Source organism: Aquincola tertiaricarbonis (assembly GCF_000969605.1).
Taxonomy (GTDB): domain Bacteria; phylum Pseudomonadota; class Gammaproteobacteria; order Burkholderiales; family Burkholderiaceae_C; genus Aquincola; species Aquincola tertiaricarbonis.
Map to the genome: position 1 here is coordinate 173015 of NZ_JZUE01000002.1, position 111757 is coordinate 284771.

At 70.9% G+C, this 111757-nt stretch carries 106 protein-coding genes, 1 tRNA gene and 1 pseudogene (2 of these 108 cut by a window edge); 54 read left to right on the plus strand and 54 right to left on the minus strand.

Annotation, left to right across the window (positions count from 1 at the left end):
* Both VO99_RS03050 and iaaH read left to right on the plus strand, forming a co-directional pair.
* Positions 1–507 carry the 3' portion of a helix-turn-helix transcriptional regulator gene (locus tag VO99_RS03050; RefSeq protein WP_046111336.1) on the plus strand. The gene continues 255 nt to the left of window position 1, outside the view, so only the last 507 of its 762 coding nucleotides appear in the window; its start codon lies off the left edge, out of view; the stop codon is at positions 505–507.
* A 100-nt stretch (positions 508–607) separates the two neighbouring features.
* Positions 608–2170: an indoleacetamide hydrolase gene (gene iaaH, locus VO99_RS03055; protein ID WP_083440322.1), complete on the plus strand. Its 1563-nt coding sequence runs from the start codon at positions 608–610 to the stop codon at positions 2168–2170.
* Between the two features lie 21 nt (positions 2171–2191).
* Here the strand turns inward: iaaH and VO99_RS03060 are convergent, their stop codons facing one another.
* Positions 2192–2977, minus strand: coding sequence for an SDR family oxidoreductase (locus VO99_RS03060; protein ID WP_046111337.1), 786 nt, complete (start codon positions 2975–2977; stop codon positions 2192–2194).
* 99 nt (positions 2978–3076) lie between these two features.
* Here VO99_RS03060 and VO99_RS03065 point away from each other — a divergent pair, with 99 nt between their 5' ends.
* A complete protein-coding gene (locus VO99_RS03065; RefSeq protein ID WP_046111338.1) occupies positions 3077–4012 on the plus strand; it encodes a LysR family transcriptional regulator in 936 nt (311 codons plus the stop codon).
* A 3-nt stretch (positions 4013–4015) separates the two neighbouring features.
* Here the strand turns inward: VO99_RS03065 and VO99_RS03070 are convergent, their stop codons facing one another.
* The 4 genes from VO99_RS03070 to VO99_RS03085 all read right to left on the minus strand — a co-directional run bounded on the left by VO99_RS03070 (position 4016) and on the right by VO99_RS03085 (position 8903).
* Positions 4016–4348, minus strand: a complete 333-nt coding sequence (locus tag VO99_RS03070) for a nuclear transport factor 2 family protein (RefSeq protein WP_046111339.1) — start codon at positions 4346–4348, stop codon at positions 4016–4018.
* Positions 4349–4496: 148 nt separating this feature from the next.
* A complete protein-coding gene (locus VO99_RS03075) occupies positions 4497–5258 on the minus strand; it encodes a substrate binding domain-containing protein (RefSeq protein ID WP_052736055.1) in 762 nt (253 codons plus the stop codon).
* Between the two features lie 19 nt (positions 5259–5277).
* Entirely contained in the window at positions 5278–5877 is a 600-nt protein-coding gene (locus VO99_RS03080; protein ID WP_046111340.1) for a LuxR C-terminal-related transcriptional regulator, read from the minus strand.
* A gap of 89 nt (positions 5878–5966) precedes the next feature.
* Positions 5967–8903 (minus strand): ATP-binding protein, encoded by a 2937-nt coding sequence (locus VO99_RS03085; RefSeq protein ID WP_083440324.1) that lies wholly within the window; start codon positions 8901–8903, stop codon positions 5967–5969.
* 101 nt (positions 8904–9004) lie between these two features.
* On the opposite strand from VO99_RS03085, the gene VO99_RS28570 reads away from it, so the two are divergent.
* The 4 genes from VO99_RS28570 to VO99_RS03105 all read left to right on the plus strand — a co-directional run bounded on the left by VO99_RS28570 (position 9005) and on the right by VO99_RS03105 (position 13521).
* Entirely contained in the window at positions 9005–9670 is a 666-nt protein-coding gene (locus VO99_RS28570; RefSeq protein WP_052736056.1) for a MarR family winged helix-turn-helix transcriptional regulator, read from the plus strand.
* Between the two features lie 319 nt (positions 9671–9989).
* Positions 9990–10769: an alpha/beta fold hydrolase gene (locus VO99_RS03095; RefSeq protein ID WP_046111341.1), complete on the plus strand. Its 780-nt coding sequence runs from the start codon at positions 9990–9992 to the stop codon at positions 10767–10769.
* Positions 10770–10784: 15 nt separating this feature from the next.
* Positions 10785–12365, plus strand: a complete 1581-nt coding sequence (locus VO99_RS03100) for a GMC family oxidoreductase (protein ID WP_046111342.1) — start codon at positions 10785–10787, stop codon at positions 12363–12365.
* 76 nt (positions 12366–12441) lie between these two features.
* Positions 12442–13521: a redoxin domain-containing protein gene (locus VO99_RS03105; protein WP_198156853.1), complete on the plus strand. Its 1080-nt coding sequence runs from the start codon at positions 12442–12444 to the stop codon at positions 13519–13521.
* A 47-nt stretch (positions 13522–13568) separates the two neighbouring features.
* Here VO99_RS03105 and VO99_RS03110 read toward each other — a convergent pair whose 3' ends face one another.
* The 3 genes from VO99_RS03110 to VO99_RS03120 form a co-directional block, all read right to left on the minus strand.
* The gene (locus VO99_RS03110; RefSeq protein ID WP_046111343.1) at positions 13569–14261 is read right to left on the minus strand and encodes a B3/B4 domain-containing protein; all 693 of its coding nucleotides are present in this window, start codon (positions 14259–14261) and stop codon (positions 13569–13571) included.
* 65 nt (positions 14262–14326) lie between these two features.
* The gene (locus tag VO99_RS03115; RefSeq protein WP_232315250.1) at positions 14327–15175 is read right to left on the minus strand and encodes a helix-turn-helix transcriptional regulator; all 849 of its coding nucleotides are present in this window, start codon (positions 15173–15175) and stop codon (positions 14327–14329) included.
* A 210-nt stretch (positions 15176–15385) separates the two neighbouring features.
* A complete protein-coding gene (locus VO99_RS03120) occupies positions 15386–16579 on the minus strand; it encodes a CaiB/BaiF CoA transferase family protein (RefSeq protein WP_046111345.1) in 1194 nt (397 codons plus the stop codon).
* Between the two features lie 208 nt (positions 16580–16787).
* Between VO99_RS03120 and VO99_RS03125 the strand changes: the two genes are divergently transcribed.
* From VO99_RS03125 to VO99_RS03175, 11 genes are read left to right on the plus strand one after another with little or no spacing between them, the layout of a single operon-like run.
* Positions 16788–18008 carry an ABC transporter substrate-binding protein gene (locus tag VO99_RS03125; RefSeq protein WP_046111346.1) on the plus strand — a complete coding sequence of 407 codons (1221 nt, stop codon included), beginning with the start codon at positions 16788–16790 and terminating at the stop codon, positions 18006–18008.
* A gap of 13 nt (positions 18009–18021) precedes the next feature.
* On the plus strand, positions 18022–18906 hold the full coding sequence (locus tag VO99_RS03130) for a branched-chain amino acid ABC transporter permease (RefSeq protein ID WP_046111347.1): 885 nt from the start codon (positions 18022–18024) through the stop codon (positions 18904–18906).
* Between the two features lie 15 nt (positions 18907–18921).
* Positions 18922–19857, plus strand: a complete 936-nt coding sequence (locus VO99_RS03135) for a branched-chain amino acid ABC transporter permease (RefSeq protein WP_046111348.1) — start codon at positions 18922–18924, stop codon at positions 19855–19857.
* Positions 19850–20626: an ABC transporter ATP-binding protein gene (locus VO99_RS03140; protein ID WP_198156854.1), complete on the plus strand. Its 777-nt coding sequence runs from the start codon at positions 19850–19852 to the stop codon at positions 20624–20626. The genes VO99_RS03135 and VO99_RS03140 overlap by 8 nt, the downstream gene beginning before the upstream one ends.
* A 27-nt stretch (positions 20627–20653) precedes the next feature.
* Positions 20654–21370 carry an ABC transporter ATP-binding protein gene (locus VO99_RS03145; RefSeq protein WP_046111350.1) on the plus strand — a complete coding sequence of 239 codons (717 nt, stop codon included), beginning with the start codon at positions 20654–20656 and terminating at the stop codon, positions 21368–21370.
* A gap of 39 nt (positions 21371–21409) precedes the next feature.
* Positions 21410–22336, plus strand: a complete 927-nt coding sequence (locus tag VO99_RS03150; RefSeq protein WP_046111351.1) for a branched-chain amino acid ABC transporter permease — start codon at positions 21410–21412, stop codon at positions 22334–22336.
* On the plus strand, positions 22329–23300 hold the full coding sequence (locus VO99_RS03155; RefSeq protein WP_046111352.1) for a branched-chain amino acid ABC transporter permease: 972 nt from the start codon (positions 22329–22331) through the stop codon (positions 23298–23300). Before VO99_RS03150 ends, VO99_RS03155 begins: the two co-directional genes overlap by 8 nt.
* Entirely contained in the window at positions 23297–24058 is a 762-nt protein-coding gene (locus VO99_RS03160) for an SDR family NAD(P)-dependent oxidoreductase (RefSeq protein ID WP_046111353.1), read from the plus strand. The genes VO99_RS03155 and VO99_RS03160 overlap by 4 nt, the downstream gene beginning before the upstream one ends.
* 15 nt (positions 24059–24073) lie before the next feature.
* Positions 24074–24997: a glutathione S-transferase family protein gene (locus VO99_RS03165; protein WP_046111354.1), complete on the plus strand. Its 924-nt coding sequence runs from the start codon at positions 24074–24076 to the stop codon at positions 24995–24997.
* 40 nt (positions 24998–25037) lie between these two features.
* On the plus strand, positions 25038–25463 hold the full coding sequence (locus VO99_RS03170) for an ester cyclase (protein WP_046111355.1): 426 nt from the start codon (positions 25038–25040) through the stop codon (positions 25461–25463).
* 18 nt (positions 25464–25481) lie between these two features.
* The gene (locus tag VO99_RS03175) at positions 25482–26102 is read left to right on the plus strand and encodes a glutathione S-transferase N-terminal domain-containing protein (protein WP_046111356.1); all 621 of its coding nucleotides are present in this window, start codon (positions 25482–25484) and stop codon (positions 26100–26102) included.
* Here the strand turns inward: VO99_RS03175 and VO99_RS03180 are convergent.
* Positions 26087–27013, minus strand: a complete 927-nt coding sequence (locus VO99_RS03180) for a LysR family transcriptional regulator (RefSeq protein ID WP_046111532.1) — start codon at positions 27011–27013, stop codon at positions 26087–26089. The two genes, VO99_RS03175 and VO99_RS03180, sit on opposite strands and share 16 nt — an antisense overlap.
* Before the next feature lie 149 nt (positions 27014–27162).
* Between VO99_RS03180 and VO99_RS03185 the strand changes: the two genes are divergently transcribed.
* Both VO99_RS03185 and VO99_RS03190 read left to right on the plus strand, forming a co-directional pair.
* Positions 27163–28596, plus strand: a complete 1434-nt coding sequence (locus tag VO99_RS03185; protein ID WP_046111357.1) for an aldehyde dehydrogenase family protein — start codon at positions 27163–27165, stop codon at positions 28594–28596.
* A 13-nt stretch (positions 28597–28609) separates the two neighbouring features.
* Positions 28610–29365: an SDR family oxidoreductase gene (locus tag VO99_RS03190; RefSeq protein WP_046111358.1), complete on the plus strand. Its 756-nt coding sequence runs from the start codon at positions 28610–28612 to the stop codon at positions 29363–29365.
* Between the two features lie 51 nt (positions 29366–29416).
* Here the strand turns inward: VO99_RS03190 and VO99_RS03195 are convergent, their stop codons facing one another.
* The 3 genes from VO99_RS03195 to VO99_RS03205 are packed head-to-tail and all read right to left on the minus strand — an operon-like array spanning position 29417 to position 32545.
* The gene (locus VO99_RS03195) at positions 29417–31111 is read right to left on the minus strand and encodes an LTA synthase family protein (RefSeq protein WP_052736059.1); all 1695 of its coding nucleotides are present in this window, start codon (positions 31109–31111) and stop codon (positions 29417–29419) included.
* Positions 31108–31749 carry a YceI family protein gene (locus tag VO99_RS03200; RefSeq protein WP_046111359.1) on the minus strand — a complete coding sequence of 214 codons (642 nt, stop codon included), beginning with the start codon at positions 31747–31749 and terminating at the stop codon, positions 31108–31110. Before VO99_RS03200 ends, VO99_RS03195 begins: the two co-directional genes overlap by 4 nt.
* Position 31750: 1 nt before the next feature.
* Positions 31751–32545 (minus strand): CDP-alcohol phosphatidyltransferase family protein, encoded by a 795-nt coding sequence (locus tag VO99_RS03205; RefSeq protein WP_052736060.1) that lies wholly within the window; start codon positions 32543–32545, stop codon positions 31751–31753.
* A gap of 134 nt (positions 32546–32679) precedes the next feature.
* On the opposite strand from VO99_RS03205, the gene VO99_RS03210 reads away from it, so the two are divergent.
* From VO99_RS03210 to VO99_RS03225, 4 genes are read left to right on the plus strand one after another with little or no spacing between them, the layout of a single operon-like run.
* On the plus strand, positions 32680–33708 hold the full coding sequence (locus tag VO99_RS03210) for a zinc-dependent alcohol dehydrogenase (RefSeq protein ID WP_157039427.1): 1029 nt from the start codon (positions 32680–32682) through the stop codon (positions 33706–33708).
* Between the two features lie 50 nt (positions 33709–33758).
* A complete protein-coding gene (locus tag VO99_RS03215) occupies positions 33759–34184 on the plus strand; it encodes a 6-pyruvoyl trahydropterin synthase family protein (protein WP_046111360.1) in 426 nt (141 codons plus the stop codon).
* Positions 34185–34194: 10 nt separating this feature from the next.
* Positions 34195–35310 carry a glycosyltransferase family 4 protein gene (locus VO99_RS03220; protein ID WP_046111361.1) on the plus strand — a complete coding sequence of 372 codons (1116 nt, stop codon included), beginning with the start codon at positions 34195–34197 and terminating at the stop codon, positions 35308–35310.
* Complete coding sequence (locus VO99_RS03225) at positions 35307–36263, plus strand: hypothetical protein (RefSeq protein ID WP_046111362.1); 957 nt, start codon at positions 35307–35309, stop codon at positions 36261–36263. Before VO99_RS03220 ends, VO99_RS03225 begins: the two co-directional genes overlap by 4 nt.
* An 18-nt stretch (positions 36264–36281) precedes the next feature.
* Here VO99_RS03225 and VO99_RS03230 read toward each other — a convergent pair whose 3' ends face one another.
* Positions 36282–37202: a RibD family protein gene (locus tag VO99_RS03230; protein WP_198156855.1), complete on the minus strand. Its 921-nt coding sequence runs from the start codon at positions 37200–37202 to the stop codon at positions 36282–36284.
* A gap of 250 nt (positions 37203–37452) precedes the next feature.
* On the opposite strand from VO99_RS03230, the gene ribA reads away from it, so the two are divergent.
* Positions 37453–38559: a GTP cyclohydrolase II RibA gene (ribA, locus tag VO99_RS03235; RefSeq protein WP_046111363.1), complete on the plus strand. Its 1107-nt coding sequence runs from the start codon at positions 37453–37455 to the stop codon at positions 38557–38559.
* A gap of 1 nt (position 38560) precedes the next feature.
* Here ribA and VO99_RS03240 read toward each other — a convergent pair whose 3' ends face one another.
* On the minus strand, positions 38561–39412 hold the full coding sequence (locus tag VO99_RS03240; RefSeq protein ID WP_046111537.1) for a creatininase family protein: 852 nt from the start codon (positions 39410–39412) through the stop codon (positions 38561–38563).
* 196 nt (positions 39413–39608) lie between these two features.
* Here VO99_RS03240 and VO99_RS03245 point away from each other — a divergent pair, with 196 nt between their 5' ends.
* Entirely contained in the window at positions 39609–40097 is a 489-nt protein-coding gene (locus VO99_RS03245) for a MarR family winged helix-turn-helix transcriptional regulator (RefSeq protein ID WP_046111538.1), read from the plus strand.
* Positions 40098–40106: 9 nt separating this feature from the next.
* Positions 40107–41816, plus strand: coding sequence for an FAD-dependent oxidoreductase (locus VO99_RS03250; RefSeq protein WP_046111364.1), 1710 nt, complete (start codon positions 40107–40109; stop codon positions 41814–41816).
* Here the strand turns inward: VO99_RS03250 and VO99_RS03255 are convergent.
* The 7 genes and pseudogenes from VO99_RS03255 to VO99_RS03275 all read right to left on the minus strand — a co-directional run bounded on the left by VO99_RS03255 (position 41788) and on the right by VO99_RS03275 (position 47466).
* A complete protein-coding gene (locus VO99_RS03255; protein ID WP_046111365.1) occupies positions 41788–42903 on the minus strand; it encodes a low temperature requirement protein A in 1116 nt (371 codons plus the stop codon). The genes VO99_RS03250 and VO99_RS03255 overlap by 29 nt on opposite strands.
* Before the next feature lie 159 nt (positions 42904–43062).
* Entirely contained in the window at positions 43063–43299 is a 237-nt protein-coding gene (locus tag VO99_RS31705) for a helix-turn-helix domain-containing protein (RefSeq protein ID WP_441294006.1), read from the minus strand.
* Positions 43279–43881: pseudogene (locus tag VO99_RS31710) on the minus strand (sigma 54-interacting transcriptional regulator); the annotation flags it as partial. The pseudogene VO99_RS31710 and the gene VO99_RS31705, both read right to left, overlap by 21 nt.
* Before the next feature lie 12 nt (positions 43882–43893).
* Positions 43894–44550, minus strand: a complete 657-nt coding sequence (locus tag VO99_RS30745; RefSeq protein WP_198156856.1) for a hypothetical protein — start codon at positions 44548–44550, stop codon at positions 43894–43896.
* A 196-nt stretch (positions 44551–44746) separates the two neighbouring features.
* A complete protein-coding gene (locus tag VO99_RS03265; protein WP_198156857.1) occupies positions 44747–45676 on the minus strand; it encodes a helix-turn-helix transcriptional regulator in 930 nt (309 codons plus the stop codon).
* A 318-nt stretch (positions 45677–45994) separates the two neighbouring features.
* Complete coding sequence (locus VO99_RS03270; RefSeq protein WP_046111367.1) at positions 45995–46294, minus strand: NAD(P)/FAD-dependent oxidoreductase; 300 nt, start codon at positions 46292–46294, stop codon at positions 45995–45997.
* A gap of 26 nt (positions 46295–46320) precedes the next feature.
* Entirely contained in the window at positions 46321–47466 is a 1146-nt protein-coding gene (locus VO99_RS03275; RefSeq protein ID WP_310733642.1) for an LLM class oxidoreductase, read from the minus strand.
* A gap of 166 nt (positions 47467–47632) precedes the next feature.
* Between VO99_RS03275 and VO99_RS03280 the strand changes: the two genes are divergently transcribed.
* The 3 genes from VO99_RS03280 (at position 47633) to VO99_RS03290 (ending at position 51745) form a co-directional block, all read left to right on the plus strand.
* Positions 47633–48304, plus strand: coding sequence for a BON domain-containing protein (locus VO99_RS03280; RefSeq protein WP_046111369.1), 672 nt, complete (start codon positions 47633–47635; stop codon positions 48302–48304).
* Positions 48305–48315: 11 nt separating this feature from the next.
* Positions 48316–48840 (plus strand): DUF1269 domain-containing protein, encoded by a 525-nt coding sequence (locus VO99_RS03285; RefSeq protein ID WP_046111370.1) that lies wholly within the window; start codon positions 48316–48318, stop codon positions 48838–48840.
* Positions 48841–49030: 190 nt separating this feature from the next.
* On the plus strand, positions 49031–51745 hold the full coding sequence (locus tag VO99_RS03290; protein ID WP_046111371.1) for an ATP-dependent Clp protease ATP-binding subunit: 2715 nt from the start codon (positions 49031–49033) through the stop codon (positions 51743–51745).
* Between the two features lie 140 nt (positions 51746–51885).
* Here VO99_RS03290 and VO99_RS03295 read toward each other — a convergent pair whose 3' ends face one another.
* Together VO99_RS03295 and VO99_RS03300 are read right to left on the minus strand one after the other, a co-directional pair.
* Positions 51886–52188 (minus strand): putative quinol monooxygenase, encoded by a 303-nt coding sequence (locus VO99_RS03295; RefSeq protein ID WP_046111372.1) that lies wholly within the window; start codon positions 52186–52188, stop codon positions 51886–51888.
* A gap of 268 nt (positions 52189–52456) precedes the next feature.
* Entirely contained in the window at positions 52457–53443 is a 987-nt protein-coding gene (locus VO99_RS03300) for a LysR substrate-binding domain-containing protein (RefSeq protein ID WP_157039417.1), read from the minus strand.
* 39 nt (positions 53444–53482) lie between these two features.
* On the opposite strand from VO99_RS03300, the gene VO99_RS03305 reads away from it, so the two are divergent.
* On the plus strand, positions 53483–53788 hold the full coding sequence (locus VO99_RS03305; RefSeq protein WP_157039418.1) for a hypothetical protein: 306 nt from the start codon (positions 53483–53485) through the stop codon (positions 53786–53788).
* Entirely contained in the window at positions 53785–54399 is a 615-nt protein-coding gene (locus tag VO99_RS03310) for a GNAT family N-acetyltransferase (protein ID WP_083440328.1), read from the plus strand. Before VO99_RS03305 ends, VO99_RS03310 begins: the two co-directional genes overlap by 4 nt.
* A gap of 159 nt (positions 54400–54558) precedes the next feature.
* Here VO99_RS03310 and VO99_RS03315 read toward each other — a convergent pair whose 3' ends face one another.
* From VO99_RS03315 to guaB, 5 genes are all read right to left on the minus strand, one after another.
* Positions 54559–55350, minus strand: a complete 792-nt coding sequence (locus VO99_RS03315) for an SDR family NAD(P)-dependent oxidoreductase (RefSeq protein ID WP_046111376.1) — start codon at positions 55348–55350, stop codon at positions 54559–54561.
* A 125-nt stretch (positions 55351–55475) separates the two neighbouring features.
* Positions 55476–55991: a GNAT family N-acetyltransferase gene (locus VO99_RS03320; RefSeq protein WP_232315251.1), complete on the minus strand. Its 516-nt coding sequence runs from the start codon at positions 55989–55991 to the stop codon at positions 55476–55478.
* Between the two features lie 168 nt (positions 55992–56159).
* Complete coding sequence (gene guaA / locus VO99_RS03325) at positions 56160–57758, minus strand: glutamine-hydrolyzing GMP synthase (protein WP_046111377.1); 1599 nt, start codon at positions 57756–57758, stop codon at positions 56160–56162.
* 13 nt (positions 57759–57771) lie between these two features.
* Positions 57772–59013 carry a tetracycline resistance MFS efflux pump gene (locus VO99_RS03330; RefSeq protein WP_046111378.1) on the minus strand — a complete coding sequence of 414 codons (1242 nt, stop codon included), beginning with the start codon at positions 59011–59013 and terminating at the stop codon, positions 57772–57774.
* A gap of 122 nt (positions 59014–59135) precedes the next feature.
* On the minus strand, positions 59136–60605 hold the full coding sequence (gene guaB, locus VO99_RS03335; protein ID WP_046111379.1) for an IMP dehydrogenase: 1470 nt from the start codon (positions 60603–60605) through the stop codon (positions 59136–59138).
* A 132-nt stretch (positions 60606–60737) separates the two neighbouring features.
* On the opposite strand from guaB, the gene VO99_RS03340 reads away from it, so the two are divergent.
* Complete coding sequence (locus VO99_RS03340; protein ID WP_046111380.1) at positions 60738–61241, plus strand: DUF4124 domain-containing protein; 504 nt, start codon at positions 60738–60740, stop codon at positions 61239–61241.
* A 15-nt stretch (positions 61242–61256) separates the two neighbouring features.
* On the opposite strand, the gene VO99_RS03345 is transcribed toward VO99_RS03340, so the two are convergent.
* The 4 genes from VO99_RS03345 to VO99_RS03360 form a co-directional block, all read right to left on the minus strand.
* Positions 61257–62129, minus strand: a complete 873-nt coding sequence (locus tag VO99_RS03345; protein WP_046111381.1) for a lipase chaperone — start codon at positions 62127–62129, stop codon at positions 61257–61259.
* Positions 62126–63049, minus strand: coding sequence for an esterase/lipase family protein (locus tag VO99_RS03350; RefSeq protein ID WP_052736066.1), 924 nt, complete (start codon positions 63047–63049; stop codon positions 62126–62128). Before VO99_RS03350 ends, VO99_RS03345 begins: the two co-directional genes overlap by 4 nt.
* Before the next feature lie 116 nt (positions 63050–63165).
* Positions 63166–63471, minus strand: a complete 306-nt coding sequence (locus tag VO99_RS03355) for an RnfH family protein (RefSeq protein ID WP_046111382.1) — start codon at positions 63469–63471, stop codon at positions 63166–63168.
* Positions 63458–63904, minus strand: a complete 447-nt coding sequence (locus tag VO99_RS03360; RefSeq protein ID WP_046111383.1) for a type II toxin-antitoxin system RatA family toxin — start codon at positions 63902–63904, stop codon at positions 63458–63460. The genes VO99_RS03355 and VO99_RS03360 overlap by 14 nt, the downstream gene beginning before the upstream one ends.
* 3 nt (positions 63905–63907) lie before the next feature.
* On the opposite strand from VO99_RS03360, the gene smpB reads away from it, so the two are divergent.
* Positions 63908–64462: an SsrA-binding protein SmpB gene (gene smpB / locus VO99_RS03365; RefSeq protein WP_083440329.1), complete on the plus strand. Its 555-nt coding sequence runs from the start codon at positions 63908–63910 to the stop codon at positions 64460–64462.
* Here smpB and VO99_RS03370 read toward each other — a convergent pair.
* From VO99_RS03370 to VO99_RS03395, 6 genes are all read right to left on the minus strand, one after another.
* On the minus strand, positions 64459–65658 hold the full coding sequence (locus VO99_RS03370; RefSeq protein ID WP_046111385.1) for a PLP-dependent transferase: 1200 nt from the start codon (positions 65656–65658) through the stop codon (positions 64459–64461). The two genes, smpB and VO99_RS03370, sit on opposite strands and share 4 nt — an antisense overlap.
* Before the next feature lie 7 nt (positions 65659–65665).
* Positions 65666–67063, minus strand: coding sequence for a 30S ribosomal protein S12 methylthiotransferase RimO (rimO, locus tag VO99_RS03375; protein WP_046111386.1), 1398 nt, complete (start codon positions 67061–67063; stop codon positions 65666–65668).
* A gap of 30 nt (positions 67064–67093) precedes the next feature.
* Complete coding sequence (gene phaR / locus VO99_RS03380; RefSeq protein WP_083440330.1) at positions 67094–67651, minus strand: polyhydroxyalkanoate synthesis repressor PhaR; 558 nt, start codon at positions 67649–67651, stop codon at positions 67094–67096.
* 93 nt (positions 67652–67744) lie between these two features.
* Positions 67745–68410, minus strand: a complete 666-nt coding sequence (locus VO99_RS03385) for a DUF6134 family protein (RefSeq protein WP_052736067.1) — start codon at positions 68408–68410, stop codon at positions 67745–67747.
* The gene (locus VO99_RS03390) at positions 68407–69207 is read right to left on the minus strand and encodes a DUF1295 domain-containing protein (RefSeq protein ID WP_046111388.1); all 801 of its coding nucleotides are present in this window, start codon (positions 69205–69207) and stop codon (positions 68407–68409) included. The genes VO99_RS03385 and VO99_RS03390 overlap by 4 nt, the downstream gene beginning before the upstream one ends.
* Positions 69204–70259 carry an SAM-dependent methyltransferase gene (locus VO99_RS03395; RefSeq protein WP_046111389.1) on the minus strand — a complete coding sequence of 352 codons (1056 nt, stop codon included), beginning with the start codon at positions 70257–70259 and terminating at the stop codon, positions 69204–69206. Before VO99_RS03395 ends, VO99_RS03390 begins: the two co-directional genes overlap by 4 nt.
* A 291-nt stretch (positions 70260–70550) precedes the next feature.
* On the opposite strand from VO99_RS03395, the gene modA reads away from it, so the two are divergent.
* From modA to VO99_RS03415, 4 genes are read left to right on the plus strand one after another with little or no spacing between them, the layout of a single operon-like run.
* Positions 70551–71309: a molybdate ABC transporter substrate-binding protein gene (gene modA / locus VO99_RS03400; protein WP_046111390.1), complete on the plus strand. Its 759-nt coding sequence runs from the start codon at positions 70551–70553 to the stop codon at positions 71307–71309.
* Positions 71309–71983, plus strand: a complete 675-nt coding sequence (gene modB / locus VO99_RS03405) for a molybdate ABC transporter permease subunit (protein ID WP_046111391.1) — start codon at positions 71309–71311, stop codon at positions 71981–71983. Before modA ends, modB begins: the two co-directional genes overlap by 1 nt.
* A 10-nt stretch (positions 71984–71993) precedes the next feature.
* The gene (locus VO99_RS03410; RefSeq protein WP_046111392.1) at positions 71994–72710 is read left to right on the plus strand and encodes an ATP-binding cassette domain-containing protein; all 717 of its coding nucleotides are present in this window, start codon (positions 71994–71996) and stop codon (positions 72708–72710) included.
* Positions 72707–73540 carry a TOBE domain-containing protein gene (locus VO99_RS03415; protein WP_046111393.1) on the plus strand — a complete coding sequence of 278 codons (834 nt, stop codon included), beginning with the start codon at positions 72707–72709 and terminating at the stop codon, positions 73538–73540. The genes VO99_RS03410 and VO99_RS03415 overlap by 4 nt, the downstream gene beginning before the upstream one ends.
* A 13-nt stretch (positions 73541–73553) precedes the next feature.
* On the opposite strand, the gene VO99_RS03420 is transcribed toward VO99_RS03415, so the two are convergent.
* From VO99_RS03420 to VO99_RS03435, 4 genes are read right to left on the minus strand one after another with little or no spacing between them, the layout of a single operon-like run.
* The gene (locus tag VO99_RS03420) at positions 73554–74285 is read right to left on the minus strand and encodes an SDR family NAD(P)-dependent oxidoreductase (protein WP_046111394.1); all 732 of its coding nucleotides are present in this window, start codon (positions 74283–74285) and stop codon (positions 73554–73556) included.
* Positions 74282–74509 carry a DUF2256 domain-containing protein gene (locus VO99_RS03425; RefSeq protein ID WP_083440348.1) on the minus strand — a complete coding sequence of 76 codons (228 nt, stop codon included), beginning with the start codon at positions 74507–74509 and terminating at the stop codon, positions 74282–74284. The genes VO99_RS03420 and VO99_RS03425 overlap by 4 nt, the downstream gene beginning before the upstream one ends.
* Positions 74509–74823 carry a high-potential iron-sulfur protein gene (locus VO99_RS03430; protein WP_046111395.1) on the minus strand — a complete coding sequence of 105 codons (315 nt, stop codon included), beginning with the start codon at positions 74821–74823 and terminating at the stop codon, positions 74509–74511. Before VO99_RS03430 ends, VO99_RS03425 begins: the two co-directional genes overlap by 1 nt.
* 43 nt (positions 74824–74866) lie before the next feature.
* Positions 74867–76021: an NAD(P)/FAD-dependent oxidoreductase gene (locus tag VO99_RS03435; protein WP_083440331.1), complete on the minus strand. Its 1155-nt coding sequence runs from the start codon at positions 76019–76021 to the stop codon at positions 74867–74869.
* Between the two features lie 100 nt (positions 76022–76121).
* Here VO99_RS03435 and VO99_RS03440 point away from each other — a divergent pair, with 100 nt between their 5' ends.
* Positions 76122–77144: a MerR family transcriptional regulator gene (locus tag VO99_RS03440; protein ID WP_083440332.1), complete on the plus strand. Its 1023-nt coding sequence runs from the start codon at positions 76122–76124 to the stop codon at positions 77142–77144.
* A 27-nt stretch (positions 77145–77171) separates the two neighbouring features.
* The gene (locus VO99_RS03445; RefSeq protein WP_232315252.1) at positions 77172–77699 is read left to right on the plus strand and encodes a C40 family peptidase; all 528 of its coding nucleotides are present in this window, start codon (positions 77172–77174) and stop codon (positions 77697–77699) included.
* 78 nt (positions 77700–77777) lie between these two features.
* Here the strand turns inward: VO99_RS03445 and VO99_RS03450 are convergent.
* A tRNA-Val gene (locus tag VO99_RS03450) sits at positions 77778–77854 on the minus strand.
* Between the two features lie 94 nt (positions 77855–77948).
* Here VO99_RS03450 and chrA point away from each other — a divergent pair.
* A complete protein-coding gene (gene chrA / locus VO99_RS03455) occupies positions 77949–79340 on the plus strand; it encodes a chromate efflux transporter (RefSeq protein ID WP_046111396.1) in 1392 nt (463 codons plus the stop codon).
* A gap of 16 nt (positions 79341–79356) precedes the next feature.
* Here chrA and VO99_RS03460 read toward each other — a convergent pair whose 3' ends face one another.
* On the minus strand, positions 79357–81588 hold the full coding sequence (locus tag VO99_RS03460; protein ID WP_046111397.1) for a RelA/SpoT family protein: 2232 nt from the start codon (positions 81586–81588) through the stop codon (positions 79357–79359).
* Between the two features lie 10 nt (positions 81589–81598).
* Complete coding sequence (locus tag VO99_RS03465) at positions 81599–82468, minus strand: alpha/beta fold hydrolase (protein WP_046111398.1); 870 nt, start codon at positions 82466–82468, stop codon at positions 81599–81601.
* Between the two features lie 58 nt (positions 82469–82526).
* On the opposite strand from VO99_RS03465, the gene VO99_RS03470 reads away from it, so the two are divergent.
* Positions 82527–83297 carry a 3-hydroxybutyrate dehydrogenase gene (locus tag VO99_RS03470; protein ID WP_046111399.1) on the plus strand — a complete coding sequence of 257 codons (771 nt, stop codon included), beginning with the start codon at positions 82527–82529 and terminating at the stop codon, positions 83295–83297.
* Between the two features lie 77 nt (positions 83298–83374).
* On the opposite strand, the gene VO99_RS03475 is transcribed toward VO99_RS03470, so the two are convergent.
* A complete protein-coding gene (locus VO99_RS03475) occupies positions 83375–84112 on the minus strand; it encodes an SIMPL domain-containing protein (RefSeq protein WP_083440333.1) in 738 nt (245 codons plus the stop codon).
* 239 nt (positions 84113–84351) lie between these two features.
* Here VO99_RS03475 and ompR point away from each other — a divergent pair, with 239 nt between their 5' ends.
* Complete coding sequence (ompR, locus tag VO99_RS03480; protein ID WP_046111400.1) at positions 84352–85086, plus strand: osmolarity response regulator transcription factor OmpR; 735 nt, start codon at positions 84352–84354, stop codon at positions 85084–85086.
* Between the two features lie 46 nt (positions 85087–85132).
* Positions 85133–86458, plus strand: a complete 1326-nt coding sequence (locus tag VO99_RS03485) for a sensor histidine kinase family protein (protein WP_046111401.1) — start codon at positions 85133–85135, stop codon at positions 86456–86458.
* Positions 86459–86522: 64 nt separating this feature from the next.
* Here the strand turns inward: VO99_RS03485 and VO99_RS03490 are convergent, their stop codons facing one another.
* The 5 genes from VO99_RS03490 to ispD form a co-directional block, all read right to left on the minus strand.
* On the minus strand, positions 86523–87779 hold the full coding sequence (locus tag VO99_RS03490) for an MFS transporter (RefSeq protein WP_259374785.1): 1257 nt from the start codon (positions 87777–87779) through the stop codon (positions 86523–86525).
* 102 nt (positions 87780–87881) lie between these two features.
* Complete coding sequence (ispF, locus tag VO99_RS03495) at positions 87882–88403, minus strand: 2-C-methyl-D-erythritol 2,4-cyclodiphosphate synthase (protein WP_046111403.1); 522 nt, start codon at positions 88401–88403, stop codon at positions 87882–87884.
* A 27-nt stretch (positions 88404–88430) separates the two neighbouring features.
* Positions 88431–89354 carry an AraC family transcriptional regulator gene (locus tag VO99_RS03500; RefSeq protein WP_157039419.1) on the minus strand — a complete coding sequence of 308 codons (924 nt, stop codon included), beginning with the start codon at positions 89352–89354 and terminating at the stop codon, positions 88431–88433.
* 30 nt (positions 89355–89384) lie between these two features.
* Positions 89385–90131, minus strand: a complete 747-nt coding sequence (gene map, locus VO99_RS03505) for a type I methionyl aminopeptidase (protein WP_046111405.1) — start codon at positions 90129–90131, stop codon at positions 89385–89387.
* A 10-nt stretch (positions 90132–90141) separates the two neighbouring features.
* Positions 90142–90858, minus strand: a complete 717-nt coding sequence (gene ispD / locus VO99_RS03510; protein ID WP_046111406.1) for a 2-C-methyl-D-erythritol 4-phosphate cytidylyltransferase — start codon at positions 90856–90858, stop codon at positions 90142–90144.
* Between the two features lie 22 nt (positions 90859–90880).
* Between ispD and mfd the strand changes: the two genes are divergently transcribed.
* Positions 90881–94369, plus strand: coding sequence for a transcription-repair coupling factor (gene mfd, locus VO99_RS03515; RefSeq protein ID WP_046111407.1), 3489 nt, complete (start codon positions 90881–90883; stop codon positions 94367–94369).
* 3 nt (positions 94370–94372) lie between these two features.
* On the opposite strand, the gene VO99_RS03520 is transcribed toward mfd, so the two are convergent.
* On the minus strand, positions 94373–94753 hold the full coding sequence (locus tag VO99_RS03520) for a RidA family protein (protein ID WP_046111408.1): 381 nt from the start codon (positions 94751–94753) through the stop codon (positions 94373–94375).
* A gap of 162 nt (positions 94754–94915) precedes the next feature.
* Between VO99_RS03520 and VO99_RS03525 the strand changes: the two genes are divergently transcribed.
* A complete protein-coding gene (locus VO99_RS03525) occupies positions 94916–96028 on the plus strand; it encodes a methyl-accepting chemotaxis protein (RefSeq protein ID WP_046111409.1) in 1113 nt (370 codons plus the stop codon).
* Between the two features lie 55 nt (positions 96029–96083).
* The gene (serB, locus tag VO99_RS03530) at positions 96084–96800 is read left to right on the plus strand and encodes a phosphoserine phosphatase SerB (RefSeq protein WP_046111410.1); all 717 of its coding nucleotides are present in this window, start codon (positions 96084–96086) and stop codon (positions 96798–96800) included.
* Between the two features lie 12 nt (positions 96801–96812).
* Here the strand turns inward: serB and VO99_RS03535 are convergent, their stop codons facing one another.
* Both VO99_RS03535 and hrpA read right to left on the minus strand, forming a co-directional pair.
* Complete coding sequence (locus tag VO99_RS03535; protein WP_046111411.1) at positions 96813–98105, minus strand: HipA domain-containing protein; 1293 nt, start codon at positions 98103–98105, stop codon at positions 96813–96815.
* A gap of 157 nt (positions 98106–98262) precedes the next feature.
* Positions 98263–102150, minus strand: a complete 3888-nt coding sequence (hrpA, locus tag VO99_RS03540) for an ATP-dependent RNA helicase HrpA (protein WP_046111412.1) — start codon at positions 102148–102150, stop codon at positions 98263–98265.
* Between the two features lie 62 nt (positions 102151–102212).
* Between hrpA and argA the strand changes: the two genes are divergently transcribed.
* The 7 genes from argA to rpoD all read left to right on the plus strand — a co-directional run.
* The gene (gene argA, locus VO99_RS03545; RefSeq protein ID WP_046111413.1) at positions 102213–103550 is read left to right on the plus strand and encodes an amino-acid N-acetyltransferase; all 1338 of its coding nucleotides are present in this window, start codon (positions 102213–102215) and stop codon (positions 103548–103550) included.
* Positions 103551–103571: 21 nt separating this feature from the next.
* Positions 103572–103868, plus strand: coding sequence for an oxidative damage protection protein (locus tag VO99_RS03550; protein ID WP_046111414.1), 297 nt, complete (start codon positions 103572–103574; stop codon positions 103866–103868).
* 68 nt (positions 103869–103936) lie between these two features.
* Positions 103937–104974, plus strand: a complete 1038-nt coding sequence (locus VO99_RS03555; protein ID WP_046111415.1) for a Fe(3+) ABC transporter substrate-binding protein — start codon at positions 103937–103939, stop codon at positions 104972–104974.
* 83 nt (positions 104975–105057) lie between these two features.
* Entirely contained in the window at positions 105058–105363 is a 306-nt protein-coding gene (locus VO99_RS03560) for an H-NS histone family protein (protein ID WP_046111416.1), read from the plus strand.
* A 146-nt stretch (positions 105364–105509) separates the two neighbouring features.
* Complete coding sequence (locus VO99_RS03565) at positions 105510–108716, plus strand: putative bifunctional diguanylate cyclase/phosphodiesterase (RefSeq protein WP_232315253.1); 3207 nt, start codon at positions 105510–105512, stop codon at positions 108714–108716.
* Between the two features lie 25 nt (positions 108717–108741).
* The gene (gene dnaG / locus VO99_RS03570) at positions 108742–110760 is read left to right on the plus strand and encodes a DNA primase (protein ID WP_046111417.1); all 2019 of its coding nucleotides are present in this window, start codon (positions 108742–108744) and stop codon (positions 110758–110760) included.
* A gap of 262 nt (positions 110761–111022) precedes the next feature.
* Positions 111023–111757, plus strand: partial view of an RNA polymerase sigma factor RpoD gene (rpoD, locus tag VO99_RS03575; protein WP_046111418.1) — the start only. Its footprint extends 1437 nt past the window's final position; 735 of the gene's 2172 nt are visible here — the first part of the coding sequence; the start codon lies at positions 111023–111025; its stop codon lies off the right edge, out of view.

Here is a 111757-nt window from a genome sequence, read left to right on the forward strand (position 1 = left end):
ATGCGCCAGCACCGCCGCGCGGTGCGTGCCACCGACGTGATGGCCCAGCCGGCCCTGCGGCGCACCGAGTTCTTCAACGACTTCCTGGCGCGCGACGGCCTGCACTGGGGCATCAACCTGTATGCCTGGGACGGCGCCGACAACATCGGCGACATGCGCATCTGGCGCGACCGCCGCCATGCCAACTTCAGCGACGACGACCGCGACCTGCTCGACCTGGTGCGTCCGGCCTTCGTCGCGGCGCTACGCCGCAGCCGCACCGCACCGCCGGCACCCACGGCGCCGCCGGTGCCGGCCGCCGAGCCGGAAGACGGCGCCATCGCAGCCAGGCTGCTGAGCACGCGCGAGCGCCAGGTGGCCGGCCTGGCGGCGCAAGGCCTGCCCGACAAGGTCATCGCACAGCGGCTGGGCATCGCCGTCACCACGGTGCGCACCCACCTGGAACATGCCTTCCGCAAGCTGGAGGTGCCCAACCGCGCCGCGCTGGCGCACCGGCTGCGCGCCTGAAGCGCGGGCCGACCCGCCTGTCCGCCCTCCTCATTCCCGAGGATGGGCGGCTGCGGCGGCTGCGGCCTACCGTGGGGCCCTCATCCCAGGAGCCGTCCACATGCCCGCAGCCACCGACCGCCGCCATTTCCTGCAGACCACCGGTGCGCTGGGCGCGCTGGGCGCCACCGGCGCGGCCGGCCTGCTGGCCGCCTGCGGCGGCGACGACGGCCGCTACAGCGCGGCCGAGCAGCGCGGCTTCAGCGTGGCCGAGACCGTGTCCGCCATCGCGCAGGGCCGCCTCGACGCGCAGGCGCTGGTGTCCACGCTGCTGGCACGGGCGCGGGCGCTGTCGTCGCTCAACAGCCTCATCACGCTGGACGAGGCCGGCGCGCTGGCAGCCGCCCGCGAGCTGGATGAGCGCCGCCGCAGCGGCGCCACGCTGCCGCCGCTGGCCGGCCTGCCCATCGTGGTGAAGGACAACATCAACGTGCGCGGCCTGCCCACCACCGCCGGCACGCCGGCGCTGCGCCATGTGGTGGCGGCCGCCGATGCGCCCAGCGTGCAGCGCCTGCGGGACGCCGGCGCCATCGTGCTGGGCAAGGCCAACCTGCACGAGCTGGCCTTCGGCATCACCAGCACCAACCTCTCGCCCTTCGCCGGGCCGGTGCACAACCCCTACGACACCACCCGCATCCCCGGCGGCTCGTCGGGCGGCACCGCCGCGGCCATCGCGGCACGCATCGTCGTGGCCGGCCTGGGCACCGACACCGGCGGCTCCACCCGCGTGCCGGCCGCGCTGTGCGGCATCGCCGGCCTGCGGCCCTCGGTGGGCAACGGCGGTGCCGAGCGCCGCTACCACGACGAGAACGCGGTGGTGCCGATCAGCCATACCCGCGACACCGTGGGCCCGCTGGGCCGCACCGTGGCCGACCTGGCCTGGCTGGACGCCGCCATCACCGGTACCGCGGTGCCGGCGCCCGCCGCGCTGGCCGGCCTGCGGCTGGGTATTCCGGCGGGCTTCTGGTCCGGGCTGGACGCCAGCCTGGCCCCGGTGGTGCAGGCGGCCCGCGACCGGCTGCAGGCCGCCGGCGTGGTGCTGGTGGAGGTGGACCTGCCCGGCCTGTCGGCGCTGAACGACCAGGTCTCGTTCCAGATCGCGCTGCACGAGCCCATTGCCGACCTGCCTGCCTGGCTGGCGGCCAACGGCGCCGGCCAGATCACGCTGGCGGACGTCGCGGCGGGCGTGGCCAGCCCCGACGTGAAGGGCGCCTTCTCGGCCATCCTGGCCGATGCATTCGGCGCCGCCTATGCCGATGCGATCAACGTGCACCGGCCGCGCCTTCAGGCGCTGTATGCCGCCTGCTTCGCCGATAACCGCATCGAGGCGCTGCTGTTCCCGACCACGGTGCTGCCGGCCACGACGATCGACGCGGTCAACGGCTCCTCCACCGTGTCGATCCATGGCGGCCCGCCGGCCGACACCTTCGGCACCTACATCCGCAACACCGACCCGGGCAGCAATGCCGGGCTGCCGGGCCTGTCGCTGCCGGCCGGGCTCACGGCCGCCGGCCTGCCGGTGGGCCTGGAGCTCGACGGGCCGGTGGGCAGCGACCGCCGGCTGATCGCCATCGGCATGGCGATCGAAGCCCTGCTGGGCCCGCTGCCCGCGCCGCCGATCTGAAGCACGGCCGCGGGCCGGTGGTCACACCGTCGGCACCGTGCCGCCATCCACCCGGTGTTCCGAGCCGGTGATGGCGCCTGCCCGCGGCGAGGCGAGGAAGGCGATCAGGTCGGCCACCTCCTGCGGCCGGGCCGGCCGGCCCAGCGGAATGCCGCCGAGCGACTGCATGATGAGCCGTTTGCCGCCGGCCAGGTCGGTGCCGGCCTCGCGGGCCAGGCGCTCGGCCAGGCCTACCGCGGCCTCGGTCTCCACCCAGCCGGGCGACACCCGCAGCACCCGCACGCCCTGCGCCGCCACCTGCTTGGACAAGGCCTTGCTGTAGTTGGACAGCGCCGCCTTGGCCGCCGCGTAGGCCAGGGTCGATTCCGGCAGCGGCAGCACGTCCTGGATGGAGGTGACGTGCACCACCACGCCCCGGCCCTGGGCCAGCATGGCCGGCAGCAGCGCCCGGTCCAACCGCACGGCCGGCATCAGGTTGCGGTCGAGTTCCTGCCACCACTGCGCATCGTCCAGCGCCGCGAAACCGCCGGCCGGCGCATCGGACCCGCCCAGCACATGCACCAGCAGGTCGATGCCGCCCAGCCGGTCGTGCACCGCGCGGGCCGCCCGGTCGGTGCCTTCGGGGGTGGACAGGTCGGCCGCCAGGTACTGCACGCCGGGCGGCGCCTCGGCGGGCACGCTGCGGGCCACGGCCAGCACCTGCATGCCGGCGGCCTGCAGCGCCTGCACGACGGCCGCGCCCACGCCCTTGGTGCCACCGGTGACCAGCGCGCGCTGGCCGGCCAGCTGAAGATCGAAGTGCGTCATGTCAGGACCTTTCGTTCAAGAAGGCCGCCAGCTTGCGCGTGCTTGACCGCTGAGTGAATCCACTAGAATCGAACGAGCTCATTAAGCGGAAACACCATAATGCGCGGAGCCGACTATGCCGAGCTGAAGGCCTTCGTGGCGGTGGTGGAGCGCTCCAGCTTCGCCCGCGCAGCCGAGCACCTGTGCCTGTCGCCTTCGGCGCTGAGCCAGACCATCCGCCAGCTGGAAGCGCGGCTGGGCCTGCGGCTGCTGAACCGCACCACCCGCAGCGTGGCCCCCACCGAAGCCGGCGCCCGCCTGCACCAGCGCATCGCGCCGCTGATGGAGGAGATGGCACGCGCCGTGGCCGAGACGAGTGCCGCCGCCGGCCAGGCGCAGGGCACGCTGCGCATCAACACCCTGGGCATCGCGGCGCGGCAGCTCATCGCGCCACGGCTGGCGCGGTTCCGGCAGTCGCACCCGGGCGTGGTGCTGGACATCGTGGTGGACGACCAGCTCACCGACATCGTGGCAGGCCGCTTCGATGCCGGCATCCGCGTGGGCGCACGGCTGGAGCAGGACATGCTGGCGGTGCGCCTGACGCCCGACCTGCCCATGGCGGTCGTCGCCTCGCCGGACTACCTGGCCCGGCACGGCACGCCGCAGCTGCCGGCCGACCTGCCGGCCCATGCCTGCATCACCTGGCGGCTGCAGGACGACGGCCGGCGCTACCGCTGGGAGTTCGCGAAGCGCGGCAAGCGGCTGGAGGTGGCGGTGGACGGCCCGCTGGTCACCAACGACGCGGCCCTGGGCCTGGCCGCCGCGCTGCAGGGCCTGGGCCTGCTCTATGCCTTCGAGCGCGCGCAGGTCGACGAGGCGCTGGCCGACGGGCGACTGGTGCAGGTGCTGGCGGACTGGTCCATCACCCGTCCCGGCCTGTACCTGTACTACGCCAACCGCCGCCATCCGCAGCCGGCGCTGTCGGCCTTCATCGACTGCTTGCTGGACCGCGACCTGCCGGCCCGCGGCAGCGGGACGCGGCAGCCCAGGCCGTGATGCTCAGGCCGTGATCTCCAGCGCGGCCACCCGCCCGTCGGCCAGGCGGAACCGGTAGCGCAGGTCCACCGGGCTGCCGGGGAAGGTGCCGGTCACGCGCGCCAGCACCATCTGCTCCCCCGCCGCTGCGGTCAGCGACAGCGGCCGCACCTCGTAGCGGTAGGCGCTGGAGGCGGCCTGCTTCCAGGCGCGGATGGCCTCGCGGCCCTGGTAAGTGCGGCCTTCGTCGCGCACGACCGCCTGCGGCGTGAAGCAGGCGGCCACGGCTTCCGGGCCGCGGCGGTCGGCCTCGAAGTAGTCGGCGATCGGGGCAGGCAGGGTGGGATCGGTGGTCATGCGTGAAGCCTCGCAAGAATGGAGTGGGGTCGGGCTGCAGCATGCAGCGGCCCTCCGGCGGCGTGAATCCGCCAGGAACCGCATGGGTCATGCAGCCTGGCCACACAGTGGCGCGCCATCCGGCCCATCCGGCATCCGGCATCAGGCATCAGGCAGCTGCCTGCGCCGAAGGCCGCCCGTGGTCGGACCGGGTGGCCCGCTCGACGGCGGCGAGCCAGGGATCGTCTTCCCGGCCACCGAAGGTGCCGTGCAGGAAGTCCAGCATCGCCTGCGTGGCCGCCGGCAGCACCGGGCCCGCCGGCCTGCACAGCCAGAGGCTGGCGGTGTGCAGGTGCCAGCGCGGCAGCACCCGCTCCAGCACGTTCTCCAGCAGGGCGTCTTCCACGACGAAGGACGGCAGGCCGCAGATGCCCAGGCCGGACAGCGCACTTGCATAGACAAGATCGAGGTCGATCGTGCTGATGCAGGCGCGCGCCTCGGGCTGCACCAGCACCGGCGGCGCCGCGCGCGGGACGGCGCCTTCACCCGCCGGCCACAGCAGCAGCGCACCGGCGGCAGGCCCGGCGCCGCGGGGGGCGGCCACGGGCGGGCGCAGCAGCTTGTGCTGCGACAGCTCGGCCGGATGCCGCGGCCGCCCGTGGCGGTCGAGGTAGTCCGGCGAGGCGCAGAGCACGGCCTCGGTGCGCGCCAGTCGTCGCGCCTGCAGCTGTGCGCCGCGCGGCGGCTGCCGCATCTGGATCGTCAGGTCCTGCGCCTGCGCGCCCGCCAGCCGCCTGTTGCGGGTGCAGAGTTCGACGCTGACCTGCGGGAACAAGGCCTGGAAGACCGGCATGTGCTTGGCCAGCTGGTGCACGGCGAAGGCCGCCGGCGCACGCAGCCGCAGCACGGCCTCGTTGAGCGGGTGGTCCATGGGCCAGCCCCTTTGCGCCTCAGGCGAACCGGTGGCCGGCGAGCAGGCCGCGCTGCACGGCCTTGCTCACGACCTGCGTGCGGTTGCGGGCGTTCATCTTGTCCATCATGGCGCTGACATGGGCCTTCACCGTGGCCACCGAGATGCCCAGCTGTCGCGCGATGGCCTTGTTGCACTGGCCCGCGCCGAGCCCGCCCAGCACCTCGTGCTCGCGCGGCGTCAGCGGCGTGTGAGCCAGGCTTTCGGCGATGCGGTCCGCCACCACCGGGCTCAGGTAGCGCTGGCCGGCGCCCAGGGCCCGCACCCCGCGCACGATGTCGTCCTGCACCGCGTCGGCCAGCAGGTAGCCCTGCACGCCCATCGACAGGGCCTGGCGCACCTCCTGCTCGCCGTGGCGCGTGGTGAAGACCAGGATGCGCGGCGCCGGCCCGCCGCTGCCGCGGGCCGCCGCGGCATGCTCGAGCGCCTTGTCGTAGTCGCACACGAGCACTTCACCGGCACCGTCGCAGACGGTCAGGCCGGGCTGGGCACTCAGCAGGGCGCGCAGGCCGCAGGCGACGATGTCGTCCTTGTGCTCGATGCCCACGGGCAGGCTGTGGATGCGGGAGACGGGATGCATGACAACTCCTTGGCTGGCCGGCGGCGTCCTTCGCCGCGGCATGGCTGGCATGGTGTCCCGCGGCGGCCGCACAGGCCAGTTATGGCTTGTCAAACGATGTCATGCCGCAGCAGCGCCTGCGCCTGCAGCAGGTCCGGCGTGTCGTGCCCTTCCTCGAACCGGTCCAGCACCGGCTGCAGCGCATCCCGGGCCTGGCGGGCCTGGCCCTGCGCCATCAGCAGGCTGGCCAGGCTGGTGCTGCAGCGCAGCTCCCAGGCCAGGGCCTGCTGCGCCCGCGCCACCTGCAGCGCCTGGCCGAACAGCGCCAGGGCCGCGTCGCCGGCCTGGGCGCGCAGCTGCGCCTCGCCCGCCAGGCGCAGCAGCTCGGCGGTACACCAGCCGGCGGCGCCGGCTTCGGCACGGGCGATGAGCGGCGCATCGAGGAAGCGCGGGTCGACGGTGCACAAGGCCTCGCGCACCGTGAGGCCCAGCCCGCTGGCCAGCGCCGGGGCTGGCGCCCGGGCATCGTCCTGCAGCGCGATCAGCTGCTGGTAGCCATCGCCGAAGGCCTTCCAGAAGCGCAGGGAGCGCACGCCCGCCTGCTCGTTCAACAGGCCGACCCATTCACGGGCCCGGCGACGGTCGCCGCACCAGAAGGCCACCGGCGCGGCACCGATGGCCACGGCGTACGACAGCGACAACGCATCGTCGATGGCCAGCGCTTCCTGCACCGCCTCTTCCGCGCGGGCCAGGGCCTGCTGCGCAAAGCCCTGCAGCCACAGCGTGCGGGCCAGCACCGTCAGGCCGGCGACCCGCGGGGCAAATTGGCTCTGGCAGCGGGACACTGCCCGGCTGCGCGCCGGCGCGCGCTGCAGCACCCGTTGCGCGAACTCGCGCGCCAGCGGCTGGTCGCCCTGGAAATGGGTGCCCAGCGCCATCATCCGCTCATGGGTCAGGCGCACGGCCGCATCGTCGTCGTGGGCCACGATGTCGCCGAACTGCTCGGCCAGGCGGCGTGAGCCGGCATAGTCGCCTTCGGCATTGCACACCAGCCACAGCCCCCAGCGGCAGCGCAGGCGGAAGGCGGTGGCCTGCAGCCGTTCGGCGATGGCCAGGCCGCGGCGGAAGGCGGCGGTCATCGCCTCGCCGCCGCCGCGGGTGTGCCACAGCGCATGGCCCAGCGCCTCGCAGATGCGCATCTCGGCCTGCGCATCGGCTTCCCCCGGCGCCATGCCGTCGATGGCGGCCAGCGCGGTGTCGGCCAGGCCGCGGAACTCCGTCAGCATAGACAGGCTGAACCACACCGGGGCCGATCCCGCCACCAGGGCCACGCCCAGGGCGCGGGTGCCCTCGCCGGCAAAAGCCCACTGCACGGCCTGCCGCAGGTCGTCGATGCAGCAGTCCGCCGCGGCCACGCCCGGCACGCCGAGGTGGACGGCGTCCTCGGGCAGGCCGGATTGCAGCTGCTGCAGCAGGTGGCGCGCATGGCGCAGCGCGACCTCCTGCTGCGCGTCGCTGCGGGCCAGGCGCTCGGCCGCGTATTCCCGGGTGGTCTCCAGCAGGCGGTAGGCCATCGACTCGCCCAGGTGCTCGCCCACCACCATCGACTTGCTCATCAAGCCGGCCAGGCAGGCGTCCAGCAACTCCGGCGCCTGGCCGAACACCGCCGCCGCACCGGCATGGCTGAACACGCCGCGGAACACCGACAGCCGCGCCAGCAGGTCCTGCTCCTCGGGCGGCAGCAGCGCATGGCTCCAGTCCAGCGTGGCCCGCAGCGTCTGGTGGCGTGGCGATGCGGTGCGGCGGCCGCGGCCGATCATCACCAGGCGGCTGCCCAGCCGGCTGCCCAGGCGGTCCACCAGGCCGCGCAGGCCCACCGCCTCGATGGCGCCCGCCGCCAGCTCGATGGCCAGCGGGATGCCGTCCAGGCGCCGGCAGATGCTGCACACCAGCGGCACCTCGTCGTCGCCGATGGGGATGCCGCCGGCCGCCGCGGCGGCGCGCTCGACGAAGAGCTGCACCGCCGGAAAGCGCATCGCCTCCGCCAGGCTGCCCTGCAGCGCCGGCGGCGGCGCGGGCAGCGATTCCAGTCGCTGCACCCATTCGCCCTGGATGCGCAGTGGCTCGCGGCTGGTGGCCAGCAGGCGCACCGTGCTGGAGCGGCACAGCAGCTGCTCGGCCACCGTGGCCACGCCGTCGATCACATGCTCGCAGTTGTCCAGCACGATCAGCAGCCGGCGGTCGCCCTGCAGGTGCTGGGCGATGGCCGCCAGCGGATCGAGATCGGGCATCACCACGCCGAGCGCCGAGGCGATGGCCATCGGCACCCGGTCGGCATGCGACAACGCGGCCAGCTCGACCAGCACCGCCTCGTACTGCTCCGCCTGGGCGAACTGGCGGGCCACCGGCAACGCCATGCTGGTCTTGCCGATGCCGCCGGTACCGATCAGCGTGACGCAGCGGCGCTGGTGCAGCGCCTGCACCAGCTGGGCGGATTCGCGTTCACGGCCCACCAGCCCGGTAAGCAGCGGCAGCCGCCCCGCGAACCGCTCGCGCGCGGCACCGGCTACCAGCGCACGGGCGGGCGGCACGGACGGCACCGCCGACACCGAGGGTGCGGCGGCTGCCGCGGGCGACGGCGGCACGGCACACACCAGCGGCGCCACGAAGCAATAGCCGCGCATCGGCACGTTGGCGATCAGGCGCCGCTCGCCCACGCCATCGCCCAGCGCCTTGCGCAGGTTGGCGATGTGCACCCGCACGCTGCCCTCTTCCACCACCCGGCCGGGCCAGGCCGCGGCCAGCAGCTCCCGGTTGGACACCACCTCCCCCGCGCGGCTGCACAGCACCACCAGCAGATCGAACGCGCGACTGCCGATGCGCAGCAGCTGCCCGCGCTGGAGCAGCGTGCGCTGCGCCGGATGCAGTTCGAACTCGTCGAAGCGGAAGACCTCGGTCTGGGCCGCAGCAGCGGCCGGCCGCGGGCTGGCCGCCTGCGCGCCTTCGGCGATGGCCGCGTCCCACGCACCCAGGTTCACGCCTTCCATCGCCAGCCTCCTGTTCAAGCATCACGAGCTTCAAGTATCTTGAAAGTCATGGTACATGAAAGAGCATCTTCTTCAAGTTAAAGATACGTTACACTGCAGCGATGCCGCCCAAAGCCAAGCCGTCCACGGATGTCGCGACGCTGTTGACCGCCTACGCCGATGCCCTCGATCCGCAGCACGACCCTGCCCACCAAAGCCCGATCTGGGGCAATGCGGACGTGCTCGTGACGCAGTGGCGCGAGGTGCTGGGCGCGCAGGGCTCGGAGGCACTGCTGATGGGCATCCGCATCCGCCGCATCGGCATGCTGCTGGACAAGATCATCATCGCCGAGTGCGACCAGGCGGACGTCAAGCACCACGAGTTCATCCTGCTGATGGCGCTGCGGCGCATCGGCGAGCCGTATGCGCTCCGGCCCACCGACATCCTCAGGATGCACAGCGTGACCTCGGGCACCGCCACCTACCGCCTGGACCAGCTGTCCAAGCGCAACCTGGTCGAACGCATCCCCGATCCCCACGACCGGCGCAGCTTCCTCATCGGGCTGACGCCCCACGGCAAGGACGTGGTCGACGGCATCCTGGGCCGCATGCGGGTGGCCTTCGACGCGCAGCTGGCGCGTTTCCGGCAGGTGCCGGGCGGGTTCTCGGTGCTGGAAGCCGGGCTGCGCCTGTTCGAGGACTGCATCCTCGACGCACCCGCACCCGCACCTGCGCCCGCACCCGCACCTGCGCCCGCACCCGCCGCGGCCGGCCGCAAGCGGCGCTAGCCGCCTGCGCGGCCCGCCCGGTCAGGCCGCCAGCGGCTGGTGCCGACGCGATGCATCGGCGAGCTGCAGCGACAGCGGCGGGCAGCGCGTCCATGAGCACGCCCGCCCGGCTTCAACGCAGGCCACCAGGTCGACCGGCGTCGGCGGCGCGCGATAAGCGCCTCCGGCGCCGTCAGCCGAAAGTCGAATGCCCACCCCGGGCTTCGGGCGCAACGCCCGCCTCGACGACGGCCCCATGTGCCGTTCCAGGGGCGGCAGGACAGTAGCGGCACAGGCTCAGTCCTGCTCATCGTCCTCCCAACCCCTGAAAGGAATCCCCATGAAGTCGATCTTCAAGCCCTCCGCCTTCCTGTTCGCGCTGGGCATGGCCTCGATGGCCATCGTCGCCCCTTCGCAGGCGGCCACCGACAGCCGCCAGCCCACCGTGGTGCTGGTGCATGGCGCCTTCGACGGCGGCTCCGGCTGGAACGAGGTGGTGCCATCGCTGATGGCCCGGGGCCTGAAGGTGGTCTCGGTGCAGAACCCGCTGAGCTCGCTGGCGGACGACGTGGCCGCCACGCGCCGCGTGCTGGACGTGCAGACCGGCCCGGTGGTGCTGGTGGGCCACTCCTGGGGCGGCATGGTGATCACCGAGATCGGCAACCATCCGCGCGTGAATGCGCTGGTGTACGTGGCCGCCTTCGCGCCCGCCGTCGGCCAGTCGATCAACGACATGACCAAGGACTATCCCAAGGCCAGCGGGCTGGAGCATGTGGTGGTCGACAAGGAAGGCTTCGTCACCATGTCGTTCGAAGGCATCTCCCAGCACTTCGCGCAGGACGTGCCACCGGCCAAGCAGCGGCTGATGAACGCGGTGCAGGGTCCGATCCGCGCCGCCAACTTCGACGAGAAGGTCACCGTGGCGGCCTGGTCCACCCGGCCGTCGTGGTTCATCGTGGCCGACCAGGACAGGATGATCCAGCCGGCCCTGCAGCTGGACAACGCGCGCAAGGTGGGCTCCACCATCGTGCGCGTGCCGGCCAGCCATGTGCCGCAGCTGTCCCATCCCAAGGAGGTGACCCAGGCCATCCTGCAGGCCGTGCAGGCCGCGCAGCACTGAGGCGGTGGTGCAGCGATGAATGCTCCCCTCCATCCTCCCGTGCACGACGGGCCGCCCGCCGGCCAGGCCTACGACTTCATCGTCTGCGGCGCCGGCACCGCCGGCTGCGTGGTCGCCGGCCGCCTGGCGGAGAACCCCGCGGTGCGGGTGTTGCTCATCGAGGCCGGCGGCGACGACGCGCATGCCGACGTGATGCAGCCGGCCAACTGGCCGCTGAACCTCGGCAGCGCACGCGACTGGAACTTCCGCGCGCAGCCCAATCCGCATCTGCACGACCGGCGCATTCCGCTCAACATGGGCCGGGTGCTGGGCGGCGGCTCCAGCGTGAACGTGATGGTCTGGGCCCGCGGCCACAAGAACGACTGGGACGACTTCGCCCTGGAAAGCGGTGACGACGCCTGGGGCTACGACGCGGTGCTGAAGATCTACCGGCGGGTCGAGGACTACATCGGCCAGCCCGATCCGCAGCGCCGCGGCCGCGGCGGGCCGGTGCACGTCGGCCCGGCGCGCGATGCGCAGCCAGTGGCGCATGCCCTGGTGGAGGCCGCGCAGCAGATCGGCATCCCGGCCTTCGACGACCCCAACGGCCGCATGATGGAAGGCCGTGGCGGCGCCGCCCTCAACGACCTCATCGTCAAGGACGGGCAGCGCCACTCGATCTACCGCGCCTATGTGCAGCCGCGGCGTGGCCAGCCCAACCTCACCGTCCTCACGCACACGCAGGTCCGCCGACTGGTCTTCGAGGGCCGGCGCGTGGTGGGCGTGGAGGCGCTGCGCGAGGGGCGGCTGGAGCGCTTCACCGCGGACCGCGAGGTGGTGCTGTCGCTGGGCGCGGTGAACACGCCCAAGGTGCTGATGCAGTCCGGCGTGGGCCCCGGGCAGGAGCTGCGCCGGCATGGCATTCCGCTGGTGCAGCACCTGCCGGGCGTGGGCGCCAATCACCAGGACCATGTCTCGTTCGCGGTGATCTTCGAATACGAGTCCCCGCAGGCCGTGGGCCACGGCGGCTCCGAGGCCACGCTGTACTGGAGCAGCGATGCCGCGCTGCGCCTGCCCGACATGTTCCACTGCCAGGTGGAGTTCCCGGTGCCCAGCCTGGAGACTGCCGGCCCGGACGTGCCCGCGCACGGCTGGACCATGTTCGCCGGGCTGGCGCATCCCAAGAGCCGGGGCCGCATCACGCTGTCGGGCCCGGACATCGGCGATGAGCCCGTCATCCAGCCGGGCACGCTGTCCGACCCCGACGACCTGCGCTGCGCCCTCGACAACATCCGGCTGGTGCAGGAGCTGGGTGCGCAGAGCGCCTTCCGCGGGCTGGTGAAGCGGGAGAGCCTGCCGGGCCGGCTCGGCGGGCCGGCGCTGGAGGCCTATGTGCGCAATGCCGCGGTCACCTACTGGCACCAGTCCTGTACCGCCAAGATGGGTCGCGACGACATGTCGGTGGTGGACGGCCGGCTGCAGGTGTACGGCGTGCAGGGCCTGCGCATCGCCGACGCCTCGGTCATGCCGCACATCACCAGCGGCAACACCATGGCGCCCTGCGTGGTGATCGGTGAACGTGCGGTCGAGGAGATCCGCGCGCTGCACGGGCTGTGAGTCCTCGCGGCGTTCCTGGGTACAGTGCACCCACGGCATGCCGGCAGACCCCTCCTGCGCAGTGGCCGCCCGACCCATGCCAAGCCCATCGCCGCCCTCCTCCTCACGCCGCCGCTGGGTCCGCAGCGGCGGGCTGCTGCTGGCCAGCGCCTGGTGGCGTTCCGCCGCGGCACAAGGCGCCGCGCTGCAGCCTGGCGGTCGTCCCTTGCCGGACCTGGGTGGCGCCGTGGCCTGGCTGCAGAGCGAACCGCTGTCTGCGCGGCAGCTCCGCGGCCAGGTGGTGCTGGTGCAGTTCTGGACCTTCACCTGCGTGAACTGGCTGCGCACCCTGCCCTACATCCAGGCGTGGTCGCGCAAGTACCGTGCGCAGGGCCTGGTGGTGCTGGGCATCCACACGCCCGAGTTCGGCTTCGAAGAATCGCTGGCGAACGTGCGACGGGCGAGCGGGCAGCTCGGCATCGAGTTCCCGGTGGCCGTCGATTCGCAACGCCAGGTTTGGCAGGCCTTCGGCAACCGCGCGTGGCCGGCGCTGTACCTGGTGGATGCGGCCGGCCGCATCCGCTGGCAGCACGACGGCGAAGGGCAGTACGCGGCCACCGAGCGGATGCTGCAGCAGCTGCTGGGCGAGGCCGGTGCAGCCGGCGTGCCGACCGACCTCGTGCAGGTGCAAGGGCGGAGTGCGCAGGCACCGGCCGACTGGGCCAGCCTGAAAACCCCGGAGATCTACCTCCGCGCCCTGCCCGCCGAACGCGTGGCTGCCGCGCAGGCGCTGGTGGCCGGGCGCCGGCAGTCGTACCGCCGTCCGCCGCAGACGCCGGACAACCACTGGAGCCTGTCGGGCGACTGGACGGTCACCTCCGAGGCGGCCCGCGCCGAGTACGGCGGCGCGGAGTTGACCTGCCGCTTCCATGCACGCGACGTCAACCTGGTGATGGGCTGCCCCGCCGCGGGCGCTGCCGTGAACTTCACCGTGCGCATCAACGGCCGGGCGCCGGGCGCCGCACACGGCGTGGACACCGACCCCGAAGGCCGCGGCACCGCGTCCAGCCAGCGGCTGTATGCGCTGCTGCGCCAGCCCGGCCCCATCGCCTTCAGCGACATCGAGATCACCTTCGACCGCCCCGGGGTCGAGGTCTATGCACTGACCTTCGGCTGAGCTGGCGCACCGACGACCCGCCGATGCAGCGCAGGCCGCAGCGGACATCAAGCGTGGAACACCGGCGCCGCAGCCGACAGCACGGCCCGTGCGTGCACCTGCGCACCGCCCTGTGCCAGTGCCTCGGCCAGGCATGCGAGCAACTGCGGCATGCCGGCCTCCGCGCCGGCATGCAGGGCCTCCGCGACGATCAAGGCCCGCGCGGTGCCCGGCTGCACCGCCGAGGTCGCGCTCTGCCGGTGGCACCAGCGCCGCGCATGCGCCCGCCGCAGCGCATCCGCGAACACGATCTCACCCGGTTCGGGCTGCTCCAGCTCGCCGGCAAAGCTGAGGTAGCTTTCGCTGCCGTCGGCGGGCCGCACCACCAGCGGCCCGGCCACCTGGTCGAGGTCGAACACCGCAATCGGCACGGCGAAGCCGAGCGACACCGCATTGCACAGGTCCACCAGCGGATGCAGCGTGGGCAACGTGCCTTCCTTGCGAAAGCGCCGCAGCAGCGATTCGGCCGCGCAGCGCACCTGCGTCGGCTTGTGGCCCATGGCCGAGAAGGCGCGGCGCCATGCCTGGATTTCCGGCAGCTCGCCCTCGCCGTGCTGCTGCAGGCGTTCGCGGGCCATGGCATGCAGCGGTGCCACGGCGTGGCCGGTGGCCAGCAACGGCGTGATGCCGCCGACGGCCAGCGCACCGCACACCAGCGTGGGATGCGCGGCCCACACCGCGGGACTGTGGAAGAACTGCATGGCGTAGGCGGCTGGGAGTGACGATGCCGTCAGTCTGCGCAGCCGGCGCGCGCCCGTCTTGAACGTTATTGCAGCGGCCTGCGGCGGCCGGCGGCCTGCTGCCACGCACCCGGCGTGTAGCCGAACTGGCGCCCGAACAGCCGGGTCATGTGGCTCTGGTCGGCAAACCCGGCCTGCAGTGCCGCTTCGGCCAGGCCATGGCCATCGCGTATCAGCCGGCGCGCCTGTTCCAGCCGCTGCTGCAGCAGCCAGGCGTGCGGCGGCAGGCCATGCAGCCGGTGGAACTGGCGCAGCAGCTGGAAGCGGCTGCTGCCGGCCAGCCGGGCCAGCTCCGCCAGGCTGGGCGCGGCCGAGGCGGTGTCGGCCAGCCGTTCGCGCACGGTCTCCAGCGCGGCGCCGCCGACCGCGGGGGCCGCGGCCTGGGCGCGGCCGGCATGGGCGCCCAGCAGGCGGCTGCAGCACCGGGCCAAGGCCTCGTCGCAGGCCAGTGCCTGCGCAGCCGGCAGCGACGGCTGCCGATGCCACTGCAGCAGCCGCCCGAACAGCGACTGCAGCGCCTCGTGCAGCCGCGCATCCTGCAGCACCGGGCGGGTGAGCTCGATGGCGTCCGCCGCTGCCTCGGTGCCGCCCCAGCGGGCCAGCTGGTCGGGCTCCAGGTGCAGCATCCACCAGCGGCGCGGTGCACCCTGCAGCGGGCGGCCGTCGTGCACTTCGCCCGGGTTGTGCGCCAGCAGGTCGCCGGCCCGGGCTTCCACCTCGCCGCAGCCGCTGGCCGACCGCTGACCGCCCCGCTCGAGCAGGCCGATGCCGAAGGTGTAGTGCACATGCCGCCCGAAATGCCGCGCGCTGTCGGTCAGCACGCCATGCACACCGTGCCACGGTGCGGGCAGCAGCTGGCAACGGTGGGCGGGCATCGGCACGGGCATGTCAGCCAAGCATAGCTCGCGCCTGTGGGAGCACCTGCCAGGTGCGGTGACGCTGAATGGCTGGCGTGGCGCTGCTCCTGGTCGTGCCACGCGCACGAGGTCACTGCACCCCGACCCCGGGCCGCCACCGGCGCCAGCTTGGCCTGCTCGGTTCCGACGGCCATGCCATGGGCATCGGCCGCGTGGCGCAGAGGCGGCTCAGCGTTCAACCGCTTCGGGCCATGGAGCGAACTCGGCGCGGATCGTGTCACCCTGGGCATCGAGCGCCGGGGCCGGCGCGAAGCCCTGACCTTCCCATTCGACGCTCCAGGGTGAGGCCGGAACCTCCACCATGCGCCCGGCCACCGGCATGCGCCGCGTGCGCAACTGCGGATGCTCGATCAGGTCATGCACCGAGTTGACACTGCCATAGGCGGTTTGCGCCTCCGTCAGGCGGTCGACGATGGCGCCGCTGGGCTCGGCGGCGAAGACCTCGGCGACGACGCCGTCCACGAAGCCGCGGTTCGCCACGCGAGCCGCATTGCCGCTGCAGCGCGGATCCTCGAGCAGCTCGGGCCGGCGCAGCACCACCCGGCAGAAGTCGGCCCATTCGCGCTCGTTCTGGATCGAGATGACCAGGTCGCGGCCATCGGCGCAGGTGAAGGCACCATAGGGCGCGATCGTCGGATGGCGCAGGCCCACGCGCTGCGGCGCCTGCCCGCCATAGCGCGTCTGCAGGTAGGGCACCGCCATCAGCTCGGCGGCCGAGCCGAACAGCGAGACCTTGACCGCCGAGCCGCGGCCGGTGCGCTGGCGCTGCAGCAGCGCCTGCTGGATGCCGATGAGCGCATTCATGCCGGCGGTGATGTCGCACAGCGACACGCCGATGCGGCCCAGCGATTCCGTACCCTGCCCCGCTGCACCGCTGACCGCGATCAGCCCGCTTTCGGCCTGCACCAGCAGGTCGTAGGCCTTGAGGCCAAACAGGCGGCCATCGTCGCCGTAGCCGCTGATGTCGCAGGTGATGAGCCGCGGATACCGCTCCCGAAGCGCCGCCGACCCGATGCCCAGGCGATCGGTCGCGCCGGGCGCCAGGTTCTGGAGGAAGACGTCCGCCTGCGACAACATGCGCTCGAGCAGCGCCAGGTCGTCGGCCTTCTTGACGTCGAGCACGACCGACTGCTTGCCGCGGTTGATCCACACCCAGTACGACGACTCGCCGTGCACCGCACGGTCGTAGCCGCGAGCAAAGTCGCCCTCGCGGCGCTCGATCTTGATGACGCGTGCGCCGGCGTCGGCCAGCCGGCTGCTGCAGTACGGCGCGGCGACCGCCTGCTCGAGCGCGACCACCAGCACGCCCTGGAGCGGACGCGAGCCTTCGGCGGACGCGCCGCGGTTGTCGGGATGCGGCATGGCAGCTCCTGGGGATGTCATGGCCCGGCATTGTGGAAAGCCGGCGCGGCGCCACGGAATTGCTTTTGCGCGAATCCAGCATTGCAGATGCCGCAAGCCGTCCGTTGCGGCGGCGGCAACGCTGCGTGAACTTCTTTGAAATTGCCAGTGCCTGCCGCGCGGCGCGACAGTCCGCCGCCACCGGGCACATACAACACAGGAGACAGCCATGGGCCGCCATGCCACCCGCACCGCCGCTTCGCTTGCCGCCCTCGGCACCCTCACCGCCGCTGCACTGCTGGCCGCCGCGCCGGCCGCCGCGCAGGAGCGCACCGTCAAGATCTACGGCTTCGGCGCCAAGAGCGGCGTCGTCCGCATCTTCGGCCTGAACAGCGAGGCCGCGATGAAGGCCGCCGCCGAGCAGATCAACAAGGCCGGCGGCGTCACGCTGGGCGACGGCAGCAAGGCCAAGCTCGCCATCGAGTACCTGGACGACCGCTGCAACGCCGAGGAAGGCATCAATGCGCTGCGCCGCATCGCCGCGCAGAACGATGCCTTCGTGGCCGTCGGGCCCACCTGCAGCAACGTGGCCGAGCCGGTGTTCGGCATCCTGCAGAAGAAGGCCGGCGACGCCAGCGACTCGGGCCTGCAGTTCCCGCTGTACACCGACGTGGCCGCCAAGGGCGGCCTGGCGTCGATGTCGCAATGGGCCTTCCGCAACGTGCCCAGCGAGTCGGCGATGTACAAGAGCCTGTTCGACTGGATCAAGGCCACCCGGCCGGACATCAAGACCGTCTGGGGTGGCGTCGAGAAGGACTTCGCGCACAGCAACGCGACCTTCAACGTGATGAAGGGCCACGCCGAGAAGACCGGCTTCGAGGTCAAGGGCCAGAGCGAATGGCTGCTGGCCGACACCAGCTTCTCCACCCAGGTGCGCGAGATGCGCCGCGGCGAGGCGGACCTGGTGATGGTCTCGGCCCATCCCTTCACCACCTGCGGCGTGCTCAAGGAGATGCAGCGCCAGGGCGTCAAGCCGAAGATGCTTGTCGGCCTGACCAGCTCGTCGAGCATGGAGACGCTGCAGGGCTGCGCCGCGCAGGCCGAGGGCCTGATCATCCCGACCAGCTTCGCGCCGGTGACGGCGGAGGCGAAGAAGGCGGCCGAGGCGGTGTCCGCGCTGGGCGCCAACATGGACCTGCACAACGCCGCCGCGTGGGAGAACATCTTCACGCTGAAGGACCTGATCGAGAAGTCGAAGATCATGGCGCGGCCCGACACGCTGCAGGCCGACCGCCAGAAGATGCGCGAGGCCCTGGCGTCGATGAAGGAGACCAGCGGCCTGCTCGGCAAGGTGGGCCGCACCGACGACCGCGAGGCGGTCAAGCCCTTCCTGTTCGTGCGTGCGCAGAAGGGGGCCTGGACCGTCGCGCACACCCCGGCCGCCAACTGAGCAAGAGGCTGCCATGACCTGGCTCGATGTGCAGGACCTGGTGCAGTCGGTGGCCGACGGCGTGATGTTCGGCACCACCTATGCGCTGATCGGCATCGGCTTCACGCTCATCTTCGGCGTGATGCACAAGATCAACCTCTCGTATGCCGCGGCCTCGGTCGGGGCGGCCTACCTGAGCCTGCTGGTGGTGCAGATCGCGCCCACGCCGCTCGTCTACGTGGCCGCAGCGCTGCTCGGCGGCGTGCTCGGCGCGCTGGTGTACCTGGTGTGCTTCCGCTTCCTGCCCTTGAACCAGCCGCTGGCCACGCTGATGTCCACCGTCGGCATGCTGCTGCTGCTGGAGGAGGCCATCATCCACGCCACGGCCGGCATGCCGCAGAACTACCCGGCGGCCTTTGCCGGCGTGGTGTTCGACATCGGGCCGTTCATGCTGCGGGGCGACCTGCTGTTCGTCTTCGCGCTTGGCTGCGCGGCGATGGTCGGCCTGAAGCTGCTGCTGGAGCGCACGCGGCTGGGCCTGGCAACGCGCGCGGTGGCGCAGCAGTCGGTCGCCGCGCGGCTGTGCGGCATGGGCGTGGACCGCACCAATGCCAGCACCTTCGTGATCGCCGGCCTGCTCGGCGGCACCGCGGGTGCGATGACGGGCGCGGCCATCGGCGTGCTCTCGCCGCTGCTCACGCTGCCACTGACCGTCAAGGGCCTGGTGGTCACGGTGATCGGCGGGCTCGGCAGCATTCCCGGCGCCATCGTCGCCGGGTTGATCGTCGGCGGCGTGGAGAACCTGTTCCAGTTCCTGCGCGGCGTGGGCGAACGCGACATCTACGTGATGCTGATGCTGTTCGCGTTCCTCGTCTTCCGGCCCGGCGGCCTGTTCGCCGCGCCCGGCGGGCGTGATTGACCGGGAGCCTTCGACATGGACTTCTACCTCGGCCTGTTGCAGGTGATCGGCGTGCACACGCTGCTGGGCCTGTCGGCCTGGTGCGTGCTGCACACCGGCCAGGTCAGCCTGGCGCAAGGCGGCTTCTTCGCCATCGGCGCCTATGGCGCGGGCATGCTCACGGCGATGGCCGGCTGGTCGATCTTCGCCGCGCTGCCGGTGGCCGCGCTGCTGGCCGCCGCGGTGGCGGTGGCGGTGGGCTTCCCGGCCTTGCGCGTCAAGGGCCTGATGCTGGTCGTCGCCACGACCGCCTTCGCCGAGATCGTGCGCCTGGTCTTCTTCAACTTCAGCTGGCGCATCGAGACGCCGTCCGGCCCGGTCGGCCCCGACGGCGGGCTCGGCTTCGGCGGCATCCGCTTCTTCCAGACCAACGGCTGGAGCGCCTGGCAGGTGCTGGCGCTGATCTGGGCGCTGGTCGGGCTGGTGATGCTGGCGCTGTGGTGGCTCGACCGATCGCGCATCGGCACGCTGTGGCGCGCGGTGGGCGAGGACGAGGTGGCGGCGCAAGGCGCGGGCATCGACCTGACCGCCGCCAAGGTCTCGGCCTTCGGCATCGGCGGCGCGATCGCGGGCCTGGCCGGCGGCCTCTTCAGCCACACCACCACCCACATCGAGCACGGCAACTTCACCATCCTGCTGGCCACCTTCGCCATCGCCTACCCCATCCTCGGCGGTTTGAAGAGCCTGGCCGGCACGCTGGTGGCCGTGGTCTTCATCCAGGGCGTGATGGTGGAGGGCCTGCGGTTCCTCGGCGACTGGCGCAGCCTGCTGTTCGGCGCGCTGATCGTGGTGGTGATGCTGGTGCGACCCGGCGGCCTGCTCGGCGCACCGCTGTGGAAGCCCGCGCATGCGCGCCGCGGGCCGGCGCCCCGCCCTGCCAAGCCCATCGACGCGGAGGCCCGCCATGCTTGAACTGGACGACATCTCGCGCCACTTCGGCGGCGTCAAGGCGGTGGACCACCTGACGCTGCAGGTGCGCCGCGGCGAGATCCTCGGCCTGATCGGCCCCAATGGCTCGGGCAAGAGCACGACGGTCAACCTGATCGCCGGCCTGTTCAAGCCGACGGCCGGCACGCTGCGCTTCGACGGGCACGACATCGCGGCGCTGCCACCGCACCGCCGCGCGGAGCTGGGCATCGCGCGCACCTTCCAGAACATCCGCCTGTTCTCGCAGCTGACGGTCTGGCAGAACCTGTGGGCCGCGCGCGTGGTGCGCGAGTCGGGCTGGGCCGGCTTCAAGGCGCGCTGGCTGGCCGGTGCCGGCGCGGCACGCGACGAGGCCGAGCAGCTGCTCGAGTTCAGCGGCCTGGCGGCCCGGCGCGACCAGCTGGCCGGCAACCTGGCCTTCGGCGAGCAGCGCCGGCTGGAGCTGGCGCGTGCCGCGGCGTCGGGCGCCTCGCTGCTGCTGCTGGACGAGCCGGCCGCCGGCATGAACGCGCAGGAGATCGACGAGCTGGATGCCCGCATCCGCAGCCTGCGCGACCAGGGCCGCACGATCCTGCTGATCGAGCACCACATGGAGCTGGTGATGGGCGTGTGCGACCGCGTGGCGGTGCTGAACTTCGGCCGCAAGATCGCCGAGGGCACGCCCGCGCAGGTGCAGGACGATGCCCAGGTCCGTGCTGCCTACCTCGGTGCCGACGACGGCGACGAGCTGATGAATGCCGCGCTGGCGGCCTGACCCCTGCACACCCCGGAGGACACCGCGATGCTCGAGATCACCGACCTGGCCACCGCCTACGGCAAGATCGAGGCGCTGAAGGGCGTGAGCCTGTCCGCCAAGGCCGGCGAGGTCACCTGCCTGCTCGGACCCAACGGCGCCGGCAAGACGACGCTGATGATGACGCTGGCCGGCATCCTGAAGCCGCAGCGCGGCTCGATCCGCTTCGAGGGCGAGGAGATCGCCGGCAGGTCGCCGGCCGAGATCGTCGCCCGGGGGCTGGCGCTGGTGCCCGAGAACCGGCTCGTCTTCCCGGCGCTGACCGTGCGCGAGAACCTGCTCGCCGGTGCCTTCCGTCGCCGCGACGGCGCCGCCATCAAGGCCGACATCGAGCGCCTGCTCGACCGGTTCCCCCGGCTGCGCGAGCGCATCGGCCAGAACGCCGGCACGCTGTCCGGCGGCGAGCAGCAGATGCTGGCCGTGGCGCGGGCGCTGATGTCGCGGCCGCGGCTGCTGCTGATGGACGAGCCTTCGGTCGGCCTGGCGCCCAAGGTCGTCGCCGAGATCTTCTCGATCATCCGGCAGCTGCATGCCGAAGGCACCTCGATCTTCCTGGTCGAGCAGAACGCCCACATGGCGCTGAAGGTGGCGCAGCACTTCTACCTGATGGAGCAGGGTCGCATCGGCTTCTCAGGCAATCCGGGCGAGCTGGCCGAGGACGACGTGGTGCAGCGCGCCTACCTCGGCGAACGGCGCGCGGCCTGAGCCTCGCCCCGCCCCGCCCCCACCCCGCCGGCAGTCGCGATGGTCGAGTTCCTGCAGCGCACCCTCGACGGCCTGCTGCAGGCCGGGCCGTATGCGCTGGTCGGCCTGGGGCTGACGCTTGGCTTCGGCGTGCTCCGGCGCGTCAACCTCGCCTACGGCGCCGGCGCCATGCTCGCCGCCTATGCCGGGGCATGGCTGCATGCACGCATGGGCGCGCCGGCGTGGCTGGTGCTGGCGGTGCTGGTGCTGGGCACGATGCTGGTCGGCCTGTATGTGGAATGGATGTGCTTTGCCGGCGCGCGGCGGGCGCCGGCGCCTGCGGCCCGCGGCCTGGCGGTCGGCGGTGCGGACGGCCGCGAGGTGGCTGCGCTGGCGGCCAGCTTCGCGCTGTGGATGCAGCTCGAGCAGCTGGCGGTCACCCTGCTGCCGCGCCACCTCAATCCCTTCCCGTCGCTGGCGGTGACGGCCGAATGGCGGCTCGGCCCGTTCGGCCTGCGCGGCGACCAGCTGTCGATGCTGATGCTGGCCGCCGTGCTGGTGGCCGCGGTCGCCTGGTTCCTGCAGCACACACGCGCCGGGCTGGCCTGGCGCGCGGTGGCCGACCACCGCGGCGCGGCGCAGGTCGTCGGCCTGGACGTGCCGCGTGTGCAGCGCCTGGCCTTCGTCGCCACCTGCGGCCTGGCGGGCGTCGCGGCCTGCGCGGTGCTTGCGCTGGACGGCCAGGTGACGCCGATGTTCGGCATGTGGATGCTGGTCAAGGGCCTGGTTGCCGCCATGCTGGGCGGGCTGGGCTCGGTGCGCGGCGTTCTCGTCGGCGCGGTCGTGCTCGGCGTGCTGGAGGCCCAGGCGCAGGCGGCCTTCGGCGCGATCGGCCGCGACGCCACCGCCTGGGCGCTGCTGCTGGGCGTGCTGGTGTGGCGCGCGGCGCGCGGCGGCGGCGGTTCGCACGGGCTGGCGCATGCGTGACGCGCTGTGCACCACGGACGGCGGCGTCGGCCTCGCGACCGACCTGGCGGTCCTGTCGCTGCTGGCGATCTCGGCCTGGCTGGTGCTGCGCAGCGGCCGCATCTCGCTGGGCCAGCAGGCCTTCTTCGCGATCGGCGCCTATGCGGCCGCCATCGCCACCACGCTGATGGACTGGCCGCTGGCGCCGGCGCTGCTGGCCGCCGCGGCCCTGGGGGCGGCGGCGTCGGCGCTGGTCGCCGGTGCGATGTCGCGCCTGAGCGGCCTGCATTACGCGGTGGCCACGCTCGCGTTCGCGGAGCTGGTGCGGCTGGGCCTGTCGGCCTGGCACTGGCGGGTGCCGGCCGACGACGGCTCGCAGGCCGGGCCGGACGGCGTGCACGGCTTCCGCGACATCCGCTGGCTGCTGGCCAACGGCGTCACGCCGGAGCAGTTCGCGCTGATGGCGCTCACGGTGCTGGCCATCGTCACGCTGGCGCTGGTGCTGCTGATGCGCACGCGCTTCGGGCTGGGCCTGCAGGCGGTCGGCCTGGACGACACGCTGGCCGACACCAGCGGCTGGCCGGCGGCGCGGCTGCGCGTCGCCGCCGCGGCCCTGGCCGGCGCCCTGGCCGCGCTGGGCGGCGGGCTGTATGCGCACCGCACCACCTTCATCGACCCGGCCGTGTTCGATCCGATGCTCGGCGTGCATGCGGTCGGCTATGCGCTGATCGGCGGGCTGGCGAGCGTGGCGGGCCCGCTGCTGGGCACCGCGCTCGACCTCGGCCTGCTGGAGGCCACGCGCTGGTTTGAGGGCTGGCGCATGGTCGTCTTTGGCGGCCTGGTCGCACTGTTCCTGCGCTGGCGGCCGCGCGGCCTGCTCGACGAGGCCACGCTGGCCGCCCTGCGCGCGCTGCCGCGGCGGCGCACCGCTTCACCTGCGGCGACGGACCGCCGTTCCTCCTTCACCACCAGGACCCACCCATGAGCACTCCCCACGACCTCCTGTCCGGCCGCACCGTGATCGTCACTGGCGCGGCCACCGGCATCGGCCAGGCTTTCGCCATCGGCTGCGCGGCGCAAGGCGCCAACGTCGTCGTCGCCGACCTGCATGCGGCCGACGAGACCGTCGCTGCCATCGAGGCGAGCGGCGGCCACGCGCTGGCGGTGCGGGTCGACGTCGCCGACGACGACTCGGTGCAGGCGATGGCACGCGCCGCCCTGCAGCGGTTCGGCCGCATCGACGGCCTGGTGAACAACGCCGCGTACTTCCGCGAGGTCAAGCTGACCCCCTTCGAGGAACTCGACCCCGCCCAGTGGGAGCGCATCTTCGCGGTCAACGTCAAGGGCGTGTGGCAGTGCTGCAAGGCCGTGATGCCCGCGATGCGCGAGCAGAAGTCCGGCGCCATCGTCAACATCGCCTCGGTGGTGGCGGTGGCCGGCCAGCCCGGCTACCTCCACTACGTCGCAACCAAGGGCGCGGTGCTGTCGATGACCAAGGGGCTGGCCAAGGAGTGCGGGCCGCACGGCGTGCGTGTCAACGTCATCGCGCCGGGCTTCGTGATCACCGACGCAACCAGGAACCGGCCGCTGGAGTGGCAGCAGAGCTTCCTGAAGGCGCGCGCCATCTCCCGCGAGCAGCGGCCCGACGATTTGGTCGGCACGGCGCTGTACCTGCTGAGCGACCTGGCCGGCTTCGTCTCCGGCCAGACCATCGTGGTGGACGGCGGCCACATCATGTACTGAGCCTGGAGACACGCCATGCCCGACCTGATCCTGCACCACTACCCCTTCTCCACCTTCTCCGAGAAGGTGCGGACCGCGCTGGGCCACAAGGGCCTGGCATGGCGCTCGGTCGAGATCGCCGGCATGCCGCCGCGGCCGCTGCTGGCCCCGCTGACCGGCGGCTACCGGCGTGCGCCGGTGCTGCAGGTGGGCGCCGACATCTACTGCGACACCCACGTCATCCTGCCCGCGCTGGATCGGCTGCATCCGCAGCGCACGCTGTACCCACCGGGCAGCCAGGGCATCGCCGAGGGGCTGGGCTTTGCCTGGGAGCGGCAGCTGTGGATCCCGGTCATCGGCGTGCTGGTTCATTTCATCGGCGAGCACATCCCGCCCGAATTCATCAAGGACCGCAAGGAAGGCTACCTGGGCATCGACATCTCCAGGCCGGCGATGGCGCCGCAGTTCCCGCAGCACCTGCAGGCGGTGCGCGCGCAGCTCGGCTGGCTGAGGCAGGCGCTGGCCGCGCAGCCCTTCCTTCTCGGCGACGCCCCCAGCGCCGCCGACCTGGCGGTGTGGCAGACGATCCACCTGCTGCGCAAGAACTGCCCGCCGGAGGTGGATGCGCTGCTCGGCCTCGCGCCGCTGGTGCCCTGGTACGAGCGCATCGCCGCCATCGGCCACGGCACGCCGGCTGCGATGAGCGCCGAGGAGGCCTTCGAGGTGGCGCGCGCCTCGGCACCTGCCCCGGTCAGCCACCTGGCGCCCGATGGCGACCCCGGCGGCCTGCGAGCCGGCTGCCCGGTGACGGTGACCCCCGACGACAACGCGCGCGTGCCGGTCAACGGCACGCTGGTGGCGGCCAGCGACCACGAAGTGGTGATCCACCGCCACGACGCGCAGGCCGGTGACCTGCACCTGCATTTCCCGCGACTGGGCTTCGACGTCGTCGCGGCCTGAGCCATTCCTCGATCCACACGACAACGACAGGAGACCGCCGATGGACATCAGCATCCTGGAAGCCAACAAGCAGCTCTGCCGCGACTACTTCAAGGCCTTCCTCGCCCGCGACACTGCATGGATGGCCAGGCACATCGCGCCCGACTTCGTGCGGCACGACCCCGGGCTGCCCTTCGAGGTGCGCGGGCCGCAGGGCGTGGCACAGCTGCACGATGCGCTGATGCCGGCCTTTCCGGACATGGTGCTGCCGCTGCAGGACTTCGTCGCCGAGGGCGAGAAGGTGCTGGTACGGCTGCGCGTGCAGGCCACGCATACCGGCCCCCTGGGGGACATGGCCGCCACCGGCCGGCGCATCGACATCGGCGTGCTCGACCTGTTCCAGATCCGCGACGGCGTGCTCATCGAGCATTGGGCGCTGCTCGACAACCTCGGCATGCTCAAGCAGCTCGGCGCGCTGCCCGCCTGACGCCGGGAGACCCACACCATGCAACTGCTGGCCAACACCACCTCGCCCTTCGTGCGCCTGGCGCGCACCGCGATGATCGAGAAGGGACTGGACATCGAGCCGACGCTGGTCGATCCCTGGGCCGACGACGAGCGCCTGCGCGCGGCCAACGCCGCCACCCGGGTGCCGACGCTCGTGCTCGACGACGGCACGCCGCTGACCGAAGCCATGCTGATCGTGCAATGGCTGGAAGCCACGCGCCCGGCGCCCGACTGGCCGAGCCTGGTCGGCCCGGCAGCCGGCGCCGCCGGCGTGCTCTCCCGCGCCGGCATCGCCATGGGGGCGATCGAGGCCTCCGTGATCACCATCATCACGCGCAAGGTGACCGCGCCCACGCTGTTCGACGAGACGCCGGTGGGCCTGCGGCGCCGCCGCTCGATGGTCGAAGGCATGCTGCGGCTGGAAGCCCGCGCCGGCGAGATACCGGCCACCGGCACGCCGACGCTGGATGCGATCGCGGCGGTGACGCTGCACGACTACCAGCAACTCCGCTTCGCCGACCAAGCCTGGCTGCCCGCCACGCCGGGCCTGAAGGCGCTGGCGCAAGCGTGGAATTCACGCACCTCGTTCGCGCGGACGAAGCCCTACATTCCGGCCTGAGCCGGAGCCGGCGCCAGGTCGCCGGGGGCCGCACACCCTTCCAGGTGGGCGGCCAGCAAGCCCAGCGGCGTCTCGCGCGGCGGCTGGCTGCGCATGACGATGCGCATGCGCCGCCATGCCCATTCATCGGTCAGCGGCAGCACCTTCAGCTGCATCGCCGGTGCGAAGCTGCGGGCCGCGGCCATGGGCAGGATGCCGATGCCCAGGCGCGCCTCGACGGCGCGGCACACTGCCTCGAAGCTGCGCACCTGCACCCGCAGCGCCATCGGCCGCAGGTGCTGCGCCGCCTGGCCCGACAGGAGCCGCGTCAGCGTGCTGCCGCCCTCCAGCCCGACCAGGTCGCGCTCGAGCAGCTCGTGGAAGGACACCGCCTCGCCATCGAGCGGATCGTCGTCGCGGACGACGGCGGCAAGCCGGTCGCCGCGGTAGCCGCGCGACCACAGGCCGTGCAGGTCGGCACCCTCGACCACGACGCCGAGATCGGCCTCGCCGCTGCGCACCCGCCGCACCGCTTCCTCGCTCCAGCATTCCTCCAGCACGATGCGCACCTCGGCATGGCCGGCCTGGAAGCTGGCCACGTCCGCCGGCAGGAACTGCGTCATCGCGGAGGTGTTGCCGTGCACCCGCAGCACCGCATGCTGGCCGCTGGCGTAGTTGCCCATCTCGGCACGCATCTGCTGCACGCCGGCCACCACCTCGCGGGCCAGCTTCAGCAGGTGGTCGCCGGCGGGCGTGAGCTGCAGCCCGCGCGAATGACGCTCGAACAGCGTCGCCTTGAACTGATGCTCCAGCAGCGAGAGCCGCCGGCTTGCCGCCGGCACGGTGATGTGGCTGGCTTCGGCGGCGCGGGTGAGGTTGCCCATCTCTGCGGCACGCACGAACAGCGCAAGGGAATCGAGGTCCGGCAGCATGCGCGGATTGTCGCCCGCGGCGACAGCGGTTTGCTTGCCGCGCAAGGCGCCGTTGCCGACTTTCCAATTCAGCCGCCGCGGCCGGCTGCCTACAGTGCGCGGGCATTGCACAGCCGCAAACACCGCCTTGAAGGCAACAGGAGCGTTCCATGAAGCAGATGTTCATCGGTGGCCGCTGGGTCGCCGCCCGCGATGGCGCCACCCTGCCCGTCGCCTCGCCGGCCGACGGCGAGATCTTCGATCACATCGCCCGCGGTGCGGCCCATGAGGTCGACCTTGCCGTGGCGGCGGCCCGCGCGTCGCTCGACGGCGCCTGGGGCCGCATGACCGCCACCGAACGCGGCCGCATCCTGGTCAGGATCGGGGAGGCGGTGCTGGCGCACGAGGAAGCGCTGGCCCAGCTCGAGGCCCGCGACACCGGCAAGCCGATCACCACGGCGCGCAACGACATCAAGGTGCTGGCGCGCTACTTCGAGTTCTACGGCAGCGCGGCCGACAAGGTGCATGGCCAGACGATCCCGTTCCTGGGGGGCCACCAGGTGAGCCTGCTGCGCGAGCCGCTGGGCGTCACCGCGCACATCATCCCCTGGAACTATCCGGCGCAGATGCTGGGGCGCACCGTGGCACCGGCGCTGGCGATGGGCAACGGCACCGTGCTCAAGCCGGCCGAGGACACCAGCCTGTCGGCGCTGCGGTTTGCCGAGATCGCCACCGCCGCAGGCCTGCCGGAAGGCGCGCTGAACGTGGTCACCGGCCTGGGCGAGGAAGCCGGCGCCGCGCTGGCTGCGCACCCGGGCATCGACTTCATCTCCTTCACCGGCAGCAACGAGGTCGGCACCCTGGTGCAGCAGGCGGCGGCCAGGAACGCGGTCAAGTGCGTGCTGGAGCTGGGCGGCAAGTCGCCGCAGATCGTGTTCGACGACGTGGACGCCGAACGCGCCGTGCCGATCATCGTGCGTGCCATCGTGCAGAACGCGGGCCAGACCTGCACCGCCGGCAGCCGCCTGCTGGTGCAGCGCGGCATCTACGACAGCTTCGTCGGCCGCGTCGCCGAAGCCTTCGCGAAGGTGCGCGTCGGCACGCCGGCCATGGACTTCGACTGCGGCCCGGTGATGAACCCGGCGCAGCGCGCACGGGTGCAGCGCTACATCGACGAGGCGCGGGCCGCGGGCATCCCGGTGCTGGCCGAAGGCACCGTGGCCGCCGATGCACCGAAGACCGGTTACTACGTGCGGCCGACGCTGTTCGGCCCGGTGCCGCGCGATGCGGCGCTGGCGCGCGAGGAGGTCTTCGGCCCGGTGCTGGCAGCCATGCCCTTCGACGACGAGGCGGATGGGATCGGCCTGGCCAACGGCACTGACTACGGCCTGCTGGCAGCGGTGTGGACCGAGAACGCCGGCCGGCTGCAGCGCGTGGCCAAGGCGGTCAAGGCCGGCCAGGTGTTCATGAACTGCTATGGCGCCGGCGGCGGCGTCGAGCTGCCCTTCGGCGGCACCCGGCGCAGCGGCCACGGCCGCGAGAAGGGCCTGCTGGCGCTGGAAGAAGTCAGCAGCACCAAGACGCTGGTGCATTACCACGGCTGACCGGAGCGCGACGATGGGACAACTGCAAGGCAAGGTCGCGATCGTCACCGGCGGCGCTGCGGGCTTCGGCGAGGCCATCGTGCGGCACTACGTCGGCGAAGGCGCGCGGGTGCTCATCGCCGACCTGCAGGCCGACCGGGCGCGGCAACTGGCCGCCGAACTCGGCGGCGAACGGGCTGCGGCGGTGGATTGCGACGTCGCCGACGGCGCCTCGGTCGCCGCGGCGGTGCGGGCCTGCGTCGAAGGCTTCGGCACGCCGGACATCGTCGTCAACAACGCCGGCACCACCCACGCCAACCAGCCGATGCTGCAGGTCGACGAGGCCACGTTCGACCGCATGTTCGCGGTCAACGTCAAGTCGATCTACCACATGGCGCAGGCGGTGGTGCCGCTGATGCGGCAGCGGCGGGCGGGCGTGATCCTGAACGTCGGCTCCACCGCCGGCATCCGCCCGAGGCCGGGGCTGACCTGGTACAACGGCTCGAAGGGCGCGGTGAACCTGCTGTCCAAGTCGATGGCGGTCGAGCTCGGGCCGGACGGCATCCGCGTCAATGCCATCTGCCCGGTCATCGGCGAGACCGCGCTGCTGGAGAAGTTCATGGGCGTGCCCGATACGCCGGACAACCGCGCCAGGTTCATCGCGACGATCCCGCTGGGGCGCCTGTCGAAGCCCTCGGACGTCGCCGCTGCCGCGGTCTTCCTGGCCAGCGACGCCGCCTGCTTCATCAGCGGCGTCGAGCTGCCGGTGGACGGCGCACGCACGGTCTAGGCGGCCGGCGGCGGCGGCCGTCCGGCGACCCGTGCCGACGCTGGCCGGTGTTCATGGCCCCGGCCGAGGACGCTCGGGTCGATCGAACGCCCGCAGCAGCTGCGCGGTCAGCTCGTGCATCGCGCCGAGCGGGGCGTCCGGGGGCTGCAGCCCGCTGACGAAACCCTGGTCCAGCAGGCGTTGCAGCAAGGCCGCGTCGCTGCTGAAGATGTGCACCGGCACGTCCCAGCTGGCCCCGGGTCCGGTCACCAGGGCAGGCGGCTGGTGGTCACCCACCATCACCAGCACCAGCGGGAGCGGCGCAAGCTGCCGCAGGTAACTGGCCAGCCACTGGAACTGGTAGCGCATGGCCTGGATGTAGTTGGGCATCGGCTGCTGCAGCGCCAGCGGCATGGCGCGCGCTGCCGCCGCCTGGGCGGCGGTGTAGGCCTCGGGCCCGTTCAAGCCCGACCAGTCGTCGACGAACGGCGCCAGCGGGTGGAAAGGCGCATGGGTGCTCACGCTGGGAAAGACCACGAAGCGTGGCTTGCGCACCGCGCCGCCGTCGGCACCGGGCACCAGTTCCTGGCCGTGCAATGCCGCCATCGCGGCCTGGTCAGGAATGCGCCAGTAGCCAAAGTCTGGCCCGATGTAGCCGATGGCGGCATCGCCGGCCATGCGCTGGTAGCCGTAGAAGCTGCCTTCCGGCCAGGCCCGCTTGATGCCGGGCATCCAGCCGACGGTGCGGTAGCCGTGGCGGGCGAAGTGGCTCACCAGGGTCGGCCGGCGGGTGGTCAGCAGAAGCGCATGCTCGTCGGGCCCGGTGATGGCCAGCCCGCTCAGCACGCTGGCATGGGCCAGCCATGAGGCACCGCCGAAGCTGGGCGAGCGCAGGCGCGCCGACACGACGCCGCGGCCCGTGTCGGCCGCGGCCTGCGCCAGGGTCGCGCGCGGGCCCGCCAAAGCGGCCGCCAGTTCGGGCAGGTCGAAACTGCTGGCGCCATAGGACTCGGCAAACATCAGCAGCACGTCGGCTTGCGCTCCGGCGCCCTTCAATCCATCCAGGTTGGTGTCGAAGGCGGGGCTTGTTCCCAGGACCGCTTCGCCCTGCGCCGGCAGCAGCACCCGGGCCAGCAGCAGGGCCTGCTGCGTCAGCGTGGGCGTCAAGGGCAGGCTGAAGAACCAGCGCGTATCGCGCTGGGCCGGCACGTAGGCCACGAAGCTGGCCGCCAGCGCCGCCACGGTGGCCAGCAGCATGTGGCGGGGGCGCCGCGAGGCCAGGCAGCGGGCCAAGGCGAGCAGCGCCATGCGCGCGCCCAGCCAGGTGAGCACCAGGCCAGCCACGAAGGCCAGCATGGCCGCGGTGGCCTGACCCGGTGACACCGACTGCAGCGCCAGCCGCAGCAGCTCCATCGCATGGCGGCCGTCCCAGTACAGGTTCAGTGGCCGGCCCAGCACCGCCGGCGCCGTCACATCCGCATAACGCACCGCGACCAGCAGCACGAAGACCGTCGCCAGGCCGCTGGCCGCGCGCACGCCCAGGTGGCCGCGCCAGGCCACCCAGGCCAGCAGCGCCGTCACCGCCAGGCACAGCTCGAACGACAAGCGCGGCATCCAGTGCACGCCGAAGCCCGGCCACCGGTTCTCGAAGCTGAGCAGCGCGTTGAGGAACGCAAACGCCAGCCCGAACCGAAGCAGCCAGCCCGCGGCCTGACGCAAGGAAGCCGCCGGCACCGAGGTGCCGGGCGGCGGTGCCGGCGGTCTCACTGCCGGATGGCTTCGAACTCGATGATCAGCGACACCTCGTCGCCGACCCAGCCGTTGGCCACGGCGTAGTTCATGCCGAAGGCGCTGCGCTTGAAGCTGCCTCGCGCCGACACACCCATCACGTAGGGCTTGCGGCCCAGGCCGCCGAGGGGGGAATCGGCGCTCTTGTTCCAGGTGGCCTGCAGGGTCAGCGGCTGGGTCTTGCCCAGCAGCTGCAGCTGCCCGGCGATCTCGAAGCTGCGCTCGCCGATGCGGCGCATGCCGTCGGCGGTGAACACCATGCGCGGGTGCTCGCTGCTGTTGAGGAAATCCGCGCCCTTGAGATGCTCGTCGCGCTGGCGCTGGTTGGTGAAGACACTGGCGGTGTCCACCTCGATGCGCAGTGCCGACAGCTGGGCGGTGGTCTCGTCGAAGCTGTAGCCGCCCCGCGCCGTCCTGAACATGCCCAGCGTCTTGGCATAGCCGACGTGGTCGACGAGGAAGGCCACGGTCAGGTGGTTCGGGTCGATCTCGTAACGCGCGGCCTGCGCCGACGCCGATGACACGGCGGCCAGGCCCAGGCCCGCCGCCAGCCATCGGGCAAGCCAGGCGCGACGGGATCGGCACAGGGCGGTAGGTTCCGAGCGGATTGCGTGCATGTCAGGGCTCGCGGGTTGAGGAGCGCTTGCGCGCCAGGGTGCGGATGTCGATGGCGAAGGACAGGCCAAGCAGCCCCAGGCTGCAGGCCGCCACCGCCGAGGCAACCGCGGGTGTGACGATCGGCACCAGGCAGACGATGAGGCCGGTGATCTGCACCACGCACACCGTCTGCCGGCGCCGGCTGGGAGCCAGCGGTGCGGCCAACCAGGGCCAGACGCCGGCCGCCGCAACGAAGGCATAACGCATCAGGCCGGCGGCCAGCACCCAGGGCCCGGCCTGCCCGGCCAGCCAGACCCCGGCGCACAGCACCAGGATGAAGGCGGCGTCGGCTTCCATGTCGAAGCGGGCCCCGAAAGCGCTGGCCAGGCCGCTGCGCCGGGCCAGCACGCCGTCCAACGCGTCCAGCAGGGCGGTGACGGTGGCCAACACCACCGCCGCCCAGGCCAGGGCCGCGGTGCCGGGCGAAGCCCAGGGCGGGGCCCAATCCGCCTGGCCGATCAGGCCGACGAGCACGCTGGCCAGCGCCAGGCGCAACAAGGTCACGCCGTTGGCGGCCCCGAACCGGGCATACGGATGCGCGCCCGTGCGCAGGCCGTGGCGCACGAGCAGGACACCAGCGCCGAACCACAGCAGGGCCAGGCCCCAGGAAAGGAGAGCAGATCCCAGCCCCAGCCTGGCCAGCCACGCCAGACCGGTGGCCAGCAGCACCCCGACCGAAGCGACCCACACCACGGCGCGCCACAGGCTGCGCGCCAGCAGACCGGGCGGCGAAAACGGGGGGCACTGCACGTCCATGGGGTGGAACGTACCATCGTGCACGAGACAACGTACGGCGAGCAGGCATCCGAGCAGGTTGCGGGGCTTGCCGAGGTGCAGCCGGCCGCGCCGGATCGACGACCTGCAACGCCTTGAACACCCCGCCTTCCACCGTGGCCACCCTCTCTGCCACCGCCGTTCAGGCGGATGCGGCCGCCAGCGCCTGCTGGATCATCGCCCCCGGCCGGGCCGAGCTGCTGCCCGAGCACCTGCCACCGCTGGGCGACGGCGAGGCCCGCGTGCGCACCCTGCACAGCGCCATCAGCCGGGGCACCGAAGGCCTGGTGCTGCGGGGCGAGGTGCCCGCCAGCGAGTACGCCCGCATGCGCGCACCTTTCCAGGCCGGCGAGCTGCCCGGGCCGGTGAAGTACGGCTACATCAACGTCGGCCGGGTCGAAGCCGGCCCCGCCGAACTGCTGGGGCGCGAGGTCTTCTGCCTGCATCCGCACCAGACGCTGTTCCAGGTGCCTGCACACGCCTTGCTGCCGCTGCCACCAGGCGTGCCCGCGGGCCGCGCCGTGCTGGCCGCGCTGCTGGAGACGGCGATCAATGCGCTGTGGGACGCTCCACCGCGGATGGGCGACCGGGTCGCGGTGGTCGGCGGCGGCACGCTCGGCCTGCTGGTGGCCTGGCTGGCTGCGCGGGTGCCGGGCTGTCGCGTGGAGGTGGTCGACACCCTGTCGGGCCGTTCGGACCTGGCCGCAGCCCTGGGCGCCGGCTTTGCGCTGCCTGACGATGCCGCCCCCGAGGCCGACCTCGTGGTGCACACCAGCGGAACCGCGGCCGGCCTGGGCACGGCGTTGCGGCTGGCCGGTTTCGAGGCCACGGTGCTGGAGCTCAGCTGGTACGGCAGCCGCCCTGTGGCGCTGACGCTGGGCGAGGCCTTTCACGCGCGGCGCCTGGTGCTGAAGAGTTCGCAGGTGGGCAGCGTGGCCGCCCCGCAGCGCGCGCGCTGGAGCCACCGGCAGCGTCTGGCGCTGGCCTTGTCGATGCTGGACGCGCCGGTGCTGGACCGCCTGATCACCCATGTCTCGCCGTATGCCGAACTGCCCCGCGTGATGAATGCGCTGGCCCGGATGGACGAGGCCATGCACGGCCTCGGCACCCTGTGCCACCGCATCGACTACCCCCCGGGTGCCTGACCCCCGCTGCCGATCCCGGCCCCACCACACCAGCCCCAGCCACCACCACGATGTACGCCGTCAACGTCAGAGACCATTTCATGATCGCCCACAGCTTCCAGGGCGAAGTCTTCGGGCCGGCGCAGCGCCTGCACGGCGCGACGTACGTCGTCGACCTGCAACTGCAGCGCGACACGCTGGATGTCGACGGCGTCGTCGTCGACATTGGCCTGGCGACGCAGGTGCTGCGCGAAGAACTGGCGCGGTTGAACTTCCGCAACCTGGACGAACTGCCCGAGTTCGCCGGCCGCAACACCACCACGGAATTCCTCGCGCGTGCGATCTTCGACCGCATCGCCGCGCGCATTGCCGCTGGCGCCCTCGGCCCGCATGCGCTGCCCGGCGCCGGCGATGGCGGCCTGACGGGGATGCGCGTCACCCTGAATGAATCGCACGTGGCCTGGGCTGCCTACGAAGGCGCCCTGCCGGCGGCCTGAGCCGGTCGCGATGGCGCCGGTCCGCGCGTTCACCTTTCTCGTTCCCGGCGACTGGCACACCCCCACCGGTGGCTTCCGCTACGACCGCCGGCTGGCCGAAGCGCTGATCGCCGCGGGCTGGGCGGTCGACGTGCGCCGGCTCGACGGCCCCTGGCCCGAGCCCGACCGCGCCACGCTGGCGCACGCGGCGGCCACCGTGGCCGACCTCGCCGACGGCACGCTGGTGCTGGCCGACGGCCTGGCCTTCGGCGTGCTGGGCAGCGTGGTCGCGGCGCACGCTGCACGACTGCGCTGGGTGGCGTTGGTCCACCATCCGCTGCACCTGGAGACCGGCCTGCCGCCGGCGCTACGCGAGCGCCTGCTGGCGCAGGAGACCCGGGCGCTGTCGTTCGCGCGCCAGGTCATCGTCACCAGCCCGCGCACCGCGCGTGATGTCGTGGCGATGGGCGTGCCCCCGCCTTGCATCGCGGTCGTCGAACCGGGCATCGATGCGGCATCGACGAGCGTGGCAGCCCGTCGCGGGCCTTCGCCGCCAGCCGGGGCACGGGCCACTGCCGCCGCCACCGCGCACGGTGCGCGCCTGTTGTGCGTGGCCACCCTCACGCCTCGCAAGGGGCATGCGCTGCTCCTGCAGGCCCTGGCTGGGCTGCCGGAGCTGCGCTGGGAACTGCACTGCGTGGGCAGCCTGACGCGCGACCCGACCACCGCAGCGCAATTGCAGGCGCTGACGTCCGAGCCGCCGCTGGCCGGGCGCGTGACCTGGCACGGCGAGGTCGACGACGCCGCGCTGCACGGCCACTATTCGGCAGCGGACCTGGTGGTGCTGGCCTCGCTGCACGAAGGCTACGGCATGGCCGTGGCCGAAGCGCTGGCAGCGGGCCGGCCGGTGCTGGCCAGCGACGCCGGCGCCCTGGCGCAGACCGTGCCGCCGCAGGCCGGCTGGTGCGTGCCGGCGGGCGATGTGCCGGCGCTGCGGGCTGCGCTCCAGGCGCTGATCTGCGATACCGCGTTGCGCCAGCGCCTGGCCGCTGGCGCGCGTGAAGCCGGCGCCCGCTTGCCCAGCTGGCCGACGCAGGCTAAGCGCGTCGGGGCCGTGCTGGCGGCCGTGATGGCCTTTCCGCCGTGAGCCGCCGGCCTGCGCCCGACGCCGGTTTCAGCGCCAGCTGGTTGCAGCAGCGCGAGCCCTTCGACGCCCTGGCCCGCCGTGCCGCTGCACCGCGGCTGCAGCTGCAGGCCCGGCTGGCCGGCCGCCGGCCGCCTGGCGGCGCAGCATTCCGGATCATCGACCTGGCCTGCGGCACGGGCTCGAACCTGCGCTGGCTGGCGCCCATGATCGGCGGCAGCCAGCAATGGCTGGTGGTGGACCACGATGCCGCCCTGCTGCAGCACTGGCCGCAGGCCCTGGCCGGCCGGCGCACCGAGCCACACGCGGTGGAGGTCGCGTACGGCGAGGGCCCGGCGCCCGACGGCATGGGCGATTTCCAGGGCCGGATCCTGCAGCTGACGGGCGACGGCTTCCAGGCCGCGGTGGTCCGGCAGCGGCTGGACCTCGCCCAGTCCCTGGCCGACCTGCCCTGGCGGGCGGCCATGCTGGTCACCGCCTCGGCGCTGCTCGACCTGGTCAGCGCCGCCTGGCTGCAGCAGCTGGTGGCGGCCGCGACCGAGGCCCGGGTGGCGCTGCTGATGGCGCTCAGCGTCGACGGTCGGCATGCCTGGTCACCTGCCGACCCGGACGACGCCGCCGTTGCGGCCTTGTTCGCCGCCCACCAGCATCGCGACAAGGGTTTCGGCGGCCCAGCGCTGGGTGCCGCCGCGGCACCGGCGCTGGTCGAGGCACTGCGGGTTGGCGGCTACCAGGTCCACAGCGCGCGCAGCGACTGGCGGCTGGATGGACGCGAGGGCGGCGCAGCATTGGCGATGCAGCAGGCGATGGTCGATGGCCTGGGCGCCGCCGCGCTGGAACAGGCGCCCGCCGCGTCGGCCCGCATCAGGCGCTGGCAGCAGCGGCGCCATGCGCTGGCCCCACGCAGCGTGCTGCAGGTGGGCCACCTGGACGTGCTGGCGCTGCCGCCGCGATGAGCGCCGGCTCCTGCCGGCTCAGGCCGGCGTCTGCGCGCCGGCCGTCATGCCTGCATCGGCGGGGCGCAGCGACAGGTCCCAGAGCATGTCGTCGCCCAGCGGCAGCCGTCGCGCGACGGGCCGCAGGCAGTCGGCCATGCGCGCCGGGCTGGGCAGCTGCAGCCCGCGCCGGCCCGTGCCGATGATCACCGGCGCGATCACCAGGTGCAGACGGTCCAGCAAGCCGGCCTGCAGGCAGCGTGACACGGTGACGCCGCCACCTTCGACCAGCAGGACGCGCAAGCCCCGCCTGGCCAGCGCCCGGAACGCCCGCGCCAGATCGGGGCCCCGGGCGGGACCGTCGGCATCGAGCAGACCGTCCACCGGCAGCACCTGCGAACTGCGCGGCGCGGCGGGGTGGGTATCTCCGGCGGCCCCGGCGTCCCCCGCGCCGTGCAGGCGGGCGCGGGCGCTCTCGGCATGGCGGCTGTCACACAGCCACAGCACGGGCGTGAGGCCGTCGTGCAGCAAGCGCGCTCGGCCATCGAGCGAAGCCGCCGGGTCGAACACCACCCGCACAGGGTTCGGCCCGGGCACGCGCCGGGTGGTGAGCTGCGGGTCGTCGGCAGCCACCGTTCCGGCACCCACCAGCACCGCATCGCACAAGGCCCGCAGCCGGTGCAGGTGCAACAGGCTCGCTGCGCCGGTGACGAAGTACGAGTCGCCGCTGGCCGTCGCCACGCAGCCGTCCAGGCTTTGCCCCAGCTGCGCCAGGGCCCAAGGCAGGCCGTCGGCCCGAGCCGGCGCATGGCGGGCCTCCAGCAAGGGCCGGTACAGCGCCAGCCAGGCGGCCTGCTCGGCGCTGCGGGGCCGCGCCAGACACGCAGCCGCAGCGCGGCCGGAGGGGGCTGCGCGCGCTTCGAGCAGCTCCTCCCACAGCGCCGCCCATGTGGCCGGCACGGCGGCGCCTGGCTCGCCATCCGCACTGGCGTCCAACCTGAGATTCGCAGGGACGTTCAACTCGTCATCCACAGTGACGGCCGCCGCAGCAACCGGATCCAACACGCGGGTACCGCATCATCGCAGCGCGCGGATCGCCTGACGCCTGCGCGGATGCTCCCGACTTGCTAAGGTGCCCACGATGACCCCAGGCTCGACATTGCCAGCACGCACGGCGGCCGCACGCCAGACCACCCCTGCTCCAGCCCCCATGGATCACGAGCGCGAAGCTGCCGCGATCCGTGTCCTGCGGGCCTGCGGCGAGTTGCGCCACGGGCGCCCGCTGGCGCTGTCCAGTGGGTCGGGCCACCTGCTTGCCGCCGCTGTCGAGACGCTCGACGAAGCGCTGCTGCACAGCCTGCAGCAGGCCGGGGCCCCGCTGCAACTGGTGCTGAGCGCAGAACGTCTGCAGGCCTTGGCCGTGTTTGGCGGAACGGCCGAACCGGTCATCCAGGCCTGGGTGCAGCCGCCCGGCGTGGGCCTGCAGCCGCTGCAGCGGCTGGCGGCCGTGTGCGCCGGCACTGTCGACTCCGACCTGCTGCGCCAGCCGCAGCCGCTGCATGCCGCCGAACCCGCCGCCCTGGCGGCCCTGAGCCTGTGCAAGAGTGCGCGGCTGCTGCCAGCCTTGCTGCTGGTCGCCCTGCCAAGCCCTGCCCCGGCGTCGCTGGCCGCCGCGCAGGTGCTGCATTTCGACCCGGCCGACGTCGGACGGGCACTGCCGGGCCAAGCCCCCCGGCTGAGACGCGTCAGCGACGCCCATGTGCCGCTGGCGGCAGAAGAAGACTGCACGCTGGTGCTGTTCCGCGATATCGATGCGGATGTCGAGCACGTGGCGATCGTCGTCGGCCAACCACCGGTCGGTGTGCCCGTGCCGGTGCGCCTGCACTCGGCCTGTCTCACCGGCGACCTGCTGGGCAGCCTGCGTTGCGACTGCGGCCCGCAGCTGCAGCGCGCCGTGGCGCAGCTGGCCGGGACGGGCGGCGTGCTGCTCTACCTGGCCCAGGAAGGCCGGGGCCTGGGCCTGGCCAACAAGTTGCGGGCCTACCGGCTGCAGGACGCCGGGCTGGACACGCTGCAGGCCGACCGTCACCTGGGATTCCGCGAGGACGAACGCGACTTCGCCGCAGCGGCCGTGATGTTGAAGGCCCTGGGCCACCCGCGCATCCAGCTGCTGACCAACAACCCGCAGAAGATCGAGGCGCTGCGCTGCCACGGCATCGAGGTGGTCGACCGCCTGCCGTTGCCGGCGCCGATGAACAGCCACAACGAACGCTACATGCGGACCAAGCAGCAGGCCGGTCACCTGGGCGACGACTGAGTCAGGCCACAGGGCCCGCGCTGGCTGCGGGCGGGTCCATGGTCTCGACCTCGGCCAGCAGCTGTACCAGCCGGCCGGCCATGTGCTGCAGCAGCAGTGCGCCTTTTTCCGGCGTGGCTGCCGTGGCGTCGCCGCACACGCCATCGCGGTTGATGTCCTGCGTCATCCAGCCGATGCCCACCGGCTTCTCGACCCCCAGCAAGCCACCACGCTGCGCCAGCACACTGCCCAGGCTGGGGAAACGCGCCAGCCGGTCCATGCGCACCAGGTCGGGCCGCAGGTGCATGACCAGGGAGGTCTCGACCGCACCACCATGCAGGCCGTGTGCGAGTTCGTCCGCGCTGAACAGGCCCGGCGGCACGGCCGGCACGCCGAAGGAGAAGCTGTGGGCCCGCACCACCAGCAGGCCATGCGCCACCCGCAGCCGCAGCGCCGCCAGGTCCACGTGCGCACGCTGCCCGCCATGGCTGTTGAAGATCACCAGCTTGTTCACGCCGGCCCGCGCCACGCAGCGGCCCACGGCCAGCCACAGGCCGAGCAGGTCATCCAGTTCGGCGCTGAGGGTGCCCGGGAAGGCGGTGTGCTCCAGGCTGTCGCCGATGGTCAGTGCCGGCAGCACCAGCACCGAAGCCGTGGCCGGAAGGCGGCGCAGTGCTTCGCTCACCACGCCCTCGTTGATGAGCGCGTCGGTGGCCAATGGCAGGTGCGGGCCATGCTGTTCGATCGCCGCCACCGGCAGCAGCGCTATCGTGCGCGCGGGATCGACGCGGGCGAAGTCGGTGGTCGCCAGCTCTTGCCAATAGCCGCTGGGCAGGCAGTCGCCGGGTGGCAAAGGTCTGGCAGGCTGGTTCATCGCCATGTGCTCGTGGTGCAGGGATCGTAGAGGCCGGCCGGAGTGTCGTTCCTGGGCGGCGCGCCCGTCCAGCGGCTGCAGTGCCGTTGGATGCATTTCCCTGCTCTTCCACGCCGTCGGGCCGCAGCACCGCTTGACGCCACTATCGGCTTTGTCCTACTGACAACATGTTGTCAATTTAGGGAACATGTCGGCCATGCGCTCCGCCCCCACCAATCCCCTGCGAGACCTGGTGATCGAGGTCTTCCAGGCCAACGGCCTGTTGATCGACACCGGTAACGGCCTGGTGCGCGACGTGGGCCTCACTTCCGCGCTATGGCAGGTGCTGGCCGCACTGGGATATGCACCCGTGCCGCTGCCGGTGGCCCACATTGCCCGCGCGATGGGCTTGACGCGCCAGGCGGTGCAGCGGGTGGTGCACGTGCTGGCCGAGCGGGGCTTCGTTGAACTGCAACCCAACCCGCAGCACCGCCGCGCGCCGCTGGTGGTGCTCACGGAACAAGGCAGCCAGGCCCTCGCCGCGGCCGAGGCGGCCGAAGCCCCGATGAGCCGGCAGCTGGTCGAGCGCATCGGCGTGAGACGTGTTGCCGCTGCCACTGCGGTGCTGCGTGAACTCAACGCCTTGCTGCAGCAGGGCCTGGTCAGCGCCGCCGACGCCGACGACCCCGATTCCTCCACTCCCTGAGCCTTTGTCATGAATGCTGTTGCCGATACATCCTGGGATGCCGACGTGATCGTCGTCGGCGGTGGCCCCGTCGGGCTGTCGACAGCCTTCGCGCTGGCGCACCACGGCGTGCAGGTGCGCCTGCTCGAGCAGCGGCGCCAGGTGCTGCCCCACTCGCGCGCCAACAACCTGTGGGCCCGGCCGCAGGAGCTGCTGCATGCCATCGGTCTGCGCAACGCGCTGGCGGCACAGGCCTACCGGATCCGCGAAGTGAACACGCTGGTGCTGGGCGAGCCGGTGGACCCGGTGCGCATCGCCGACGTGGACAGCCCGTTCCCGGAGGTGCTGTACAGCGGCCAGGACGTGATCGAGACGACGCTGGCCGAGCAGCTGCAGGCCCGCGGGGTGACGGTCGAGCGAGGGCGCCGGCTGGTGGGCTTCGAGCAGGACGACGACGGCGTCACGCTGACCGTGGCCGAGGTCGACCCCGACGACGAGGAGCGCACGGTGGGCCAGCCGCAGACCTTGCACTGCCGCTACCTGGTGGCGGCGGATGGCGGCGACAGCCTGGTGCGCCGCCAGCTCGGCCTGGACTTCGAACCCGAGCGGCTACCGCATGTGATGAACCGCCAGGTGGACGCCAAGCTCAGCTGGCGACGTGCCACCGACTTCGACAAGCTCTGGTTCTTCTACTACCGCAAGGGCTTCTGCGGCGTGCTGCCGGTGTGGGGCGGCCATCACCGCCTCTTCTTCCTGGCCGACGACGAAGGCGTGCCCGAGCGCGATCCCACGCTGGAAGAGATGCAGGCCCTGGCGCGTGAAGTGACCGGCGACGAGACGCTGACGCTGACCGACCCCGTCTGGCTCACCCACAGCCGCTTCCAGCATGGCGTAGCGGCGCACTATGCGCAGGGCCGCGTGCTGCTGGCGGGCGACGCAGGCCACCGCAACCTGCCCAACGGTGGCCAGGGCATGAATGCCGGACTGCACGATGCAGTGGCCGCGGCCTGGCGGCTGGCCATGGTGCTGCAGGGTCGCGCGCAGCCCGTCGTGCTCGACTCTTATGACGCCGAACGCGGCGGCGAGCACCGGGCGCTGGACGCGCGCCAGCGCCGCGGCTTCCACAACAGCGTGTACCGCGGCCGCCTGAGCGATGCGGCCATGAGCCTGGCGGCCAAGGCAGTGCCCACCATCAGCACGATGATCCAGGGCACCGACGACTGGCAACAGCTGGCAGTGGCCTACCCCGACAGTCCGCTGAGCGAAGACCGGCTCACCAACGGCCTGCGCCAGCTGGTGGGCAGCGATGCGGTAAGGGCCGGTGCGCGCGCACCGGACGCCCCGGTGATCGCGGCCGACGGCCGCAGCACCCGCCTGTTCGACCACTTGTACAACCCCGACGGCTGGACCTGCGGCTGGGCGCTGCTGGCCTTCGATGGTCGTGACGACACCGCGTTGCCCGTGCTGCAGCAGGCCTGCCGCGCCGTGCAGGCCTGGCCCTGGGTGCGACCGCGCCTGGTGCTGAGCGCGGCCACGCCCGCGGGCGACGAAGCGGCGGTGCTGCTGAACGACCTGGACGGCGTGGCCCATGCGGCCTATGGCCTGGCCGGCCAGCCACCTGCGCTGGTGCTGGTGCGGCCCGATGGGCACATCGCGTTCCGTGCGCCGGCGGCAGAGCCGGCATCCTTGTTGGCGTACTGCACAAGGGTCTTCAAGACGGGTGGCGGTAGCGCAGGTTGAGCAGCACATAGCAGATCATCGTCGCCGTCAGGCCCACCAGCATGCCCTCGAGCCCCAGCGGCAGCACCAGAACCAGTGCAGTCAGGGCGAACACCGCCATCGTGTTGGTCAGCAGGTAGGGCCGCAGTTCCGGCACCTCCTGGTAGTAGCCATATTGCTTGCCTAGGAAGAACAGCACGGTGCCGACGGCGGCGAGCAGACGGAAGTCATGCGCGTCGAGCCCGCCCAGGATCGCATGCCGGATCAGCGAGGCCTGGATCGCCAGCCCGACGAACAGCAGGAAGTGCGAGTAGAGGATCGAGTGTCCCGTCGTCAACTTGCGTCGCTCGAGCAGGTGGAAGCTGTCGTAGTAGATCCACCAGATCGCCGACACCATGACGAATCCGCTGATGGCGGCGATGACGTTGAAGCGGTTCCAGGTGATGCCCGCCAGGGCCGCCGAAATGCTGATCACCGATTCGCCGAGCATGATGATGGTCAGCAGGCCGACGCGCTCGACCAGGTGCGCCGTGTGCGCGGGCACCGCATGCAGGCGGCGGTCGAGCACCACCAGGGCCGCCATGTCGAACAGGATGCCGGCATAGAAGACGCCGTAGCTCCAGGGCGGATCGAGCAGGACCGAAGACAGGCTGATCGCCGCGCCGATGGCGAACACGGCGCCCACCGTCGTCGCCATGCCGCCCCGGTCGTGGTGCTTGCGCCTGGAGACGAAGTACATCCCCGCCACGATCAGCCGCGCGCCACAGTAGCAGGCGACGGCCAGCGTGTACGTGCCGGCATCCTGGGTGGCGTCCGACACCTGCGCGGAAATGACGACCAGCAGAAACATCATCAGCAGCGTCGACAGCCGGTGTTGGCGGCTGTCGGTGTCGAAGCGATTGGCGTAGATCGTGTGGCCCGCCCAGATCCACCACACCGGCAGGAACATCAGCACGAAGTGCAGGAACTGCTGCGCCGTGATGTGGCCGTCGTGCGCTTCCGCAAGGATCTCGCCGACGTCGCGCAGGGCGACGACGAAGATCAGGTCGAAGAACAGCTCCAGCCAGGTCGCGTGCCGGTGCTGGTCGAAATATCGCAAGTCTTTCACGCAGCCATCGTAGGTTTGGGAGCCCGGCCGTGTGCGTGTCGAGGCCCTCCTTGGCGCTTGTCCGACGTTCGGCCCCCAGGTTCGCCGCAAGCGCGTGCCATGAACAGCAGGAATTGGCGCGCGGGCGCGCTGCACGAACGCTCCGGCACGCAGGCCGATTCACGTGGGGCGCACGATCCCCAGCTTCTGGAGCCTGTACTGGAGCGAACTGCGCTTCATGCCGAGCCTGGCGGCCGCGCCAGTCGGTCCGGCGATCACCCAATGGCATCCTTCGAGCACTTGCAGGATGTGCTGTCGCTGTGCGCCCGCCAGACTGTTGTCCACGGCCGGGACCGCGCCGCGCGACTTCAGCGCATCGGCGGGAACGTGCAAGGTGGAGCCGTGGGTGAGGATCACGCAGCGCTCGATGATGTTCGACAACTCGCGGACGTTGCCCGGCCACGCATAGCGGCACAGGGCCGCGAGCCCTCCCGGTTCCATCGCCGTGATCGAGCGGTTGTTCGCGCGCGCATGCACTTGCAGGAAATGCCGCGCCAGCAGCGGGATGTCCTCGCCCCGCTCGCGCAGCGGGGGGATCTCGATGGGGAAGACGTTCAGGCGGTAGTAGAGGTCCTCACGGAAGGTGCGGGCCTCGACCATCTGCCCCAGGTCGCGATTGGACGCGGCGATCAGCCGCACATCGATGCGCCGGGTGCGGCTGCTGCCGACCCGCTCGAACTCACGTTCCTGCAGCACGCGCAGGAGCTTGGCTTGCAGATCGAGCGGGATCTCGCCCACTTCGTCGAGGAAGAACGTGCCCCGATCAGCCAGCTCGAAGCGGCCGATGCGCCGTGCGACGGCGCCGGTGAATGCGCCTCTTTCGTGCCCGAAGACTTCAGCTTCCAGCAGGCCGGCCGGAATGGCGGCGCAATCCAGCCGAACGAAGGGCTGCTGGCTTCGGTGGCTCAGGCGGTGAATCGCACGTGCGATCAGCTCCTTGCCCGTGCCGGTCTAGCCCTGGATGAGAACGCAGGCGTTGGTGGGCGCGACCTCCTCGACGAGCTTCAGCGCCTGCGCGAGCGGCGCGCTGGCGCCGATGATCTCGCCCCAGTGCTGCTCGCTTTCCTGGCGCAGGTAGGTGCTGTGGGCCTCCGCGGCCTCTGCGCGCTGCTTGGCCGCCACCACCTGCGCCCGCTGCAACTCCACCACGGCCTGGTTGACGGCAACCTGCAGCAGCAGCAGGTCGGTGTCGGCAGGAAAGCCCGGACGCCTGGAGCCGGCGAGCACGAACCCGCCGCCCTCCTTCAAACCCAGCGACAGGCAGGTGACGTTGAGTTCCCCCGCGCCGAAGGGATTCGGCACGACATGACACTCGGCGGCCTGCTGGGTGCGCAGCCAAGGCTCGACGGCCACGCCGATCTCATGCACGCGGCGGTCCGCGTCCGCATAGCGGTCGCTGCGCGCCAGCTCCCGGATCGCGCCGCCCGATCCGTCGTCCAGGCGCGAATAGACGAGGTCGAGATTCAGCATGCGCGCGAGCATGTCCAGCACCTCGCGCATCACCCAGTCCGGCCCTTTGCCGGACCACAGGGCAGGCGCAGCAACAAGGCTGAGCAGCCCGTTGAAGCAGTCCTGCAGCCTGCGGGTTTCAGGGGAGGATGAGGTCATGAAGATGCCATGCTGGCACCCGTGGGACGCACGGGTTGGTGCGTTCGCGGGGGTAGAGCGAAACGCCGGGATCGACAAGACCTCGGATGCGAAAAGCTGCTGTTCTCCCCCTGAGCGTACGCTAAACAGGGACTGCCGCCCTAAGGAGGCGGCCATCTGCGCAGCCGGCGCTTCAACCTGGACGCCCTGCCGGCGGTCATCCAGCAGGCGCTTTTGTCCGGTCGAGGGCGCAGGCGATCGGCGCGTCGCAGGCCACCGTCTCCCTCGCCTGGAGCCTGAACGCCCGCGGCGTGAAGCCGGCGTACCGGTGGAACACGCCGGTGAAGTGGCCCTGGGTGCGAAAGCCCACGTTGGCTGCCACGTCAATAAGCGCGGTGTCGGTCCCGGTCAGCAGCGCCTTCGCCCGCTCGACGCGTTGCATGAGGACGTACAGGTGGGGCGATTGGCCAGTCGACTGCTTGAACATGCGCGCGAAGTGAAACGGGCTCAGCTGCACCGCCGCGGCCAGCTGTTCGACCCGGATCGTCTCGCCCAAATGCTCGCAGATGTGGTTGTGGACACAGCGCAGCTTGTGGGGCGCGAGTCCGCCCAAGGCTGCGGCTGTCGTGCTTCTCAGGACCGCGTACTTCCGGGCAACGTGCACCGCGAGGACCATGGCCAGCGACTCCATGTAGCGCGCATCCGGCAGACGCCGTGCGCGGACATCGCGTTCGGCGGCGTCGCCCACTTCGCGGATCAAGGGGTCGGCGGTCGCGTGCGGCTCCACGAGTGCCGTGTCGTCGCCCCCGAGCGCACGCGCCACCTGGTGGAAGAAAGGCGCCGCGATGCTCAGGACGAGCGTGTTGGTCCCTGGCCGGTCGGCCAGCGTATGCGGCAGTGCAGGCGGGACGACCGACACCAGCGGAGCGCGCAGGAAGGTCGTGCGGTCACGCCCCTGTCCGACCCGGTAGGTGGCGGACAGGTTGGCGGTGTCCGTCGGCACGAGGATGTCGACCGAGTCGCGCAGGCGCGCGCCGCCGAGGTCCGCGGCGCCGAGGTAGGCGATGCGCATCGCCGGACCGGGTGATCGCGCGCTCGCGTGGGCTTGCGATGCGTTGTCGCCTGCAATGCTGGCTTCTTCGAACATCACGATCCTCGTGGTTTCAGGTCTGCGCCGGCCATCGAAGCGACGGCCGGGCCCTGGTCGACAAGCGCATGTCCCGTGCCGGCGTGCGAAGGCGGTGAAGCGGCATCGCGGGTCTGGCGATTTGGCTTGGCGGACAAGGAGTTGCGGTGCACAGGTGCGGTGGCGCACGAGCCTGCCGGCACGCTGCACTGCCGGAGGGCCGTCATGCGCGACGGCCATTCGGCAGCCACGCGCCGGATGTCCTGGCCCGCAGCCGGCCAGGACCGAACACCCCGCCGCGAAAGACTCCAGTGCCCGCGCCTTTCGCATCAGGGTTTGTCAACACATGTCCAGCACCCGATGCACGAAGGCCACCGCCATGGCGCCCTCGCCCACTGCGGATGCACAGCGGCGCACCGCGCCGTGGCGGACGTCGCCGGCGGCGAACACGCCAGGGATGTTGGTCTCGAGGAAGTAGGGCTCGCGGTCCAGCGGCCAGTGCGGCGGCCGCGCGCCGTCGCACAGCAGGTCGCGGCCGGTCAGCAGGTAGCTGGCTTCGTCGCGCGCCATGCCGATGGCGCCGGCGCACTGGGTCTGCGGATCGCCGCCGGTGCAGACGAACAGCCAGCGCGTCGGCACGCGGCGCTCCGTGCCGCCTCAGGCGCTCAACGCGGCGGCACGAGCGCGTCGTCGACTTCGACATCGTCCGGCTCCAGCTCGGCGGCGGCGGGCTCGTCGCCCTGCACGTCGGACAGCAGCGGCAGCACCTCGGTGCCGATCTCCTCGAGCACCTCGGACGCTGGCCGTGTGCCGTACTTGACGTTGAGGATGACGTGGTTGACGCCGACGACGCGCAGCGCGTCGAGGAAGCGCAGCAGGAAGTGCCACCCCGCCCGGAAGCCGAGGTGGATGGGCTTGGGCGGCAGGTCCGGATCGTCGGCAAGGTCGACGTACAGCGATTGCACGAAGGGCTTGAAGGCGCCCGGGCTGGCGGCCTGGACGTCACCGCGCCAGCGCGCCGCCGCCGCGGCCTGCAGCTCGATGCCGCGGGGATAGGTGACCCAGCCATCGGCATGCGCAGCGATCCACGGCAGCGGCTGCCCGCTGTTGCCGGTGACGAACATCGGCAGGCGCCCGAGCGGCTTGGGCACGAGGTCGGCGTGCCCGGTGAGCACACCGGCCGTCGAATCCAAGCTGGGGTATTCGCGCTCCAGCACGTCGCGGATCACGCCGAAGTACTCGCGGAACAGGGCGGCACGCTGCTCGATGTCGACGCCGAAGGCCGGAAACTCCACCGGCCGGTCGCCGGAAGCCACGCCGAGCACCAGCCGGCCGCCCGACAGCTGGTCGACCGAGGCCGCCGCCTTGGCCACATGCAGCGGATGCCGCAAGGGCAGCACGATGGAGCCGGTGGCCAGCGCAATCGTTCGTGTGTGCGCCGCCATCCAGCCGAGGTAGACCCACGGGTCGTGGACCTGGCCGAGGTCACCGAAGCTCGGATCGCGCAGCGGCACGTCACGCACCCACAGGGCGGCGTAGCCAAGGGCCTCGGCGCGCTGCGCCAGTCGCTCCTGGTCGCGCATCGAGGGCTCGTCGCCCTTGAAGGTTTCGATGGGGAAGAAGATGCCGACCGTGAGGCGGCCTGCACGGAACATGCGACGAAAGCCTGGCGCGTCGTCGACGCGTGCAACCGGATTGACTTTCAGCATGCACGCTCTCCTGTTGGATCGGGTCCAGCGTAGGCAGCGCAACGGCGCCGGTATTCCCGATTGCTGCTCAAGCTGCCCCAGGCCTGCGACAGGTCTCGACACGGCACCGACTTCCGATACCGCAGGCCTGTGGCATGGCAGCGCAGGTCCTTGCAAGACTGCGGTGGCGCGCGGCCCTAGTCTTCACTCGACGACAACGCATCGCCCGCCCTCGCCCGCCGCGGTCGGCTGCGACCTCATCCAAGCGGGCCCTGAGAAGGAACCGATCATGACCATCGCCACCACACTGCGCTCGGATGCCGAGATCCAGTCCGAGGTGCTGAGCGAGCTGAAGTGGGAGCCGCGCGTGCAGGCGCCGGAGATCGGCGTGGCCGTGAAGGACGGCGTCGTGACGCTGACCGGCTGGGTCGACTCCTACACCAAGCGCTGGGGTGCCGAAGAGGCCGCACACCGGGTGCGTGGTGTCAAGGCGGTCGCCAACGACATCGAGGTCCGCCTGAGCACGGGCGGCGAGCGGCCCGACCCCGAGATCGCCGCGGCCGCGGTGCGCGCCCTGCAATGGGATGCACTGCTGGTGCCGGAGAAGATCGATGTGACCGTCTCCAAGGGCTGGATCACGCTCAAGGGCACGGTCGACTGGCAGTACAAGAAGTACGAGGCCGAGCGTGCCGTGCGCAGCCTGGCCGGCGTGAAGGGCGTCAGCAACCTGATCGACGTCAAGCCCAAGGCACACCCCGACGAGATCAGGAAGCAGGTCGAGCAGGCGCTGGTGCGCAGCGCGCAGACCGACGCCGGGCGCATCAGCGTCGAGGTCGACGGCGGCAAGGTCACGCTGAAGGGCACGGTGCGAGCCTGGACCGAGCGCCAGGAGGCCGAACGCGCCGCCTGGCGGGCACCCGGGGTCGTGTCGGTCGACAACCGCATCACCATCGGCGCCTGAAGGAGCACACCATGAGCGACCTGATCGTGGTGAGCTTCCAGAGCGAGGACACGGCCGACCAGGCCCTCAACAAGCTGCAGGCACTGCAGAAGGAATATGTCGTCGAACTCGAGGATGCCGTGGTCGTCGTGCGCGACCACGGCGGCAAGGTGCACCTGAAGCAGGCGGTGAACCTGGCCGGCATCGGCGCGGCCAGCGGCGCCGCCTGGGGCGGGCTGTTCGGCGTGCTGGTGGGCGTGTTGTTCCTCAATCCGCTGATCGGGTTCGCGGCCGGGGTGGCGGTCGGCGCGGGCACCGGTGCGCTGTCGGCCGCACTGGCCGACTACAGCATCGATGACGACTTCATCAAGCGCATGGCCACCGAGTTCTCCCCGGGCACCTCCGGTCTCTTCATCCTCGCCCGGCGGATGAACTTCGACAAGGTGCTGCCGGAGTTGAAGTCGTTCGGCGGCAAGGTGCTGAAGACCTCCCTGTCCAACGAGGAGGAAGCGCAGCTGCGGCAGGCGCTCGAAGGCCTGTCCGCCGCGCCGGCCTGACGATGGCGGCGCACCGAGGAGCCGGGCCATGGATCTTGCGCATGCGCCACTGTCCACGCTGCTCGCTGCAAGGACGGCACTGCCGAAGGTGAAGGACACGCGCGACGGCGCGAGCCTGCAAGTGCCCGTCACGGTCGCCAAGGGCTGACCGCGGGCGGACCCAAGAGACCCACCACAGAAGGAGCCTCACATGGCCAAGTGCGAAATCTGCGGCCGCCCGGCGACCGCCCAGGTCACGATGCGGCAGAACGGCCGCACCGAACAGATCGCGCTGTGCGACGAGCACTACCAAGAGGCGATGGGGCAAAACCGCATGCCCGCCTCGCCACTCGAGTCGCTGTTCGGCGGCGGCCTGTTCAAGCAGTTCCTTGGCAGCGACCGGCCCGGCATGTTCGACCAGGCCGGCGGCACGGTGCGGCGCCTGCCGCAGCGCCGGCAGCGCTCGCGCGAAGCCGTGGACCTGCAGTCCTTCCTGAACCAGGCCGCGCTGGACCGCCTGCAGGCCGCGGCCGAGAAGGCCGTGGAGTCCGGCCGCGACGAGGTGGACACCGAGCACCTGCTGCACGCACTCGCCGGCCACGAGGTGGTGCAGGAGATCCTGCGCGATTTCAAGCTGGACGCCGCGGATTTGAAGCAGCAGATCGACGAGAACGCGCCGCGCGGCGAGTACCGGCCCGCCAAGGGCGAGTCTCCGCGCATCGGCGTCTCGCCGCGCGCAAAGAGCGCGCTCGAGAACGCGCTGGTCGCCTCGCGGGAGCTGGGCCACAGCTACGTCGGGCCCGAGCACCTGCTCATCGGCCTCGTCGAGGAGGAGGACGGCTTCGCGGGGGACGCGCTGCGCAAGCTCGGGCTCACGCGCGAGGCCCTGCGCCAGAAGACGGTGAAGGTGGTCGGCAAGGGCGCGGAAGAGGGCAAGGTGTCCAGGCGCATCGGCACGCCCAACCTCGACAAGCACGCGCGCGACCTGACCGAGCTCGCACGTCAGGGCAAGCTCGACCCGGTCATCGGTCGCGCCAAGGAGATCGAGACGACGATCGAGGTGCTGGCGCGACGCAAGAAGAACAACCCGGTCCTGATCGGCGAACCCGGCGTCGGCAAGACGGCCATCGTCGAGGGCCTGGCGCAGCGCATCGTCAACGAGCAGGTGCCGGAGGTGCTGCGCGGCAAGCGGCTGGTGGAGCTGAACATCAACAGCATGGTCGCGGGCTCCAAGTACCGCGGGGAGTTCGAGGAACGCGTCAAGCAGATGCTCGACGAGGTCATCGCCAACCAGGACGAGCTGATCCTCTTCATCGACGAGCTGCACACCATCGTCGGCGCCGGGCAAGGCGGCGGCGAAGGGGGGCTCGACATCGCCAACACCTTCAAGCCGGCGCTGGCGCGCGGGGAGCTGCACCTGATCGGCGCCACCACGCTGAACGAATACCAGAAGCACATCGAGAAGGACGCTGCGCTGGAGCGCCGCTTCCAGCCCGTGAACGTGCCCCAGCCCAGCGTGGACGAAACCGTTGAGATCCTGCGCGGCCTGCGAGACCGCTTCGAGGCCCACCACAAGGTGAAGATCACCGAGGAGGCGATCTCGGCGGCGGCGAAGCTGGCCGACCGCTACATCACCCAACGCTTCATGCCGGACAAGGCCATCGACCTGGTTGACCAGGCTGCGGCGCGGGTTCGCATCCGCGCCAGCTCGCGGCCGAAGGCCATGCATGACATCGAAGAGGGCATCCGCCGCCTGCGCCAGGAGCAGGACGCGGCCGGCGCGGCGCGCCAGTACGACAAGGCCAAGGAGCTCGAGGGTCGGGCCAAGACCGAGCAGAAGCGGCTCGACGACGAGACCACGAAGTGGAAGAAGCAGCGTGGCACCAGCTCCGAGGTGGTGACCGCCCAGGAGGTGGCCGAGATCGTGGCCTCGCTCAGCGGCATCCCGGTGTCCGAGCTGACCTCCGCGGACCGCGAGAAGCTGCTGCACCTGGAAGACCGGCTGCGCGAGCGCGTGGTCGGCCAGGAGGAGGCCGTGCACGCGGTCTCGCAGGCGGTGCGCCTGGCCCGCGCCGGGCTGCAGGAAGCCGGCAAGCCGACCGCAACATTCCTGTTCCTCGGGCCGACCGGGGTCGGCAAGACCGAGCTCGCGAAGGCGCTGGCGGCCACCGTGTTCGGCAGCGAGGAGGCGCTCGTGCGCATCGACATGAGCGAATACGCGGAGCGCCACACGGTGGCCCGGCTGGTGGGCGCGCCGCCCGGGTACGTGGGCTACGAGGAAGGCGGGCAACTCACCGAACGCGTTCGCCGGCGTCCCTACTGCGTGGTGCTGCTCGACGAGATCGAGAAGGCACACGGCGAGGTGCACAACATCCTGCTGCAGCTCTTCGACGAAGGCCGGCTGACCGACGGCAAGGGACGCGTGGTCGACTTCACGAACACCGTCATCATCGCCACCAGCAACCTCGGCTCCGAGGTGATCCAGCGCAACCTGACGGCCAAGGACCGCGACCTGCTCGACTATCCCGCACTGCGCGACCGCCTGATGGAGATGCTGCGCCACCATTTCCGCCCCGAGTTCCTGAACCGGGTCGACGAGGTGGTGGTGTTCCATGCACTGGGCCGCGAGCAGATCCGCTCCATCGTGGAACTGCAGCTGCAGCGGGTGGCGCGGACGGCGGAACAGCAGGACCTGCGCCTGAGCTTCGACAAGTCGCTGGTCGATCACCTGGCCGAGATCGGCTACGACCCCGAGTTCGGCGCGCGCATGCTCAAGCGCAAGGTGCGCAGCGAGGTCGAATCCAGGCTGGCCACCGTGCTGCTCAACGGCGACCTGCAGCCGGGGGCCGATGCCACGCTGTCCTACGACCCTGCCACTCAGGAAGTGCGCATCGTCCAGGAGGTCGAACACAAGGCCGCGGCGTGAGCCTTTCTGACCGCTGCGGCGTTCGATGATGACGGTTCCAGGCGGTCATGAAGGCGCGCACGGCGCGAGGCCACCTTCGCGTCGGTCTTCGCCGGCATCGAGGCCGCGTCGCAGCACGTGCTGGTTGGATGCGCGCCCCTTCACTGCGGCAATTTCGACGCCAGCACGTCGATCTTTTCGATGACCGGCGCTTGCGAAAACAGCTCGGGCGCCTTCGCGAACAGCGCCGCGGCCACCTGGCCCGACAAATGGGCCTGGCGGCCGGCATCGTCCGGGAAGGCGTCGAAGATGCCGAAGGTGGAGGGCCCGATGCGCAGGCCGAACCAGGCGATCGTCGCGGGCTCTTGCTGCACGATCGGCAAACCGCCGCGCAGGAAGTCTTCGACCTCCTGTTCCTTGCCAGGCTTGGCCTCCATGCGCACGAACAGGGCAACGTTGACCATGGTTATCCTTTCGATGGCGGTGATGCAAGCGCCGATGCTGCAGGGAGAAACCATAGCTGCCCAGGGCGAACGCGTCTTCCCTATTCCGGCGGCGCGCTGTCGAGTCCTTGCGCCTGCAGCCGCCATGCGTTCAGCCCACCCCCGCTGGCGACGCACGGCTGCCCCACCGGCCCGGCACGCATGCACGTTGGCGATGCAGGCCTTGTCGCACCATCGGGTCAGTTCCCGAGCCGCCTGTCCCGCCATGCAGGCAGGCGCCACTCAGGCCCTACCTGGCTTCTTTCGCACGCGCCTGTTGCAGCAGCCAGTCGTGCAGCGCCAGGGCCGCCGGCCGCCGCCGTGCCGCCGCGGACATCACGAGCGAGTAGCCGTGTTCCATCGACCACTGGCCTTCGAACGGCGCGACCAGGGCCTTGCTTCGCAGCAGCCGGTCGGTGATCGGCCGCCGGCCCAACACCACGCCTTGGCCGGCCACGGCGGCGGCGATGGCGGTGTCGTAGGTGTTGAACGTCAGCAGTGCGGCGGGCTCCAGGTGGGCGGCATTCACCGCTGTCAGCCAGCTGGCCCATTCCGAAGGGATGCCGTGCCCGGCAGAAGCACTGCCGATCTGCAGCAATGTGTGGTGCCGCAGGTCGGCGGGGGACTTCAACGGCGCCCCCGTGCGCTTGAGCAGCGCCGGCGCGCACATCGGGACCAGCACCTCGTCGAACAGCGGTGTGCCGGCCAGGGCGCCGCTGCGCCCATAGCGAATGGCAAGGTCGTAGCCGTCGCGCTCCATCGAACGCACGTCGTGCGAGGCGTCGATGCGCACGTCGACGCCCGGATGCGCTTGCGTGAAGCTGGCCAGGCGCGGGATCAACCAGAGCGATGCCAACCCCGGCGTGGTGGTGATCGTCAGCACCTCACGGCCGTGCGGCTGGCGCAATTGAGCCACCGTGGTCTCCAGCACGCCCAGCGCCTGGGCCACCGCCGCGGCAAGGCGGCGGCCGTCGTCGGTCAGGTCGAGTGCGCGGTGTCGGCGCACGAAGAGCGCCAGTCCCAGCTCGGCCTCCAGCGCCGCAATCTGCCGGCTCACCGCCGACTGCGTGAGAAACAACTCCCCGGCCGCCCGCGTGAAGGAGCGCTGGCGTGCTGCAGCGTCGAAGACCTTCAGGCGATCCAGCGAAGGCAGGCGTTGGTTTGCCATGCGTTGGAGGAATGCAAGCACTTCCAAAAGATCGTTTGAGCGGCACGACCAGTCGATGGACCATGGCACTCAACCGGAGCCCATGCTCCCATGCGAACGGAGAATGCCATGAACAGCGCCCCGATGACCAGCCATCGCCTTGGCCGCGGCGATTGTCTTCATGTGGCGGCGCAGCCCGTGCGCGTGCTTGCCGACCAGGGCACGCTGTGGGTGACGCAGGACGGCGTGCCAGCGGACATGGAGGTGGACGCCGGCAGCGAGCGGGACTTCCAGTGCCACGGTGGGCTGACGATCGGAACCTTTGGCGGTGAGGCGGCGCTGCGGCTGCTGCCCTTGCCCGAGCACGACGCCGCCACGGCGCTGCGCAGGCTGCGGCGCTGGCTGGGCATCGTCCACCGCAAGGTGCAGCCATGAACGCGATGTCCTTGCCTGCGCGCCGTCAGCGCTTGATCAGCTGGCCTGCGATGGACTGTGTCCAACCGACTGGCGGCTGCGGCGACTCCTGGCAGCGGAGCCGCTACCGCGAGCGCGTGCTGCTGCGCGATGGCCGAAGCGTGCTGCTGCGCCCGGCACACCATCGCGATGCTGCGTTGCTGCAGCGCTTCGTCGCGGAACTCTCGCCGCGCTCACGGCTGCTGCGCTTCCACGGCGTGGTGAACGGCCTGTCGGACGCGATGGCACGCACCTTGTCGACACAGGTCGCCTCACGGCACGTGGCGCTGGTGGCGCTGGCCGACGGCCCGGACGGACTGCCTGAGCTGTGCGCCGAAGCGCGCTACGCGGTCAGCGCAGATCTCCGAAGCGACGAGGCCGAGGTGGGTGTCGCCGTTGCCGACGACTGGCAGCACATGGGCCTCGGCCACACGCTGCTGACCCGCCTGGCCATGCACGCCCGTGCCAACGGACTGCTGGTGCTGCGCGGCTACGTCATGGCCGGCAACGAGCCCATCCTGGCACTGTTGCGGGCACTGGGAGACGAACCCCGCGGTCATGCGGCGGAGATCCGCGCAACCATCACCCGGTAGACGCCAGGCATCGGCCGTGCCCGGGCAGGCCATCAGCGCGTGAACGTGCTCGGTGCGGCCTGCTGGCGGTGGCCACCGAGGAGCGCACGCCGGTGCTGCGCCTGGACAGGTCCGCGCGATCTTGTGCGCGAGCACCCAACGGTGGTGACCGCGTCGCTGTCAGAAGGCGCTCTTGACGACACCCCCGTCCACGCGCAGGGCCGCGCCCGTCGTGGCGGAAGCCAGTGGGCTGGCCACATAGGCCACGAGCGAGGCAACCTCCTGCGGCGTGGCGAAACGCTGGATGAGCGAGGTGGGGCGCACATGCTCGAAAAACTCCGCCTCGACCTGCTGGGGGCTCTTCTCGCTGGACCGTGCCATGCCGTCGACGAAGTCACCGACGCCACGCGATCGTGTCGGTCCCGGAAGCACGCTGTTGACGGTGATGCCTGTGCCCGCCACGGATTCCGCCAGCCCGCGCGACACCGCAAGTTGCGCGGTCTTCGTCATCCCGTAGTGAATCATCTCCGTCGGAATCTGCACCGCGCTCTCGCTGGAGATGAAGATGATGCGCCCCCAGTTGGCCCGCTTCATCGCGGGGAGCACGAGGCGCGCCAGGCGCACCCCGCTCAGCACGTTGACATCGAAGAAGCGCCGCCAGTCATCATCGGGAATGTCCTCGAACGGCTTGGCTTCAAAGATGCCGAGGTTGTTGACGAGGATGTCGATGCCCGCGTGGCGTCGCACGAGTTCCTCGGCTGCCTCGGCGCGGCTGAGGTCCCCTGCAAAGCCGTCGACCGTTCCCTCGGTCTCCGTGCGGATGCGGTTGACCGCCTCATCCACCGCAGCCTGCGTCCGGCCGTTGACGATCACGGTCGCGCCCTCCCGCGCCAGCGTGTGCGCGATCGCAAAGCCGATACCCGCCGTGCTGCCTGTCACCAGGGCCACCTTGTCAGTCAGTTGCAGGTCCATGTCGCGATTCCTCCTCGATCTGTCGGCTGCAGCTTAGTGCCGATCTCATCAGCCATGCGCCACTGTGGCCATGCCACGCAATGACGGAGGAGACAGGCAGTGGGGCCGTGGCGCAGGAGCGCCGCCTACAGGTGGAACACGTAGGTCAGTTCTTCACACCACTCGCCCTTGTACTGTTCGAAGCGCGTGCCGGCAAGACTGAAACCGGCACTCAGAAGCAAGCGCCGGCATGGCTGGTTGCGGGTGTCAGTGCCTGCGCGAACAGTGAGCCGATGATCCAGGCTCCGCAAGAGCGTGGTGCAGGACTGCAGGGCTCGAAGCGCATGTCCCCTGCCCTGGGCCGCCTGCGACAGCGTGATGCCAAGTTCGACCGTCCGTGCGTCGTCGGACAGGTGCAAGCCAAGGTCACCGAGAAGCACGTCGGTGCTCGACTGAGCCACCGCCAACTGCGTCCACTGACCAGGCATCAAGCAGCTGGCCGCACTCATGTCGCTCAGGAATCGCCGAGCTTGGTCCTCGTCCATGGGCGCCCAACCCTGGAATCTGGCGAGTTCGCCATCGCTGCGGTAGGCATGGAAGGCGCGCAGATCCGAGGGGTCGAGACGCCGAAGGGTCGTTTCACCGTTGACGGACGGCAGCACGGATGTCAAGGAAAGCATAGGCGACTGCGCGCGCGGAACGTGATGCTGAGTGGGCTCATGCCGTCCGATCGTGAGCGTCCTGCGCCGGCCGCTCAACGTGCAGTGGCAGCGAGGTACCTGACCGTCACCACGACCGGCTCCTCGGGAACACCGTGGGACGATCTTGGCTCATTCCCACTCGATCGTCGCCGGCGGCTTGCTGCTCACGTCGTAGGTCACCCGGTTGATGCCGCGCACCTCGTTGATGATGCGGCCCGACACCTTCTTCAGCAGGCCGTAGGGCAGCTCGGCCCAGTCGGCGGTCATGAAGTCGCTGGTCTGCACTGCGCGCAACGCCACCACGTAGTCGTAGGTGCGGCCGTCGCCCATCACGCCCACGCTCTTGACCGGCAGGAACACGGTGAAGGCCTGGCTGGTCAGGTCGTACCAGCTCTTGCCGGTGGCCTCGTCCTTCCAGTTGCGCAGCTCCTCGATGAAGATGGCGTCGGCCCGGCGCAGCAGGTCGGCGTATTCCTTCTTCACCTCGCCCAGGATGCGCACGCCCAGGCCGGGGCCGGGGAACGGATGGCGGTACACCATCTCGGGCGGCAGGCCCAGGGCCACGCCCAGCTCGCGCACCTCGTCCTTGAACAGGTCGCGCAGCGGCTCCAGCAGCTTCAGGCCCAGCTGCTCGGGCAGGCCGCCCACGTTGTGGTGGCTCTTGATGGTCACGGCCTTCTTGGTCTTGGCGCCGCCCGACTCGATCACGTCGGGGTAGATGGTGCCCTGTGCCAGCCACTTGGCCCCCTTGGCGCCTGCGCCCACCAGCTTGGCCGCCTCCTGCTTGAACACGGTGACGAACTCGCTGCCGATGATCTTGCGCTTGGCCTCGGGGTCGCTCACGCCGGCCAGCTTGCCCAGGAACAGCTCGCTCGCATCCACGCGGATGACCTTGGCATGCAGCTGGCCGACGAACATGTCCATCACCATGTCGCCTTCGTTCAGCCGCAGCAGGCCGTGGTCGACGAACACGCAGGTCAGCTGGTCGCCGATGGCACGGTGGATCAACGCCGCGGCCACGCTGCTGTCGACGCCGCCGGACAGGCCCAGGATCACTTCCTCGTCGCCCACCTGCGCGCGGATCGACGCCACGGCTTCGGCGATGTGGTCCTTCATCACCCAGTCCGGCTGGGCCTTGGCAATGTTCAGCACGAAGCGCTCGAGCAGCGCCTTGCCCTGCACCGTGTGGGTCACCTCCGGATGGAACTGCACCGCGTAGTAGCCGCGCGCCTCGTCGGCCATGCCGGCGATCGGGCAGCTGGGCGTGCTGGCCATCAGCTTGAAGCCCGGCGGCAGCGCGGTGACCTTGTCGCCGTGGCTCATCCACACCTTGAGCATGCCGTGGCCCTCGGCCGTGGCGAAGTCCTGCAGGCCGTCGAGCAGCTTCGTGTGGCCATGGGCGCGCACCTCGGCATAGCCGAACTCGCGGTGGTCGCTGGCTTCCACCTGGCCGCCCTGCTGCACCGCCATCGTGAACATGCCGTAGCAGATGCCCAGCACCGGCACGCCCAGGTCCCACACGGCCTGCGGCGCGCGCAACTCATGCTCCTCATAGGTGCTGGCATGGCTGCCGGACAGGATGATGCCCTTGGGCGCGAACTCGCGGATGAAGGCATCGCTGACGTCGTTCGGGTGGATCTCGCAATACACATGCGCCTCGCGGATGCGCCGGGCGATGAGCTGCGTGACCTGGGAGCCGAAGTCGAGGATGAGGATCTTGTCGTGCATGGTCGGATGCCAGTCAGGGATGTACGTCGGCGGCCGCGGGCGGGCCCGCGGTGGCAGATGCGGAGGAACGGAAATCGGGGCGCCGGAAATGCCGCCAGGCCAGCAGCGTGGCGATGGCCTGCAGCGCGGCGCAGAAGAAGAAGGGTGCGCCGATGCGCCAGTCGCCCGGCGCCAGGTGCGACACGAAGCCCAGCAGCGCGGCGCCGATCACCGGCGCGGCCACGGCCATGATGCTGCTGATGCCGGCCAGCGCACCCATGGCCCTGCCCTGCATGTCGGCGCTCGCGGCGTTGGACACGATGCTCTGCAGCGCCGCCGTGACCGCATAGCCCAGCACGTTGACGATGATGAACACGTACATCACCCAGCCCTCGGTGGCCAGCGCCCAGCCCAGGTAACACAGCCCGGCCGACAGCAGCCCCAGCAGTGCCAGCCGCTCGGCCGCGAAGCGCTTGAGCAGCGCACGCATCAGCCCGCCCTGCACGATGAACATCATCACGCCGATGGCGAACAGCGACCAGCCGTTCTCGCGCGGCCCCCAGCCGAACTTGAAGGCGGTGTACAGCACCCAGGTGGAATGCAGCATCAGCTGCGCCAGCGTGGCGAAGGCGATGGCAATCACCAGCGGGCCGATGCCTTCCAGCCGCGTGAGCCCGCGCAGCGCCGACACCGGGTTGGCCTTGCGCCATTCGAACGGGCTGCGCTTGTCCGCCGGCAGCGATTCGGGCAGCACGAACAGGCCGTACAGCAGGTTCAGCAGTGCCAGGCTGCCGGCCACGTAGAACGGCAGGTGCAGGTCGATGCTGCCGAGCAGCCCGCCCATCACCGGCCCGAGCACGAAGCCCAGGCCGAACATCGCGCCCAGCAGCGCGAAGCGGCGTGCGCGGTCCTCGGGCGGGGTGATGTCGGCCACATAGGCATTGGCCACGGCGGCATTGGCCTGCAGCGCACCGCTGACCAGCCGCACGGCGATCAGCATCCAGAGCGCATTGGCCAGGCCGGTGACGAAGAAGCTGAGCGCCAGGCCGGTGAAGCCCAGCAGCAGCACCGGCCGCCGGCCGTAGCGGTCGGACAGCGCGCCCAGCACCGGCGCGCCGAAGAAGTTGGCGATGCCGAAGGCAAAGGACACGGCACCGAACCAGAAGGCCTGGTCGGCCTGGCTGCCGGTGAAGCTGCCCACCAGCGGCGCCAACACCGGGATGATCAGGCCGATCGACACCATGTCGATCAGCACGGTGATCAAGATGAAAGGCATGGCGGCCCCCCGCCGGGCGGGTACGCCCGACGGCCCGCCAAGAGGGCGCGGGCCGGCTGGGGGCGGCCCGGCGCTCGGCATGCCGGGCGGCGTGCCCGGCTTGCGAGCGTCGGCGTCCATGGTCATTCCGCGCGGTAGTTCGGCGCTTCCTTGGTGATCTGCACGTCGTGCACGTGGCTCTCGCGGATGCCGGCGGTGCTGATCTCGACGAACTCGGCCTTGCTCTGCATCTCGTCGATGGTGGCGCAGCCGCAGTAGTGCATGGAGGCGCGCAGGCCGCCGGCCATCTGGAAGATGATGCCCACCACCGAGCCCTTGTACGGGACCTGGCCCTCGATGCCTTCCGGCACCAGCTTGGTGGTGTTGGGGTTGCTGGTGGCGCCTTCCTGGAAGTAGCGGTCGGCCGAGCCCTGCTGCATCGCGCCGATGGAGCCCATGCCGCGGTAGCTCTTGTAGCTGCGGCCCTGGTACAGGATGACCTCGCCCGGCGCCTCCTCGGTGCCGGCAAAGGCGCTGCCCATCATCACGGTGCTGGCGCCGGCGGCGATGGCCTTGGCCAGGTCGCCCGAGTAGCGCACGCCGCCGTCGGCGATCAGCGGCACGCCGGTGCCCTTGAGCGCGGTGGCCACGCCGTCGATGGCCATGATCTGCGGCACGCCCACGCCGGTGACGATGCGGGTAGTGCAGATGGAGCCGGGGCCGATGCCGACCTTGACTGCATCGGCGCCGGCTTCCACCAGCGCCAGCGCGGCGCCACCGGTGGCGATGTTGCCGCCGATCACGTCCACGCCCGGGTAGTTCTTCTTGACCCAGCGCACGCGGTCGATCACGCCGGCGCTGTGGCCGTGCGCGGTGTCCACCACCAGCACGTCAACGCCGGCCTTGACCAGCAGTTCCACGCGCTCCTCGGTGCCGTCGCCCACGCCCACCGCTGCGCCCACGCGCAGCTTGCCCTGCGCATCACGCGCGGCATTCGGGAAGGTCGTCTGCTTGGTGATGTCCTTGACGGTCATCAGGCCGCGCAGCTCGAAGCCCTCGCCCACCACCACCACGCGCTCCAGCTTGTGCTGGTGCATCAGTGCCTTGGCCTCGGCCAGCGAGGCGCCTTCCTTGACGGTGATGAGCTTGTCCTGCGGCGTCATGATCTGGCGCGCCGGCACGTCCATGCGGGTCTCGAAGCGCAGGTCGCGGTTGGTGACGATGCCCACCACCGTCTTGCCCTGCACCACCGGAAAGCCCGACACGCCATGCTGCTCCGACAGCGCGATGACTTCGCGCACCGTCATGTCGGGGCCGATCGTGATGGGGTCGCGCAGCACGCCGGATTCATAGCGCTTGACGCGCGCCACCTCGGCCGCCTGCTGCTTGGCCGTGAGGTTCTTGTGCACGATGCCGATGCCGCCTTCCTGGGCCAGCGCGATGGCCAGCCGGGCTTCGGTGACGGTGTCCATCGCAGCGGACACCAGCGGCAGGTTCAGCGCGATGTTGCGGGACAGCTTGGTCGAGAGGCTCGTGTCGCGGGGCAGGACCTGCGAGAACGCTGGCACCAACAACACGTCGTCGAAGGTGAGGGCTTTGCCAAGAAGGCGCATGAGAAAGCTCCAGTCGCAAAGCGCGATTATAGGGAGGCTCGCGGCATCGTCCTGTTGCACCCCACCGGCCCGCTACACTGCGCGGTTATCCGTTTCACGGCCTGAGTACGGCGCCTTATGCATCGACCCTCAATGTTCGTGACCACCGGCGTGCTGTGTGCCGCCGCCGTGTTGATGTCCTCCGCCGCACGGGCCCAGTGGGTGTGGAAGGACAGCCGCGGCCAGGTGCACGCCAGCGACCTGCCGCCGCCCCGCGACATCCCCGACAAGAACGTCATCCAGCGCCCTGCCGCCGCGCCCACGCCTCGGCCCGCGGCCCCGGGTGCCACCACGGCACCTGCGGCGCCGGCTTCGCCCGCCGCCTCGGTGCCGGCTGCGCGTGTCGATCCCGAGCTGGAGGCGCGCAAGCGCCGCGCCGATGAGGAACAGGCCGCGCAAAAGAAGGCCGAGGAAACGCGCCAGTCCAGCCAGCGCGTGGAGAACTGCAACCGCGCGCGGGAAGCGCTGCGGCAGCTGGAAAGCGGCCTGCGCATCGCCCGCGTGAACGAGAAGGGCGAGCGCGAGTTCCTGGACGACCAGCAGCTCGGCGCCGAGACCCAGCGCGCCCGGCAGGTGGCGGCCAGCGAGTGCCGCTGAACGGCTGACGCCGGCTCAGCGCGGCATCAGGCGCAACAGCGCCTCCACCCGCGGCCGCTCGGCGGCGCTGAAGTGCGCATCCAGGTGCGCCTGCATCGCCGCTGCCCGCTGCGCGGCCGACAGGCCCGGCTGCGCCTGCAGGCGCAGTTGCTCCGAGTGGGCATCCGACAGCCGCTGCTCCCAGGCCGCCCAGCCTTGCTGCAGGGCGAGTTGCTGCATCGGCGCATCGGGCAGCGGCTCGGGATGCAGCGCCAGCGGCGCCAACGACGCGAAGCTGGGCCCGGCGCCGCCGTTCAGCCGTGCGATGGTGGCACGCAGGCGGTCGTCCTCCTCGCGGTAGAAGGCTTCGGCCATGGCCGGGCCCAGCAGCTGCTGCCGCACCCGGGTGCGTTCGGCCAGGGCGGCGGCCAGTGTCTCGGGGCGGGAAGGATCGGCCACCGTCTGCCAGCGGTACTGCGCCAGCGCCAGGTAGCGGGCCCACAGCTGCCGCAGGTCGGTCGCCGCCTGTGGACCGTGGCGGTGCGCCACCTCGTCCACCAAGGCGTCGCGCAGTCGCTGGAGCGGCAGTTCGCCCTGCAGCGCAAGGTAGTGGTCCAGCCGCCGGCGCAGCGCCGGATCGGGCCGCAGCCGGCCGTCGGCACCCACCGTCCAATCGGCATCGGGCTCGGTGCCCCGCAGCGACGAACCGGCCAGCCACCGGGCCCAGTCGGCTGCATCCGAAGCCGCTGCGGGCCGCGGCGCGGCGGCCGTGTCGGGCGGCTCCTGTGCCGCGGCTGGCGCAGGCGATGGCGGGGGCACGGCCGGCGGCGTCTGCTGGCGCAAGCCCTGCTGCAGCTGCCACCCGCCGACCACGACCAAGGCCAGCGCGCCCACGACGCGCCACTTCACAGGCCCGCCCCCTTCAGGCGGTTGGCATGGGCGCGGTAGACCGCCACCGGATCGGGCGTGAACAGGCCGCGCAGGCCGAAGCTCTGGTTCACCTGGTCGAAGTGGTTCCAGGGCAGGTCGTCGCGGATCACCTGGCCCCACCGGGATGAGCAGGGGCTCACCAGGCCATCGCTGGCCGCGCCGAGGAAGGCGGTGGCACCGGTGACCAGGATGGCGTCGGTGGCATCGAGCAGGTTGGTGGCCGCCCCACGGCCACCGAAGGCGTAGTAGCGCACCCCGTTGACCAACGCCGGGCCCTGGCCACACGGCATGCTCGGGGCGCCCTGCGGAAACAGCCGATTGAAGGCCTGCGCCCCGCGGCTGGACAGGGACTGCGCCGCGGCCAGGCCGTCGATGGGCGCGGCACTGCCGGCGAACAGGCTCACCAGGCCACCGAGGGCACCCACCGCGGCACCGCCGAGCGCGGTGGTGCCAGTCGCGCCCGTGAGGGCCAGGAACGCATCGAAGCTGGCCGAGCCCTGATGCGGCGTGCCGATGGTGGTGACCGAAGCCACCAACGCCGGCGCGACCGCCGCCACGTAGCGTGCGCTGCTGCCGCCCTGGCTGTGGCCGATCAGGTTGAAGCGCGCGTGGCCATAGGTGGCCTGCCACCACTGCAGCTGGCGCAGCAACGCTTCGCCGCGCAGCACGGTGTCGTTGGCGGGGGACAGTTGCACCACCAGCACCTGCGCACCGCCGGCACGCAGCGCCTCGGGGATGCCGTAGAAGTAGTCGGTGGTGCCGAACAGCCGTTCGAAGCCGAACAGGCCGTGCACCAGCACGATGGGATGGCGGGTCCGGGTGTAGCCGTCGGCGTGGCAGGAGGCCGGCAGCACGGCCGGCAGCACGGCCAGCAACAGGGCGACGAAGCGCGATTTCACGAGGGTTCCAGGGCGATGGAGTCAGTGCGCCATCACCGCCGGCGCGTGGAAGACCGAAGGTTATTCGCGGCCGGCGTGGTCCCCGTCGCCTTTGACGCCGATACAACGCGATCTGCTCATCCGCGCCGCTGGCCCTTGTAGCGCAGCCGCCGCGCTTCCTTCGGATCGACCTGCAGCGGCCGGTACAGCTCGATGCGGTCGCGGTCGCGCAGCGGCTGGTCGGGCGGCGCCAGGCGGCCCCAGATGCCGTGCTTCAAGGCTTCGAGCCGCAGGCCATGGCGCGCCGGCAGGCCGCTTTGCAGCACGGCTTCACGCAGGGTGGAGCCGGCCGGCAACCGCAGCATCACCCGGTCGGTCTGGTCGGCGGCAGGGCTGTAGACGACTTCGATGCGCAGCGGCGCAGCGTCGTCAGCGCTTGCCATACACGGCTTCGGCGCGCTTGACGAAGCTGTCGACGAAGGTGTTGGCGATGCGGTCGAACACCGGGCTCACCGCGGCGCTGAGGGCGCGGCTGCTGAAGGTGTACTGGATGTCGAACTCGATCTTGCAGGCCTGCTGGTCGCCCTGCCCCACCGGCTTGAACAGCCAGGTGCCTTCCAGCATGGAGAACGGACCGTCCACCAGGCTCATGCGCACCGATTCACCCGGCACGTTGAGGTTGCGGGTGGTGAAGGCCTGGCGCAGGCCCAGGTACTTGAGGTGCAGTCGCGCGGTCATGCCGCTGTCGTCCCGCGTGAGGACCTCGGCCTGTTCGCACCAGGGCAGGAACTTGGGGTAGTCCTCCACCGCCACCACCAGCTCGTACATCTCCTGCGGCGAGTACCACAGCAAGACAGACTTTTTCACGTGCTTCATAGAATGGCCCGGATTGTAGGCGGCCGCTGCGCCCCCACTTTTGCCTGCAGCGGATCACGAAGTCCGCACCAGAACTCGAAAGCAAGCCGCCCCATGAGCAACATCGCCGAGAACCGCCGAGCCCGATTCGAATACCACCTCGAGGAGCAGTACGAGGCCGGCATCGTGCTGCACGGCTGGGAGGTCAAGGCCGTGCGCGCCGGCCAGGTGCAGCTCACCGATGGCTACGTGCTGATCCGCGATGGCGAGCTGTTCCTCATCGGTTGCCGCATCAATGCGCTGCGCACCGCCAGCACGCACGTCAGCCCCGAGGCCGACCGCACCAAGAAGCTGCTGATGAAGAAGGACGAGATCAAGCGTCTCGTCGGCAAGGTGGAGCAGCGCGGCTTCACGCTGGTGCCGCTGAACCTGCACTACAAGGGCGGCCGCGTGAAGGCCGAGATCGCGCTGGCCAAGGGCAAGGCCGAGCACGACAAGCGCAACACCGAGAAGAAGCGCGACTGGGAACGCGAGAAGGGCCGCCTGATGCGGCACAAGGTCTCGTCGCCGAAGGCCTAGCCCAGACGCTGCAGCGCCTGCTGCGCGTCGGCGATCAGGTCTTCCACCGCTTCCAGCCCCAGGCAGAAGCGCACCAGCGTGCCCCGGTACGGCGTGGGCAGGCTGCGCATCTCCGCGGCCTGGTACGGCACCGCCAGGCTCACGGGCCCGCCCCAGGACCAGCCGATCTTGAAGCGTTGCAGCGCATCGACGAAGGCATCGACCTGCGCCGGGCTGAAGCGCTCGGGGTCGAACTCCACCGTCACCAGGCCGGCAGCGGCCTTGCACAGCGCCTTCCAGTGGGCATGGCCGGGTGATTCAGGCAGGGCCGGATGCAGCACCCGCTTGAACTCGGACCGGCCCTGGCACCACTGCGCGAAGGCACGGCCGGCGGCATCCTGCGCGGCATAACGCAGCGGCATGGAGGGCAGCGAGCGCAGGATGGCCTCGACGTCGTTCACGCCCACGCCCAGGCCCAGCCGGGCGCGGGCCCAGGCCAGCTTCGGATGCAGCGCATGGTCGCGGTAGACCACCGAGCCCATCAGCACGTCGCCGCCGCCCGAGGGGTACTTGGTGAGCGCATGGATGGTGATGTCCACGCCGGCGTCGAATGCGTTGAAGGCCAGGCCGGCGCCCCAGGTGTTGTCCAGCGCCACCAGCGCCTGCGGCGCCTTCTCGCGCACGGTGCGAACCAGCGCCGGCAGGTCGGGGAACTCGAGCGTGACCGAGCCCGGCGCCTCGGTCCACACCAGCTTGGTGGCCGGCGTGATGGCCGCGGCCAGCGAGGCCGGGTCCAGGGCGTCGTACAGCGCCATCGTGATGCCCCAGCGCGCCAGGTCTTCCTTCGCGAAGCGGGTGCCGGGGCCGTAGCCGTTGTCGGGCAGCAGCACCTGGTCGCCGGCTTTCAGCAGCGCGATGTCCACCAGCGTGATGGCGGCCAGGCCGCTGGGCACCAGCAGCGCATGGGTGCCGCCTTCCAGCGTGGCCAGCCGCTCTTCCAGCAGGAAGGTGGTGGGCGTGCCGTGCAGGCCGTAGGTGTAGGCCGACTTGTCGATCCAGCGGCTGCTGCGCATCGCCGCCGTGTTCTCGAAGTAGATGGTCGAGGCCTTGAACACGCCCGCCGTGGGCGCGGCGAAGGCCGCCGGCGGCTGGTACGGATGGTGGATCAGCTCGGTGGCGCGGTGGTCGAGGTCGGGGGAATCGGCGCGGTCGGTCATGGTGGCGTCAGATGGGCATGGCGATGAGGTCGTGGCCCTCGGCGGCGATGATGCGGGCCTTGGTGAAGTCACCCACCTTCAGCGTCTTCGAGGCCTTTTGCGGCGGCAGCAGGCGCACGGTGCCGTCGATCTCCGGCGCGTCGGCATAGCTGCGGCCCAGGCCGCCCTTGCGGCCCAGCGCCGGCGCGCTGTCGATCAGCACCTGCATGGTGGCGCCCACGCGGCGCTGCAGCCGCTCGGCCGACACCCGCTCGGCCACGGCCATGAAGCGCGAGCGCCGCTCCTCGCGCAACTCGGCGGGCACCGGGTTGGCGATCTCGTTGGCAGTGGCGCCTTCCACCGGCGAATAGGCAAAGCAGCCGGCGCGGTCGATGCCCGCTTCCTGCACGAAGTTCAGCAGGTGCGCGAACTCCTCTTCCGTCTCGCCCGGAAAGCCGGCGATGAAGGTGCTGCGCACCACCAGCTCGGGGCAGATCTCGCGCCAGCGGGCGATGCGCTCCAGGTTGCGCTCGCCGCTGGCCGGGCGCTTCATGCGCTTGAGCACGTCGGGATGCGAATGCTGGAAGGGCACGTCCAGGTACGGCAGGATGCGGCCCGCGGCCATGAGCGGCAGCACCTCGTCCACGTGCGGATACGGGTACACGTAGTGGAGCCGTACCCAGGCGCCGTGCTGCGCAGCCAGCTCGCCCAGCTTCTCGCACAGGTCGAGCATGCGGGTCTTGACCGGCTTGCCGTCCCAGAAGCCGGTGCGGTACTTGACGTCCACGCCATAGGCGCTGGTGTCCTGGCTGACGACCAGCAGCTCCTTCACGCCGGCCTCGAACAGCGCCCTCGCCTCGCCCAGCACGTCGCCCACCGGGCGGCTGACCAGGTCGCCGCGCATGCTGGGGATGATGCAGAAGGTGCAGCGGTGGTTACAGCCTTCGCTGATCTTCAGGTAGGCGTAGTGCTTGGGCGTGAGCTTGATGCCTTGCGGCGGCACCAGGTCGACGAAGGGATCGTGCGGCTTGGGCACATGGATGTGCACCGCGTCCATCACCTCCTGCGTGGCATGCGGGCCGGTGACGGCCAGCACCTTGGGGTGCACCGCACGCACCAGGTTGCCGCCGTCGCTGCCGGCCTTGGCACCCAGGCAGCCGGTGACGATCACCTTGCCGTTGTCGGCCAGGGCCTCGCCGATGGTGTCCAGGCTCTCCTTGACGGCATCGTCGATGAAGCCGCAGGTGTTGACGATCACCAGGTCGGCCCCGGCAAAGGTCTTGCTGGTGTCGTAGCCCTCGGCACGCAGCTGCGTGAGGATGAGCTCGGAATCGGTGAGGGCCTTGGGGCAGCCGAGGCTGACGAAGCCGATCTTGGGGGCGGCAGCGCCGGCGGTGGGCGCGGCGGGCGAAACGGGGAGGTTCATCCCCGGATTGTCCCGCATCGCCTGCGGATGTCAGCGCTTCGGCGGAAAGCCCGGGAACAGCGTGCCCGCCTTGGCCATCTGTTCCTGCATCTGGTTGAACAGGTTCTTCGACTGCTCGAGGTAGGTGCCCATCAGGCCCTGCATGCCCGGTGCCTGGCCGCTGAGGAACTGGGTCCACATCTCGGGCGTGAAGGTGGCGGGGCCGGCCAGGCGCTTCTGCAGCTCGACGAAGGTCTGCAGGTTCTTCTCCAGGTACGCACCCATCATGCCCTGCATGCTGTGGCCGTAGAACCGGATGATCTGGGCCAGCATCTGCTCGGAGAACATCGGCACGCCGCCGCTCTCCTCCTCCAGGATGATCTGCAGCAGGATGCTGCGGGTCAGGTCTTCGCCGGTCTTGGCGTCACGTACCTCGAAGGCCTCGACGGCCAGCACCATCTGCTTGACGTCGGCCAGCGTGATGTAGCTGCTGGTCTGGGTGTCGTACAGCCGGCGGTTCGGGTATTTCTTCAGGACGCGCGGCCCGTCGCCGGCGGCGGTGCCGGCGTCTGCAGCATCCGCGGACACGCCGCGGCGAGGGGAAGCCATGCAGGGAACTCCTGATCGGATGGACGGTATCGAAAAGATTCTAGGGGGGCCCTGCCTGAGCCCGCGGGGGGTTTTCCCGCGGCAGTGCAGCAATCAGCGCAGGCGGTAGCTCAGCCGCCGGCCGTTGACCGTGGCATCCAGCGCCAGCCACTCGCCGCCGGGCGTGTACCAGAGCTCGATAGGCGACTCGTCGCCCGTCAGCCGCCAGTGCTCCGCCGGCACCGCGCTGCCGCGCACGTCGATCATGCCGGTGCCCACCGGCACCATCTGCACCGCCACGTTGCGGCCGGTCTGCGGATTGAGCAACTGGGCCTGGCGGCGCAGCGCCGGGTGCCAGTAGGCGAAGGTCATGGTGCAGGCCGGCAGCGCCGCCATGCCGGCCGGCGCACTCACGCGCAGGCCTTCGGGCTCCAGCCGGGCGCTCACGGTGGTGGGCTTGCCGTTGGCGTCGGTGCGGGCTTCCAGCTCGGCCAGGCAGTCGCCCTTCCAGCGCTCGCGGGCCTCATGCCGGTAGCGGTAGACGGTGATGCCCAGCAGCTTCACGTCGAAGCTGGCGATGCTGCGCAGCCGGCGCTCGCTGCCCTCGGCGCTCAGGCTGAAACGGTGCTCGCCCACCGGCTTGCCATCCAGCTGCACCTCGAAGTGCCATTCGGCCGGGCTGGCCGTCACCGCCGTGCGCGCCGCGCCGGGCGGTGGCGTGGAGGCCTGGGCCGCACCGGCCAGCAACAGCACGGCGGCCCACGAGGCGGCGGCCTTCATGCGCCTGGCCGCGGCGGCTTGCGCGGGCCCGGAATGAAGGCATTGGTGCGGGCGACATAATCCCGGTAGCCCGGGCGGCGTTCATGCATGTCCTTCTCCAGCAGGGTGACCCCCGACACCTTCAGCAGCAGCACCGTCATCAGCAGCGGCGACAGCAGCGCCCACCAGCCGCCGGCGGCCAGCGCCATCAGGCCCAGGCCCCACCAGACACAGCATTCACCAAAATAGTTCGGATGGCGCGAATGGCGCCACAGTCCGCGGTCCATCACCTGGCCCGTATTGGCGTCACGGGCCTTGAAGGCGGCCATCTGCGCATCGGCCACGGCCTCGAACAGCAGCCCGGCCACGGCGATGGCGGCGCCGACGGTGTCCAGCCCTTCCCAGTCGCGGGCATTGCCCAGTGCGCCCAGCGCCGCCGCCAGGAAGGGCAGCGCCACGATCCAGGCCAGCACCGCCTGCAGCCCGAACACCAGGTACAGGCTCTTGACCGCGAAGTACGGCTGGTTGCGCTCGCGGATGGCCTGGTAGCGCCGGTCCTCGCCATGGCCCCAGTTGCGCCAGCTGATGTAGGCCGCCAGCCGCAGCGCCCACAGCGCGCCGATGAACAGCATGGCCACGGTGCGCGGATCGGTCGCGCCCAGCTGCCAGGCGAACACCAGGCCCACCGCGACGATCATCAGCGACCAGACCCGGTCCACCAGGCTCACGTCATGCCGCACCACGCTGGCCAGCCAGGTGAGCACCGCCAGCACCACCGCCGCGGCCAGGCCGCCCGCAGCCACCTGCAGCGTCGTCATCGGGCCGGGGCCTGGCGCGGTGCCAGCAGGTAGTGGCTGACCCACCACTGGTTGCCGTCGTCGTAGCCGAACAGCTCGGCCACCGACATGAAGAAGAGCCGCCAGCGGGTCCACCACACAGCGGCGTCGGCACCGTAGGTGCGTTCGAACAGCGGCCACAGCGCGGGCCGCGCGGCGTCCATGTTGGACAGCCAGGCTTCGGCGGTGCGGGCGTAGTGGCGGCCGTTCCAGCGCCAGCGCTGCTGCAGCCTCAGGTCGTCCTGGCAATGCAGCACCAGGTCGTCGCTGGGCATCATGCCGCCGGAGAAGAAGTGGCGGCTCATCCAGTCGGTCTCGTCGCGCTCCACGAATTCATACGGCGTGGCGCGGTGGGCGAACACATGCATGAAGAAGCGGCCGTCGGGCTTCAGCCAGCCGGCCACGCGGCGGAAGGCCTCCGGCCAGTTGCGCAGGTGCTCGAACATCTCCACCGACACCACGCGGTCGTAGCGGTCCTCGGTGTGGAAGTGGTTGACGTCGGCGGTGATGACGCGCAGGTTGCGCAGGCCGCGCTCACGGGCCTGGGCCTCGATGTGCGCACGCTGCGATCGCGAGTTGGACACCGCGGTGACCAGGCTGCCGGGGTAGTGCTGGGCCATCCACAGCGACAGCGAACCCCAGCCGCAGCCCAGCTCCAGCACGTTCTGGCCGTCCGCCAGGCCGGCGCGCTCGCAAGTGGCGCGCAGCGCGGCGGCTTCCGACTCGGCCAGCGTGGCCACGCCGTCGGGCCACCAGCCGCAGCTGTACTTCAGGTGCGGCCCCAGCACCTGCTGGAAGAAGGCGGCCGGCACCTCGTAGTGCTGCTCGTTGGCCTTGTCGGTGAGCAGCGCCACCGGCGCCTGGCCCAGCGACCGAACGAAGGCGGTGGTGGCCTCGGCCGCGCGTTCCGGGTCGCGGTCGCCGATCTCGTCCAGCCGTTCCTTCAGCAGCCGGCGGATGCCCAGCCGCACCACCGAATCGGGCACCAGGCCCTGCTCCACCCAACCCACCGCGACACGCGCGCGAGATGACATGCCAACTCCCTTTCTGGTTCAAGACGAGGACCGAGGCCGCTCTGCATGCCCCGTACCGCAGCACGCTACGCAGCCCGGACGGGCCCGGATGCGGGCGCATAAGGGTAAGCGCTGGCGGCGGGCTGATGGCGCCAATCGACAAAAGCCTTGGACGGCATTCGGCCTCGCGCCTGTCGTCGTCATGCAGGCCACTACATAGCGCGTGCGATGCGTGACGCACCTCCTGGCGCCGTCGTGCCAACAGGCAGGATATATAGTTTGCTTTACAGCCCTGCCACCCCCATCACTGCCATGCGGCGCTCCACCCTGCCTTCGATCGCCCTGCTGCTCAGCCTGCTGGCGCTGGCCGGCACCGCAGCGGCGCAGCAGCTCACCGTCTCTGCCGCGGCCAGCCTGAACCAGGCCTTCACCGCGCTGGCTCCGGCCTTCGAGGCGGCGCATCCCGGCGCCCGGCTGCAGTTCAACTTCGCGGCCTCGGGCATGCTGCTGCAGCAGATCGCCCGTGGCGCGCCGGTGGATGTGCTGGCCACCGCCGACGCGCACACGATGAACCAGGCACAGGCCCAGGGCCTGGTGGCGGCGGGCCAGGCACGGGCCTTCGCTTCCAACAGCCTGGTGCTGGTGGTGCCCGCGGCCAGCAGGCTGCGGCCACGCACCCTGGCCGATCTGGCCCAGCCGGCCTACCAGCGCATCGCCATCGGCCTGCCGGCCAGCGTGCCGGTCGGGCGCTACACCCAATCGGTGCTGGAGGCCGCCGGCCACTGGCAGGCGGTGCAGCCCAAGATGATCGGCGCGCAGAACGTACGCCAGGCGCTGGACTACGTCGCCCGCGGCGAGGTGGATGCGGGCTTCGTCTACGCCACCGATGCGGCGCTGTTGCCCGACAAGGTGCAGGTGGCCTTGCGCGTGGCCACGCCGCAGCCGGTGCTGTACCCGGTGGCGCCGGTGTCGGCCAGCGCACAGCCGGCCCTGGCGCGGCAGTTCGCCGACTGGCTGCTGACGCCGCCGGCGCAGGCAGTGCTGGCCCGCCATGGCTTTGGCGCGCCGTGATGGGCGACGCCTGGGTGCCGCTGCTGCTCACCTTGAAGGTGGCGGGCTGGGCCACGGCCATCAACCTGGTGCTGGGCGTGGCCGCCGGCCATGCGCTGGCGCGCTGGCGCTTTCCGGGGCGCGACCTGCTGGACGCCGCGCTCACGCTGCCGATGGTGATGCCGCCCACGGTGCTGGGCTACTACCTGCTGGTGCTCATCGGCACGCAGGGGCCGCTGGGCGGCTGGCTGCTGTCCACCTTCGGTATTCGCCTCATCTTCACCTGGCAGGCGGCGGTGATCGCAGCCACGGTGGTGTCATTTCCGCTGGTGTTCAAGGCCGCGCGCGCCGCCTTCGAAACGGTGGACCCGCAGCTGGAAGACGCCGCCCGCACGCTGGGCATCGGCGAGGCGGCGGTGTTCTTCCGCGTGTCGCTGCCGCTGGCCTGGCGCGGCATCCTGGCCGGGCTGCTGCTGTCGTTCGCGCGGGCGCTGGGCGAATTCGGGGCCACGCTGATGGTGGCCGGCAGCATCCCGGGCAAGACGCAGACCTTGTCCATCGCGGTGTACGAGGCGGTGCAGGCCGGCCAGGACGACGCTGCCAACTTCCTGGTGGCCGTCACCTCGCTCACCTGCATCGCGGTGCTGCTGGCCGCCGGCCGGCTGCTGCCCGGCCGCCTGCCGCTACGGGGCTGAGGGCCTGGCCATGACGCAGCCCACCTGGGACGTGAGCCTGCAGCGGCAACTGGTCCACCAGGGCAGCCGCTTCACGCTGGACGTGCGCTTTGCCACCGCCCAGCCGCACCTGGCGCTGGTGGGCCCCTCGGGCGCCGGCAAGTCGCAGACGCTGAAGATGATCGCCGGCATCGCCCGCCCCGACGCCGGCCGGGTGCAGGTGGCCGGGCGGCTGCTGCACGACAGCGCCAGCGGCTTCAGCCTGCCGGCGCAGCGGCGCCGCCTGGGCTACGTGTTCCAGGACTACGCGCTGTTCCCGCACTTGACGGTGCGGCAGAACATCGGCTTCGCCCGCCGCGGCGGCTGGCTCAATCCGCAGCGCGCATGGCCCGACGACACGGTGCAGCGCTGGCTGCGCGCCTTCCACCTCACGGCCATCGCCGACCACCAGCCGCACCAGATCTCGGGCGGCCAGCGCCAGCGAACCGCCCTGGCCCGCGCGCTGGCCGCGGAGCCCGCCGCGCTGCTGCTGGACGAACCCTTCGCTGCGCTGGACAAGCCGCTGCGCGCCCACCTGCGCCGCGAACTGCGCGACCTGCGTGCCGACATCGACATCCCCACGCTGCTTATCACGCATGACGACGAGGATGCCGCGCTGCTGGCCGGCGAGGTGCTGCACATGCAGGCCGGCCGCCTGGTGCCGGCGGCGCAGGCCGCCCAGGCCGTGTGGGCCGAGGTGGCGCGATGACCGCCGGCCCGCGCCCGGCCCGCAGGCGCCGCCAGCCGCTGCACCTGGGCGGCGAGCTGTGGGTGGACAGCCCCGTCGGCCGGCTGGGCGGCGAAACCCGCATGGCCCTGCTGCGGGCGGTGGCGGAGCACGGCTCCATCACCCAGGCGGCACGGGCGGTGGGCCTGAGCTACAAGGGCGCCTGGGACGCGGTGGAGGCGATGAACCAGGCCGCCGGCGCGCCGCTGGTGGACCGCAGCGCCGGCGGCCGCGGCGGCGGCTCCACCCGGCTGACCGGCCACGGCCTGCGGCTGCTGCAGCGCTACCAGGAGGTGGACGCGGTGCACCGCCGGCTGCTCAGGCTGCTGGACGAGCAGGCCTTCGACCTGGAGGCCGACTTCTCGCTGACGAGGATCATGATCTTGAAGACCAGCGCCCGGAACCAGTTCGTCGGCCAGGTGACCGCGGTGCGCGCCGGCGCGGTGAACGACGAGGTGGAGATCACCGTGCCCGGCGGCCCGCGCATCGTGGCGGTGCTCACCCGCGACAGCACCGACTCCTTGGGCCTGCGGCTGAACATGACGGCACTGGCGCTGGTCAAGTCGTCGTCGGTGCTGCTGGCGGCCGAGGACCACGGCCTGCGGCTGTCGGCGCGCAACCAGTTCGCCGGAACGGTGCAGGGCCTGCGCACCGGCGCGGTCAACAGCGAGCTGACGCTGGCGCTGGATGCCGGCGGCGCGGTCACCGCGGTGGTGACCGAAGCCAGCGTGCGCGACCTGGGCCTGGTCGTGGGCAGCCGCGCGATGGCCTTCTTCAAGGCCTCCAGCGTGATCGTGGCCGTGGCGGCCTGAGCCTGCCGGGCCGCTACTTCACCAGCGGCCGCACGCTGGTGAAGCCGCCGTCCACCGGGATCACCTGGCCGGTCAGCCGCGCGGCACCCTCGCTCAACAGCCAGGCCATCACGCCGGCCACGTCGTCGGCGACCTGGATGCCGCCGAGCGGGTACTGGCGGGCGGCGCCTTCCCGCATCGCCGGCACCTTGAGCATCGAGGCCGTCATCGGCGTGTCGGTCATGCCCGGGGCCACGGCATTCACCCGCACGCCCTGCCCGGCATGGGTGGCCGCGGCGCTGCGCACCAGGGCCTCCACCCCGCCTTTGGCGGCGGCGATGGCCTCATGGTTGGCCACGCCGATGCGGGCCACCACCGAGCTGGCGAACACCGCCGCGCCCGCCCCGCCTTCCAGTCCGGCCAGCCAGGCCTGCAGCATGAACACCGCGCTGTCCAGGTTGACACGCATCACCTCGCGGTAGGCCTGCACGCTGGTGCGCGGCAGCGAGGCGATGAGCACGCTGCCCACGCAATGCGCCAGCAGGGTAGGCGCCGCGCCCAGCGCCTGGCGGCAGCCGTCGATGGCCTGCGCGGCGCCTTCCTGCGTGGTGGTGTCGGCGGCCAGGCGCAGCACGGCCGGCAGTTCGGCCAGGCGCGCGGCATCCCGCCCGACGGCCACCACCACGCAGCCCTGGGCCTGCAGGCGGGCGGACACGGCGCGCCCGATGCCGCCGCTGGCACCGGTCACGAGGGCGATGGGTTTCATGGCGTGCCTTCCTGGGGATGTGGCCCGCCGCGCTGGCGGCGGCAGGCCTGGCTGCAGAACTTCACCTCCGGCCAGCAGCGTGCCCAGCGGCTGCGCCAGCTCATGGCCCGCCCGCAGGCCGCGCACGGCTTGCTGGGCAGGGCGGCCTTGTTGCCGCGGAAGCCGCTGGCAGGCGCGGTCGCGTCCTGCGGCAACACGTGGCGGGACATCGCGCGCCGCGGCATCAGGCCTTCTTGGCCCAGGCGCTGCACCAGCCGGGCCCAGCCACCTGCTTGCCGGCGAACAACGGGCAGGCGGCGGCCTTGTCGGTGGGCTTGCCCTGGTACAGCGCGCAGTTGCCGCAGACCTGGCCGGCGGCGTACTTGGGGTACTTCTTGGTGTCCACGCGCTTGGCGTCGGCCACATAGCCGAGGGCGGTGGCCTGCGGGTCCTTCTCGTCGACCATGGCCTGGGCGGCCGCCGGCCCGGCGGCCAGGCCGGCGGTGGAGGCGGCCAGGCCAATGAGGAAGACGCGGCGTGGTGGGTTGCAGTGGTTCATGGAAGCTCCTTGCGATGGCTGGGGGCGTGAAGAAAGCGGTGCTTCATGCCGCGGCCGGATGGCCCTGCGGCGGCATGTCGGTGCCGGCGCGGCAGGCGTCGGCGGAGGTGTCCAGAGCGGGCGCGGCGGCGCGGCCTGCGGCGGTGGCCTGTGCGGTGCTGCGGGTCTGCGGTGCATGCCGCATGGCCTGCACCAGCGCCCGGGCCGAAGCCCAGGCCGCCTCCACGCCACCGCCGCCGAGGAAGTCGCCACAGGCACCCAGGCCCTGGGCGGCGTCCCACCAGCAGCTGGCGTCCACCTCGCCACCGGTGGTCATCGGCAGCGCGTAGCGCCAGCGGTGCACCACGGCATGGCGCCAGGCCAGCGGCTGCTGCAGCCAGCCTTGGAGCGCCGCCTGCAGCGCGGCCTGCACCTGGCTAGGCGGCTGCTCGAGCTGCTGGCGGCTCCAGCCGGCGCGGGCATGCAGCACCCAGTGCGCCTCGCCGGCCGGCGCCTGGCGGCCTGGACGCGCCGCATGGCGCAGCACCCAGGCCAGCGGCCCGTGCTGCGGCCGCGCCACATCCCAGGCCGGCATGCCAGGCGGTGCGTCGGAAACGCCCATCAGGGTCCAGCCAGGCTGCATCAGGGCCATCGCGGCGCGCTGGGCCCAGTCGCGCCGGTATTCGGCCAGCAGGGGCGCCGCCTGGGCCGGCGGCAGCGCCAGCACCACCGCATCGAAAGCCTGCGTGGGCAGCGGCCCGCTGCCCTCCAGCAGCCAGCCGGCCGGTGTCTTGCGCAAGCGCTCCACCGTTGCGTTCGGCGTGAACGGCAGGTGCTGCAACAGCCAGCGACAGGCGGCCGGCATGTCCGGCAGGCCGATGTACAGCGGGCCGGGCTCGTCCAGCGGACGGCTGCCGGGTGCCAGCGTGGGCCGCCACGGCGCCAGCACGCCGGCCTGCACCGCGGTGGCCACCCAGGCCTGGAAGGGCTCGCCCTGCGCCGCAAAGCCCGGCGCGCCATGGTCGAGCACGGTGGTCTGCAGCCGGCCTTCGGTGTCCGTCCACTGCAAGCGCCGCGTGGCCAGGCGCCCGCCCATGCCGCGCGACTTGTCGATCACCTGCACCCGGCAACCGCTCTCGGCCAACCAACGGGCGCAGCTGGCGCCGGCGATGCCGGCACCGATGACCGCCACTTCGATGCCTTGTGTCTTCAAAAACATGCTGCAAGGGTACGCACATCGGCGTCAGAATCGCTTCAACCTGCGCATGGCCCAGCGGCCGTGTCCGCTAATGCGATTCAAAGCCGATTCAATACGTGTCATGGCCTCTCACGCCTCCCCTGTCGATGCCGGCGGCCGCCACCGCAGTGGTGCGGTGGCGCGCATGCTGCGCATGCCGGTCGCCACCTTGCGCGTGTGGGAGCGGCGCTACGGCCTGACCCAGCCCGCGCTGTCGCCCAGCGGCCAGCGGCTGTACTCCGCCGACGACGTGCGTCGCCTGGCGCTGCTCAAGCAGTTGGTGGACGCCGGCCATGCCATCGGCAGCCTGGCGCTGCTGGACATGGCGCAGCTCCAGCAGGTGGCGGCCACCCACGCCAGCGCACTGGCGGCCCGGCCCATCGCGCTGCAGCCCGGGCCACTGGCCGCCGCGGCGCCCATGGCCAACGCAGCGCGGGTCTTCAGGGTGCAAGTGGTGGGCGGGGCGCTGTTCCAGCGGCTGCAGCAGCCGGCGCTGCAGCGGCGGCTGGGTCGGGCGGTGCAGTGGCTGGGGCCCTTCGACGACCTCGCGCAGGCGGAGGCCGATCGGCCACGGCAACCCGCCGATGCGGTGCTGATGCAACAGCCGCGCCTGCATGCGGACGCCGCCCCGTCCACCACCCGGCCCTGCGCACTGCTGTACCGCTTCGCCGCCGAGACCACGGCCGCCGCCTTAGCGGATTCAGGCGCCTGGCTGCTGCGCGAGCCGCAGAGCGACACGGTGCTGGCGCAATGGCTGGCCGCCTGGTGCGGCTCGCTGGCCGGGCCGGCGCCGTCTGCTGCCGCGGTCGCCGGTGGCTGGGACGATCCCGCCGCAGCGGCCACGCCCCGCCGCTGGGACGACGAGGCGCTGGCCGAATTCGCCGGACTGTCCACCACCATCGCCTGCGAATGTCCACGGCACGTGGCGGAGCTGCTGATGCAGCTGTCCCACTTCGAGGCCTACAGCGCCGAGTGCGAGCACCGCAGCCCCGAGGATGCCGAGCTGCATCGCGGCCTGCGCCACATGGCCGCCACGGCGCGCGCCCGCTTCGAGGCGGCGCTGGAGCATGTGGCCCGCCATGAAGGCCTGCTGCTGCCACCCTGAGGCCACGCCGCTAGCATCCACCGCGACATGACGAATGCCCACGACATGAACCACGCCCGCCCTGCCCGCCCAACCGTGGACCGCCGCACCGCCGCCGCCTGGCTTGCGGCCGGACTGCTGGCCGGCTGCGCAGGCGGCCCGCCGGTGGTGCCGGCCACGCCGCCCCGTCCTTCGCGCATGAGCGACGAGCAGGCGCAGGACGCCACGGTCCTGGCCCTGGGCCTGGTGGGCACCGCCTACCGCTATGGCGGCAACACGCCCGAGGGCGGCTTCGATTGCAGCGGGCTCATCATGTACGTGTACCGCGCGGCGGGGCTGGCCACGCCGCGCACCGTGCGCGAGATGAGCCTGTGGGGGCAGCCCGTGCATCCCAGCTTCGTGCGCACGGGCGACCTCGCCATCTTCGGCAGCCGCGGCGACGCGAGCCATGCCGGCATCCTGGTGGGCCAGGGCCGCTTCGTGCATGCGCCCAGCACCGGCGGCACGGTGAGCCTGGCACGGCTTGCCGAGGGTTACTGGTCCAGCCGGTTGATTGGCTACCGCAGGCCGCTGTAGTGAAGGGCCGAAAACGAAGTTCGGAACGCGAAAAACCCGGTAAGCCTTGATTTCTCAAGAGTTACCGGGTTTCAGTGTTGGTAGGCGCGATTGGACTCGAACCAACGACCCCCACCATGTCAAGGTGGTGCTCTAACCAGCTGAGCTACGCGCCTGGGGAAGCCTGTGACTATAGCAGACGTTTCGAAGCGCTGGCAAGCGGCTTGCGCCGCACGGTGCTCAACATAAAAACAACGACACTCGCGGCCGATGTCCAACACCCCCGCCCCGCCCTCTTCCGCCGCGGCCGGCTCCGGCCCTGCGCCGGTATCGCTGGCCCAGGCCTTTGCCTTCTGGCTCAAGCTGGGCTTCGTCAGCTTCGGCGGGCCGGCCGGGCAGATCGCACTGATGCATGCCGAGCTGGTCGAGCGCCGGCGCTGGATCTCTGAACGGCGCTTCCTGCATGCGCTGAACTACTGCATGGTGCTGCCCGGACCGGAAGCGCAGCAGCTGGCCACCTACATCGGCTGGCTGATGCACCGCACCGCAGGCGGCCTGGTGGCCGGTGGACTGTTCGTGCTGCCGTCGCTGCTGCTGCTGATCGGGCTGTCCTGGCTGTACCTGGCGCATGGGCAGGTGCCGGCAGTGGCCGGTGTGCTGTACGGCATCAAGCCGGCGGTGACGGCCATCGTGCTGGCGGCGGCGTGGCGCATCGGGTCGCGGGTGCTTCGCAATGCCTGGATGTGGGCGCTGGCGGCCGGAGCCTTCGTCGCGCTATTCGCCTTCGACCTGCCGTTTCCGCTGATCATCGCCGCGGCCGCCGGCATCGGCTTCCTGGGTGGGCGCTGGTCGCCGGATTCCTTCATGCCACGTGCGGCCGGCCATGCACCGACTGGCGCATCCGCACCGGTGGCGCAGGCGCCGGCGTTGATCGACGACGACACGCCGACGCCGGCGCATGCACGCTTCACCTGGCGGCGCTTCGGCCTGGTGCTGGCCGCGTTCATCGGCTTGTGGCTGCTGGCCTTCGGTGCGCTGGCGGCGCGCTTCGGGCTGGATGGCGCCTTGACGCAGATGGCCTGGTTCTTCACCAAGGCTGCGCTGATGACCTTCGGCGGGGCCTATGCGGTGCTGCCCTATGTCTACCAGGGCGCGGTGGACGACTACCGCTGGCTCACCGGCACCCAGATGATCGACGGCCTGGCGCTGGGCGAGACGACGCCCGGCCCGCTGATCATGGTGGTGGCCTTCGTCGGCTTCGTCGGCGGTTGGGGCCGCGCCCTGTTCGGGCCGGATGCGCTGGCGCTGGCCGGCATCGCAGGCGCGTGCGTGGTCACGCTGTTCACCTTCCTGCCCTCGTTCTGCTTCATCCTGCTGGGCGGGCCCTTCATCGAGACCACGCACGGCAAGCTGGGCTTCACCGCACCACTGACCGCCATCACCGCCGCGGTGGTGGGGGTGATCGTGAACCTGGCGGTGTTCTTCGCGCAGCATGTGCTGTGGCCGCAGGGCGTGGCCGGTGGCATGTGGCAGGGCTTCGACCCGGTGGCCGCGGTGCTGGGCGGGCTGGCCGCCATCGCGCTGTTCAGCGGGCGCGTGGGCGTGATCCCGGTGATCCTGGCCAGCGGCGCGGCCGGCGCGCTGCTCACGCTGCTGCGCTGACGCACGCGGGCGTCGGCTACTTGCGCCGCGCGTGCCGCACGCCGGCCACGCGGGCCACCTGGCCCAGCACCGCGGCCAGCCGGGCGGCATCGCCCACCTCGACGGTGAAGGTCATCCAGGCGGTGCCGCCGCGCACATGCTTGACCGACTGCGTGTGCACGCCGGTCACGTTCATCTTCTCCTTGGCGAAGACCTCGGAGATGTCGCGCAGGAGTGCCGGGCGGTCGGCGGCTTCCACCACCACGTCCACCGGATACATCGCTTCCTCGCCGCGCACGCCCTGCCCCGCGCCCCAGGCCACCGGGATCACGCGTTCCGGCTGCTGCGCGCGCATGTTGCGGAAGTTGGTGCAGTCCACCCGGTGCACCGCCACGCCCTTGCCGCGGGTGACGAAGCCGCCGATGGCATCGGGCGGCGCAGGCCGGCAGCAGCGCGCCAGGCTGGTGAGCAGCGAATCGACGCCCACCACCAGCACGCCGCCGCGCGGGGTGGCACCGTCGCCCTTGGAGCGGCGCAGCGCCACGATCTCGTCGGGCGTGGGTGCTTCCACCGGCGGGCGCAGCAGCTGCTCGATGTTGCGCAGCGAGTACTCGTCCTTGCCCACCACCTCGAACAGCGCATCGGCGCCGCGGAAGCCCAGCCGCGAGGCCAGGTCGTCGAGCTTGATGGCGGTGCGGCCTTCGCGCTGCAGCAGCTTTTCCACCAGCTCGCGGCCCTTGGCGATGGTCTGCGACTGCGCCAACGCGTTGAACCATGCCCGCACCTTGCTCTTGGCGCGCGAGCTGGCCAGGTAGCCCAGCTCGGGGTTGAGCCAGTCGAGCGACGGCCCACCTTCCTTGATGGCATTGATCTCCACCGTCTGGCCGTTGGCCAGCGGCGTGTTGAGCGGCACCATCGCGCCATCGACCTTGGCACCGCGGCAGCGGTGGCCCAGGTCGGTGTGCAGCGTGTAGGCGAAGTCCACCGGCGTGGCACCGGCAGGCAGCTCGATCACCGCGGCCTGCGGCGTGAAGACGTAGATGCGCTCGTCGCGTGCGCCGGCCGCATCGTCAGCCCCCTGCCCGGCGAAGTCGCGCTCCCAGGCCAGCAGCTGACGCAGCACCGAGCGCCGCGCCTCGGCCACGCGCTCGTCGTCGGCGCCCGCGGCCGAGACGCCGGCATATCCCTTGGCGCCCGCCTCCTTGTAGGCCCAGTGGGCAGCCACGCCGAACTCGGCGTACTCGTGCATGGCACGGGTGCGGATCTGCACTTCCACCGTGCGGCCGTCGTCGTCCAGCACCACCGTGTGCAGCGACTGGTAGCCGTTGGGCTTGGGCTTGGCGATGTAGTCGTCGTACTCGCCCTGCACCACGCGGTAGCGCTGCTGCACATGGGCCAGCGCGGCATAACAGGCCGGCACATCGGCCACGATGACGCGCATGGCCCGCACGTCGAACACCCGCGCGAAGTCCAGCCCCTTGCCCTGCATCTTCTTCCAGATGCTGTAGAGGTGCTTGGGCCGGCCCTGCACCTCGGCCTGCAGGCCGGCGGCCTGCAGCTGCTGCGCTAGCTGCTGGCGGAAGGCCTCGACACCGGCTTCGCGCTCCACGCGCTTCTCGTCCAGCAGCCGCGCCATGCGCTTGTAGTCGTCGGGCCGCAGGAAGCGGAAGGACAGGTCTTCGAGCTCCCACTTGATCTGCCAGATGCCCAGGCGGTTGGCCAGCGGCGCGAAGACCTGCTGGGTTTCCATCGCCAGCGCCTCGGGGCATGGCGTGCGGGAGGCGGCATACCAGCGCAGCGTCTGCAGCCGCGAGGCCAGCCGCAGCAGCACCACGCGCAGGTCGCGCGAGAAGGCCAGCAGCATCTTGCGCACCCGCTCCGTCTGCACCGCGCGGTCGGCGACGGCCAGCCGGGCTTCACGCGCCGCACGCTGGATCTGCACCAGCTTGACGGTGTGCAGCACCAGCCCGGCATAGGAAGGCCCGAAGGCCTTGGCGATGACTTCTTCCGGCCGCTGCAGGAAGTCGGCCGAATACACCAGGTAGGCCGCGGCCTGCATCGCGGGCGAGGCGCCGATGTCATGCAGGATCGCGGCCACGCCGTCGGCATGGCCGAGGGCATCTTCGCCGGTGTCCAGCACTTCGCCCTGCAGCAGCGGCTGCGCGAAGCTGCGTGCGCGGTGCTTGGCGTCCAGTTCGTCGGCCACGTCGGCCAGCCGGACGATGGTGGCAGCGTGGTCGGTGGTGACTTCGGGGGCGTGGCTCTTCACGGGGCGACGATCACGGGGACAACAGGAAGTCGCGCACGGCCTTCACTTGGTCGGGTTGCACCAGCGTGGGCGCATGGCCCACGCCTTCGAATTCGACGAGCCGCGCCCGTGGTCCGCGCCGGGTCATGGCCTGCGCGGTGGTCGCCGACAGCAGGTCGCTCTGCGCGCCGCGCGTCAGCAGCGTGGGGCAGGCGATGGCGTCATAGGCGGCCCACAGCATGGCCTCGCCGGCCTTGGCCATCTCCGGCGTCATGCCCTGGAAGGCCAGGCCGATGGCCGGGTCGTAGTGCGGCTTGAAGCCATCGCCGTCGGGCTTGAGCTGTGGCCGCGTGAGCGCCAGCCACTGTTCGTCGGAATGTGGGCCGAAGCCCTGCGAGATGGCCCACAGCGCGGCCGCGGCCTCCTGCTCGCTGGCCCAGTGCGCCGGCTTGCCCACATAGGTGCCGATGCGGGCCAGGCCTTCATAGTCGATGGCCGGGCCGATGTCGTTGAGCACCAGCTTGCGCACCGGTGTGTTGGGTAATGAGGCCAGGCCCATGCCGATCAGCCCGCCCATCGAGGTGCCGACCCAATCGATGCTGTCGACGCCCAGCCGCGCCACCAGCGTGACCATGTTGGACACATACGCAGGGACTGCATAGCCGGCCGGATCGGCCAGCCAGTCGGACCGGCCGCGGCCGGGCACGTCGGGGCAGATGACGCGGTACTCGTCGCACATTGCGCGGGCCAGGACGTCGAAGTCGCGGCCCTGCCGCGTCAGGCCATGCACGCACACCAGCACCCTGGGATTGGCCGCGTCGCCCCACTCCCAATAAGCCATGCGATGCAGGCCGCGGCTGCCAAGGCATTGCACATGCTGGAGGACGGGTTCGACGGTCATGGAAAGGTGCCCCTGCGTTTGATAATGCATCGTAGCAACCCCCTCACGGAGATCTGGAATGCTCAAAGGAAAGACCGCCCTCGTCACGGGCTCGACCAGCGGCATCGGGCTGGGCATCGCGATGCGGCTGGCCGCGCAGGGCGCCAACATCATGCTCAACGGCTTCGGCGACCATGCCGGACCGAAGGCACAGGTGGAAGCGCTGGGCGTGAAGGTGGCCTACAACGGCGCCGACATGAGCAAGCCCGACGAGATCGAGGCGCTGGTGCGCGAGACCGAGGCCGAGTTCGGCGCGGTGGACATCCTGGTCAACAACGCCGGCATCCAGCATGTGGCGCTGGTGGAAGACTTTCCGCCCGAGAAGTGGGACGCGATCATCGCGATCAACCTCACCTCCGCCTTCCACACCACGCGCCATGCGCTGCCCGGCATGAAGCAGCGCAACTGGGGACGCATCATCAACGTGGCCAGCACGCACGGGCTGGTGGCCTCGGCGCAGAAGTCGGCCTACGTGGCCAGCAAGCACGGCATCCTGGGCTTCACCAAGGCGCTGGCGCTGGAGACGGCCACCACCGGCGTCACCGCCAACGCCATCTGCCCCGGCTGGGTGCTGACGCCGCTGGTGCAGAAGCAGATCGACGACCGCGCCGCGCGCGAAGGCATCTCGGTGGACCAGGCCAAGCGCGACCTGCTGGGCGAGAAGCAGCCTTCGCTGCAGTTCACCACGCCCGAGCAACTGGGCGACCTGGCGGTGTTCATGTGCTCGGCCGCGGCCGACAACCTGCGCGGCGCCGCCATCAACGTGGACGGCGGCTGGGCCGCGCAGTAGGCCTCAGCCCCGCCGGGCCGCCCCAAGGGGCTGAGATCCCCCTCGGGGGGCGCGAGCGCAGGGAGCTTGGGGGCCGGCTACTTCATCTGCACCGTGCCGCTGACCGTGGCGGTGACGGTGCTCTTGCCGGCTTCCACCGGCAGGGCCTCGTCCATCTGCGCGGCCGCGGCGCGCATGTAGGTCTTTGGCGCGATGGGAATCGACCCCACCTCGTTGGTCTGCACGTTCACCTCACGCACGGTGGCCTCCTGGTAGCCGAAATGCCGGGCCATCTCGGTGGCCTGCGCCTGGAAGCGCTTGATCGCCTGCGCGGCGACCTCGGCCTCCACCTTCTGCGTCGCCTCGCGCGACAGGCCGTAGTTCACGCGGCCGATCGTCATCGTCGAGATGCGGCCCGACAGCTGCGAGATGGCGGCCATGTCGCGGCCCTGCACCACCAGTTCCGCCGTGCCCTGCCAGCCGTTGATGGCGCCTTTGGCCGCATAGCGCGGATAGAGCGAGAAGTTGCCCGTCTGCACCTCCACCTGCTCCGGCCGGGCGGCCTTTCGGGCCTCGGCCAGCGCGGCGTCCAACGCCTGCTTGAGCTGGGTTTGCACCGTGGCCGCATCCGTCCCTTCGCGCGTCGCGGTGAAGGTGATGGTCAGCAGGTCCTTCGCCACTTCCACACTGGCGCTGGCGTTCAAGCCGAGCACCCCTTGCGGCGCGGGCAGCACCGCCTGCTGGGCCGAGGCGCTGAAGGCCGCCAGGCCCACCAGGGCGGCGAGCAGCGCCGAACGGCGGATGGTGGCGCGGGGACGATCGATCGTGGGTTTCATGAAGCTCCTGTGGGCAAGAAAAAGTGACGCCGCAACGGCTGCGCCAGACCGGCACCTGCGCTGGAGGGGGCCGCTCTCCGCTGGGCATGCGCCCTGCCAACAACCGCTGGCCATGGCACCGGGTTGACTGGCGGACCGGCCTTTGGTTACCGAAAGACTTGTAACCACGGGTCAGAACAAGGGTTAACCCTTAGTCTTTCCTGCGCACAATGCGCCTGTTACAAGTTTGGAGTCCACATATGAACGCACCCGCAAACACACGGCCGGACCGGATCGTCGTTGTTGATGACGATGCCCGCATTCGTGATTTGCTGCGGCGCTACCTGACGCAGGAAGGTTTCGAGGTGCTGCTGGCCGAAGACGCCAAGGCGCTCAACCGCGTCATCACCCGCGAGACCATTGACCTGATCGTGCTCGACCTGATGCTGCCGGGCGAGGACGGCCTGTCGATCTGCCGCCGCCTGCGCGCGGCCAACGACGTCACGCCCATCATCATGCTCACCGCCAAGGTGGAGGACGTCGACCGCATCGTCGGCCTGGAGGTGGGCGCCGACGACTACCTGCCCAAGCCCTTCAACCCGCGCGAGCTGCTGGCCCGCATCCATGCAGTGCTGCGCCGCCGCCCGGCGATGGAAGCGCCCGGTGCGCCGGCCAAGGAAGCGCAGACCGTCACCTTCGGCCCGTTCGAGTTCGACCTGTCGCTGCGCCGCCTGACCAAGGACGGCGAGCAGATCGCGCTGACCACCGGCGAGTTCTCGATGCTCAAGGCGCTGGTGCGCCACCCGCGCCAGCCGCTGTCGCGCGACAAGCTGGCGCAGCTGGCCCGCGGCCGCGAGTTCGAGCCCTTCGACCGCAGCCTGGACGTGCAGATCAGCCGCCTGCGCAAGATGATCGAGCCCGACCCGGCGCAGCCGCGGTACATCCAGACGGTGTGGGGCGTCGGTTATGTCTTCGTGCCGGACGGCGCAGCCTGATCTTGAGGCGCTTTCTCTTCGCTGACTGCGGGCATCATCGCGCCCGATGAGCAGCCGTCATGTCGCCCTCAGCCTCTTCTGGCGCACCTTCGTCCTGCTGGCCCTGCTGCTGACGGGCGGCATCTTCGCGTGGGTGCAGACCCTGCGCGCGCTCGAATTCGAGCCGCGCGCGGTGCAGGCCGCGCAGCAGATCGCGGCGCTGGTCAACCTGAGCCGCGCTGCGCTGCGCTACTCCGACAGCATCAGCCGCACCTCCATCGTCAAGACCATGGACGACCAGGATGCGCTGCGGGTGCTGCCACGCGAGCCCGGTGACCGCTGGGAGCCTTTCGAGGTCGACCGCTTCACCCGCCGCGTGGGCCAGGAGCTGCACAACCGGCTGGGCGCCGAGACGCTGGTGGCGCGCACCGTCAACGGCCGCGACGGGCTGTGGGTGGGCTTCACCATCGAGAACGACCTGTACTGGCTGCAGGCCGAGTCCACCCGCGTGGTGCCGCTGACGCCGGGCACCTGGTTCGTCTGGGTGGGCATCGCGCTGCTGGCCACGCTGGTGGGTTCGGTGGCCATCGCGCGGCGCATCAACCAGCCCCTGCGCGAGCTGTCGTTCGCGGCCAGCCGCATCCGCGACGGCGAGTTCGATTCGCGGCTGGACGAGAACACCCTGACCAGCGAGATCCGCGAGGTCAACATGGGCTTCAACCGCATGGCGCGCGAGCTTGCCAAGGTGGAGGAAGACCGCGCGATCATGCTGGCCGGCATCAGCCACGACCTGCGCACGCCGCTGGCGCGGCTGCGGCTGGAAGCGGAGATGAGCGTCAACGACGACGAAGCGCGGCGCAACATGGCGATGGACATCGACCAGCTCGACGCCATCATCGACAAGTTCCTGGACTATGCGCGGCCGGGCGATACCCGGCTGGTGCCGGTGCACCTGTCGATGCTGATCGACCGCGAGGCCGCGGGCTTCCGCGACCCGGCGCTGCAGATCACCTCACGGGTGGCCATCGACGTCAAGGTGATGGCCGACGAGACCGAGCTGGGCCGCGTGTTCCAGAACCTGTTCGAGAACGCGCGCCGCTATGGCCAGACGCCCGGCACCGGCATCACCCGCATCGACGTCAGCTATTCGCGCGCCGGCCCCTGGGTGACGGTGAGCGTGCGCGACCATGGCCGCGGCGTGGCCCCCGAGAAGCTGGCCGAGCTGACCACGCCCTTCTACCGCGGGGACACCGCCCGCACCGCCGCCACCGGCGCCGGCCTGGGCCTGGCCATCGTCGACAAGTCGCTGCAGCGCATGGGCGGCAATCTGGAGCTGGCGAATGCGGCCGAAGGTGGGCTGGTGGCCCACGTCAAGCTCAAGCGCGCACCGTAGAGCGGGCACCCGGTCCCGCGGGTACGCGGGCCCGCCCGCCGAGCGGTTAGCGCGGCGGGAGTGCTCAACGCGCTGCGCGCCGGCCCGGGCCCATGCGAAAGAACGCGCCAGCCAGCAAAGCCAGCGCTGCGGCCAGCAGCATCAAAGTGCCCAACAGCGCGTCGTAACCACCGGCTTCAATCAACAGGGCGCCGACGTAGGGGAACAGGTAGCGCGCGAACAGGTACGACAGGCTGAACGCGATCAACGCCTGCGAGCGCAGGGCCGGTGGCGCCCAGTCGGCGGCCTGGGCCTGCAGCGTCGGGTACAGCAGCCCATAGCCGATGCCCAGCGCCAGCGCACCAGCCGCATAGGCCACGACCGAGACGCCAGCCAGGCACAACAGCGCCAATCCCGCGACCATCAGCACAGCCAGCGCAGGGACCGTCACCCGCGCGGGCCGGCTGGCGAGTGGCCCGCTCAACAGGAAGCGCGCCGCGACCACGGCCAGCATGTAGGCGCCGTAGAACACCGCGTAGTCGATGTGTCTGGCCGCCGCCATCGTCGTCTGGAAGTTCATCATGCTGGTGTAGACACAGGCGCACAGGAACACCATGGCCACGAACCAGGCGCTGGGCAGGGCCAGCAGCTGACGCAGCCGCCGACGCCGCGCAGGGTCGGTGGAGGGTGAGCGAGCCATCGCGTCGGCGGCTGCATAGGCGGCATTGCGCCAGGCGGCCCATGCCGATGCAACACAGGCGGCAGCGCTGGCCGCCGAGCCCAGCACGAATAGATCGGTGAACTGCCAGCCGGCCCGGGCCATTGCCCAGCGCGACACCAGCGGCGCCAGGCCGATGCCCAGGGTGTTGAAGGCGCCGTAGACCATGAAGTGGTAAGCCCGCCGTTCACCGTCGATGACACTGGACAGGCAGATCGGCCCCTGTGCGAGGAACAGTCCCCAGCCCACGCCCTGCAGCACGGAGCCGGCGTACCAGGCCGCCCCGCCCGCCGGCTCTGGCCATCCGGCCATGCAACCCGCCAGGCATGCGCTGCCGGCGAAGAAGATGCCGCTGCCCCAAGGCGCCACGGCGGCCAGCCCGAAGCGACGTAACAGGGCATGGCTGCTGCCTGCGCACAGCAACGCGCCGATGGCGCCAGCCGCGAACACCTGGCCGAAGAACACCTCGTCCAGGCCCCGCGACTTCATGGCCAATGGCAGCGTGAGGAAGGCGCCGACGCCAAACGCGAGCAGGAAATTCTCGGCACACAGGAGTGCGCGGATGGCCTTCAGGCGGCGCGGTCCGGCAGCAGGGAGCGTTGGTGACAAGGCGAGTCGGCGCACGGGCCGCCAGCGAGCAAGGGGGCCGGATTATTCGACCTGCCCCGGCGACTGCCCAACGTCAATATGCGCACTGACGCACGGCGCGTCAGCGCACCGCGCGCCTCAGCTGCCCGGCACTGCGCCGGCGCCGAGCCCGCACAACAGCACCACCGCCCGCGCCTCGATGGCGCGGCCTTCGCCCACCGGGCCCATCTTCTCGGCCGTCTTGGCCTTGACGTTCACACGCTCGACCGGGATGCCGAGCGAGGTCGCCACCCGCTCGCGCATCGTGGGAATGTGCGGGGCCATCTTGGGTGCCTGGGCCACGATGGTGGCGTCAACGTTCACCGGCTCCCAGCCGGCGGCACGCACACGCTTGACGGCCTCGACCAGCAAAGCGACCGAATCGGCGCCCTTGAACGTCGGGTCGGTGTCCGGAAAGTGGCGGCCGATGTCGCCCAGCGCGGCCGCGCCAAACAGCGCGTCGGTGATCGCGTGCAGCAGCGCATCCGCGTCCGAGTGGCCGAGCAGGCCGTGGCTGTGCGGGATGGGCACGCCGCCCAGGATCAGCGGGCGGCCGGTGACCAGCTGGTGGGTGTCCCAGCCTTCGCCGATGCGCAGGGCGGGGATCGCGGGAGTCGTCATGTCGTGGTCCGGTGGCAGGTTCGGCCGCTATTGTCCCAAGGGCACCACCGGGATGCAGATGTCGCACTCGAAGCCTTCGCCCTCGCCGCGCGCGCCGGCCGGCGGATAGCGCTCGAAGCACGGGCCGTGGGCCAGGCCGAAGCCGCTGTCGGGCAGCCAGTCGCGGAACAGCGCGTTCCAGGCCTCGCCGATGGTGGCCGGCGTGCCGCGGAAGTGCAGCTCGGCATGGCGGCCGGCCGGCAGCATGAGCAGCATCGCGCCGCCGCTGGGCACGAAGCCCGGCGGCACCTGCACGCCTGCGTCGTAGCGGCACTGCGCGGGGTCGGTGATGCTCGGGTCGTCGTAGCCGATGCCGTAGCACGGCGAGTCCATCAGGCCGTGCAGGCGCAGCCAGGGCTCCATCGTCTCGCGCCAGAAGCGGCCGATGCCCGGGCCGTAGGGCCCGACGTAGCGCAGGCAGGCGAGCTGCACGCTGTCGCGGTGATGCAGGGTAACGTCGTTCATGGGGGCTCCGGTCGGTGGGTGGGTGAGGGCTTCATGCTCGCTGCCCGCCGCGCCCGGCGCCTGACCGATCTTGCGCAGCACCTGATCCAGATTGCGCTCCTGCAGCCGCTGCTGCCGCCAGGCGCTCGGCGGCGCCCCGAAGCGCAGCCGGAAGGCGCGCGCAAAGGCTTCGCCGGAGCCGAAGCCCACGTCCAGCGCAGCTTCGGTGATGCCCAGCCGCGGATTGCACAGCAGCCGCATTGCCGCCACCTCCAGCCGGCGGCGGCGCAGGTAGTCGCCCAGCGTCTCGCCCATCCAGGCCGCGAACACGCGGTGGAAGTGGAAAGGCGAGAAGTGCGCCATCGCGGCCACGCTCGGCAGGTCGAGCGGCGCGGCGAGGTGCCGGTCGATGTGCAGCAGCACCTTGCGCAGGCGCAGGTCGTGCTCGCGGCGGCTGTTGGTTGACACGATCAACCTGGGCGGGCCGCCGCGCCGGGCTCAATGCCGCGTGACGACGATGGGCGCGCCGTTCGTCACGATCAGCGTGTGCTCGAACTGCGCCGACAGGTTGCCTGCGCCGCCCGACAGCGTCCAGCCGTCGCCGGTGTCTTCGGCGATGCGGGCGCGGGTCGACAGGAAGGGCTCGATGGTGATCACCATGCCGGCGGCCAGCACGCGCTTCTCGCTCGGGTCGGCAAAGCCGGGAATGAACTCGGGCGCTTCGTGCAGCGCGCGGCCCACGCCGTGGCTGCCCAGGTTGCGCAGGATGCGGAAGCCCGTCTGCTTCGCCACGCGCTCGATGGTGCGGCCGATGGCGGCCACCGGCCGGCCGGCGCGGGCCTGGCCCAGTGCCTCGTCCAGCGCATGGCGGGCGGCCCAGCACAACCGCGTCTTCACCGGCGTGGTGGGCGGCACCACACGGGTGCCGCCGGTGTCGGCGAAGTAGCCGTCCAGCTCGGCCGAGACGTCGATGTTCACCACGTCGCCCTTGGCGATGCGGCGCGCGCCGGGCAGGCCGTGCGCCGCCTCTTCGTTGATGCTGATGCAGGTGGCACCGGGGAAGCCATAGGTGAGCTGCGGCGCAGACCGCGCACCGGCTGCGGCCAGCAGCCGGGCGCCGATGGCGTCCAGCTCGTCGGTGCGCATGCCGGGCTCGATGGCGTCGAGCATGCTGTGCAGCACGTCGCTCACCAGCGCGCCGGCACGGCGCAGGCCTTCGATGTCGGCATCGGTTTCTATCGTCATGGGATATTCCTTACAGCGTGTTCAGCAGACGTTCGGCCAGCGTGAAATCGCCCGGCCAGGTGACCTTGAAGTTGGCGGCATCGCCCACCACCAGCCGCGGCTGCAGGCCCAGCGCCTCGATGGCACCGGCCTCGTCGGTGGGTGCGTCGCCGATGGCGGCCAGCGCCTGGCGAAGCAATCCGATGCGGAACATCTGCGGCGTCTGCGCGGCCCACTTGGCGCTGCGGTCGACGGTGGCGGCCACACGGCCCTGCGCATCGGCCTGCTTGAGCGTGTCGGCCACCGGCAGGGCCAGCAGGCCGCCCACTTCATCGCCCAGGCAGGCGTCGATCAGCCGGTCGACCCACGCCGGCTGCACCAGGCAACGCGCGGCGTCGTGCACCAGCACCCAGTCGTCGGGCTGCGCGCCGCGCTCGGCCAGCACCTGCAGGCCATTGGCCACCGTGGCGGCGCGGCTGGCGCCACCGCAGCGGGCCAGCCATTCGCGGTTCGGCGCACGGCCGAACCAGGGCACGGCAGCTTCGAACAGATCGTCCTCGGCCGACAGCACCACCAGCGTCGCTGTCAGCCGCGGCACGGCGGCCAGCGCGGCCAGCGTGTGCGCCACCATGGCCCGGCCGGCCAGCGGCACGTACTGCTTGGGCCCATCGGCGCCCGAGCGTGCACCGACACCGGCGCAGGGAACAAGGGCATGGCAGCGGGGCATCCGCTCGACGGGCTGGGTCATCGAGGCGATTCTAGAATTCGCGATGGCTTCGCCGTCCGTTCCCCTGCCTTCCATCGCGCCTGGCAAGCGCTTCACCCTCCCCCGCCCTCCTGGTTCCGCCGATGCGCTGATGCTGGCGCGCCTGGCCCAGGCCCGTGCCGCCGAAGGCAGGCTGCTGGCCATCGTCACGGCCGAGCCTTCGGACACCCAGCGGCTGGCCGACGAGTTGCCCTTCTTCGCGCCCGGCATCCGCGTGGCCGTGTTCCCCGACTGGGAGACGCTGCCCTACGACACCTTCAGCCCGCACCAGGACCTGATCTCGGAACGCCTGGCCACGCTGTGGCGCCTGTGGAGCCACACGCAAACGGGCAACCAGGCCACCCAGCGCGATGTGGACGTGGTGCTGCTGCCCGCCACCACCGCCCTCACCCGCTTGGCTCCGCCCAGCTTCCTGGCCGGCACCACCTTCCACTTCAAGCAGAAGACGCGGCTCGATGAAGCGCGGCTGAAGTCGCAGCTCACGCTGGCCGGCTACCAGCATGTGAGCCAGGTGGTGTCGCCCGGCGAGTACGCGGTGCGCGGCGGGCTGATCGACCTGTTTCCGATGGGCTCGCTGGTGCCTTACCGGGTCGACCTGTTCGACGACGAGGTGGATTCAATCCGCACCTTCGACCCCGATTCGCAGCGCAGCCTGTACCCGGTGCCGGAGGTGCGCTTGCTGCCGGGCCGCGAGTTCCCGATGGACGAGGCCGCCCGCACCGCCTTCCGCGCCCGCTGGCGCGAGAAGCTGGACGGCGACCCGACCAAGTCGCGCATCTACAAGGACATCGCGGCCGGCATCGCCACTGCGGGCATCGAGTACTACCTGCCGCTGTTCTTCGAGCAGACGGCGTCGATCTTCGAGTACTTCGGCGAGCAGGCCTCGGTGGTGCTGCACGGCACCGTGGATGAATCGATCGAGCGCTTCTGGGCCGACACCCGCGACCGCCACCGCTTCCTGCAGCACGACCCCGAACGGCCCATCCTGCCGCCCGAGCAGCTGTTCCTCAAGCCGGAAGACTTCTTCGCGCTGACGCATGCGCATCCCACGCTGTCGCTGCGCGGCGTGGAGCCGGTGGACTGGGCGCGGCCGCTGCCCGACGTGAGCGTGAACCGCGGTGCCACCGAGCCGCTGGCCGGCCTGGAAGCGCACCTGAAGAACACGCCGGCCCGCGTGCTGCTGGTGGCCGAGAGCGACGGCCGGCGCGAAAGCCTGCTGGAGCTGCTGCGCGACCACCGCATCGACGTGCCCAGCGTGGGCAGCCTGGCCGAGTTCGAGGCCGGCCACGAGAAGGTGGCCATCGCGGCCGCGCCGCTGGCGCAAGGCTTCCACTGGCACACGCCGGAAGCGTCGATCCAGTTCCTGACCGAGACCGAGCTGTTCTCCACCGCACCCAGCTCGCGCCGGCGCCGCAAGCAGGAGCAGGTCAGCAACGTCGAGGCGCTGATCAAGGACCTGTCCGAGCTGAAGGTCGGCGACCCGGTGGTGCACGTGAACCACGGCATCGGCCGCTACGTGGGCCTGCTCAACATCGACCTGGGCGACGGCGCCAGCGAGTTCCTGCACCTGGAGTACGCCGACAAGGCCACGCTGTACGTGCCGGTGGCGCAGCTGCACCTGATCAGCCGCTACACCGGCGTGAGCGCCGAGGAAGCGCCGCTGCACAAGCTGGGCTCGCCGCAGTGGGACAAGGCCAAGCGCAAGGCCGCCGAGCAGGTGCGCGACACCGCGGCCGAGCTGCTGAACCTGTATGCCCGCCGCGCCGCGCGCGAGGGCCATGCCTTCCGCTTCTCGCCGCACGACTACGAGGCCTTCGCGGCCAGCTTCGGCTTCGAGGAAACGCCTGACCAGCGCGCGGCCATCCATGCGGTGATCCAGGACATGGTGAGCCCGCGGCCGATGGACCGCCTGGTGTGCGGCGACGTGGGCTTCGGCAAGACCGAGGTGGCATTGCGCGCGGCCTTCGTCGCGGTGCTGGGCGGCAAGCAGGTGGCGCTGCTGGCGCCCACCACGCTGCTGGCCGAGCAGCACTTCCAGAACATCGCCGACCGCTTCGGCAAGTGGCCGGTGAAGGTGGCGGAGCTGTCGCGCTTCCGCTCCACCAAGGAGATCAATGCGTCGCTGGAAGGCATCGAGGCCGGCACCATCGACATCGTGATCGGCACCCACAAGCTGCTGAGCCAAAGCGTGAAGTTCAAGCGCCTGGGGCTGCTGATCATCGACGAGGAGCACCGCTTCGGCGTGCGCCACAAGGAAGCCATCAAGGCCATGCGCGCCGAGGTGGACGTGCTCACGCTCACTGCCACGCCCATCCCGCGCACCCTGGGCATGGCGCTGGAAGGCCTGCGCGACCTGAGCGTGATCGCCACCGCGCCGCAGCGCCGGCTGGCCATCAAGACCTTCGTGCGCACCGAGACCACCGGCGTCATCCGCGAGGCAGTGCTGCGGGAGCTGAAGCGCGGTGGCCAGGTCTACTTCCTGCACAACGAGGTGGACACCATCCGCGCCCGCGCTGCGAAGCTGGAGGAGCTGCTGCCCGAAGCCCGCATCGCGATCGCCCACGGCCAGATGCCCGAGCGCGAGCTGGAACATGTGATGCGCGACTTCGTCGCCCAGCGCTTCAACGTGCTGCTGTGCTCCACCATCATCGAGACCGGCATCGACGTGCCCTCGGCCAACACCATCATCATGAGCCGCGCCGACAAGTTCGGCCTGGCGCAGCTGCACCAGCTGCGCGGCCGCGTGGGCCGCAGCCACCACCAGGCCTATGCCTACCTGCTGGTGCCCGACGTGGAGGCGCTGACCAAGCAGGCCGCGCAGCGGCTGGAGGCCATCCAGCAGATGGAGGAACTGGGCTCCGGCTTCTACCTGGCCATGCACGACCTGGAGATCCGCGGCGCCGGCGAGGTGCTGGGCGACAACCAGAGCGGCAACATGATGGAAGTGGGTTTCCAGCTCTACAACGACATGCTGGGCGAGGCGGTGCGCTCGCTCAAGAGCGGCAAGGAGCCCGACCTGCTGAGCCCGCTGGGCGGCGTGTTCGGCGCGGCCACCGAGATCAACCTGCATGCGCCCGCCCTGCTGCCCGACAGCTATTGCGGCGACGTGCACACGCGGCTGAACCTCTACAAGCGGCTGGCCACGGCCACCACGCCGGCGCAGATCGACACGCTGCTGGAGGAAATCACCGACCGCTTCGGCAAGCTGCCGGCGCAGGGCCAGACGCTGTTCGACACCCACCGCCTGCGGGTGCTGGCGCGGCCCTATGGCGTGAGCAAGATCGACGCGGCGCCGCGGCTGATGGTGGTGAGCTTCCGCCCCAACCCGCCGGTGGACGCGATGAAGATCATCGAGCTGGTGCAGAAGAACCGGCACATCAAGCTGGCCGGCAACGACAAGCTGCGCATCGAACGCGACACGCCCGAGGTCAAGGACCGCGTGCAGCTGATCCGCGACGTGCTGCGCTCATTGGGGCAGCCGAAGGAAGCTTGAGGGCTAGGCTGGACCGATGCTGGCGTAGGCGACGATCTCGATCTTCATGCCCGGCACCACCAGGCCCGACACGCCCATGCTGGAACGGTTCGGATACGGTGCCTCGAAGAACTCGCGGTATACCGCGTCGATGGCCTTCATGTCCTGCACGTCGGTCATGTAGATCAGCACCTGCGTCACATCGGCCAGCGTGCCACCGGCCGCCTGCACCGCCTGCCGCAGGTTGGCGAAGGTGAGCCGCGCCTGGTCTTCGATCGGGCCGGTATCGATGCTGCCGTCGGGCCGCACCGGGCCGTGCGCGGTGAACAGCAGCCCCTGGGCCTGGGTGGCCCACGAAAATGGTTGATTCAGCGCCGGCAGGCCGACATCTATCACTTTTTTCATCTGGCGATCCGTGTTCCTGAGCTTGCCACTCTAATCGTCGCCAGCACGGCCACCCGCGGCCCCGCGGTGCCTTCAGCGGCTGGGCGGGCGCGTCGATATGGCTGCACGGCCGGCCCGGTGCTGTGGTAGTTCGGGCAGCGGTTCGATGCAGGAGACACGGTCATGGATTGGGTGCGCAAGGTCAGCCTCGTGAAGAGGACGACGATCGGCTTTGGACTGGCCGGGGCCGCCCTGGCCGGCATCGGCGGATCGGCCGCCCACCAACTCCACGGGCTGGGCGCCGCTGGCGCCGCGTGGTCGATCGGCATCGGCACGGCCGCCGCGCTGGGCGTCATCACCATCGCCGCAATGCTCATCCGCGGCAGCATCAAGCGCTCGGTGGAAGACACGGTGCAGGCCGTCATCCGCATTGCCGGCGGCGACCTGGAGACCAAGATCGAGTCGCCGGGCAAGGACGAAGTCTCCTGGCTGCGGTACGAGCTCAACAGCATGCGCAAGAAGCTGCGCGCGATGGTGCTGGAAGTGCGCGGCAGCGTGGAGATGGTGAAGAACGCTTCCGACGAGATCGCCAACGGCAATGCCGACCTGTCGGCCCGCACCGAGAGCCAGGCCTCGGCAGTGCAGCAGACCGCCAGTTCGATGGACGAGCTGGCCGCCACGGTGCGCACCAATGCCAGCAATGCCGAGGAAGCCAACCGCGTGGTGCTGGAATCCAGCAACGTGGCCACCCGCGGCGAGCAGCTGATGCGCGACGTGGAAGGCCGCATGGGCGAGATCAATGCCAGCGCGGCGCGCATCGCCGACATCATCGGCGTGATCGACGGCATCGCCTTCCAGACCAACATCCTCGCGTTGAATGCCGCGGTGGAAGCCGCCCGCGCCGGTGAACAAGGCCGCGGCTTCGCAGTGGTGGCGGGCGAGGTGCGCAGCCTGGCGCAGCGCAGCGCCACCGCGGCGCGCGAGATCAAGACGCTGATCGGCGACTCCACCGAGAAGATCGGCGCCGGCTCGGCGCTGGTCGACCAGGCGGGCAAGACGATGCGCGAGCTGCTGGAACGCGTGACCCATGCTTCCTCGCTGATGAGCGCCATCTCGCATGCGGGCCAGGAACAGAGCCTGGGCATCGGCCAGGTCCACGAGGCGCTGGCCCAGATCGACGGCGTGACGCAGCAGAACTCCGCGCTGGTGGAGCAGGTGTCCGCCGCCGCGCAGTCGCTCAAGGGTGAATCGGACAAGCTCAAGGGCGCGATGAGCGGCTTCCGCGTGGTGGGCTGAACGCCGGGTCGGCAGGCCCGCGCACCTACAATTCCGGGCTTTGCGCGGCCCTCCCATGCCCTCTTCGACGCCCCTTCCCGGCCTGGTGACGCAAGGCTTCACGCCCCCGCTGGCGCTGGCCGATTTCAAGCTGATCGCGTTCGACATGGATTCGACGCTGATCAACATCGAATGCGTGGACGAGATCGCCGATGCGGCCGGCCGCAAGGCCGAGGTGGCCGCCATCACCGAAGCCGCGATGCGCGGCGAGATCACCGACTACAAGGAAAGCCTGCGCCGCCGCGTGGCACTGCTGGCCGGCGTGCCGGTGAGCGCGATGCAGCAGGTGCTGGACGAGCGGCTGCAGCTCAACCCGGGCGCCGAGGCGCTGGTGCGGGCCTGCCAGGCCGCCGGCCTGAAGACGCTGCTGGTCTCGGGCGGCTTCACCTTCTTCACCGACCATGTGCGCGACCGGCTGGGCATCGGCGCCACCCGCAGCAACGTGCTGGAAGTGGCCGACGGCGTGCTCACCGGCCGCATGGTCGACCAGCCCTGGGGCGACATTTGCGACGGCGACGAGAAGAAGCGCATGCTGCTGTCGACCTGCGCCGAGCACGGCATCCTGCCGGCGCAGGCCATCGCGGTGGGCGACGGTGCCAACGACCTGCCGATGATGGGCGTGGCCGGCCTCTCGGTGGCCTACCACGCCAAGCCTAAGGTGCGTGAGCAGGCCATGGTGGCGATCAACGAAGGCGGCCTGGACCGGCTGCTGGAAGTGGTGCGGCCGACCTGACCCGGGCTGCGCTCAGCGCAGGCGCTGCGCCATCGCCTGCGCCGTGCGGCGCAGCGGCCGCGAGGCCGCGGGCAGGTCGGCCAGCCGCTGCCAGAACTGAAGCGCCGGGGCGCGGGCCGGTGAACCCATGGCCAGCTCGTCGGGGCTGAACGGCTCGATGTCGACCAGGCCGATCGCCGCATCGGGCCGCCAGCGCATCGGCAGCATGTCGTACACCGGCGCCAGGCCGGCAAAGCGGCCGCCCGGCACGCCCTGCGGCTGCACCACCAGGCTCAGGTTGCCGAAGTGCATGTCGGTGTTGCCGATCAGGCGGCCGAAATGCAGCAGCGCCTCGGCCTGCATGCCGGCACCGGCCGGCAGCCGCCGCTGGCGCTCCAGCGCATGGCAGGTGGCGCCCCAGTGCTGGCGGCCGCCGGCCACGAAGGCATCGTGCACCGCGTCCAGCGGCACCACATGCAGCCGGCCACCACCCGGCAGGCGGTCGAAACGCCGAGATACCAGGAAGGCACGCCGGCCCGTCTCGACCACTTCGCTGGCGGCCACTGGCACGCCCCAGTCGGCCAGCACCTGCAGCGCCAGTGCCTCGGCCTGCAGCAGGTCGCGCCAGCGATCGCCGAAGGGTGTGGCCAGCGGCGGCGTGAACTTGACGATGAGGGGATGACCGGCTTCTTCATGGGTGAGGAACTTGGCCTGTTCGCCGCCGGCGGAAGACCCGGCCGGCAGCGTGGCCGCCACCGCATCCGCCAGGGCATCCAGGTCGGGCGACACGCCGGGTTGCGGCACCGGCGCCCTGCCCGCGGCCGGCGGCTCGCCCAGCACGATGGCGCCGGGGGCATCATGCAGCGTGAGCGCGGTGGCCAGCACCTGCTCGAGCGACCAGCGCTCGGGGTTGGCATCGAGCCCGCGCACCGCCCACTGCCGGGCCAGCACGCGGCCAAGGAAGCCCTGCGCACGCAGCGGCGCCAGGAACCACGGCAACCCGGCCTGCGTCAGGCTGTCCATGCCCTCGGCCTGTACGTGCACCCGGTCCCCCTGCAGGAAGCTGAGCCGGCCCCAGCGCTGCACCTGCCCGTCAGGCAGCACCCACAGCAGCGGCTGCACCGCCGGCGCGCCCAGCAGCGGCTGCGGCAGCCCATAACGCGTCTGCCGCCCGCTGCCCAGGGCCACCACCTCGGACGACAGCCCACGCAGCAGCCGCGACAGCGTCGGCTGGCTGCGCCCGGTGGCCGCCTGCAGCTGCGCCGAGCTGGCCACGCCGAGCTGCTTCAGCGTCGACAGAAGTTCAAACTGCAGGGGCGTCTCCATGGCCGCATGCTACACCTGCACCGCCACGAGTCGACTGGCGAATGGATGACAAACGAATCGCAGACGAATCGAAGATGAATAGGAAAAGAATAGCTGATCATCCAGGCACAGCCATGGCTCGGGCGATGGCGAGCGTCTGCCACGACGAACCGGGTCGTCAGCTGCTGAGCTGCGCCCAGGCCTTGTCCAGCCGCTTGGCGCTCACCGGCTGCGGCGTGCGCAGCTCCTGGGCGAAGAGGCTCACCCGCAGTTCTTCCAGCAGCCAGCGGTATTCGTTCAGCCGCGCATCAGCGGTGCCCTTCAGCTCGGCGATGCGGCGGGTGTAGCGCTGCTCCAGCGGCCGCAGCTCGGCCAGGCGCTGGGCGTCGCGCACAGGGTCGGCGCGCAGCTTGTCCAGCCGCAGCACCACCGCCTTCAGGTAGCGCGGCAGGTGGGCCAGCGCGGCCCAGGGCGTGTCCAGCAGGAAGCGCTTGCCCACCAGCCGCTGCAGCTGCGCGGTGACGTCGTCGGCCACCTCCTTGGGCGCGCGGCTGTCCTTCAGCTTGCGCAGCGCCGCGGCATGCTCGACGAGCACGGTGCCGGCCATGCGCGCCACCTCCTGCGCGATCAGGTTCAGCCGCGCCCGGCCCTCGTCGATGCGGGCCTGGAAGGCGCGTGCATCGGTGGGCAGCGGGTCGGCCAGGAAGGCCCGGTCCAGCGCCACGTCGATGATCTGGTCGCGCAGTTCCTCCTGCGTGCCCAGCGGCATGAACCACACCGCCATCTGCCGCAGGTCGGGGATGTTCTTCTCGAGGTACTTCAGCGGCTCCTTGATGGCCAGCGCCACCAGCCGGCGCAGGCCGGCGCGGTGCCTGGCGGCGGCCACGTCGGGCTCGTCGAACACCTCGATCTCGACATGGGTGCGCTTGTCGATCAGCGCCGGGAAGCCCACCAGCGTCTGGCCCGCCTTGCGGATCTCCATCAGCTCGGGCAGCTCGCCGAAGGTCCAGGCGGTGTAGGCCGCGGCGGGCTTGTTTTCGGCCGGCGCGGCGGGCCGGCCGTCGCCGGCAGGCGCGGGCACGCGCTGGGCCCCCTTGCCTGCCGGCGCCGAAGCCGGCTCGGCCGCGGCGGCGTTGCCCAGCTTCAACCCCGCCAGCGCCTGGAAGGCCGAGCGCGCCTGGCCGCCCAGCTCCGCCTTCAGCGAAGCGAGGTTGCGGCCCATGCCCAGCTGGCGGCCATGCTCGTCCACCACGCGGAAGTTCATGAACAGGTGGGCCGGCAGCGTTTCCAGCTTGAAGTCGTTGCGCTGCACGGCCAGCTGCGTGCGGTCGCGCACCGCCTTCAGCAGCACGTCCATCAGGCTGCCCTGCGCGAACGGCACGGTCGCGACGAACTCGGCCGCATAGTCGGGCAGCGGCACCAGGCGCGAACGCGGGCGCTGGTGCAGGCTCTTCACCAGCGCCAGCACCTTGTCCTTCAGCATGCCGGGCACCAGCCATTCGCAGCGCTCGTCGCTCACCTGGTTGAGCGCATAGATGGGCACGGTCACGGTCACGCCGTCCTTGGCGTCGCCGGGGTCGTGCAGGTAGGTGGCCGCGCAGTCCACGCCGCCCAGCCGCACCACCTTCGGAAAGGCCGAGGTGGTGATGCCGGCGGCCTCGTGGCGCATCAGCTCGTCGCGGGTGAGCTTGAGCAGCTCGGGCTGCTCCTTCGCGGCATGGCGGTACCAGCGCTCCAGCGCCGGGCCGCTGGTCACGTCGGCGGGCAGCTGCTGGTCGTAGAAGGCGAAGATCAGGTCGTCGTCCACCAGCACGTCCTGCCGCCGGGCCTTGTGTTCCAGCTCCTGCACCTGGCGGATCAGCTTGCGGTTGTGCGCCAGGAAGGGCAGCCGCGTGTCCCACTCGTCCTGCACCAGGCCTTCGCGGATGAAGATCTCGCGCGCGCCGGCCGGGTCCACCGCTGCATAGTTCACCCGCCGGTTGTTGTAGACGACGATGCCGTACAGCGTGGCCCGCTCCAGCGCCACCACTTCGCCGGCCTTCTTTTCCCAGTGCGGCTCCAGCAGCTGCTTCTTCAGCAGGTGGCCGGCGATGCGCTCGATCCACTGGGGCTCGATGGCGGCCAGGCCACGGCCGAACAGCCGCGTGGTTTCCACCAGCTCCGCGGCCACCAGCCAGCGGCCCGGCTTCTTGCTCAGGTGCGCGCCGGGATGCTTCCAGAACTTGATGCCGCGCGCGCCCAGGTACCAGTCGTCCTCTTCGCTCTTCAGGCCGATGTTGCCCAGCAGGCCGGCCAGCATCGCCATGTGCACCTGCTCGTAGGTGGCCGGCTGGGTGTTCTGGCGCCAGCCGTGCTCGCGCACCACCGTCAGCAGCTGCGAATGGATGTCGCGCCACTCGCGCACCCGCCGCGGCGAGACGAAGCTCTCGCGCAGCCGCTGCTCCTGCTGGCGGTTGCTCAGCTTGGGCGTGTCCACCGGCGCCTCGCTGCCCGCATGGCCATGCACGCCGCGGCCCTGCTCGATCCAGTGCCACAGCTTCAGGTAGCCCATGAACTCAGACTTCTCGTCGTCGAACTTCCTGTGCTTCTCGTCGGCGGCCTGCGCGGCTTCCAGCGGCCGGTCGCGCACGTCCTGGCCGCTGAGCGCGCTGGCGATCACCAGCACCTCGGCCAGCGAACCGCGCTCGCGCGCCTCGAGGATCATCCGGCCCACGCGCGGGTCCAGCGGCAGGCGCGACAGCTCCTGGCCAATGGGCGTGAGCGCGTTGTCGTCGTCCACCGCGCCCAGCTCGCCCAGCAGCGCATAACCGTCGGCGATGGCCTTGCGAGGCGGCGCTTCGAGGAACGGAAAGTCCTCCACGTCGCCCAGCTTGAGGGACTTCATGCGCAGGATCACGCCAGCCAGCGACGAGCGCAGGATCTCGGGGTCGGTGAAGCGCGGGCGGGCCGTGAAGTCGGCCTCGTCGTACAGGCGAATGCACACGCCATCGGCCACGCGGCCGCAGCGGCCGGCGCGCTGGTTGGCCGCGGCCTGGCTCACCGGCTCGATCTGCAGCTGCTCGACCTTGTTGCGGTAGCTGTAGCGCTTGACGCGCGCCAGGCCGGCGTCGATCACGAAGCGGATGCCGGGCACCGTCAACGAGGTCTCGGCCACGTTGGTGGCCAGCACGATCCGCGGCGCGCCGCCGGTGGAGAACACCCGGTCCTGCTCCTGCTGCGACAGCCTTGCGAACAGCGGCAGGATGTCGGCGTGCCGGTGCGCCGGCTGGTGCGCCAGGTGCTTGCGCAGGTGGTCGGCCGCCTCGCGGATTTCACGCTCGCCGGGCAGGAAGACGAGGATGTCGCCGCCGATGCGGCCCGACCAGAGTTCGTCCACCGCATCGACGATGGCGTCGTTCAGGCCGTATTCGCGGCTTTCCTCGAAGGGGCGCCAGCGTTGTTCCACCGGGAACAACCGGCCGGACACCATGATGACCGGGGCCGGGCCATTCCTGCCCGCGAAGTGGTTCGCAAACCGCTCCGCATCGATGGTGGCCGAGGTGACGATGATCTTCAGGTCGGGCCGGCGCGGCAGGATCTGCCGCAGGTGGCCGAGCAGGAAGTCGATGTTCAGGCTGCGCTCGTGCGCCTCGTCGATGATCAGCGTGTCATAGCCGCGCAGCAGCGGGTCGGTCTGCGTCTCGGCCAGCAGGATGCCGTCGGTCATCAGCTTGACGCTGGCGCCCGGCTGCAGCCGGTCCTGGAAGCGCACCTTGTAGCCCACCACCTCGCCCAGCGGGGTCTTCAGCTCCTCGGCGATGCGCTTGGCCACGCTGCTGGCCGCGATGCGCCGCGGCTGGGTGTGGCCGATCAGCTTGCCGCCGTTGATCCTGCCGCGGCCCAGCTCCAGCACGATCTTGGGCAGCTGGGTGGTCTTGCCGGAGCCGGTCTCGCCGCAGACGATGACCACCTGGTGCTCGGCGATCAGGCGCGCGATCTCCTCGCGTCGCGCCGAAACCGGCAGGGATTCTGGAAATTCGATGGCCAGCGCGGCGACGCCGGCGGCAGGGGTGGGGGCTGAACTCACGGGGCGCGGATTATGACGAGGTGCCCTGCGGCACAATGCCCGGCCCCGAAAGCCGTACGTCGATGAACCTCATATTTCCCCATACCTTCGTGCCCTGGTTTCGCTCGGTAGCGCCGTACATCCACGCCTACCGCGGCAAGACCTTCGTGGTGGCCATGGCGGGCGAGGGCATTGCCGCCGGCAAGCTGAGTGCCTTCGCGCAAGACCTGGCCATCCTGCAGGCCATGGGCATCAAGCTGGTGCTGGTGCACGGCTTCCGCCCGCAGGTCAGCGAGCAGTTGCGCGCCAAGGGCCACCCCGAGCGATTCAGCCACGGCCTGCGCATCACGGACGCGCCGGCGCTGGACGCCGCGCAGGAGGCCGCCGGCCAGCTGCGCTTCGAGATCGAGGCGGCGTTCTCCCAGGGCCTGCCGAACACGCCGATGGCCAATGCCACGGTGCGGGTGGTGTCGGGCAACTTCCTCACCGCGCGGCCGGTCGGCATCGTCGACGGCGTGGACTTCATGCACAGCGGCATCGTGCGCAAGGTGGATGCGATCACCATACGCCGCACCATCGACAGCGGCGCGGTGGTGCTGCTGTCGCCGTTCGGCTTCTCGCCCACCGGCGAGGCCTTCAACCTGACGATGGAAGACGTGGCCACCTCCACCGCCATCGCGCTGCAGGCCGACAAGCTGATGTTCATGACCGAGGTGCCGGGTATCCGCGAAAAGCAGGACGACCCGGAAAGCGACATCGATACCGAACTGGCGCTGGCCGACGCCGAAAAACTGCTGGCGGTTTTGCCGGCCACCAAACCCACCGAGCCGGGCTTTTACCTGCGCCACTGCGTCAAGGCCTGCCGCGAAGGCGTCGAGCGCTCGCACATCCTGCCCTACAGCCAGGACGGCGCGCTGCTGATGGAGGTTTATACCCACGACGGCATCGGCACCATGGTGGTGGACGAAAAACTCGAGAGCCTGCGTGAAGCCACCGCAGACGACGTCGGCGGTATCCTGCAGCTGATCGAACCCTTCGAGCGCGACGGCACCCTGGTGCGCCGCGAACGCACTTCCATCGAGCGGGATATCGCCAACTACACCGTGATCGAGCACGACGGCGTGATCTTCGGTTGCGCGGCGCTGTATCCGTATCCCGAGGCCGGCACCGCGGAAATGGCGGCACTCACCATCAGCCCGCAGGTGCAAAGCCAGGGCGATGGCGAGCGCATCCTCAAGCGGGTGGAGCAGCGCGCCAGGTCGATGGGGCTCGCCAGCATTTTCGTGCTTACCACGCGCACGATGCACTGGTTCATCAAGCGTGGTTTCCAGCCGGTGGATCCGGATTGGCTGCCCGAGGCGCGCAAGCGCAAATACAACTGGGACCGGCGCTCGCAAGTGCTGGTCAAGCACCTTCAGTAACCCTTTGCCCGGAGAACCCCGATGACCCGCACCGTCCAATGCATCTACCTGAAGAAGGAAGCCGAGGGTTTGAGCTTCGCGCCCTATCCGGGCGAGCTCGGCAAGCGCATCTACGACAACGTCAGCAAGGAAGCTTTCGAGGCCTGGAAGAAGCACCAGACGATGCTGGTCAACGAAAACCGCCTGAATCTGGCCGATGCCCGCGCCCGCCAATACCTGGCGCGCCAGATGGAGCGCTTCTTCTTCGGCGAAGGCGCCGAGCAGCCCACCGGCTACGTGCCGCCGAGCGATCCGCAAGCCCCCGGCAACGCCAGTTGATTAACGCGAATCATTCTCGATAGCTTCTATACTGGCTCCGTCTTCGACTGATCCCGCTGAGGAGCCCCATGTCCCTTTCGAGAGTGTTCCTGGCCGCGGCCGCCGTGGCCGCGCTGCAGGCGCCCGCCCATGCGCAGGAGCAGGTGCTCAACCTGTACTCCGCCCGTCACTACCAGACCGACGAGGCGCTCTACGCCAACTTCACCAAGGCGACGGGCATCCGCATCAACCGCGTCGACGGCGACGACTCCGGCATCCTCTCCCGCCTGAAGAGCGAGGGCGCCAGCAGCCCCGCCGACGTGATCCTGCTGGTGGACGCCGCCCGCCTGTGGCGCGCCGAAACCGACGGCCTGTTCCAGCCGGTCAAGAGCAGCACGCTCGACAGCCGCATCCCTGCCAACCTGCGCGGCAAGGACACCGGCAACGGCGCGCAGTGGTTCGGCATGTCCACCCGCGCCCGCGTCATCATCTACAACAAGATCAAGGTCAAGCCGGCCGACGTGGCCACCTACGAGTCGCTGGCCGACCCGAAGAACAAGGGCAAGATCTGCACGCGCTCCGGCTCGCATCCCTACAACCTGTCGCTGTTCGGCGCCATGGTGGAGCACATGGGCCCGGAAAAGGCCGAGGCCTGGCTGCAGGGCGTCAAGGACAATCTGGCGCGCGATCCCAAGGGCGGTGATACCGACCAGATCAAGGCCGTAGCCGCCGGCGAATGCGACATCGCCATCAGCAACAGCTACTACTTCGCGCGCATGATGCGCTCGACCAAGCCGGAAGACCGCGCCGTGGTTGAAAAGGTGGCCGTGGTGTTCCCCAACCAGCAAAGCTGGGGCACGCATCTGAACATCGCCGGTGCCGGCGTTGCGAAATACGCACCCCACCGTGAAGCCGCGGTGAAGTTCCTTGAATATCTGTCCAGCGACGAAGCCCAGATCTACTTCGCCAACGGCAATAACGAATGGCCGGCGGTGGCCAGCGTGAAACCGTCCAATCCTGCGCTGGAATCGCTGGGCACATTCAAGTCTGAAACCATCCCCGTGTCGGCCGTCGGCGTCAACCAGGGCAAGGTGCAGCAAATGCTCGACAGGGTGGGTTTCAAGTAAGCCGCTTTCCCTTCGCTCGTCTTCTCGCGGGCACGCGGCGATGATATATTCGCCGCGTGCCCGAATTGTCTGAGGAGACCCGATTGGCAACGCTGCAAGAACTCCTGGCCCAGAAAGCATCGCTCGAAAAGCAGATTGCTGAAACGCAACGCGAGGAGCGTGCAAACGCCATCGCCAAGGTCAAGTCGATCATGTCCGAACACGGGCTGACCCTGGCCGATCTTTCCCAACGCGCCGCCCCTCCCCGCGCCGAAGGCACGCCCAAGAAAGTGGCAGCCAAATACCGCAACGGTGATACCGGCGAAACATGGTCGGGCCGTGGCCTGCAACCCAAATGGCTGAAGGCCGCCCTGGCCGAAGGCAAGCAGCTTTCCGATTTCGCCATCTGATCGCCGCGCCGGCACCTTTGGCGGCGCCGGCGCCACACTTGCCAGACAAACTCCACATCTGGTTGCGCTGCCCCCACGGCAGGTCCTAGCATCCGGTAGCGCGCACCGCGCGTGTTATGTCGCCGCACGCGTTGTTGTGGTGCTTCGTGTCCTCGCTACCGCCCCCCTCCTCTCCTGCCGCCACCGCTGCCGCCGACGCTCCGGCGGCCACGCCTTTTGCCGCCCGGCCCGACGCCGGCGTGCTGGGGCGGGCGGTCCTGGTGGCCGGCCTGTGCGCCGCGCTCGGCCTGCTGGCCCTGCGCCACGGCCGCATCGACGAGGGGCCCGCCCTGCTTTGGCTGCCCGCCGGCATCGCGCTGGGCGCGTTGCTGTCCTGGGGCCGGTCGATGGCCGGGGCCGTGGCGGCGGGGCTGCTCGCCGCCCACCTGCTGGCTGGCGAGTCACCCACCAGCGCCCTGCTGCTGGCCGCCGGTGAAACCGCGGCACCCTGGCTGGGCGCGGCCTGGCTGTCGCGCCAGCGGTTCCAGGCCGGCATGCCCGGCGTGCGCGATGCGCGGCTGCTGAGCGCCGCGGTAGTGGGCAGCGCGGCGCTGGCCGCCGCCTGGCATGCGCTGATGTGGGCCGTGCACGGCGATGACTCCCTGTCCGCCCTGGCGGCCGGCTATCTGGCCGGCATGGGCGCGGCCGCGGGCGGTTTGCTGGGCTGCCTGCCGTGGCTGGGCCGCGGCAGCCGCCTGCCGTCGGCCAGCCGCCCGCAGCCGCCCGCGGTCGATCCGGCCGGCCCCTCCACGCTGGCACCCTCCGGTTCTCCAGCCCACGCCGCGGCCAGCACCGCCCCGATGACTGCGGCGGTGGCGGCGCCAGAGCCGGGCACGGTCGGCCTGGCCGGCTCCTGTCTGCTGGCGGTGGCCACGCTGGCCGCCGGCTGGGGCGCCTGGCTGGGCACCGCGCCGCTGTCGGCCGCGCAGGCCTCCCTGGTGTTCATGCCGCCGGTGCTACTGGCCTGGATGGCGGCGCGCGGCGCCGGCCGCTGGGCCTCGGCGACCCTGGGCGTGCTGGCCATCGGCGCACTGCTCACGCTGGAAGCAGGCCACGGCCCTTTCGGCAGCCGGGGCGACCGCGGCCATGCGCTGCTGCTGCTGTGGGGTTACCTGGCCTGCTGCGGACTGCTGGTGCTCATCGTGCAGAGCGGTGCGGCCGAGCTGCGCCGCGTCAAGAGCCGCTGGCGGCTGGCGCTGGAGGCCGCGGACGTCGGCGTGGCCGACTGGGACCTGACCACCGGACGCGGCGTGCATTCGCCACGCTGGCAGGCGCTGCTGGGCACGGCCGATGCCGCCGGCCCCTCCAGCCTGCCGCCGCCCCAGGCCTGGCTGGCGCAGGTGCATGCCGACGACCGCAACCGCGAGCGCGAGGCGCTGCAGCGCCTGCACAGCCCGGGCGAGGACGCCTACCGCCACGACCTGCGCCTGAAGACCGCCACCGGCTGGGGCTGGTTCCATGTGCAGATGCTGGTGGCCGAGCGCGACGGCCGCGGCGCCCCCAGCCGCCTGATCGCCACGCTGGCCGACATCGGCGACCGCCGCGCCAACGAGGAGCGTCAGCGCCTGTCCGCCCGTCTGTTCCAGCACCTGCACGAAGGCCTGCTGATCACCGATGCCGACCTGCGGGTGCTGGACGTCAATCCCACCTACTCGCAGATCATGGGCGTCTCCCGCCATGAGCTGCTGGGCACCGTGCCGCCGCTGCTGGCCGCCGCCCGTGCCGGCACGCCCAGCGGCGACCCTGCCGCGGCCGCCACCCACGGCAGCATGTGGGCCAGCCTGCGCGCCACCGGCACCTGGCGCGGCGAGGTGGTGGACCGCCGCCGCAACGGCGACCCCTGCGCGCTGCAGGTCACCATCACCGCGGTGCTGGGGCCGGACAGCCAGCCGCGCTATCACGTGTTGGTGATCTCCGACATCACCGAGCAGCACCTGCAGCGCCAGCGGCTGGAGCGCCAGGCGCTGTTCGACGAGCTGACACGCCTGCCCAACCGCGCGCGGCTGGCGCAGATGCTGGCCGATGCCATGGCGTCGGCCGACCGCGAGGGCACGCTGCTGGCCGTGTGCTACCTCGACCTGGACCACTTCAAGCCAGTCAACGACCGCTTCGGCCATGCGGCGGGCGACCGGCTGCTGGTGGAGCTGGCGCACCGGCTGCGCGGCGCCCTGCGCAGCAATGCCGCCTGGTCCGATGCCGCGGCGCGCCTGGGCGGCGACGAGTTCGTGCTGCTGCTGCGCGCCGGCACGCTGGACGAGGCCCGGCTGGCGGTGGAGCGCGTGCTGCGCGTCATCTCGCAGCCCTATGCCATCGAGCCCGGCGCCGAACCAGTCACCGTCACCGCCAGCGTGGGCGCCACCGTCTACCCGCTGGACCGCAGCGATGCCGATACCCTGCTGCGCCATGCCGACCACGCGATGTACGGTGCCAAGCAGTCGGGCCGCAACGGCTACAGCTTCTTCGACCCCGAGCACAGCCGCCGCACCGAGGAACGCGTGATGGCCATCGGCCGCGTGCAGGAGGCGCTGGACAACCACGAACTGGAGCTGTACTACCAGCCCAAGGTCGACATGCGCCGCGGCACGGTGCTGGGCATGGAGGCACTGCTGCGCTGGAACCATCCCGAGCACGGCGTCATCTCCCCGGCGCAGTTCCTGCCGCTGATCGAGCACACCGGCCTGTCGGCCCGCGTGGGCGACTGGGTGCTGGGCCAGGCGCTGGAGCAGCTGGCCCGCTGGCAGCGCCAGGGGCTGGACCTGTCGGTCAGCGTCAACGTCTCGGCCCGCCACCTGCAGGAGGCCGACTTCGCCCAGCGCCTGGCCGAGATGCTGGCCCGCCATGCCCGGCCGCTGGGCGAGCGGCTGGAACTGGAGGTGCTGGAGACGGCCGCGCTGGCCGACATCGACTACACCTCCGCCCTGCTGGAGCGCTGCCGCCGGCTGGGCGTGCGCTTCTCGCTGGACGACTTCGGCACCGGCTACTCCACCCTCACCTACCTCAAGCGGCTGCCGGTGGACGTGCTGAAGATCGACCGATCCTTCGTGCGCAACATGCTGGACGACCGGCAGGACCTGGCCATCGTGGAAGGCGTGATCGGCCTGGCCCGCACCTTCGGCTGCAGCGTGGTGGCCGAAGGCGTGGAGATGCCGGCGCAGGCGCGGCTGCTGATCGACATGGGCTGCGACATCGGCCAGGGCCATGGCATCGCCAGCCCGATGCGCGCGCCCGCCGTGCTGGCCTGGGTGACCGCCTACCGCGGCCTGTTCACCGTGGCGCCGGCCGCCGAGGGCCCGCCGCCGCCGCAGGTGGCCTGACCGGGCGCCTCGCTAGACTGCCGGCATGATTCCCGCCGGTTTTATCCAGGAGCTGCTGTCCCGCGTCGACATCGTCGACGTCGTCGGCCGCCATGTGCAGCTCAAGAAGACCGGCGCCAACCTGATGGGGCTGTGCCCCTTTCATGGCGAGAAGTCGCCGAGCTTCTCCGTCAGTCCGAGCAAGCAGTTCTACTACTGCTTCGGCTGCGGCGCCTCGGGCGATGCGGTCAAGTTCCTGTCGGAGCACACCGGCGCCAGCTTCCGCGAGGCGGTGGCCGACCTGGCCCAGCAGGTGGGCCTGCAAGTGCCTGACGACGAGCGCAACCCCGAGGAACGCGCCCAGGCCGCCCGCCAGAAGGAGCAGCAGGCCAGCCTGACCGACGTGCTGGCCCGCGCCGCCGACCACTACCGCAAGCAGCTGCGCGCCAGCCCGCGCGCCATCGACTACCTGAAGGGCCGCGGCCTCACCGGGGAGGTGGCGGCCCGCTTCGGCCTGGGCTATGCACCCGACGGCTGGCGCAACCTGGCCAGCGTGTTCCCGCGTTATGACGATCCGCTGCTGGCCGAATCGGGCCTGGTGATCCTGCATGCGGCCGAAGGCGATGCCGACGAGAAGCGCTACGACCGCTTCCGCGACCGGGTGATGTTCCCGATCCGCTCGGTGCAGGGAGAGGTCATCGGCTTCGGCGGGCGGGTGCTGGACCGCGGCGAGCCCAAGTACCTGAACTCGCCCGAGACGCCTGTATTCGTCAAGGGCCGCGAGCTGTACGGCCTGTTCGAAGGCCGCGCCGCCATGCGCGCCCGCGGCTATGCGCTGGTGGTCGAGGGCTACATGGACGTGGTGGCGCTGGCGCAGCTCGGCTTCGAGAACGCGGTGGCGACACTGGGCACCGCCTGCGGCGAGGAGCATGTGCGCAAGCTGTTCCGCTTCACCGAATCGGTGGTCTTCAGCTTCGATGGCGACGCCGCCGGCCGCCGCGCCGCCAGCCGCGCGATGGAGGCCGCCCTGCCGTTCGCCAGCGACACCCGCACCATCCGCTTCCTGTTCCTGCCCGCCGAGCACGATCCCGATTCGTACGTGCGCGAATTCGGCGCCGAAGCCTTCGAGCGCTGCGTGAACGAGGCGCTGCCGCTGTCGCGCCAGATGCTGGACATGGCCGCCGAAGGCTGCGACCTGGCCACGCCCGAGGGCCGTGCCCGCTTCCTGGCGCAGGCCCGGCCGCTGTGGGCGGCGTTGCCGCCGGAAGGCGCGCTGTCGCGCCAGATGCGCGCCGAGATCGCCCGCCAGGCCGGCGTGCCCGATGCCGAGCTGGCCGCCCAGTGGGTGCATGCACCCGCCCCGCGCGGCGGCCGCCAGGAGCCGCGCCACGACGTGTACGAGGACGACGGCGGCCAGGCCGCGGCCGATGCGGTGCTGATGCCGGGCAGCGCCGGCCATGCGCCCCTGCCCGGTGGCGGCGGCGCCGAATACCGGCCCGCCGGCCCGCCGCGCGACGGTGGCCGCGGCAAGTGGGGCGGCGCCCGCAAGGCCGGCGGCTGGAACGGCGGCGGCCGCGGCGACTGGCGCGCGCCCGCGCCGCCCGCCACGCCGCGCCGTGCGCCGCGCAAGCCCGAGGACCGCATCGTGCACATGCTGCTCACGCATGCAGAGTGGTGGGACCAGCTCGCACCGGACGACCTCGACCTGCTGCACGGCTTCGACGGCGTGCACGGCGAGCTGCTGCGCTGGCTGGAGCGTGACCTGCACGACCACGGCGCGCGGCCGTGGGCGGTGCTGCGTGTGGCCATCGACGCCGACCCGGCACTCGCGGAGGCGGCGCGCCGCGTGCTGTCGCCCGACCCGGCCGACGACGAGGCCCAGTTCCAGCAGCTGCGCGCCGCGCTCGACCAGTGCCTGCTCGCCGCCGCCCAGGCGCAGATGGAGGCGCTGGCACCCTTGATGGCGGCCGATGCGGCCGCACGTGAGAGCTACCGCCGCCTGGCAGAGCACTGCCAGCGGCTGCGCCAGCGCCGCGCCGAGGCCGCCGCGTCCAACGAGCCGTAACTCGGTTTCACGGGTATAATCCGCGGTTCCTTCCAGCGGCAAGGCCCTCACCGCCACTGCCGAGCCAAGCCGAGGGGCCCTGCAGGTCAGCAGCCGGACACCATGACAGCGGTCGTCACGCGCCCAACAGCCTTTGAATGCGCCGACGCCGCCCGCACATCGAAGCCTGCGGGCCGTCATGAACCACCCCGCTTTCCCGCCGACCGCCCGCCCGTTGCCTCACGACCGCGCCTGAGAAGCCTTCACCTTTCGAGGATTTCGCATGACCGCCAAGAAAACCGCCGCCGCCCCCGCCAAGGCCAAGGCCGAAGACAAGAAGAAGCCCGTTGCCGCCAAGGGCAAAGCCGCCGGGCGCAAGAAGGGTGACGAGGACAAGGCCACGCTCGACGCCGACCTGTCGGACATCGAGGCCGACCTGGAAGGCGAGCCGGAAGCCGAGGTGGCCGAGGCCGACACCGCCGATGCAGTGGACACCGTCGAAGCCGCCGATGGCGAGCCCGCCGCGAAGGCCAAGCCGCTGCGCATGAAGGTGTCGCGCGCCAAGGAGCGCGCGCTGATGCGCGAGTTCGGCCTGGACGAGACCGCGCTCACCGAAGAGGAAGTCGCCAAGCGCCGCCAGGAGCTCAAGACCCTCATCAAGATGGGCAAGACCCGTGGTTTCCTCACGCACCAGGAAATCAACGACCACCTGCCCGAGAAGCTGGTCGACAACGAGATCCTCGAGGCGATCGTCTCGATGCTCAACGACATGGGCATCGCGGTGTACGAGCAGGCGCCCGACGCCGCCACGCTGCTGATCGCCGGCGGCTCCACCACCACCGCGACGGAAGAAGAGGCCGAGGAAGCCGCCGAAGCCGCGCTGTCCACGGTCGATTCCGAATTCGGCCGCACCACCGACCCGGTGCGCATGTACATGCGCGAGATGGGCACGGTGGAGCTGCTCACGCGTGAGGGCGAGATCGAGATCGCCAAGCGCATCGAAGGCGGCCTGCAGGCC

What these genes read in the sequence shown, in the direction of transcription:
- iaaH (WP_083440322.1), top strand. Translation starts at nt 608, where the DNA reads ATGCCCGCAGCCACCGACCGCCGCCATTTCCTGCAGACCACCGGTGCG.
- VO99_RS03060 (WP_046111337.1), bottom strand. Translation starts at nt 2,977, where the DNA reads ATGACGCACTTCGATCTTCAGCTGGCCGGCCAGCGCGCGCTGGTCACC.
- VO99_RS03065 (WP_046111338.1), top strand. Translation starts at nt 3,077, where the DNA reads ATGCGCGGAGCCGACTATGCCGAGCTGAAGGCCTTCGTGGCGGTGGTG.
- VO99_RS03070 (WP_046111339.1), bottom strand. Translation starts at nt 4,348, where the DNA reads ATGACCACCGATCCCACCCTGCCTGCCCCGATCGCCGACTACTTCGAG.
- VO99_RS03075 (WP_052736055.1), bottom strand. Translation starts at nt 5,258, where the DNA reads ATGGACCACCCGCTCAACGAGGCCGTGCTGCGGCTGCGTGCGCCGGCG.
- VO99_RS03080 (WP_046111340.1), bottom strand. Translation starts at nt 5,877, where the DNA reads ATGCATCCCGTCTCCCGCATCCACAGCCTGCCCGTGGGCATCGAGCAC.
- VO99_RS03085 (WP_083440324.1), bottom strand. Translation starts at nt 8,903, where the DNA reads ATGGAAGGCGTGAACCTGGGTGCGTGGGACGCGGCCATCGCCGAAGGC.
- VO99_RS28570 (WP_052736056.1), top strand. Translation starts at nt 9,005, where the DNA reads ATGCCGCCCAAAGCCAAGCCGTCCACGGATGTCGCGACGCTGTTGACC.
- VO99_RS03095 (WP_046111341.1), top strand. Translation starts at nt 9,990, where the DNA reads ATGAAGTCGATCTTCAAGCCCTCCGCCTTCCTGTTCGCGCTGGGCATG.
- VO99_RS03100 (WP_046111342.1), top strand. Translation starts at nt 10,785, where the DNA reads ATGAATGCTCCCCTCCATCCTCCCGTGCACGACGGGCCGCCCGCCGGC.
- VO99_RS03105 (WP_198156853.1), top strand. Translation starts at nt 12,442, where the DNA reads ATGCCAAGCCCATCGCCGCCCTCCTCCTCACGCCGCCGCTGGGTCCGC.
- VO99_RS03110 (WP_046111343.1), bottom strand. Translation starts at nt 14,261, where the DNA reads ATGCAGTTCTTCCACAGTCCCGCGGTGTGGGCCGCGCATCCCACGCTG.
- VO99_RS03115 (WP_232315250.1), bottom strand. Translation starts at nt 15,175, where the DNA reads ATGCCCGCCCACCGTTGCCAGCTGCTGCCCGCACCGTGGCACGGTGTG.
- VO99_RS03120 (WP_046111345.1), bottom strand. Translation starts at nt 16,579, where the DNA reads ATGCCGCATCCCGACAACCGCGGCGCGTCCGCCGAAGGCTCGCGTCCG.
- VO99_RS03125 (WP_046111346.1), top strand. Translation starts at nt 16,788, where the DNA reads ATGGGCCGCCATGCCACCCGCACCGCCGCTTCGCTTGCCGCCCTCGGC.
- VO99_RS03130 (WP_046111347.1), top strand. Translation starts at nt 18,022, where the DNA reads ATGACCTGGCTCGATGTGCAGGACCTGGTGCAGTCGGTGGCCGACGGC.
- VO99_RS03135 (WP_046111348.1), top strand. Translation starts at nt 18,922, where the DNA reads ATGGACTTCTACCTCGGCCTGTTGCAGGTGATCGGCGTGCACACGCTG.
- VO99_RS03140 (WP_198156854.1), top strand. Translation starts at nt 19,850, where the DNA reads ATGCTTGAACTGGACGACATCTCGCGCCACTTCGGCGGCGTCAAGGCG.
- VO99_RS03145 (WP_046111350.1), top strand. Translation starts at nt 20,654, where the DNA reads ATGCTCGAGATCACCGACCTGGCCACCGCCTACGGCAAGATCGAGGCG.
- VO99_RS03150 (WP_046111351.1), top strand. Translation starts at nt 21,410, where the DNA reads ATGGTCGAGTTCCTGCAGCGCACCCTCGACGGCCTGCTGCAGGCCGGG.
- VO99_RS03155 (WP_046111352.1), top strand. Translation starts at nt 22,329, where the DNA reads ATGCGTGACGCGCTGTGCACCACGGACGGCGGCGTCGGCCTCGCGACC.
- VO99_RS03160 (WP_046111353.1), top strand. Translation starts at nt 23,297, where the DNA reads ATGAGCACTCCCCACGACCTCCTGTCCGGCCGCACCGTGATCGTCACT.
- VO99_RS03165 (WP_046111354.1), top strand. Translation starts at nt 24,074, where the DNA reads ATGCCCGACCTGATCCTGCACCACTACCCCTTCTCCACCTTCTCCGAG.
- VO99_RS03170 (WP_046111355.1), top strand. Translation starts at nt 25,038, where the DNA reads ATGGACATCAGCATCCTGGAAGCCAACAAGCAGCTCTGCCGCGACTAC.
- VO99_RS03175 (WP_046111356.1), top strand. Translation starts at nt 25,482, where the DNA reads ATGCAACTGCTGGCCAACACCACCTCGCCCTTCGTGCGCCTGGCGCGC.
- VO99_RS03180 (WP_046111532.1), bottom strand. Translation starts at nt 27,013, where the DNA reads ATGCTGCCGGACCTCGATTCCCTTGCGCTGTTCGTGCGTGCCGCAGAG.
- VO99_RS03185 (WP_046111357.1), top strand. Translation starts at nt 27,163, where the DNA reads ATGAAGCAGATGTTCATCGGTGGCCGCTGGGTCGCCGCCCGCGATGGC.
- VO99_RS03190 (WP_046111358.1), top strand. Translation starts at nt 28,610, where the DNA reads ATGGGACAACTGCAAGGCAAGGTCGCGATCGTCACCGGCGGCGCTGCG.
- VO99_RS03200 (WP_046111359.1), bottom strand. Translation starts at nt 31,749, where the DNA reads ATGCACGCAATCCGCTCGGAACCTACCGCCCTGTGCCGATCCCGTCGC.
- VO99_RS03205 (WP_052736060.1), bottom strand. Translation starts at nt 32,545, where the DNA reads ATGGACGTGCAGTGCCCCCCGTTTTCGCCGCCCGGTCTGCTGGCGCGC.
- VO99_RS03215 (WP_046111360.1), top strand. Translation starts at nt 33,759, where the DNA reads ATGTACGCCGTCAACGTCAGAGACCATTTCATGATCGCCCACAGCTTC.
- VO99_RS03220 (WP_046111361.1), top strand. Translation starts at nt 34,195, where the DNA reads ATGGCGCCGGTCCGCGCGTTCACCTTTCTCGTTCCCGGCGACTGGCAC.
- ribA (WP_046111363.1), top strand. Translation starts at nt 37,453, where the DNA reads ATGGATCACGAGCGCGAAGCTGCCGCGATCCGTGTCCTGCGGGCCTGC.
- VO99_RS03240 (WP_046111537.1), bottom strand. Translation starts at nt 39,412, where the DNA reads ATGAACCAGCCTGCCAGACCTTTGCCACCCGGCGACTGCCTGCCCAGC.
- VO99_RS03245 (WP_046111538.1), top strand. Translation starts at nt 39,609, where the DNA reads ATGCGCTCCGCCCCCACCAATCCCCTGCGAGACCTGGTGATCGAGGTC.
- VO99_RS03250 (WP_046111364.1), top strand. Translation starts at nt 40,107, where the DNA reads ATGAATGCTGTTGCCGATACATCCTGGGATGCCGACGTGATCGTCGTC.
- VO99_RS30745 (WP_198156856.1), bottom strand. Translation starts at nt 44,550, where the DNA reads ATGACCTCATCCTCCCCTGAAACCCGCAGGCTGCAGGACTGCTTCAAC.
- VO99_RS03265 (WP_198156857.1), bottom strand. Translation starts at nt 45,676, where the DNA reads ATGTTCGAAGAAGCCAGCATTGCAGGCGACAACGCATCGCAAGCCCAC.
- VO99_RS03280 (WP_046111369.1), top strand. Translation starts at nt 47,633, where the DNA reads ATGACCATCGCCACCACACTGCGCTCGGATGCCGAGATCCAGTCCGAG.
- VO99_RS03285 (WP_046111370.1), top strand. Translation starts at nt 48,316, where the DNA reads ATGAGCGACCTGATCGTGGTGAGCTTCCAGAGCGAGGACACGGCCGAC.
- VO99_RS03290 (WP_046111371.1), top strand. Translation starts at nt 49,031, where the DNA reads ATGGCCAAGTGCGAAATCTGCGGCCGCCCGGCGACCGCCCAGGTCACG.
- VO99_RS03295 (WP_046111372.1), bottom strand. Translation starts at nt 52,188, where the DNA reads ATGGTCAACGTTGCCCTGTTCGTGCGCATGGAGGCCAAGCCTGGCAAG.
- VO99_RS03305 (WP_157039418.1), top strand. Translation starts at nt 53,483, where the DNA reads ATGAACAGCGCCCCGATGACCAGCCATCGCCTTGGCCGCGGCGATTGT.
- VO99_RS03310 (WP_083440328.1), top strand. Translation starts at nt 53,785, where the DNA reads ATGAACGCGATGTCCTTGCCTGCGCGCCGTCAGCGCTTGATCAGCTGG.
- VO99_RS03315 (WP_046111376.1), bottom strand. Translation starts at nt 55,350, where the DNA reads ATGGACCTGCAACTGACTGACAAGGTGGCCCTGGTGACAGGCAGCACG.
- guaA (WP_046111377.1), bottom strand. Translation starts at nt 57,758, where the DNA reads ATGCACGACAAGATCCTCATCCTCGACTTCGGCTCCCAGGTCACGCAG.
- VO99_RS03330 (WP_046111378.1), bottom strand. Translation starts at nt 59,013, where the DNA reads ATGCCTTTCATCTTGATCACCGTGCTGATCGACATGGTGTCGATCGGC.
- guaB (WP_046111379.1), bottom strand. Translation starts at nt 60,605, where the DNA reads ATGCGCCTTCTTGGCAAAGCCCTCACCTTCGACGACGTGTTGTTGGTG.
- VO99_RS03340 (WP_046111380.1), top strand. Translation starts at nt 60,738, where the DNA reads ATGTTCGTGACCACCGGCGTGCTGTGTGCCGCCGCCGTGTTGATGTCC.
- VO99_RS03355 (WP_046111382.1), bottom strand. Translation starts at nt 63,471, where the DNA reads ATGGCAAGCGCTGACGACGCTGCGCCGCTGCGCATCGAAGTCGTCTAC.
- VO99_RS03360 (WP_046111383.1), bottom strand. Translation starts at nt 63,904, where the DNA reads ATGAAGCACGTGAAAAAGTCTGTCTTGCTGTGGTACTCGCCGCAGGAG.
- smpB (WP_083440329.1), top strand. Translation starts at nt 63,908, where the DNA reads ATGGCCCGGATTGTAGGCGGCCGCTGCGCCCCCACTTTTGCCTGCAGC.
- VO99_RS03370 (WP_046111385.1), bottom strand. Translation starts at nt 65,658, where the DNA reads ATGACCGACCGCGCCGATTCCCCCGACCTCGACCACCGCGCCACCGAG.
- rimO (WP_046111386.1), bottom strand. Translation starts at nt 67,063, where the DNA reads ATGAACCTCCCCGTTTCGCCCGCCGCGCCCACCGCCGGCGCTGCCGCC.
- phaR (WP_083440330.1), bottom strand. Translation starts at nt 67,651, where the DNA reads ATGGCTTCCCCTCGCCGCGGCGTGTCCGCGGATGCTGCAGACGCCGGC.
- VO99_RS03385 (WP_052736067.1), bottom strand. Translation starts at nt 68,410, where the DNA reads ATGAAGGCCGCCGCCTCGTGGGCCGCCGTGCTGTTGCTGGCCGGTGCG.
- VO99_RS03390 (WP_046111388.1), bottom strand. Translation starts at nt 69,207, where the DNA reads ATGACGACGCTGCAGGTGGCTGCGGGCGGCCTGGCCGCGGCGGTGGTG.
- VO99_RS03395 (WP_046111389.1), bottom strand. Translation starts at nt 70,259, where the DNA reads ATGTCATCTCGCGCGCGTGTCGCGGTGGGTTGGGTGGAGCAGGGCCTG.
- modA (WP_046111390.1), top strand. Translation starts at nt 70,551, where the DNA reads ATGCGGCGCTCCACCCTGCCTTCGATCGCCCTGCTGCTCAGCCTGCTG.
- modB (WP_046111391.1), top strand. Translation starts at nt 71,309, where the DNA reads ATGGGCGACGCCTGGGTGCCGCTGCTGCTCACCTTGAAGGTGGCGGGC.
- VO99_RS03410 (WP_046111392.1), top strand. Translation starts at nt 71,994, where the DNA reads ATGACGCAGCCCACCTGGGACGTGAGCCTGCAGCGGCAACTGGTCCAC.
- VO99_RS03415 (WP_046111393.1), top strand. Translation starts at nt 72,707, where the DNA reads ATGACCGCCGGCCCGCGCCCGGCCCGCAGGCGCCGCCAGCCGCTGCAC.
- VO99_RS03420 (WP_046111394.1), bottom strand. Translation starts at nt 74,285, where the DNA reads ATGAAACCCATCGCCCTCGTGACCGGTGCCAGCGGCGGCATCGGGCGC.
- VO99_RS03425 (WP_083440348.1), bottom strand. Translation starts at nt 74,509, where the DNA reads ATGCCGCGGCGCGCGATGTCCCGCCACGTGTTGCCGCAGGACGCGACC.
- VO99_RS03430 (WP_046111395.1), bottom strand. Translation starts at nt 74,823, where the DNA reads ATGAACCACTGCAACCCACCACGCCGCGTCTTCCTCATTGGCCTGGCC.
- VO99_RS03435 (WP_083440331.1), bottom strand. Translation starts at nt 76,021, where the DNA reads ATGTTTTTGAAGACACAAGGCATCGAAGTGGCGGTCATCGGTGCCGGC.
- VO99_RS03440 (WP_083440332.1), top strand. Translation starts at nt 76,122, where the DNA reads ATGGCCTCTCACGCCTCCCCTGTCGATGCCGGCGGCCGCCACCGCAGT.
- VO99_RS03445 (WP_232315252.1), top strand. Translation starts at nt 77,172, where the DNA reads ATGACGAATGCCCACGACATGAACCACGCCCGCCCTGCCCGCCCAACC.
- chrA (WP_046111396.1), top strand. Translation starts at nt 77,949, where the DNA reads ATGTCCAACACCCCCGCCCCGCCCTCTTCCGCCGCGGCCGGCTCCGGC.
- VO99_RS03465 (WP_046111398.1), bottom strand. Translation starts at nt 82,468, where the DNA reads ATGACCGTCGAACCCGTCCTCCAGCATGTGCAATGCCTTGGCAGCCGC.
- VO99_RS03470 (WP_046111399.1), top strand. Translation starts at nt 82,527, where the DNA reads ATGCTCAAAGGAAAGACCGCCCTCGTCACGGGCTCGACCAGCGGCATC.
- VO99_RS03475 (WP_083440333.1), bottom strand. Translation starts at nt 84,112, where the DNA reads ATGAAACCCACGATCGATCGTCCCCGCGCCACCATCCGCCGTTCGGCG.
- ompR (WP_046111400.1), top strand. Translation starts at nt 84,352, where the DNA reads ATGAACGCACCCGCAAACACACGGCCGGACCGGATCGTCGTTGTTGAT.
- VO99_RS03485 (WP_046111401.1), top strand. Translation starts at nt 85,133, where the DNA reads ATGAGCAGCCGTCATGTCGCCCTCAGCCTCTTCTGGCGCACCTTCGTC.
- ispF (WP_046111403.1), bottom strand. Translation starts at nt 88,403, where the DNA reads ATGACGACTCCCGCGATCCCCGCCCTGCGCATCGGCGAAGGCTGGGAC.
- map (WP_046111405.1), bottom strand. Translation starts at nt 90,131, where the DNA reads ATGACGATAGAAACCGATGCCGACATCGAAGGCCTGCGCCGTGCCGGC.
- ispD (WP_046111406.1), bottom strand. Translation starts at nt 90,858, where the DNA reads ATGACCCAGCCCGTCGAGCGGATGCCCCGCTGCCATGCCCTTGTTCCC.
- mfd (WP_046111407.1), top strand. Translation starts at nt 90,881, where the DNA reads ATGGCTTCGCCGTCCGTTCCCCTGCCTTCCATCGCGCCTGGCAAGCGC.
- VO99_RS03520 (WP_046111408.1), bottom strand. Translation starts at nt 94,753, where the DNA reads ATGAAAAAAGTGATAGATGTCGGCCTGCCGGCGCTGAATCAACCATTT.
- VO99_RS03525 (WP_046111409.1), top strand. Translation starts at nt 94,916, where the DNA reads ATGGATTGGGTGCGCAAGGTCAGCCTCGTGAAGAGGACGACGATCGGC.
- serB (WP_046111410.1), top strand. Translation starts at nt 96,084, where the DNA reads ATGCCCTCTTCGACGCCCCTTCCCGGCCTGGTGACGCAAGGCTTCACG.
- VO99_RS03535 (WP_046111411.1), bottom strand. Translation starts at nt 98,105, where the DNA reads ATGGAGACGCCCCTGCAGTTTGAACTTCTGTCGACGCTGAAGCAGCTC.
- argA (WP_046111413.1), top strand. Translation starts at nt 102,213, where the DNA reads ATGAACCTCATATTTCCCCATACCTTCGTGCCCTGGTTTCGCTCGGTA.
- VO99_RS03550 (WP_046111414.1), top strand. Translation starts at nt 103,572, where the DNA reads ATGACCCGCACCGTCCAATGCATCTACCTGAAGAAGGAAGCCGAGGGT.
- VO99_RS03555 (WP_046111415.1), top strand. Translation starts at nt 103,937, where the DNA reads ATGTCCCTTTCGAGAGTGTTCCTGGCCGCGGCCGCCGTGGCCGCGCTG.
- dnaG (WP_046111417.1), top strand. Translation starts at nt 108,742, where the DNA reads ATGATTCCCGCCGGTTTTATCCAGGAGCTGCTGTCCCGCGTCGACATC.